The organism is Butyrivibrio sp. INlla18, assembly GCF_900103635.1.
Classification (GTDB): Bacteria; Bacillota; Clostridia; order Lachnospirales; family Lachnospiraceae; genus Butyrivibrio.
Window position 1 is genome coordinate 57672 of sequence record NZ_FMXK01000007.1, and the last position, 115343, is coordinate 173014.

Sequence of the window (115343 nt, forward strand, 5' to 3'; positions counted from 1 at the left end):
CTTGCCGGCTCCTGGCGGGGCTGCAAGCATTACAAGGATCCTTTTCTTCTTTTCATCATGCATTTGGGACAGTTTTAGTAAAAGAGGCTTGAATATGCCATCTATCGACTCCTGACTGTACACTGCTTCTATATCTATGCCGTTGATATTTGCCTTATATTCCATAAAACAAAACTCACCTTCATGTCTAAATTTAGTTCCTACAATTTTAAATGATTTTTCCTGTTAATGCAAAAATCCTTGTACCATCCGGAATAGTCCGCAGATACAAGGATTCTTTATTTGTTTTTATGTGCCGAGTCTGTTTTTAAGCCTCTTTTTTTGCTTCGCCTTCTGGGAAGATGATCTTGTTAACAAAGAAGAAGATCACCATACTTACGCCGCCGTTAAGGACTGTTGTGCCAATGTTATAAACAAAGTCAGGTACAAACTGGCCTGCGACAGCTACCCATACGCAGTTGATAGAGTTAACGATACATGTGATCACACAGAATGCAAGGAAGTACCACATTGCCTGATACCAAACCTTACCCTTACTGCGGAACACGAAGTTACGCTGGATAGGGAAGTTTACAACCTCGCCAATGACCATAGCTACCATGTAAGCAGCAAAGTAAGCAAGTCCGCCCTGTGCTGTATCATAACCAAGAATGTTCCACTTAAAATCAACACCAAATAAATTAACAGGAATGCCTGGCCATCCAAAGGCTCTATCTCCAAGTCCTCTAAATGCATAAGGCAGGAACTGCAGGATAAGATATTTGAACACTGTGATCACGTTAGATACGATCACGAAAAGTCCGCCTTCTCTGATCCACTGAGCTGCCTTTGGGTGTTTTTCTACAAAATCATTCCACCACTTCATAATAATAAATCCTCCAATCAAACAAAAGCTTATTTAGCTTCTTTTATTTTCGCCTCATAGGCTTTGTTTTTCTTACTGTTTCTAAAGTAGCCACCTATGATCTTGCCAAGTCCGCCAAAGAAATGACCATTCACAAGCTCTACAATTCCGTCGACCATTTCCATACTTACAGCGCCAGCTGTCATCTTGGCCATTGCTCTAAATGGCATATTGTAGATGAACAGGATATTAAGATCTGGCTTGCCGCTCTCATCAGCCTTTTTCTTCATTGCTGTAAGACGATTGTATGCAAATCTTGCAAGTCCGCTCTTTGCATAGTACATCTGGCAGATAGCATCGTTTGGTCCAAGCTTGCCGCTCCACTTACCGTCAGGAATACTTCTTCCAAGGAGCTTTGTATACTCAGAAGCCTCTACTGACTCAATCTTGCCTGTATAGTATGAAGGAAGCTCTGCCTTGTCATAAGGCATAGTATCTGTTGTTTCAGCCTTCATGATATTAGCTTCAAGCTTGATGTCAGCGCTACTTGCACCGATCATGATCTGATAATTTCCATCTTCTACTTCCCACTTATTTGTCTTTACATTCCAGTAGCGGAAAGTCTTGTCATCAAATGCAATTGAAACTTCCTTGCTCTCGCCGACTTTTAAATATACCTTAGCAAAGCCCTTAAGCTCTTTTTCTGGTCTGAATACCTTAGCACCTGGAAGTCCAACATAGAGCTGAGCTACCTCTGCTCCGTCGAAGCTACCTGTATTTTTGATGGTAAAAGATACCTTGTCATCAGTTACCTTGATATCGCTGTACTCAAAACTTGTGTAAGAAAGTCCAAAACCAAATGGATAAAGAACTGGAACCTTGGCTGTGTCATAGTATCTATAACCAACATAAAGGCTCTCTCTGTACTCTGAAGTTCTCTCCTGGCTAGGATAATAGCGGTATGCAGGTGTATCCTCTAATCTTCTAGGAATAGTCTCAGATATCTTACCGGAAGGATTAACCTTGCCCATAAGGATATCGAGAACGGCTCCAGCACCTGCCTGTCCGTTGAGGTAGCAGTGAAGCATTGCCTTAAGGTAGTGATGCCATGGCATCTCAATAGCTGAACCAGCACTGATAACACCTACAAGGTTAGGGTTAACCTGTCCAAGCTCCTGAAGGAGATTGATCTGGTTCTGAGGAATTCTCATGTGAGTTCTGTCCATTCCCTCTGACTCGCTGTCCTCATTAAGTCCAAAGAAGTAAAGAACTACATCAGCCTTAGCTGCTATATCAAGAGCTTCTTTTCTGGTGACTGCATCCTCTTCACCGTTTCTTGAGTAGCCCCTACTCATACCAACAACCTGAAGGTCATAAGAACCGATCATCTCAGATATTGTCTCGATCTTAGTAGGATTAACAAGTGAAGATCCAGCGCCCTGGTATCTTGGAACAAATGCAAAGTCACCAATAACAGCAACCTTAGTTCCTGCCTTAAGAGGAAGTGTATTTCCTTCATTTTTCAAAAGAACTGCACTCTCTGATGCTGCTCTTCTGGCAATCTGATGATGGGCATTCTTGTCGAACTCATCACTCTTGCCCTGAGCATTTACATAAAGAGTCATAACTGCATCTAAAAGCTCATCAACTCTGGCATCAAGATCTTCCATCTTGATCTTGCCGCTCTCTACTGCTGCAATGAGCTCTCTTGCTGAATCAAGACCAGGATTTGGCATCTCGAGGTTAGAACCAGCCACAACTCCAAGAGCATGATCATTTGAAGCTCCCCAGTCTGTAATTACGATTCCATCAAAGCCCCATTCATCTCTCAAAATATCATTCAAAAGATGCTTGTTCTCGTTGGCATAAACACCATTAACCTCATTGTAGGCAGACATGATAGTCTTAGCCTTTCCCTCTTTTACAGCAATCTCAAAACCTGTAAGATATATCTCTCTTAAAGTTCTCTCATCTATCACTGCGTTCATGGCCATTCTGCGAAGCTCCTGAGAGTTTACCGCAAAGTGCTTTGGACATGCATAAACGCCCTGTGACTGAATTCCTCTAACGTAGGAAGCAGCCATCTTACCTGCAAGATAAGGGTCCTCTGAAAAATACTCAAAGTTTCTGCCACAAAGTGGACTTCTTTTGATGTTAAGGCCAGGTCCCAATAAAACGTTAACCCCTTCTGCCATAGCCTCTTCACCAAGAGTTTCGCCGAGAGTCTCTCCAAGTTCTTCATCCCAGCTGTTTGCTATAGTTGCTGCTGTAGGGAAACATGTTGCAGGCAATGATGCGTTAAGTCCAAGGTGATCCCCAGCACCTGCCTGTTTCCTGATACCGTGAGGTCCGTCAGAACAGAAAATAGAAGGAATTCCAAGCCTCTCAAAATCTCTGGTCTGCCATTCCCCCTTGCCGCTTAAAAAAGCTGCCTTCTCTTCGATTGTCATCTTCTCAATGATATCCTGATGTTTCATTCTTTTCCCCTTTACTAAATAAGTAAGTCTGGTGCCCGCTTATTAAAGCAGGCACCGACTCACATTAAAGTTTTATTCCTCTGCTGATGCTGCAGGTGCTTCTTCTTTCTTTCTCTTTAAGAAGTTCTTAATGAAGATTGCCATAAGGCAAACCATAAGAGCACCGAAGATAACATCAAGTACGATCATGAGCTTCTTCCAAGAAGCCATTCCCATTGTGAGGTTTTCAGGTGCATAAGCACGGCTGTTAACTACTGTATAAAGGATATTCTTGGTAGCATCTCTCATAGCCTGCTGAGCGCCGTTTGTATCTCTGAACTGTACATTGTTTGTAGCTGTTGGATAGTTAACAAGCATACAGTCTGTACCGTTTCTGATAGCCTGGTCAGATGACATGTAGCCATATACTCCGAAGTAGTCAGTAAGAACGAAGCCCTTAAAGCCCCACTCATCTCTAAGTACTGTCTTAAGGAGTGATGCAGAACCACCTGCCCAACGGTTACCAATGTAGTTGAATGATGACATTACAGCACACATATCAACGTTCTTTACGCAGATCTCGAAAGGTCTAAGGTAAGTCTCACGGATAGCCTGCTCATTTGACCATGTGCAGAGCATATCGCATCTGTTCTCTTCCTGATCGTTCATAGCGAAGTGCTTGATATAAGCATATACTCCGTTAGCCCATGAACCCTTACAAGCTTCAGAAGCAACATATCCTGAAAGGATAGGATCCTCTGAATAGTACTCAAAGTTACGTCCAGCAAATGCCGTTCTGTGAATATTCATAGCTGGTGCATACCAACCTGAAACATCCATCTCATCAGCCATCTTGCCGATGTAATCACCAAATGAATAAGCAAGCTCTTTGTTGTAAGTAGCTGCAATTGTTACTCCAACAGGGAATCCAAGTGATCCAACACCTGTGAAGTTGTTGTTGATAGAAGCAGGACCGTCACAGTCATTTGTACGAACCTTACCAATTGAATCAACTGAGTTTGTCTGATATCCACCAAGAGAGATAAGAGCATTCATATCATCAAGTGACATGCTGTTAAGAAGCTCATCCCACTTAGGATCGTTCTTATCAAGACCTCTAAGGTCTGCAAGCTTAAGTGTTGTCTCAGCACCAGTTGTAACTGCCTCAGCATTTGCATCTTCATCAGCTGCTGTAGCTTCTGCTGATAAATAGTTACTGATGTTGTAGAAAGATGCCTTAGCATCTGCTGCCATCTCGTAGCTCTTTGGAGCTGCTGTAGCTGCAGCGTAGTTAGCAAATCCATCTGCTCTTGAAAGGTACTCAATGTCACCTTCTGCATAATCAAATGTATTTGTTGCTGTAACAAGATCGCTCTCTCTTGAGTTTGATCCGCTATAAGTTACTGTAGAATCTACAGTGTATGTCTTAGAATCAATAACGTTGTGTGAATCTGAGTTGATTGAGATCACATAGTCACCAGCCTCAAGAACATAAGCCTTTGCGTTCTGGTAATCATATGATGCCATATCTTCTACTGCAAAAGAGATATTGATAGTCTCTGATGCACCTGGCTCAAGAAGCTGTGTCTTGTCAAACTGAACAAGATTAGCAGATGCCTTCTCGATACCACCACTTACGTATGGTGGGTTGTAGTAAACTTCTACTACATCCTTACCAGCTACAGAACCTGTGTTAGTAACAGTAACATCGAAGCTGATCTTACCATCTGCCTCTGTGATGTCACCCATTGTCTGCTCAAATGTTGTATAAGAAAGTCCATAACCGAATGGATACTGAACCATCTCATCATAGTTGATAAGTCCTTCAAGAGCAGCTGTCTCATAGAACTTATAACCAACGTAGATTCCCTCTACATAGTTGATGAATGATACTTCTGCTGTAGATTCGTTTCCTGTGAATCCAGTAGATGTATAAGCAAACTCATCCATGTTTGTATAGTTGAAGTCACCGAAGTTGTTCCACCAAGGTGTCTTTTCCATATCATAAACATATGTGTCGATTGTCTTACCAGATGGGTTAACCTCACCTGCTACGATCTCACCAAGGGCCTCCATACCAACGTGACCCATACCAGCTACCCAAAGAACTGACTTGATCTGTGGGTGATCTTTTATAAAGCCAAGCTCGAATGCGTTTGCACCGTTGTAAACAAGAACTACCTTGTCGAAGTTAGCACAAACAAGATCAATCATCTCTTCTTCTCTGTTTGTAAGCTGAAGATAGTGATCACCTGCATCCCAGTCATTGCCTTCATTTAATGTATCATCATAAGTTCCAGCTGTGTATGTAGTTCCATCCATGTAAGAGCCATCAACTACAGCATTCATGTCTGTAGGAAGGTCAGCACCCTCACCACCTGAACGGCTGATAACGATCATTGCTGTATCTGAGAAGCTCTTTGCATTTGCCATAAGCTCATCAGAATAAAGAGATACGTTAGGTTCAGGAAGTGTCCAATCCTGATTCCACATTCCAACTACAGGTCTGTCAGCCTTGTAGTCTGTATAGAACTGTGTAAGTTCTGAGTTAGTTTCAATACCAGCGTCTGAAAGAGACTGAAGAAGTGAGATCTGATCATATGCATCGTTAAGAGCACCTGAACCAGCTCCACCAAGGATAGGATTTGTTGAAGCCCATCCAAATACATTTAACTTGCTACCAGAAGCAACAGGAAGTGTATTGTCATTGTTTTCAAGAAGAACAATACCCTCTCTTGCGATATCCTGTGCAAGAACTGTGGTCTCGTCTGAAGTAGTCTTGGAAATTGTTCCACTTCCACTTACAAGATCGAGCATTGTGCTCATAGGACCTGAACAGATCATATTTACACAAACAACAATACCAGTCAGCATAGCTACTAAAGCTGTGCCCCTAATAAGCTTTTTAACAGGCTTATTAAGTTTCATAACTGCAATCATTAATACGACTGCGATAGCGATGATAACACCGATAGCAATCAAGTATGATCTGATCGATGTTAAGACGTTAAGGACGTCATCCATATTAATAGATAACATATTTTGAACCTCCCTTTTTATTTAGCACTGCAGGTGTTCAGGCTGCAGTTACTTTCTACGTTTTCCTGCCATTTTGGGTCACTGGCAGATAACTACATTTTCAGATTATCACAAACAAAAAATCGTGCCGTTTTTGTCACAAACTGCACGATTTTTGTCATGAAATGTATTAAAGATTTTTTGATGTCCTACAAAAATATGTTATTCTGCAGTTTCTTCCGCTATTTCAACATCTGCGCTATCTTTAAAGAACTTCATTTCTTCATTGAGCTTTTCTGCTATATCCTTAAGACCATTAGCAGATCCAGCAAGCGTTGTAACGGTAGCAGATAGTTCCTGCATCGATGCTCCTGTCTCTTCTGAGGAAGCTGCGTTTTCCTCTGAAATAGCCGAGAGAGCACTCATTGTATCAACAACCGCATTCTTGGATGTTTCGCAGGTATCAGCTCCTTCAGAAATAAGCTGAACACCTCCAACTGTGCTTCCAATATCATCAAGCATGCCATTAACTGCATCAAGGGTCTCTCCAAGAGCAATCTGCTGATCACTGTTGCCTTTTTTAACCTCATCTGCAGCTGCAACTGCTGCTTCAGACTGTTCAAGCAGAACCTCCATCTCTTTTCTGATGTCATCTGCCATTTCCTTAGAATCATCAGCAAGCTTACCAATCTCTTCTGCAACTACCGCAAATCCCTTGCCAGCTTCACCAGCTCTAGCAGCCTCAATTGAAGCATTAAGTGAAAGAAGGTTTGTCTGAGTTGCGATAGATGTAATGCCTTCTACCTTTTCGCTGATAGTATTAACTGCATCCTTAGTTGCCTGGATAGTATTAGCAATATCATCAATCTTAGCTGTCATCTCTGAGGATGAATCCTGAAGGGACTGAAGAGATTTACTTGAAACCTCTGAAGCTTCTTTCATCTTACCAGCAAGGTTTGTAAGATCTCCGGAAGAATTCTGTACACTTCCTACAGCATCACCAATTCGACCAACATTCTCAGAAGCACTCTGAATCTCGTCAGCCTGCTGTGTTGCACCTGATGCTATCTCCTGAACTGCATTAGAAACATCTTCTGCAGTCTGCGATATCTGGTTCGCCATATCTGAAAGTTCCTCAGATGATTTTCCCACATCATCTGCAGATCTCTTTATATTGGTAACAATACCATCTAATGTTTCAATCAAGGAGTTAGTGGCTTTGGAAATAAGTCCAAATTCGTCTTTTCTGGCATCATGCTTTTCAACCATTTTAAATCTTCCATCAGAAAGAGCTTCAAGCGACTTCTGGACTGCTTTTATAGGCTCTGTAAAACTCTTTGCCATGAGAAGCGAAATGATTATAGCTACAATAAGAAGTCCCACTCCAACAGCAATGACAATAATAGCTGATTTTCTTGCAGCACCAAGCACTTCTGATTCAGCTGTAGCTGTTGCAATGACAAATCCAGAATTGGGATCTCTTGCAAAAGCTATATAAGAATCATTATAAGCTTTTTCAAGGTAGAAGCCTTCTTCTTCGGTATTAGAAAATAACTGCAGATAAGAAAAATCTTCGTTAGTATTATCACCTTCACCTACTACATAAGCAGCATGAGCACATAGAGTGCCTTCTCTATCTACCATAAATGCATTCGTAGTATCTTTTGCCAAAAGTTCGTGGAAATTATCGAGGTCATAGTTTCTGTGGGCAACACCAACAATCTTGTTGCCATTCATGACAGGTGTCGCGAATGTGACCATTCTCTTTCCAGTTGTCTTGCTGACCATTACGTTAGAAATATAAGTATTACCTTTGATAGCTTCCTGGAAATACTCTCTCTCTGATACATCTATAAAGTCACCCTCTGTCCTGACTACCTGCATTCCAGATGGACCTGCAATAGATGTAATGACGCCATCATTCATGACATCATCAGCTCTTCTGACGATATCCTGAACCTCTTCGTATGGTATGCTGCTATCACCACTAACATATGCCACTACCGTTGGGTTAGAAGCAATGTTTTTGATGGTCGTCAGGTTAGTATTACAAGCATTCTCAAACTGGGATTCTACATACCAAACCTGCCATTCAGCAGCATCTTCAGCATCAAGAAGTGCCTTACTGGTTGAAGTATTATAACTTACGATAACTGCTACAGCCAGTGGAACTGCCGCAACAAGAATCATGATACCAATAAGCTTGGTCTTAATACTGTCAACAAATTTTATTCCGTTTGCATTCTTATTTTCTGCAGACATGGTCTTACCTCCATAAAAAATGGTTCTAAAACGCATATACTCATATATTAATTATATTTTTATTGTCTGAGAAAAAAAAGCGAATGGACGGTTTTTTAATAATCTTTTAATGCTTTTTAGATTGTCTTCCGGATTCTATCATCTCTTTTTCAAATGCCTCTGGATTTTTTAAGTAATAATCCTGATGATACTCCTCTGCCTCATAGAAACTCTTGAATTTTTCGATAGCAACGTAGGTCTTCTTGCCAGACTCCTCTTCTAGCTTGTGAATACGGTTCTGGGCACGAAGTTTTTCCTCTTCTGTGCTGTAATAGATAGCCAATGTATATGAAAAGCCCTTGTCAATGAACTGTCCCTCAGGGTCAAATGGATCTACATTGGCAAAAAAGATATCTAGAAGCTTATCATATGAAACCTTCTCAGGATCATAAACAAGCTCAATAGTCTCGCGGTGTCCGGTCTTCTGGGCCTTAACGTCCTCATAGGTAGGATTAACTTCGTCTCCGCCAGAATAGCCGCAGATAACCTTATCAACTCCATACATTTTATAAATTGGTGTTACGCACCAAAAACATCCCCCGGCAAAATGTGCTTTCATAACCTTTCTCCTCTTTTATGTTTTATATCTATCTGATGTCAGACCTGTTAATTACTTAAGCTCTAAACTATCAGATATGTAATACTTGAAATCATTATCTGAGCAGTACTTCTTGACATGTCCAATTAACTTATTATCAGTAGTATATTCCAGAAGATAGATATCAAGTCCCTTACCAGCAGCAAGTTCTACATATTCCTTGAAGTACCGGCTATCTTCTGCCGATTTCTTGGTAAAAGAATCATTGTCCCAATCTATCTCACTAAAGACTGATTCTTGATTAACTGCATCAGCTACATCATCAGCTGATCCATTCTTGGTAATAAACTCTGTGATGTAAGTATCTCCACCGTTTATGCAGACATATTTACCAGTTTTCTTAAGTCCCTTGAGGATCGTTGTAAGTCCCTCATATATCTTCTGAGTCTTGTAACAGTAATAAACATCAGTATTATCCACAAAAAATCCATCAATTCCCTTTGCTACAAGCTCTTTTGCAAGCTTATCTGTGATGAACTTCTGCCAAGACTTATCTGAAACGTCAATCCAGCTCTCCTCTTCCCAATTCTCATAAGCTCCAAGAGTCAGATACTTGTAATCTTCATAATATGGTCTAAAATTCTCTATCGAGCCTACGTTAATATAGCTATAGACTGTGCAGCCGCTGTCCTTAAGCTGCTTAATCTCCTTCTTGGTAAAGTACTGAGCGTCAATGACTACGATCTCGTAACTTTTCATCTTGCTAATGGCATCTGAATCCGCACCAATAAAGACTCCGTAAGGGTATTTCTTGGTGGAAGTCTTGGTAGATGCCGATGATGAGAAATTCAAGTTTCCTATAGCCAGTATAATGAGGGCTACAGCTATTATTAAGTTAGTAACAAGTTTCTTCTTTTTCATAAAAACAAACATAGCAGATAACGGGAGTAAAAACAAATTAAAAAATTGTGAACTGTGGGGAGGAGGGAGGGGGTGTAGCGATCGCCACCACTGATTACCTGCAATCGAGGGTTTGTGGCTAATGTAGGTATTGTTTGGCTAGCTGGGACACTTTTCTAGCAAGTTTTATTACCTGCATGCTGTCGATTTTGGCCGATGTAGGTAATCCTTGGCTAGCCATAGCCTTTTTCAGCTAGTTTTTGTTACCTGCATGCTGTCGATTTTGGCCGATGTAGGTAATCCTTGGCTGGCCATAGCCTTTTCACAGCTGTACTCTTAGCCAAATAATATTGAAATTTACGTTTTCGGCTAATATATATCTTCATCTATTCTTGAAATCAAAGTGGTTCTTTAGCCGAAAACAGTTAGACTTGCTTAATTCAGCTAATATTTTGTATAACTAGTGCTCACTTATAAATGGATAGTAAACAAAAACATTAGCCTATTTATCTAAAATCTATGTTTATCGGCTAAATCAGTAATTCTTCTTGTTTTTTTATGCCACTAATTCTTTAGCCGAAAAATCAACTTTGTAGAGTTCTAAGCTAAACATGCTTGTTTTCTACCGTTACAGTGTGATGAGTGTGGATGGTTCACTTGAGCGATTTATTTTTCGCAGATGATACATGGCATGAAAAATCCCCAAATAGATTTATGTTATGAATAACATGAAATAAATCTATTTGGGGATTATGAATGTCTTATGTATCCTGCGAAAAATACTATAGAGCGAAAGTGGAGCATCCGCACCATCACACGTCCGTAGGCCAAGAAAGTTCCGGGTGGTCAATACACCCCGGTGCCAATCACCCATGCTTGAGCTTTTTCTCTTCGTACATGTTGTCGTCCATGCGGCGGAAGAAACCATCTCGGTCGTCTTTGTCTACATCGTAGATGGCATAACCAAGAGAAAGTGAAAGTTTGTAGTGCCTACCCTCTGTTTCGTTGAAGATCCTAAGCTCTTCCCTTATGTTTCTGATAATGTTCTGCATCTCGTAGTGACTAGTGTTACTTACTAGTAGGATGAACTCATCTCCTGCAAATCTTGTAGCTATGGCTTTGTCAGGTTTACTAAGGATGATAACACGTGCCACATCTATAAGAGCTTCATCTCCGAATGAATGACCAAGAGTATCATTGATCTTTTTAAAGTAATCAACGTCGATCATGATAGCTCCGATCACAGAATTCTTGTCCTTCAATAAGTTATCCATCTGATAATCAAGATAGGCTCTGTTATAAAGTCCTGTCAGAGTATCAAGATAAGAAAATTCATTCTGAAGAGACATATAAATAGCAGTAAGACCTATGGCAAGAGACACCCAGATAAGTGAAACGCCATAGAACATAGCCTGAATACCAGTACCAAGTACGATTGGTCCCATCATCAGATATAATGGAAAAAACTTTGCTTTTCCATATCTCTTTTCATAGCAGATAAGTATCACTATGCTCATTACAAGATATCCCAGATCAACAACATAAAACGCATAGTTTGCATTTAATCTATGATACACATTTGCCTCATCGATATAAAAGATAATAGGGAAAAAGATGTTTAAAAATGCCACGATCACCATTATCACTGCTGGTATAAAGGCCTTGGTATAGATTCTCTTTACTCTTGCCTTGCTGTTGTAAAGCTTGATGTCCTCATAAAGGCACCAGCATGATATAAAGACCGGATTTGACATGAAACAAAAGGTATTGGCAAAAACATTTATAAAATGCCACAGCCTCCCAGGCTTCCCATCAGAGTAGAAGGAAAAGAAATCTACAACACAGGAAACCAAAGTCAAAATGGTTATATATGTAAAGATCTTAAGTTCAAGATCTCTTTTTGAACGCCTTATGCGGCTACTTATGAGCAATGCGATCAGCAGGATAAATCCCATGCTATCAGCAATTGCTACTGCTAATACGTTCAAGAAACTCCTCCTTTTGGAATGAGCATCTTAAGCTCAAACCAATTGTCTTTGATGTCAAAGTTAACTGTTCCGTGATATTTCTCTAAAGTATATCTGATACTCTTAAGGCCGAATCCATGATTTCCCTTGTCAGCCTTTGTAGTTACAGGATAGCCATTTTTCATTGTGATACGATTCTCACAATAATTATTGATCTGTATAAGAACAAAATTTTTCTTTGGAGAAATTGCCATGTGAATAAGCCTTTTCTCAGGATCCTCGATGAGAGATACACTCTCAATGGCATTGTCCAGGGCATTACCAAAAACAGTACAGATATCTGCAACATGCATAAAATCAAGAATATTGCCATCAGCTACGCAGGTAATCTTGATATTATTGGCTCTACAGTTCATCATCTTACCTGCAATAAGCGTGTCAAGAACGCTGTTACCTGTCTGAAGCTCAGGGTTGTAGGATTCAAGCTCTTGTTCAAGAGTATCGATCCACTTCTTTCGCTCTTCATCACTCATTTCAGAACGAAGGCCTGCTATCTGATGCTTTAAGTCATGATACTTCATGTTGATCATGTCAAAAGTAGTTTGATAGCCCCTGTACTTATCATACTGAGCCTTCAGCATAGAGTGGATGTTTCTAAGCTCTTTCTCTGCCAGAAGCTCACATATTCTGCTTTGATAAACATATAATATCATTATTCCAGCAATATCAACAAGTGTTCTGATATAAAAAACATCCGCGGTGACTCCTGCTGAAAAAGGAGTATTCTGAACTATGAAACTAAGGTTACTAAAAGCAAAGATTGCTGCAGCAATGGCAATAGCTGCCCACAGCTCATGATAATTGATCTCAAGTTGAAAGATTCCTCTTGTAATGCTAACTTCCATGTAGTGTGCCCAAGTAAAGACAAGAACATACACTGCTACCAAGATCAGGATCTGAATAGCCTTAGAATTGTTTTTGGTAAGGAAAAAGCAGGCAAGCTGCCATTCAAGAGAAGCTGCAAGTTCTGCTAGAAGAAATGCTCTTGCGCAATAGTAGCCAACAACATTTCTGCTGGTGTCACATGTAAGATATAAGAAAAGGTACATAAATCCCACAGCAATAAGCATACATGGGATCCAAAATACCACCGGTAGATTCTTGGTAAATACAAGAAATACACTCTGTGCGATCAAAGCAAACACAGAAAAGATAGTAAAGATACTGTTATTGATCTTTCTTTTTAATACCAGACAATAGGTCATACAAGCAAGCCATTCGGCAAGAGCTGTATATATTCGTGGTATGTCCTGATAAATATTTTCCATGGGAACTTCCTTAAATCACTGAGCCATATACTCAGTCAGGGCAGTCATAAAGTCATTTTTTCTGGATCTGCTGATAAGAAGCTGCTTGCCAGCAATGAGACAACTGCCATTTTCTACACCATCCACATATTTAAGATTAACAAGATATCCCTTGTTGCTCCTAAAGAAATTGTAGGGAACAAGCTGTTCTTCAAAATCCTTAAGCTTGGCCCTTATTGTAAACTCCCCGCCACTTGTATAAAAATTTAAGTTGTGTCCTTCACTTTCAATGTAAAAGACATTGTCTATATCTAGTTTTTTAACTCCAGACTGCATCTCTATGGATATAGTCTTACTGCTCTTACTCTTCATCTTGGATATAGCTCTTCCAAGCTTCTGAGAAAAAGCAAAATAACTAACTGGCTTTAATACGTAATCAAGGGCGTCAACCTGATAGCCCCTGATAGCGTAATTAGTCATGTTAGTAATAAACATAATGATAACGTCCTGATCGAGTTTTCTGATCTCCTCTGCTGCCGTCATACCGTCCATGAGCTTCATCTCAATATCCATAAGGATAATATCGAACTGTCCACGATAGCCATTGGTGATCTCATCACCATCCTTAAATCTGGTTATCTTGAAAGTTTTTCCGCTCTCTGACTGATACCTATTCACAAACTCTATCAGCTGATCAGCATATGAATTTTCATCTTCAACGATCGCAAGTTGGATCATTCACATGTTCTCCTATTAGCTTCTCCATCCAGACCATGTTGTACCATCTGCCAAACTTGTAGCCGCACTGGTGGAACTCTCCCACCATAGAATAGCCCATCTTTTCGTGAAACTTAACGCTATCATATGTTAAGTGCTCATCTTCAGCCCCGTTTGGGTAACCGATACAAGCATTAAGGTTAAGAATTCCCATCTCTTTAAGGCGCTTTTCAAGTTCCTCATAGAGCATGCGTCCAAGTCCGTCTCTTCTGGCATCTTTGGCCACATAGATAGAAGTCTCAACCGCCCACTGATAAGCAGCTCTTTCCTTGAATGGACTAACATAAGCATATCCGTAGATCTTGCCATCTCCCTCCACTACTAAATAAGGGAACTTTTTTAGTACACGTTCTATTCTGCCTCTGAATTCCTCTACAGAAGGAACATCATATTCAAAAGTTATAGCTGTGTTTTCAACATAGTACCTGTAAATATCAAGTAGCTCTTTAGCATCCTCAGGTGTAGCAATTCTGATCTGGTATGTCATAGCTGTAAATTACCCTCCATCAAGTCAAAGTCAATAGTCCTTACAGTTCCATCTTTGAGTGTTATGGTTACTGGACCGTATCCTCCGCATTTCTGAGGGTCTGTGTATTCAATAGCCTTAACTGGGAAAATATCATCATCATCAAAATCATCCAAGCTCTCTTTGGTGATAACCTGTGAGATCAGGAAATATGGCTCATATCCATACTGCTTGTCTCTCTTAGTATCTGCAAAAAGAACTATGGAATTCTTACTGTCAGGATTTGTATCTGTGCTTTTTATTATTTGGATATTATCCCATCCGTCCATAATTGTAAAGGCTAACTGTTTTTCTTTTCCTGTATGGTCATGTCCCTTTAGTATTACAGCCTTGTAGCCATCTTTTTCCTTCGTAATGACCTCTGTACCATTGTCAGGGAAGCCAAATGCTCCAAGAGTTATACGGATAGGTCTTCTGAAAAGACGTATCTTGTCCGCGCGGAAAATGCCATAAGGGACAGCAAAGTCTGCAATATTAAGTGCTGTTCTCCAATGAGTTTCTGTCTCAGTCTCATATTCAAAGAACTGCCTTCTGTAAAGGACGTTCTCCTTCTCACCATGCCAAAATGTGGCATTAGCCGCAAGTCCCTTTGCCCCCTCTTCGTCAAGATAAGTAATCACATACTGCTGAGATTCAACTCCCTCGCAAGGTCTTGATTCCCAAGGGAACTTTGAATTAAACACAAGCTTACTGTAGTTCCACATGCCGTGGGCATCATCCTTGTGCTTAACGATCTTACCGGTTCTAAGCTCTGTGATTCCGTTAGCTTCATGGTTTGCCATGCAAAGGGCAGGCCCATTAAGAGTTGTAACTTTAGTCTCTCTTTCTTTTAACTGCTCCCAGATACCGTTCTCTTCCTTGGCAGTCCAGAATGGGTGGTCAGCTGGTAAATGTAGGCACAAAAGAGCCTTAGCAAGCCAAAGAGGTGATTCTGCGCAGGAATATCCCTGAACAAGAGGCACAAATGGACCATAAAAGCCAAGAGTAGGCACTCCGCTCCAAAGGAAATCATCTCTTGTAAGGAACTGGAGAAGTGAACCTGAGCAGATACGTCTTGCAAGTCCAGGATTGATGCTGGAATTTTTCATCATAAGATTGCCATCAAAGGCACTTGTGGCAGCATTTCTGTAAATACCACTTCTGCCCCACATGTTTGTAAAGCCATCCCTGTCAAAGAACATAGGATAGGTCTTCATAAGTTCATTGGAGTTATCTTCAAATTTCTGGGCAATGTAAGGCTCTTTTTCATAGCCATACCATTCATTCCAGATAGCTGTATACATGTTAAATGCCCAGCATGAGTAGTAGTCAAAAGACTGACCATCTCTATACCAGCCATCACCTGCATAGTAAGCAAGGATGTTCTGAGCGTGGTCTCTCATGATGTCTTCATCGATGTCGTAGCCATTCATATAGAGAAACGCCATATCAAGCATGTTAAATAGACGCCAGTTCTGTGGAACTGTATTGGCATGGGCAAAGTCAGTCAAAAAGGCTGCAATCCTGTCTTTTTCATCCTGTGTATAAGTCTCCCAGATCTCATCCTTAGAAAGCCAGAGGCAGATCACAAGAGCTGCCGTCTCAACAGTCTGCTGATAAACAGCCACAGGATTGCCGCTCTTATCAAGCTCTTTCATGTCTGAGTAATTGAGAACATAGTTCTTTTCGCCCTTAGTAACTGCGTAAAGAACCTGCTTCTTGTAATATTCACGGATGTTTATGCCATTGAGCTCGAGGTCAGGTTTAATGTGGATAAGTGGCGCAGAAACAAAAAATGATCTGCAAAGCCCCTCAAAAACCTCGGCCTTGATTCTCCAAAGAGGTGCATCCTTGGAAGGATAAGTAACCTCTGTCTCATATCTTGGCATAACTACTGGGTCTTCGATATCCTTGATGTTGTCAAATATACCAGCTAATAGATACTGGGCAGCTTCGATCCAGCTATCTCTATCAAGTCCTGTATATGGGCTAAGTTCAAAATTAGTATGACTTGGTGTGAATTTCATAATCTCCTCCAACTGCCATCAAAATACTGTAAGTGCAGTACCTGTAAGCTTCATAAGTGCTTCAATATAGTAGTAATCACCGTAGATGATAGCCATATGATGGCCGTTTCCATGATAATCAACTGAACCTCTAGTGAGGATGTTGTCTCTGTCTAATGTATAGTCGCAGCTGTGTCCATCAAGGGCCTTAAGGAGCTTAACTGCTGCCTCAAGGTACTTCTCAGCCTTATCAGTCTCCCCAAGCTTATCAAGACACTTTGAAAGCTCTATAAAGCCGCCTGCAGTAATAGCTGCTGCTGTTGAATCCTCAAGGTCGTCTTCTTTTGGCTGTCTATAATCGATAGGCACAAGGAAGGTCTCTGGCATGTCAGAAAGAATGTACTCTGCGATCTTCTGAGCTGTCTTAAGATACTTCTCATCACCTGTGTAGATATAGCTAAGAGTAAAGCCGTAGATACCCCAGCTCTGGCCTCTTGTCCAGGATGAGCCTTCTGAATAGCCCTGACCTGCGTACTCTCTGTCAAACTTACCTGTAAATGGATCAAAGCCCACGATATGTCTAACAGAGCCGTCTTCCCTTACAAAGTTCTTCATAGCAGTGTTTGCGTGAGCCATTGCGATCTCTTTAAATCTTGGATCCTTAAGTTCCTCTGATGCCCAGTATAAAAGAGGCAGATTCATCATGCAGTCGATGATTGCCCAGCCTGTGGTATCTCTGCCATCGCCCCAGTCGTTCCAGGCTCTGATGAAATTACCATTTAAGTTAAAACGTCCTGCAAGAGAAGCTGCTGCCAAAAGTCCTCTGTTCTTGGACTCTTCGCCACCATAAAGCTTGTAATTGATAACAGCTGTAGGAAGCCATCTAAATCCGGCGTCATGATCCATTCCGTTGTAGTTAAGGAATGCTGCATCCATCTTATCTTCTACCTGGAGAGCTTCCTGCTTAAACATCTCATTTCCTGTAAGCTTGTATAGCTGCCACATCTCGCCGCCCCAGAAGCCATTTGTCCACCAGCAGATGTCATTTTTGCCAGCCCTGTCGTCAAATCTGCCGTTTGCATCTGTTGTATATGGAATCTTGTTTCTGTTTCTCTCAGTTACAGGAACCATCTTATCTTCGATCTTTTTAAGGGTGTCTTTGACCCACTTTTCATCTTCTGCTTTTAATAAACCCATTACTTATACCTCTTTTTGTTATGATATTACTTATTTTATTGTAAGCTTAAGCTTTCTGGCATCAGGCTTTACTAAAACTCTGTAAACCTCATGCTTCCAGGCAAGCGCAAGTCTTTCATCTGTTACCGGATATTCCTGAATTTCTGATACTTTTCCACCTTCGATAATGATCTTTCCTATGTTTTCCACAGTTATATGTGTTTTATCATCAGATGCAACTGGCTTTTCATAGGTCATAAGACTTATGATGCAGCTAGCATCAGCTTCAAACTCATCCTCTACTACAATATAGGCGCCCTTATTAAGGCTGATATCTCGCTTGTAGCTCTTTATCTTGGGGCTGTCATAGGCACCTGCCATGTCCATAGAAAGTGATGAGATTCCGCTATTGGCATTCCCAGATAAAAGACATTTCACATCCCTTGCAGCATACTTTTCCCCATCATGCTGCATATACACATGTTCATCATGGTTGTCAGCCTCTGAATCCCTTCCAAGTAAAGCTACCCTGCCATCAAAAACCTCGCTGTCAATAAATGTAGGCAGATTGTGGAACTGAGACTGCATGGTCCACAGCTCATACCTTCTGTCTGAGAAGGTCTTCTTGGTATAGGTTCCAACGCCCAGATCGATCACAAAAGGCTTTCCATCCTTGTACACGGTAAAAGAGCCCACGTCATTATGATTGTGGCTGTCTGCATTATCCCCAGCCTTGGCTGCAAGGACATAAGTGTCATCCCTTGCTACCATAAGTCCGACGCTTGCAAAGAAAGTATCCTCAGCTAGGCTCTCAGTCTTCTTATAAGCCTCCATTTCATCATAGGCAAAGGCCTGACAAACATGGTAAAAGAGATTTATCTCATCTGAAATAAGCTTCTGATCCGTGCTCTCAGCCTTAAAGTCCTCCGCTGCAAAGCTAGCAAGCACCTCATCTCCTGTTGCTTTGCCAAAAAGGAATTCCCTTGCAGTCCTTCTTCCTGGAAGAGCGCTGCAATCAGCAAAATTCACGTAGTAGCCGTTTCTAACATACATCTTAACAATGTAGTTTGCCACATTTCTTATGAGCTTATCACTAAACACTCCGGTAAAAGAGCTCTCTTTTCCCAGTGCGCCGCTCATAACCTCAAGGCATCCAAAGAGGCACAGGCCTGCATGAGTATAGTACTGAGCGCCCTCATCACATCCGCCGTCATCTCCGTATTCATCAAGGAAATAATCGCAGGAAAGAGCCGCTTTTTCAAGGAAGGATCTCATAACATCCTGTGAAAAGAACCCTGTAGGCCTTGTAAACGCGCACAAAAGAACATTTTGAGTGCACCAAACAGTCCAGTTGCACATTGGCTCTTTGCCGTTTCCCATCCACCAGAAGTGCTGATTTAGATATGGCTCAAAGATACGCTCCTTTAATCTCTCATTAACATAGAGACTGATATATGGGCTTATCTTCTGAAAAACTGGCCTTAAGAGATACTCACAAACTGCTATCTCAGCGCCAGACTCAGCATCAAAAAGATCTATGATAGGTCTTGTAGGATCTGGCATAGTCTCCTGGGCTGCATCTCGTTCATAGCTTGTATGAGGTGGAAGGCACCAGGTAGTCTCTTCAAGAATCAGATATAGTCCATCCAAGATAGCATCAAGAAATCTTCCTTTATTCTCGACACATTCAGCCATTACAAGCTTATTTAATTTTCTTCTTCGTGGAAAATACTTATCCTCGAACTGAACTCTGTTACCGGTTTTGGTGAATTCTCTGAAGTCAGAAATAAGAAGCTGGGTCCAAGGCTCTTTTAAAGCCTCTTCTCCAGCATTTATAAGATTCGTCTTAAGAGTATCAGAAAGGGCATCCCACCTGTCTCTATCTGATATATCAGGATAGATGTCATAAAGGCCTGCACCCTCTGTCTTTTTTAAATAATCCTCTACTATGGACCTGTGTTCCATAATCCATTACCTCCCGGCGGATTCGCTTCCATAAACTTCAATCTGTGTAAGAGCCGGGAATGGGCTTGGGTCATCAGCTTTGATAAGTTTGCCTAGCTTGAGCCAAGTGATACCCTTTCTCTCAATGTGGAAAACATGAGGCTCTGCCACCTTTTTGTCCATCTGAACGACTTCACTTGTTCCGTCAGAGAAGGTGAATGTAGCCTCTACCCACCAGTTATCATGTGGAAAATCAGCCCTTGTATAAAGAACTATCTGGTCAAAGTCTACTTCTCTTCCAAAATCAAGGGTAAACTCTGCATCATCCTGTCTGTTGATGCCCCAGGACTCATAAGGCCATTCTCCATGAGAAAGAGTTGCGATACAGCCATCAATAGCATTTCTAGCTGCAAATACTGCCTCTCCTCTTGTTTCAACGTTGGCACTGGCATGAGGATAAACTCCTACTACCTCATGCTGATCAAATGGATTTGCTGCTATATTGCGATATCCTTCTACTTCAAAAGAAAAAGCTGCTCTGATGCTGACATAATGTCTATTACCAAAGAAAGCTAATGGATTGTAGCTGGTTTTTTTCTCATAAAAAGGAACTGTAAAAAGCACAGTCTCCTGAGTTATATACACAAGTGCCGGATCAATGGCAGCGTCAACCTTGACTACATAAAAATTGTCAGGCTCGATGCCGGAAAATTCGATGATATCGCCCTTTCTGTATTCACCATCCCAGGCAAGTACCACGTTGTCCTGGCCTTCGCTCTCAGCCTTTGGTACATGATCCCAATCATTATATACAGATATTTTCATAATATTCTCCCGTAAATCTGTTACCTAGTAGATAAAAAGATATTTTCTCTTATGGCAGTCTCATCGTCAGGATACGTCTCAAGATAAGTAGTCATAAGTGAAGAAGCAAGGTTAAACTCGCCCATATATTCATATGCAGTGATCTGATTAAGAGTAAGAGCCTGATTCATGGCCTTATCATCTAAAGCAATGCCTGCTTCAAAGGAAGCTACCGCTGACTCATAATCTGCAAGCTTTATCTGGCACATACCAAGTCTATTGTAGACTTTGGCGCTATCTGGGTTATCCCTTAGATAATTAGAATACTTGCTGCAAGCAGTTGAATAGTCTCCCATAGTCTCAAGTGTATGTCCCAGCATCAGGATAACAGGCTCTTTGTCCTGGTCCCTTTCATTGCTGGCAGTCTCAAGATACTGAACTGCGCTCTGATAATCGCCGAGATAAAAATAGATCTGTCCTCTCTCATAGTTGGACATGAAGTCGCTACCGTTTTCCATAGCCTTACTCAAAATGGATCTGCCTTCGTCTCCATAGCCCTGCTCATCAAGAGATTTGCATATCATTATCATCATTGAATAATCTTTGGGATTTAAAGAGATCGCTTTGGTAAAATCAGCATATCCAAGGTCATGCTCACCAGCTGCAAGTTCTGCAGTTCCTCTAAGGTAGTAGGCATTACTATCCTTACTGCGAAGACCTATGATAGCGTCGTAAACCTCTTTTGCCTTGTTGTATTCACCAAGCTTGTAATAAGCTTCTGCCAGGTAATAGTTGGTGTCAAAGTCCATATCATCAACTATTCCCTCGTCAGTAGCCAAAGAAGCCAGCAGTTCGTTAACTGCCAGCTCATATTCATTTTTGTAAAGATAAGCTATACCCCTTCCTCTGTGGACAAGGCAGGCGTCTTCACCCTTCTCTTCAGCTACATTAAAACTCTCGAGAGCATTATCATACTGATGGCTCTCGATGTATGCAAAACCTGAATCGATATTGTGTCCCCCTGACAAACTTCCACAACCAGAAAGAATCATTGTTAAAGCTAAAGCGCAGATCGCTGTTTTAAGCTTCATACATGTCCCCTATTATTTTCCTAAATATGCGATGATCTCCACTTCGCAGAGAACGTTTCTAGGAAGCTGCTTGACTGCAACACAGCTTCTAGCTGGCTTGCCAGTAAAATACTTCTCATATACAGCGTTGAATGCTGCAAAATCACTCATCTCAGCAAGGAAACAAGTTGTCTTAACTACATGCTCATAATCAGTTCCTGCAGCCTTGAGAATCTCACCAATATTACGGCAAACTCTGTCAGCCTGATCAGCAATAGTAGTAGTATCGATCTCACCTGATTCAGGATTGATAGGAATCTGTCCTGAAGCATATAAGAAATCTCCTGCCTTGATAGCCTGAGAATATGGTCCGATTGCTGCTGGTGCTTTGTCTGTTGAAATGTACTCCATTTTGTCTCCTCCTTATGATATGTTCTACTCCGTCTGATCCTCACCAAAAAGAGCAGTTACATAGAATCCTCTTGCGTTCTCTTCAACCTTGGTCACTACACCTTCTCTTTCTAGCATACGCTCGCGGAAAGGGAAGTTTCCTGACATTGCAAGGGAAGGGTCGATAGTATAGTAATAGTTACTAGGAAGAACTCCTTCTGTGACAGTCACATGATCACCTTCATGTAAAAGTCCAGGTCGTTCCATCTTAAATGTCATTTCTCTAGCCATTTTATCACCTTCTCTCATTACTTAACAATAGCGTGTTGTAGCAAATACTGGTGCCATCTCTCATAGGAAGAAGCCTTTAAATGAACACCATCAAAGGACAGTTCTGACAAAAGATTTCCATTTTCGTCATCAACAGCTTCATTCATATCAATATAGAAGATAGTCTTGTTATCAGCAAACTGAGACAAAGCTTCATTTCTCTCATTGATGTTTGCGTTATTAAAGTGCTTGTCATTATCACTCTTATTGGCTGTTACATGCATGATGCCCTGAATATAGATGATGGCATCTGGCTGAAGTTCCCTGATCCTATCAAGAACTTCTTTGTACTTGTTGCAGAAATACTCTGTATTACCAGTACCAATCTCGTTAAGTCCAAGCATGATGTAGATCTTGGCAAACTGATGCTCAGAAAGCGCCTGATCAACTGTTATCTTTCTGCCATCTTCTGTCGTAACAAATTCCTTGGTCATCGCTGTAAATATTGTAAGTGAAACCTTGGAATAGAAAGTTGCTCTTGAATCAAGTTCCTCACAGTACTCAGAAAGGCCTACTGTTCTAGAATCTCCAATAAATAATGCATCACAGAAATAATCATCTGTTACTTCTGTTAATTCATATGTAACATCCTCTGAATTGCCGGATACGTCATTACCTGAAACATCATTAGCAGAAACATCGGTAACAGAATCTTCTACAGGTTCCTCTACAAGCTCTGTAACTTCCTCTTCATCAACTTCGTCTTCTACTAATTCAATAGGTTCCTCTATAGGAGCGCTGCTCCATGGGAATACGCCATCAGTAAGTCCCTTAAAGAAAAGGCTAAGGATTGGCGTGTCAGCTCCCATGCTGATGCTGTACTCCTGATACACAGTATCTTTAAGTCCAAAAGAGATGCCCGATATTAAGATTGTAAATACCACTACTCCAATGAGAAGCGGGCTCTTTTTAAACCACATTTTTTCTTTCCTATCTAAAATTTAAAATACATGAATGGATTGCCAGCTGCATTGGACAAGCTAAATACGCATGCCCAGAACAGTATAAATAAAAACACATTTATAACAGGGTGTTTTCTGTTTTTTACAAAAAATCTATATAGGCCAGGTAAAAGAAGTATGATACCTGCAGCAAGGAAGCCGCCATAGATACCAAGATTCTTGATAAAGTCGTTCTGATTGACTGCGATTCCCTCTCCAAAGAATGGGAAAAGTCTCTTGAAATACTCAAGAAGATGCATAGGATTGGTTATTGCAAATATTACCCATGTAAGCGGGATAAATACTAATACATTTATCTTACCTATGATCTTGCCAAGAGTTTTTGGAAGCTTTGGCATGATCACGAAATGCTCAAGGGCGATAAATGCAAAGAGGATAAGTCCCCACAAAATGAAGTTAAGTGTAACTCCGTGCCAAAAGCCTGTAATAAGCCAAACAACAAGGAGATTAAGAAATGTTCTTCCTGTTCCCTTCCTGCTGCCTCCGAGAGGAATATAGATATAATCCTTAAACCATGAGCCCAAAGTAGCATGCCATCTGCGATAAAACTCAGAAATACTACCAGAGCTATAAGGCTGGTCAAAGTTTGTGATAAATGGGAATCCAAGCATAACGCCTATTCCGGCTGCCATAAGTGAATATCCCCAGAAATCATAATAAAGCTGAAGTGAATAAGTAACGGCTCCTATCCAGGCAAGAGGTGTAGAAATACTCTCATAGCCGATGGTTCCGATATCATTCCAGAGCATAGCAAAGTGATCTGCAAGAAGGACCTTAAACCCAAGTCCAAGAACAAAGAACTTAAGACCATCTTCGATCTGCTCTAAAATGTCGCCAAGCTTCTCTTTGAGCTCTAACTTCTCAAAATCTGAGTAACGCATAATAGGACCTGATGTCACCTGTGGAAACATAGTGAAATAGGCCGCAACGTCTACAAATTTTGGTTCATTTTCAATTTTACCTTTGTAAATATCCACCTGATAAGAAATCATCTTGAAAGTATAGAAGCTGATTCCTATTGGAAGAAAAGAATTATTGATGAACTGACCGATAAGCTTAAACTCGATCAGCATCAATGCATCAAGACACACAGCAAAGGCAAGAAGAAGCTTTTTCTTCTCACCAAAATTTGCTCTGCCAAATAAATAGTTAACAATTACAGCTCCCAAGAGAGCTGGAAATAATCTGATATCCCCTACTGCATAGAAAGCAAGGCTACCAATTAAGAGTGTCCACGTTCTATATGTAATGGGAGTCAGATAATAAGCTATAAGAACAACCGGTAAAAACCTAAAAATAAAAGTTAAATCCGAAAAATTTATCATTTCCCCACTATCAATCCTATATATAAATCAAAAACTACATCAATTACCGGAGTTGTTGATCTCCGCAAGTTTGGTCTGTGCTGCCTGAGCACTCTGAGTGTTAGGGAAGTTATTGACTACAAGGTCATAAGATTCTTTTGCCTTGTCAATATCCCCATTTGCATAGTACGAAGTAGCCAGATAATACAGTGTATTAACATCACCACTGTTGTACTGATATGCCTTAGAAAGGTTGGCGATAGCAGTCGCATAGTCATCTGACTTATAAGCTTCATATCCTGTATTATAGTAAGATGTCGCAAGCTGTGGTCCTACCAGTGACATTAAGCTGTCATAAAGACTCTTAAACTCAGGAGATATATCATCTCCAATGGCATTAAGATCCACTTTAGAAAGAGCTTTTGCCATTCCTTCTACATCTGAAGGATTTGCAAGATATATGCTAACAGCCTTCATAAGACTGTTCATAGCTGCTGATGTTGAATCAACGCCCTCATAGTCAGTTACCTGAGTCTGAAGATTGTCGACCTGAGTCTGAAGAGTAGCTATCTGCTGTTCGTACTCATTGATCTTGGCTGACTTGGCATCTGATTCTTCACTGATCTGTGTGATCTTCTGCTGATTGCTAGAGTTAATGCTAACGATCCTCTGTGGAAGGATAAGGAAGCATGCAGCTGCAAGTCCAAGAACGATACCAAGAACGATACCCCAAATAGAGCCTGTTCTGGTAATTGCAGACTTCTTGACTGGCTGAATGATCATCTCATTGCCACTATTGTATCTGATAACATCATCACTGTCAGCAGTGGCAATATCAGAAACAAGCTTGCCGCTCTCACCTGGAAGCAACATACTGTCAGCTTCCTTAAGATATTTCTTGGCAAGAACATTGCCTGAATCAAGCTTTAATGCTTTCTGAGCCTCAATCTTGGCCCTATCCCAGTTACCACCCTTTAAATATAAAAGACACAACAAAAGATGCGCTTTAATAAAGCCAGGATTAAGAGACAGCACCTTCTTGAGCTGAATAACAGCTAGATCAAGGCTGTCCTGGTGGCAGTAATTAAGCGCAATATTAAACTTCTTGATTGTCTGGTTGATATCATCTAACTTGGATGGGCTGTTTCTTACAGTATCCATGTAATAATCAGCAACATTATCCTCTGTCTTGAGGTTCTTGCTGATAACCCATTCTGAAAGTGCAGCAACAACCTCCCCAGTCTCATAGTAAATAAGACCTAGAAGGTTTCTGGCATCTATATTATTCTTGTCGAGCTTAAGGCTCTGCTTGAGAGCTTCTGTAGCACCTGTTAAATCCCTAACTCCGGCTCTTTCAAGGCCGTCATTGTAATAAACATTAGAAAGACTTACAAGTCTCCTATAAGTCCTAACATTTGCTCCACATCCTGGGCAGATATCCCCCTTATTAAGCTCTGTCCCACAACGATTACATTTCATTATTACTTTGTCCTTCTTTGATTGTCAGTTCCCTGTCCTGCGTCCTTAAGGAGTCTGACCAAAACATCAGACATATCATCAAGATCCTGATTATAAATAATATCCTCAGCATCCTCTATCTCAAGACTTGGTTTGAATTTTTTTAACTCTTCTTCAAAATTAAGCATAGATAAATCCTCTGCATCACATTATGGCTTTGATCTGCCCTGCAAGATACAGCGATCCAGCACCAAATACGATGTCTCCTGATTTCCTCATTGTTACTATATCGGTAATTGCATCCCTTACATTGGTATAATATTTGATCGGAACACCAAAGATGTGATGTTCTTCCTTGCAGTCTTCGAAGGCTGTCTTAAGATCAGCTACTGAAACTGATCTGGAAGTCTCTAAGACCGCCACATAGATGGCATCAAATTCACCACTTAAGAGTATTTTGCAAATGATGTCCCTGTATTGCTTGTCACCAACTATTCCAAATAAAAGAAGCTTTCTGCCCTCTGACGGGATCTCTTTGACAGTATCAAGGAAAGCCTCCATACCATCTATATTATGAGCACCATCAACGTAAATACCTGGGTGAATCTCTTCCATTCTGCCTTCCCACTTGGCACTAAGTAGTCCCTCGCGGATATCAAGTTCGGTGATCTCGGCACCATTATCCCTTAAAAGCTCAGCAGCTGTCACGGCTAGAGCCGCATTTTCAGCCTGATATCTGGCTTCAGTTGATAATTTCAGGTCAACATATTTATCATAAAGGGAATTATATGAAAAAGCAATGTATTTGTTTCCTGATTCATCTCTGATAGTGCTTACATTTTCAATACTTTTGCCTTCTATCATTATTGCTCTTGTATCAAGTTCAAGAGCCCTGTTCTTGATCGTCTCTGAGCTTTCTTTTTGTTTGTCAAAAAAGACTACTGGAACGCCCCTTTTGATGATTCCTGCCTTCTCGCCTGCAATAGCCTCAATGGTATTGCCAAGATACTGCATGTGGTCAAAACCAATCTCAGTAATAATACTAAGTACAGGACTACTGATAGAATTAGTAGCATCAAGTCTGCCGCCAAGTCCTGTCTCTAAAACCAGGTAATCCACAGGATATACATCGTACAGGATCATTGCCATGAAAAAGAGAAACTCAAAATATGTAGGGAAATAATCTTCCTTATCATATTCAAGCACCCTATTTAAGAGCTCAATAAATACTTCCAGAAATATCTTCTCGGAAATATTCTTGCCATCCACGCTAAATCTCTCAGTGATACTGACAAGATGTGGTGAAGTAAAGGTTCCAACGCTGTATCCTGCTGCGTTCAAGATATTAGTCACATAGCAGCATACTGATCCCTTACCATTAGTTCCAGCCACATGGATGATCTTCATATTCTCATCAGGATTTCCAAGAAATGCTAGAAAATCTCTGGTATCTTCAATTGTATGTTTATCTGTAAATCCGGGAATTTCATTGAGAAAAGACTCACACTCATCCAACGAGATACTTTCTCCGTTGTCAAAGCGTGAAATGAACTCCTCCACTTTCCCTCTAACAATATCTTCCATAGCCATCCCTACTATACGTCGTAGTTAAGCCCCTCAACTCAACAATATCATTATAACACGTTAAAATGATTTTTTTATTTTCTCACAAGCACTTCAGACACGCTTTCGCTTAGTTAAAAACGTAACAGTACTAATGCCATAAAAGACATGGCATAAGTACTGACGTTTTTAAATAGTCTGAAGATGTCCTGTGAGATAAATCAAAAAATCATAAGTAAAGGTTTTAAAATAACCTTCATTTTATAGTTGGTTGATCAACTAATAAATTAGCCTTTAAGCTGTGCAAGTCTTTCAGTGATCTGATCGTATGTCTGCTGATATTTCTGCTGCTTCTCTTTTTCTTCGGCAATCTTCTCAGCAGGTGCCTTTGAAAGGAACTTTTCGTTACTAAGCATATTCTTAGATCTCTGAAGTTCTCCTTCAAGCTTCTTCTGCTCTTTTGTAAGTCTTTCAATCTCAGCTGAAAGATCTACAAGATCAGAGAATGGAATATATACTGTTGCGTCAGCAAGTACTACTGATACAGCATCATCTGCGATTCCTGACTTGTCATTCTGGCAAGCTGACTCAGATGCATAAGCAAGTGACTCAAAGAAAAGCTTACCTGTTCTGAAGATATCAAGGACATCTTCCTTGTCACTTACAACAAATACCTTAGCCTTACGTGATGGAGCAACATTCATCTGTGTACGAACGTTACGGATTCCACGAACTGCCTCTTTGATAGTCTCAATAGCCTTCTCATCAGAAGCGAAGTTCCACTCATCCTTGTAAACAGGCCACTTAGAGATCATGATCGACTCTTCCTCATCCTGCATTGTGCAGAAGATCTCTTCTGTAATGAATGGCATATAAGGATGAAGAAGCTTAAGTGCATTGATAAGAACAGTCTGGAGTGTCCAAAGAGCTGCCTCATGTGATACCTTGTCATCTGAATTGTAGAGACGAGGCTTAACCATCTCAATGTACCAGTCGCAGAACTCATCCCAGATAAAGTCATAAACCTTCTGAACTGCGATACCAAGCTCATACTTATCCATGTTCTCTGTAACATCTTTAATAGTGTTGTTGAGCTTTGAAAGAATCCACTTATCAACTGGCTCAAGGCCGGTTGGCATATCCTGGTGAATAGCACTCTTGGCGTCATCAGCCATGTTCATCATGATGAATCTTGAAGCGTTCCATACCTTATTAGCGAAGTTACGGCTGTTTTCTACTCTTTCATTATAGAAACGCATGTCGTTTCCTGGTGCGTTACCTGTAATAAGAGTAAGTCTTAAAGCATCTGCTCCGTAATTTTCGATGATATCAAGAGGATCGATACCATTTCCAAGAGATTTACTCATCTTACGACCCTGAGAATCTCTCACAAGTCCGTGGAAAAGAACTGTGTGGAATGGATATGTTCCCATGTTCTCATAACTTGAGAAGATCATTCTGATTACCCAGAAGAAGATAATGTCATAACCAGTTACAAGGACATCTGTAGGGAAGAAATACTTAAGTTCTCTTGTGTCATGAGGCCAGCCAAGTGTCTCAAATGGCCAAAGAGCTGATGAGAACCATGTATCAAGTGTATCAGGATCCTGTGTAAAGTGAGTATGACCGCACTTAGGACATACTGTAGGAGCCTCTTTTGCTACAACTACCTCTCCGCACTTGTCGCAGTAGTAAGCAGGAATTCTGTGTCCCCACCAGAGCTGTCTTGAAATACACCAATCGCGGATGTTATCTGTCCAGTTGAAGTATGTCTTGTCCATTCTAGGTGGAATGAGCTTGATCTCGCCTTCTTTAACAGCCTTAACTGCTGGTTTGATGAGCTCGTCCATCTTAACGAACCACTGTGCCTTGATCATAGGCTCAACTGTTGTATGGCAACGATCGTGAGTACCTACGTTATGTGAGTAATCTTCGATTTCAACAAGAAGTCCCATCTCATCAAGCTCTTTTACGATGGCATCTCTTGCAGCATATCTGTCCATACCCTCAAATTTGCCACCATTAGCGTTGATAGTAGCATCATCATTGAGGATGTTGATCTCCTCGAGACCATGACGCTTACCAACCTCGAAGTCGTTAGGGTCGTGACCAGGAGTGATCTTAACTACACCAGTACCAAATTCCATATCTACATAAGAGTCTTCTACGATAGGAAGCTCTCTGTTAACAATAGGTAAAAGAACTTTCTTGCCCTTGAAGCTCTTGTATCTTTCATCATCAGGGTTTACAGCTACAGCTGTATCACCAAGCATAGTCTCAGGACGAGTAGTAGCAAACTCAATGAACTCAGTCTTAGAAACAGAGCCATCCTCATTGATGATAGGATACTTGATGTGCCATAAGTGTCCAGCCTGTTCCTCATACTCAACCTCAGCGTCTGAGATAGATGTCTTACATACTGGGCACCAGTTTACGATACGGCTTCCCTTATAGATATAGCCTTTCTCGTGCATCTTGCAGAAGACCTCAGTAACAGCCTCGTTACAGCCTTCATCCATTGTGAAACGCTCTCTATCCCAGTCACATGAAGAACCGAGCTTTTTGAGCTGCTGGATGATAGTTCCGCCGTACTCTTTCTTCCACTGCCAAGCTCTCTCAAGGAACTTCTCACGTCCAAGGTCTCTCTTGTCGATACCTTCAGCCTTGAGAGCATCGATGATCTTGACCTCAGTAGCAATAGAAGCATGGTCAGTACCAGGCTGCCAAAGTGCATTATATCCCTGCATTCTCTTGTATCTGATAAGGATATCCTGCATTGTGTTATCAAGGGCATGGCCCATGTGCAGCTTACCAGTAATGTTTGGTGGTGGAATAACAATTGTGAATGGTTTCTTTGTTTCGTCTACTTCTGCGTGGAAGTATTTCTTTTCTTCCCACTTTGAATAAAGACGGCCTTCAATTCCCTTAGGATCGTAGGTCTTAGCAAGTTCTTTCTTCATAATCCGCTCCTTTATAAAAATGTGTTTTTTGACTAGTTGATAAGTTAATTAAGATAAAAAAAAGTCCCTAGCAGCTATTAACTGCTAAGGACGTAATTAACGTGGTACCACCTTAGTTCACAAAGAAAAAATCTTTGCCTCATTAAACATCTAAGCTAAACTTAAATGCTCTATCCGATAACGCAGATAACGCGGGGACACTTATTGATAAATTGCTATGAAAGCCATCATTTCTGAGTGTCCGGTTCAAAAGCTACCTTCCATATCATCACTACCAGCATCCTCTCAGCGAAGCCAACGGCAACAGACGCTTTCTCTTTAAATAGTGTTATGATATGTACTCCTCTTTCTCATAACCTTTATTCTTATAATAGTAAATATAATATTAGTAAAAAAAGATATTGTCAAATATGAGTTGCTTCATCAAGTGATTTCTGAGAAATAACGGCCTTATGAAGAAGGACAACTTCGCCCTTGGAATTTCTTTTCACTTCATAGAGAGCATTATCTGCAGCATACATATAATCCCAGAGCTTATTGGTCTTTCTAGGTATGGAATTACGGATACCCTGAGAGACAGTCACTATTCCAAGATCAGAATTCTTATTATCAATATGCTTCTCTATAACCTTTTCTCTGATGACCCTGGCATAATTCATTACTTCATCATCTGTCATATCTTCATAGATGATAACAAACTCATCACCGCCATATCTAAAGCCATGAATACTCTTGTTTTTGTCACTAAGCTCTTTTATGACACCTGCAATATGAGTAAGACAGTCATCTCCTGCCTGATGGCCATAAGTATCGTTAAAATTCTTGAAATTATCCACATCCATGATCTCAACAGCGAGAGATTTTCCCTCTGAATAAGCCTTTTCAAAGGCGCAGTCTGCATACTTATTAAGCCCATATCTATTACCAAGACCTGTAAGAGAATCTGTGGTTGCCTGCTTTTGAAGGGTTATATTCTCCTTCTCCATGTTGCTGAGCTTATATCGCAATTCTGTAAAGAACTTATAATTTGCCTGTCTCTCTTTTTCCTGCTCAATAGAATATCTGTAGAACTCTTCCAGTGCCTTTACTCTCTCTGCTTTGTTTCCAATGCTCTCATAGAGCTCACATTTTAATTTTGCATGCTCTTTCTTTAGATTGTGGATATTTAAATCATTTAAAGATCTCTCTGTATTTTTAACTATGCGGACTACCTCATCTACCCAACCTATACTGATAAGGAATCTGCACATACCAAAGATATCTTCCATGTTATCAAGCGGATACTTGTTATTTTGGATCATCCTTAGAAGCTTGGAGACATATTTCTGGAAATTCACCATATCCCCAATAAAGTAGTAGCCTCTTGCCCTGATATCAGCTGCAGTTATAGCGCTATCACCATTTATGTACTCCTGATTCACCTTTGGATTTTGCTCAAGGCGGTCTATTGCCATAAGGCAGTTCTTAACAGAGTCAGGTTTACCCAGCTGCATATAGCAATCCGCTTCAAAACAATAACAATAGAGAATGTTTCTATAATAGAGACTTTCCTTTTCGTTTCTTCTGATATTCTTGTAGGCTGACTGTATTGATTTAAGAGCCTGTTTGATATTGCCGCTCTCATAGTAGATCTGTCCGATATTAAATTCCAAAAATCCCGGAACTCCGCTATTCTCAAGGCCGTCACAACACTTGATTCCTGTTAGGAAGTAATCAAGCGCAAGGTCAGGACTTCCATGATTTAAAGAATCTATTCCAAGAAGATTATAGCATCTGGCAAGATACTCTTTATCCCCAGAATACTGCAAATATTCAATTGCCTTAAGTAAATTGGTGTTGAATTTACGATAATCCGTACTTACAAGATAGTACGCATCTGCAAGATGATAATAGGCATAACCAAGCAAAGAAGGATCATCAACACTCTTAGCCTTGCGAAGGAAACGGTTGCAGGCATTGATATAGCTGTTGGACATACTTCCTCTATTGGTGAGCAATTCATTATTCAAAGTCTGAACTTCATAGTCGTACTTTTCAATGTTCATGTACTTGCCCCATGATTAAGCCAAATAAAGACAACAGTTGAATTAAAGCTATTTTACAATATAACGTACACTATGGCAATCAAATAGTCGATGTGACACATGTGTCACTAATATTTTGGTTTACATATATATATTGACTAATTCAGTCATTGATTTATTTTTACACCGAGATTCGTATATTTTTGTTACCCTTTTTAGATGCCCTATTTTAGCGGTATTTTTAAAACTGTTTTTCGACTAATCCCCAATTTCCACAGAGTTATCCACATGACACATTAGTCATTTATCGAAAACTTTTACATCATTTTTTTGTAAAAACGTCAAATTGAACATTCAATTGCTACAATTTGAACGGTTGTTCGGATTACATAAATTCACAGAATTTAGTTTTATGTAACCCAAAATCAAGATTCTTTATTATTTACGCCTCAAAAAGCAGGTAAAAATTCTCTACACTTCGCTCCAGAACTGGCTTACAGCGTTTTTGACCGTTGTAGTCGAAACTGTTTTATAATTCTTCCACTCTCGTGGAAAAAGTGATCTGTAAGATCCTTGCATGAACCTATCATCCAAAAGTGCTACAACACCAGTATCTTCCTCGGTTCTGATAACTCTTCCAGCTGCCTGAAGAACCTTGTTCATACCTGGATATCTGTAGGCATAATCATAGCCATCAACGCCCTTATCATCAAAGTAAGCCCTGATTATCTCTCTTTCATTGCAGACCATTGGAATACCAGGTCCCACAACGATAACGCCAATAAGGCTATCATACTTAAGGTCTATGCCTTCACTAAATATGCCGCCCATTACACAAAATCCCAGTATGTTCTTGTCTTCCACAACTTCTATATCCATGTGGATGACTTCATTAAGATTCACATTGTTTCCTACTGAGAATCTGTCTAGGAATGACTCTCTAGCTTCCTCACTCATAAAGCTCTTTTGCACAAGTATCTCAGTCGAGGACTCATCATAAAAGTTATCGATAAAGGCCTCATGTACCTCATCAAGGAACTGATGGGATGGGAAAAAGATAAGATAATTGCCGCCTCTTGTACTGATAACGTTATTGATATACTCTGCAATCCTGAAATACTGCTCATCACTTCTCATAGAATATCTGCTGCTAACGTCAGTTCCTATGAAAAGCCCAAGCTTATTTGGGTCAAATATAGACTTAGCATAGATCTCGAAGTCCTCATCTGTTCCACCAAGGAGCTTCTTGTAATACTGAATAGGAAGGAGCGTTGCAGAAAACAATATCGATGCTCTTCCTCTATCCATACACTCAGCTAGATTTCTTGACGGATCAATGCAGCTAAGCCTTACCAAAAAGCTCCCATCCTCTGCAAATTCGCTGTACATCACATAGTGATCATCCACCTTGTCGTAGATAGTAAGGAACCTAGACAGGTCAAAGTAAAACTCCAATATTTCATCCCTTCCAGGACCTTCAGAATGGTTCTCAAGATACTCTGAAATAATGCCAGAAAGCCTATTTAATGGATTTATAAGCTTATCTATAGAAGTTAGTATCGTACAGTCATCGCATTCTCTCTTCATCTCCAGCATAGCTTTGTTGCACTTATCAAGGTGCCCGGCAATGCTAGGATGAAACTCCTTGATGCTACTCTTAAGTTCCAAAAAGCTCTCTTTTCTAAGGACAGCACTGTACATATCTCTTCCCCTATCAAGGAGATTGTGGGTCTCATCCACAAGGAAGACGTAATCTCCCTTGGTACCCTCTGCAAAAAATCTTCTAAGATAGACAAATGGATCAAATACATAGTTATAGTCGCAGATCACAGCATCTGCCCAAAGGCTCATATCAAGAGACATTTCAAATGGGCAGACCTGGTGCTTTTTAGCATATTCAAGTATCTTTTCCCTGTCAAAAGAGTCTTCATGGGTCAGCATGTCATAGATTGCATCATTTATCCTGTCGTAGTGACCATTTGCATAAGGGCAAGCCTCAGGATTACAGTTTCTCTCCTCTTCTCCAAGGAAGCATATCTTGTCCCTGGCAGTAATGGTCACTGTCTTCATCTTGAGATTCTGGGCCTTTCTAAGTGTATTAAAGGCCTCTTCTGCCACTGTCCTAGTAATAGTCTTGGCCGTCAGGTAAAAGAGCTTATTTATCTTGCCTTCTCCCATGGCTTTGACGCTTGGAAACACGGTAGTAATGGTCTTTCCGGTTCCAGTTGGAGCCTCCAAAAAGAGCTTTTTGCCGTGGATGATAGTTCTGTATACTCCTGCTGCTAAGTCTTTTTGTCCATCTCTGTATGGGAATGGGAATTGGACAGCCTTAATAGAAGTGGTCCTTATATCCTGCCAATCACATTCAAAGTCAGCCCACTTCTTGTATTTACCTATCAGGTCGTCAAACCAGGAAATGATCTGGGCTGAAGAGAAATTGTAGTCAAAATACTTCATTTCCTCTGTTTCTATATTGCAATAGCTCATCCTGATATTGATCTCTGGACAGCCTGTCTCTCTGGCATAAATAGCGCCGTAGCACTTAGCCTGAGCAAGGTGCGTAGTAACAGGGTCCTTCATCTTTTTAAGATCTCTGTAGGTTCCCTTTATCTCATCTATCAATGGATTAGCTTTTTTGCCCTCAATAAAATTCTCCTGGCCGTCATAGACATCTGTTTCGCCAAAGTATTTATCAAGAATTCCATCGGCTCTTCCAGAGATCACAAGGTCGTATCTTTCAGTACTATAAACATATTTAAGCGGAACCTCGGCATGATAATCAGCCCCCATGCTCTTTTGGATCATGCGGTGTATCCTGCTGCCCTCCTGCATAGCATCTGCAGGTGAAGCCTGTATTCTATTGTCTAAACTTCCGCTTCTAAGTAGAAACTCCACAAGTCCGCGGACTGAAATCTCTATTGTCATCTGTTATCCTCATAAACAAGGCATTTGGAGCAATAGAAAAGCTCCATGGTATATTGTATACCATGGAGCTTATTCGTACTACAATGAACATTCAATTTAATGATATTAGCAAGCAATTGCGAGAGACTTAAGATACTGCTCGAATTCCTCGTCATATCCGTTGTACTCTACTGTGAGAGCCTTTGTCAGGTCGAGTCCGAAAACTCCAAGAATCGACTTAGCATCAACTACATATCTATTGTAATAAATGTCTATATCAAAGTCGCATTTAGTAGCTGCATTAACAAAGTCCTGAACCTGACTAGTTTTAAGCATAATTGTCTTTTTGCCAAACATAATAGCCACTTCCTTTCTCCATTTAGGACTCATAACAATATATCTTGAAATTGTGTCCATTATGTGAAAAGAGTGTGGATTTTTTTATAACAATTGTATACCATTTTTAGTTGCTTCTTCTACCATCTCGTCAGGCCAGATAGAGCACTGAACTTCGCCTATATGGGCCTTTCTAAGGAAGAACATACAGATTCTTGACTGTCCGATTCCACCACCAATTGTGTATGGAAGCTCACCATCTAAGATAGCTTTCTGGAATGGAAGCTTAGCTCTTTCTGTGCAACCAGCCTTCTCAAGCTGAGACTCCAAAGACTTGGCATCTACACGGATACCCATACTTGAAAGTTCAAGAGCAATGTCAAGAACTGGATAATAAACAATAATATCAGCGTTGAGTTCCCAATCATCATAGTCTGGAGCTCTTCCGTCGTGCTTCTCACCTGATGCAAGAAGATCGCCGATCTTCATGATGCAGACAGCACCCTTAGCCTTGGCAATATAGTACTCACGCTCTCTTGGTGAATACTCAGGGAACATATCTTCAAGTTCCTGTGTTGTAATAAAGAAGATCTCATCTGGAAGGATCTCTTCGATGTAATCATACTGAATGGACATGAACTTCTCAGTCTTTCTGAGAACCTTGTATACGTTCTGAACTGTTTCCTTGAGGAAATCGATGTTTCTGTCCTTTTTATCTATAACCTTTTCCCAGTCCCACTGGTCTACGAAGATTGAGTGGATATTATCAGGAACCTCATCACGGCGGATGGCATTCATATCTGTATAAAGGCCTTCACCAACATTGAAACCATACTTCTTGAGGGCATATCTCTTCCACTTAGCAAGAGAATGTACAATCTCAGCCTCGCGGCCACCCTCATTGAGGATATCGAAAGCAACTGGTCTCTCAACACCATTAAGGTTATCATTAAGTCCTGACTCAGGAATTACAAAAAGAGGAGCAGTAACTCTCTGAAGATTAAGTCTTGTTGAAAGCATACCCTGAAAGAAATCTTTAACAGTCTTGATTCCTACCTGAGTATCATGCAGATCTAGAGCTGATTTATAGTTCTTGGGAATTTTAAGGTTTTCCATATTCTTTAACGCTTTCCTTTACTAAAATATTCATATTCAATTAAATATCTTTTTAGCCTAGATTGCAAGAAAAAAATTCTTGATATTTAGTGGCATCTGAAGCACTTAATGTGGCAACTATCTTTATGCCTTCAGGAAGATATTCCGTACTCTTTACTATTCCTCTCTCGTTAAAAGAGCTAAGAACAGCCCCTTCAGAATATGGAAGGATGAGTTCATACTCTGCTTCGCTTTCTGAAAGTTTCTTTTCTATAAGGTCAATGAGTGTATCCAGGCTGTCATCAGCCTTAGCTGATATATATATCCTGTCATCCATCATTCTTGGAACATCCATTACTAGCTGACTGCTTTCTTTTTGCTGTTCCTGTACGATATCTGACTTATTAAATACATAAAGAACCGGAATATCGCCGGCGCCTATCTCTGTAAGAGTCTCTTTGGTCACATCCATATGATAGCGGTACTCAGGATCACTAAAATCAACTACTTCTAATAGAATATCCGCGTACTTAGCCTCATCAAGGGTAGATCTAAAGGCCTTAACCAGGGAATGTGGAAGTTCACTGATAAATCCTACTGTGTCTGCCAAAAGAAATGGTCTGCGTCCTGGAGCAGCTATCTTTCTAACTGAAGTATCTAAAGTTGCAAAGAGCATGTCTTTTTCAAGGACCTGCTTCTCGTCATAGGCTTCTCCGCCATACATGCGAAGAAGATTGTTCATGATAGTAGATTTGCCGGCGTTAGTGTAGCCCACCAGGGATATGCGTGGCATTCCAGAATTTATTCGCTTTCCTCTCTGGGTTGTTCGCTCTTTTTCTACATCATCAAGCTCTCTTCTAAGCTCAGCCATACGATGCTCGATCCTACGTCTATCAAGCTCTAGCTGTTTCTCACCCGAACCCTTGTTGGATAACCTGCCGCTACCGCCGCCCTGCCTTGAAAGAGCCTTTCTCATATGGGCAAGTCTAGGAAGCATGTACTGGGGCTGCGCATATTCAACCTGAAGCCTTGCTTCCCTTGTTTTGGCACGCCTTGCAAATATCTGGAGTATAAGACCTGTTCTGTCTATAACCTCTGTATCTAGCGCCTTTTCAAGGTTTCTAAGCTGCATTGGTGAAAGAGTATCATTAAAGATAATGATATTAGCGTCAAACACATCAAGAGAAGACCTTACTTCTTCGACCTTACCGCTTCCAATGTAGGTACTTCTGTCGGGGCTTGGAAGAACCTGGGTAACAATACAGACCGCGTCTATATCTATAGCCTTAGTAAGCTCTTTTAACTCGTCCATAGATCTCTCAAAATCTGATTCACTTCTATTAACATTAAGACCAACCAAGATAGCCCTTGGATCTGCAGTCTCTTTTACGTTTTCATATATAGTATTTTTCATATATTTACCTCCGTGTAGCTATTGACAAACCCCTGGGCTAAGCGTTTAATAAGACTAGAAAAAAAACATATTGTCCGCTAGGGGAGCAATGCTGAGAGTGTACGTGCAATGCACGTCTAACCCTTATTACCTGATCTGGTTAGTACCAGCGTAGGGAAGCACGATTGATTATAACATCTTTTATCTGATGTGAGTACAAATAACCTCCCTTTATGTGGCAAAAGGGAGGTATTTTTATGAATTCATTATTCTACGAAATAGTCGATGACGGCTATGTTACTTATGGTTTTACATCTCTTGGTTATGCAATTGGCATAATCCTTGGAGTCCTGCTTCTTTTGTCCATTAGCTATTTCATCAACAAGGACGGAAAGGGTGCTATCAGCATCAAACAGCTCACAACATCAGCTCTTTGCCTTGCTCTTGCATTTGTTTTATCTAATGTAAAGCTCTTCAAGGCTCCAATGGGCGGTTCAGTTACACTTCTTAGTATGTTCTTTATCACATACATCGGATATCTCTATGGTGCAAGAATCAGCTTGTCAGCAGCTTTTGCCTATGGACTTCTCCAGCTTATTGTTGACCCATATATCATCAGTGCTCCTCAGCTTATATGTGACTACTTCCTTGCATTTACTGCCCTTGGTCTTGCAGGTTTCTTCTATAACAAGAAGCACGGCATGTATATTGGTTACCTTGTTGGAATCTTCGGAAGATTCGTATTTTCAACACTTTCAGGTGTCATCTTCTTTGCAGATTACGCTCCAGAGGGCATGTCACCAATTCTTTACTCAGTTCTTTACAATGGCTCATATATCGCAGTTGAAGCTATCATCACAATTGTAGTCATCGCAATTCCTGCAGTTCACTCAGGTCTCAACCGCCTCAAATTTGAGCTCAATGAAAAGACACTTAAAAGATCCGTTACTGTAAGCTAAGAGGAATCTCTTTTCCCAAAGAAAAGGAATAGATATAAACTTCCTTAACCTTCATATTGGTGGAAGCTTCCAAGGCTTCTTTGTAATAGTCAAGCTGGATCCTATAACGACTCACAAGTTCAGTTTCATCACTGACCTTGTCTGTCTTATAGTCCAGCAGTACTATTTCACCATCTTCTACAAAGAAAGCATCGATAATACCCTGTATGAGCACCATCTCGCCATCAGGGAATTTCTCATCAAGCCTACCTGCATCAATTCCCATCATAAATGGTTTTTCTCTCATAAGTGCATCGCTTCTATAGGCTTTACCCATTCTTTTTCCTAGATCTGTCAAAAGAAATGTGGCAACGTCCCATTTATTGACTGCGCTTTCGTATTCGGCAGGGATTACCTTTTCAGTAGTCTTCTTAGAGAGCCACTTTTCTACTTCTTCTGCTATCTCTTTCTTGGAAAGGTCCTTTAGATCAGTATTACCATAGATATCTTCGTCCAAAAGCTCCATGATCCTGTGGTATGCAGTACCTCTTTCTGCTCCAGAGAGCTTACCTTCTACAGGTTCATAAACAGGGGCGTTCTCTTTACTTATATCCTTAGTAAATACCTCGCCTTCCTGCTCAAGCACATGCTTTTTGAGCTCTGTAACAGTAGTCTTGGTAAAAAGGCCTTTAAGATCATCAAAGGCGTACCTAGCGCTGAATTTCTCTTTTAACTTATCTGAAAGGTCTTTATCAAATTCAGAATCGGCGTCTGCTTCAAGCTCAGCTCTTCTGATAACACCTGCTACGCCTTGGCTTTCGATTATTGCTGCAAGGTCACTATCTGAAAGGCTCTTAAATGTAAGCGCTGGAACATCTTTTTCATCGTCAAAATGCGCCTTTACGCTGTCATAGGATATCTCATATTTAGTAAGCAGCTCTTTTACCTGAGGATGCCTTATAAGGGCAGCCAAAACAAAATCGAGATAGCCCCCGAAGGAAAGTCTCATTGAATAAGGCAAAAGCTCTCCGCTTTCTGCAATTACCGGAAGATTGCGGACAGCCTTTATAAGAGTATCTGCAAGCTTTTTGACATAGGCAGTCATAATGAGCTTTTCCTTGGCTCTTGTAAGGGCAACGTAAAGGACTCTAAGCTCTTCACCAAGACTATCTGTATTCATCTTGTCAGCTATCATGATCCTTTTTAAGGTGTCGTATTTAACCCTAAGCTCAGTATCTATGCACTTTACGCCTATACCCAGGTCAAGGTCAGTTACGATATCGCCCTTGGTGTCCATCCTGTTAAAGTTCTTGGAAAGGCCCGCAACAAACACTACAGGGAACTCGAGACCTTTACTTTTATGAATACTCATGATGCGGACAACATTGGCGTTTTCATCTATTATGCCTGCTTCGCCGTAGTCCACCTGAACGACCTTGAGATGCTCGATATATCTTACAAAATGGAACAAACCTCTAAAGCTTGTCTTTTCGAAATTTGCTGCATTTGTCAAAAGAAGCTCAAGATTAGCTCTTCTCTTTTCTCCTGCAGGCATAGCTGTGATATAGCTGTCAAATCCTGTCTTATCCACTATATACTGCAAAAGCTCATGAACAGGGGTGTAAACAGATCTTTCCCTGAAATCTTCTATTAAATCCACAAAAGATTTTAATTTTGGATATGAATCCTCAGACTTTTCCACAAGTCCCTTGATTCCTCTGTAAAAAGAGTCAGTTTCTGACAGGTCTTCATCACCATCAATAGCTATTCTGATGCTTGCAAGCTCTTCATCAGAAAAACCGCCTATACATGAATGCATAACACTTACAAGTGGAATATCCTGAAGTGGGTTATCCACGATGGTAAGGAGATTAAGAAGTATAGACACCTCCCAGGCATCGAAATATCCACTTTTTGACTCTATATATGCTGGAATTCCCTGGGATTCCAATGTATTCTTAAACACATCATCCCAGCCAGCGTTACTTCTAAGAAGGATTACAATATCTTTGAAGCTTAGCTCTGGGTCTTCCTTCATAAGCTCATGGATCCTGCCAGCGATGGCTATAGCCTCTTTTTCCTTGGCATCGTAAGCTGTCATATCTACTGAGCCGTCATAGGTTTCTTCCCCATCGATCAGCATGAGCTCAGGTGTTACCCCATAGGTAGCAGCTGGATAATCAGCTCCAGTCACAAGCTCTGCGTCCTTGTCATAAGCTACTCCTCCAAGGTCAGTGCCCATGATCTTCTTAAATATATAGTTTGTGATCTCAAGAACTTCTTTTCTACTTCTAAAGTTCTTGTGAAGGTCGATCCTATGGTTCTTGGCTCCCTTTTCCTTGTCATAGGAGGAGAGCTTATCCATGAAGATCTCAGGTCTTGCAAGTCTGAACTTATAAATACTCTGCTTGACATCGCCAACCATGAATCTCTCGGACCTTCCGGCCTCTTCTCCTGCAATTGACTTAAGTATCAGTTCCTGTACGTTGTTACTATCCTGATACTCATCAATAAGGACTTCCTTGAAATAGTCTCTATATTCAAGGGCCACAGCAGATGGAGTATCTCCTGGATGCTCAACTAATATCTGCAGAGCAAAGTGCTCCATATCTGAAAAGTCTATGAGCTGGTTCTCACGCTTTTTGGCATCGTAGCGCTTCTTGTATTCAAGGGTTAGTCTACACAGCTCTTTTACCGCCCTATCACAGAGCTTCATCTGAGCTACTACCGTTTCTGATGGAAGTGCAAGATAGTTCTCTATGAGTTTCTTAACGATATCCTTTACATCATCCCTAAGACTCTTTGCATATTCCTTCTTTTCCTCAGATACGGAAGGGTCCTTTTTTCCCGGGAGTCTGTCGAAGGTAATCCCGCGAACCCTGTCAAATAGCTCATCGTAGGTATTATATTGTAAAACCGCATCAATACTGTCTTTTTCGATCTGAAACCTGTCACCATAGTAATATGGTCCATCTGGCTCATTGGTAATACTGATAGCTGTATCAAGCTTCTGTGAAGCCTCTTTTAGTGACCTCTTGATATATGTAACACAGTCCTTTACCCACTCTTCCTCATCAAAAGAGCTATCTCCAAGGTCATAGTCTGATGCTCTGCCTTCGATCCAGTCCTCTGGCCAAGGCATACTCATAGAAAAACGGTAAAGCTCTCCAATGTATTCCTCAACCTTTTTGTCATTACTTCCTGTACTAAAGTAGTCCATGCAATAGAGGAATTCCTCATTGCCACTTTCTTTGGCAAGAGCGTACTCGTCTTCAAAGAGCTGCTTCATAACTTCTTCCTGAAGAAGGCGAAGCTCTCCGTCATCTCCCACATGGAATGAAGGGTCAAGACCTATTACATTAAAGTTATTTCTAAGAACATACTGGCAAAAGGCATCTATAGTTGTGATCTGAGCATTGTGGATAAGTGTCTCCTGTTTTTGAAGGTGTTTATTATCCGGATCAGTCAACAATTTTTCCTGAATTGCAAGAGTTATCTTTTCCTTCATCTGTGCAGCAGCTGCCTTAGTGAAAGTCACCACAAGCAGATGATCAATGTCCATATCGCTACTGATCATCTGAATTATTCTCTCTACAAGTACAGCTGTCTTACCTGAGCCAGCTGCGGCAGATACTAGTATATTGGCGTCTCTTGCATCAATAACAGCCTGTTGTTCTTCTGTAAATTTAACTCCCATAGTGTCTTCCTAATTTTTAAAATCTAGAATTAATTATTCTCTGATCTAATGATTTCCATCGCATCGCTACTTGAGATATCAAGATTTCTCTTACTATATCCCTTAATTGATTCGTCATATCCGCATATAGAGCGGTATGAACAGTATGTGCAGGATGACCTGTCACCCATCTCATAAGGATTAACCTCGATATTACCGTTTAGAATGCTCTTTCCGAACTCTCTTATTTTCTTTTCAGTAAATCTTGAGATAGCTCCGTAGTCAGAATCACTTAATGTAGCAGATCTGGAAGATAAGCTGCCGTCCTTTTTAAATTCAACTGGAATGATGTCAGACTTACCATTTATGCTGCCGTCAAGCATCTGTATGACATCCATTCTTTCGCTGACCACACCAGTCATTTTAAGTTTTTGTTTTATCTCTTCATTGATAACATCTGGTTGTAAATCATTTTTTCCTTCAGCCATAGGATCATCTACGTGATAATAGAGGATCGCAGCAGGTAATACTTCTTTTCCACCTGACATTTTCTTACTTGTAGCTGTTGCAACATTCATATACATGACCAGCTGCAGTTGTAAGCCATAATATAGTGATGCCACATTGAATTTATGATTTCCGGATTTGAAATCTATTACCTTTACATAAACGTGATCTGAATCTTCATATAGATCAACTCGGTCAATCCTTCCACGAAGTTTCATCTTCTCAGTGATATTCTTTTGCTCATCTTCTGAAAGAGCTATATTGATCTCATCAATATTACCTGCTTCTCTGAAATCCATCTCCACAAATGCAGGCTCAAATTTTCCTTTTGAGATCTGATATTGAAGGGTGTCTACTGTTCTTAAAAGTATCCTTCTGATCCTTTCGATCATGAATTGATTACGGGCGTTACTTAAAAGAATTGTCTCTCCGTAGCCATCAACACACTCTGTTAAAGCACGATTTAATATTTCCTCGGACTTCTCTTTTGGCAAGTCTCTCCACTTTGTATCGCTGCTCATGATCTCAGAGGTGTACTTCTCAAGAACAGCATGAAAAACATTACCAAGATCTGACACATCAAACTCGTATTCTTTTCTCTCTTCAAGGTGAAGACCGTAGCGAATAAAGTGTGCATAACAGCATGAAGCAAATTGTTCAAGTCTACTTACTGAGTTTTCAAGTGTAGCTCCATATAAAGTAAGTGCTATAGCCTTGGCAAGAGGTCTGTTTTCATATTGCTTGAAGGCCGCATCTGTGATCTGGTCGATAAAACTGTTATCACCATTTTCTGCAAGAAGATCTTTTATGGTCTTATAAAGTGTCAAAAAGTTCTTTTTGTCTTGGCCTCGAAGGAAGCCATTTGCGTACTCCCTCATCATAACTGACAGCTTGTCCCTACTGTCCATAAGCTTAACTGACTGGCTTTCAAAATCACCATCTTCAGGTCTTGAAATGGTGATATTAGAAAACATAGTTGTTATCTTGGATATAAGATAAGCTGGCCGCAGGCTCTTTCCATCAGGAGTAAGTTCTGCAAAAGAAAGATACAGCTTGTCCGTAGGCTTAGTCAGGTTCATGTACAGATAAAGCCTCTGGATATACATTTGCTGCCTTGGAGTTGGCGCAAGTTCAACGTTATCAATTGAATCAGCAAGGAACTGCCTGTCGATATCTGATAGGATTCCGCCGCCCCCAGCATTTGATGGGATATTTCCATCATTGACGCCAAGGAAGAATAAAACCTTAACCTCGCAAAGTCTTGTTCTTTCGATATCACCTACGATTATCCTGTCTACATCCTGAGGAATGGTACCAACTTCAATATCTGCAAAGCCTGTTGATAGAATTTCCTTATACTCAGAAAGTTCTATCTTTTCATCCCCAAGAAGACCATCCATCTGTCCTAAGAGAGTCATTATCTTGTCGTAGATCTGGTCGTACTCTCTAGCCTTTTTAAGGTCACCCTCTGCCTCGAACTTATCTCTATAAGCTTCAAGCTTTTCCTTAGAGTTATTACTCTCTATTACTGTCAAAAGAGCCTTTGTAATATCCTTTACTGTTCCCTTTTTAGAATCAGCAAGTGGTTTAAGAGATGTACTTATGGCATTCCTCATTGCATCCAGCTTCTGAAGGAGCTCTAGCTCTTTTTCTGAAGCCTTTTCAGACTTACCTGCCGATACAAATCGCTTTGGCATACGTCTCATAAAGCAGTCTTCCCACTGTTTTCTGCCTTTGATGCCAAGTGCTCTTACATAGTTTTCCAAAAGATCTGTATCTTCCGGGCTAAAATCTGACATTCCACTTCGCATGAAATGGAAGACGTCTTCATATCTATAGCCTGAGATCACGATATTTATGGCACTTGTAATATATTCGATAATAGGATTAAGTATCAGGCTGCTATTCTTATCAATATAAACTGGAATATCGAATTTACGTGCCTGATTGCTGATAATATCTGCATAACTATCAAGACTTCCACATACAAGAGCAATATCTCTATAGGCGTAGCCGTCATCCCTTATAAGGTCAGAAATCTTAATAAGAGCCTGTCTTACTTCTTCGTTTATGGTCTGAGCCCTGAAGATCTCTATTCCGCTGGCACCATCTGTAAACTTATTGGCATTATATCTAAAGAGGTTCTGCTCTAGGAATGCAAGTGAAGGGTTATTTTCAAGTCTTTTAACTGTTTTATCAGTTATGAATATATCTCCACCCTGGGACTTTTTGGACATTTCTTCATTTCTTGCATTTCTATATGCCTCAAATGAAGGAACGCCAAGAGCTCCCTGTTCCTGAAGAAGGCTGTATTCGAGTTTTTCAAGGTCATAGACAGTTTTTTTACTGAGCATAAAGAGTTCCTGCTCTTCAAAGGAGCCTGTATAAGGGTCATCTTCAGGGCTTATAGTCAAAGAGACTACAACCTCTTTGCTGACAGCAAGGAGCATCTTGATAACTCTGTACTGAATAGGTGTAAAGCCTGTAAAACCGTCAAATACGATGACACTATCCTTTAGGATCTTGGATGATGGTATGGCGCCGCACAATACATCCAGAGTTTCCTCTGTAGTAATGTATTTGTCCTTTATATATGCCAAAAACTCGCTATAGAGAAGTCTTAGATCCTTTATCTTGGCGTTTAGTGCACCCTTCTTGGAGCTCTTTTCCTCCAAAATAGCAAGTCCCTCATCTCCAATGCCATACTGCATGAACTCAGAGATCGTGGACTTAACCTCATCTATATAACCGGGTTTATGCATATTTTTGCCAATTATAGGGAGTTTATCGCCCAGGATGTCTGATACTCGCCTTAGAACAAGGCTCTTTCCCAGATCATCAAGCACAGAAAAAGAGCTAAGGCCTGCCTCTTCAAAGATTCTATGCGAAAGCCTGCCAAAGCTCAGAACATCGATATTCATTATTGCATGGGAAGGGTGCATCCTTACTACATCCTTCTGAGTCTGCATCGTGAACTGATCTGGAACTATGATGATATAATTAGTTCCAAGATCCCTCATACTTCTTTCAATTACTTCGTTGTAAAGTCTGGTACTTTTCCCCGAGCCAGACGCCCCAAAACAAAACCTTAACATGTGTATGCTATACCACCTATTATCAATAGAGATGTTCGTCATCTATCTCATCTGCAAATCTGCAACATGAGATATATTTCCATCTACCATTATAATAAAAAGGCAGTATCATGTACATCTGCATTCTACCTTTGTCAGTTGATACAGCGGAATGATAATAATCTACAAGATAATCGCCACCTGTAGCTTTAAGTCTGTCGTGTACTGTTGAGATATCATAGAATTTTCTAAATCTCGCTCTATCTTTCTTAATAAGATACTTATCAGAATATATCTTAACTGCTTCCTTGGCATCCATCTCTTTATCCGCGATTGCAAGCTGGTCACTGTTAAGGAAGATATTCTCCACAGTACCACCCTGGTCATAAAGATCAACTCTGAAGTACTGGTTAAATACATGTGCCATTGCAACCTGAATATTTTCAGATTTCTTGTCATCTGAATGTAGCGTGACGTTTCTGGATACTATGGCAAATGCGGACTTATTTCCCTGACGTGACAAGAATCTTACCTTGGAGTTGATGACGCAGCCATTAACAATGGCATCGATCTCTCCACGTTTATCCCTTGCTTTCTCAGCATTATGCGACGCTTCTACTATTTTTCTGACTTCAGGGATTTCCACATTTCTATTGCGCTTATTGGCCTGCTTCATGCTGGCAACACCGATACTTGAAAGGAAATTCTTGTAGGCATCGTTAATATAGATGAATGTGATTCGATCACCTTCCATCTCATATATTCCAATAGGCACAGTATTAAACACATTCATTTTCTTGGGGCGAAGTGGCGTAGATCCAAGGAAGTTAATATCACCCATGGAGTCATAATACAAGTGATATGCGAAATCTTCGCAGTTTTCAAAGCTACAATCCTCTTCCCTTACAAAGCTTTCTACAGGCTTTGGCGTACCAAAAAGATATCCTTGAAGCTTTTCACAGCCAATTCTTCTTAAGAATTCGTACTGTTCTTTGGTCTCAACACCTTCTGCAAGAGTGTGTATTCCAAGTTCCTTTGCCATGCTGATGATAGCTGCTAGAATAACTCTTGTTTTCTTATTTTTCTCGTATTCACGGATAAAACTCATGTCAATCTTGATCATATCATAGTCATAGGACTTAAGATTTCCAAAAGAACTATATCCCGTTCCAAAGTCATCCATCCAGATCTGGTAGCCCGATCTCCTAAGCTTTTTTATTTGCTCTCCAAGGAAATTATCTTCTGATGTAAGGGCACTTTCAGTGATCTCAATATTCAAAAGATTCTTTGGTATGTTGTATATCTTTCTACATCTGTCTATTTCAGCTTTTATGTCACATAATTCAAAATCAAGTCTGGAAAGGTTTATTGAAATAGGCTCCACAGCAAAACCGCTGTCGATATCATCTCTTAGATCTGAGCACACCTGCTCTATCATATAGATATCAAGTTTGTGAATGAGGCGTACATTTTCCAACACCTCAACAAAGGTACCAGGTGATATTATTCCATACTTAGGATCATTCCACCTTGCAAGGGCCTCATAGCCGCAAACTTTTCCTGTAAGTGCTCTAACTTCTTTCTGGTAATAAACCTTGAAGTATTTTTTCTTGAAGGCGATTTCGAAATTATCGATCACATACTGCCTTAGTTCATTCTTTTTATTTAACTCTTCTGAATAGATATTGTCATCCTTATCATAGACTCTTATGATGTCGTCGCAGGCAATCTTGGCTCTGTCCACCATAACAACAGGGTCTTTTTCTGTGCCATCAGCCTTATAAATACCGGCTTTTATGCGCATAACAAGTCCCTTTTGGTACTTAACTGCGGCAGCCCTCAGATCTGAAAGCTTCTTCAATATCTTTTTTTCATCAAGTGAATTCGCAATGATAATAAACTGATCTCCACTAGTTCTGGCTACCAGTTCTTCTTTAAAAATGCTTTGAATCTCTTCTGCCAAGCCCTTAAGATATTGATTTCCCCCAAGAAAGCCATATCTTTGGTTAAAGGCCTTAAAATTCATCACATTAAGATATACGATTATTGACTTTTCTGATGCAGAAAAGTCCCCATGTCCTTGAAGATGATCTAAAACCCCAGTAAGATTATGAAGCCCAGTCAACTCATCAAGGTGGCGGCTTTCTACTATCTCATTGATCTCACGTTCATCCATCGTACTTACCTAACATGTCGAACACACGAAATTGCATAATATCGCATAGTTTATTGTATCATTATTTTACCGCATTTTTGACACTATTCTGACGCTTTATCAAATTTTCATATTTGCTTGATTTATTTTTTCAATATGGTAACTTTAACTTATGCTTACTTACAATCTCTCTAACGGGGAAGGTCCCCTTTATACAAGGCTTTACCAGCACATAAAACGCGATATCTCAAATGGAACGCTTACTCCTGGCGAGAAGCTCCCATCAAGAAGGGCTCTTGCTGAAAACATGGGAGTAAGTACTGTAACTGTTGATAATGCCTATGGTCAGCTCCTTGAAGAAGGCTACATCTATGCCCTTCCTAAAAAGGGCTATTTTGTGTCGCAGATTTCCGGAAGCATTCTTTTTCCTGAAGTGAAAGATAAAAAGAAATCTTCATCCAAACTAAATTTCAAGAAAAAAACTAGGAATAACATAACGTTTGATTTCTCATCTAATAAGCCAGATGCTGATAGTTTCCCGTTTTCTGTTTGGGCAAAACTCACCAGAGAGGCTGTGTCTGGACATAGTGATGAGCTTTTAAAAGTATCTGATTACAGCGGAATCTATGAGCTTAGATCTGCAATCGCAGCTCATTTATCTTCCTTTAGAGGAATGAGTGTTGACCCTGACCAGATCATTGTTGGCGCTGGAACAGAATACCTTTACGGACTACTGATAAAGCTTTTGGGTAAAGATAAAAAATACTGCATAGAAAATCCTGGTTATAAAAAGATCAGTCAGATATATGAAACAGAAGGTGTAAGCTACTACCTTGGAAGCATGGATGAAAACGGCTTAATGGTCTCAGAGCTAGATAAGTCAGGGGCAGATATTGCTCATATAAGCCCAACTCACCACTTCCCTACTGGTATCACAATGCCTGTTTCAAGACGCCTGGAGCTACTGTCCTGGGCTTCTGAAGATTTATCAAGATACATCATAGAAGATGATTACGACAGTGAATTCAGGCATAAGGGCACTCCTATTCCGCCTCTTATGACCATGGATTCTTTTGACAAGGTTATCTATATCAATACCTTCTCAAAATCCCTTGCTTCTACCATAAGAATCGCATATATGGTACTGCCTCCACACCTAGCGCAGCTCTTTTACGACAAGCTGTCATTTTATTCATGCACAGTCTCAACATTCGATCAGTTCACACTGGCATCTTTTATTGAAAAGGGCTATTTTGAAAAACATATAAATCGTATGAGACTTCAATATGGCAGAAAAAGAGAACAGGTTCTTGGCATATTTGAAGAAGTGCTGGGAAGTGAATCGAAGTCTTCAGGTTATAAAATAGTTGAAAATGACTCTGGTCTTCACTTTATCTTGGAGCTAAAGACCAGGTATAAAGATGCCGAGATAGAGAAACAACTGTTATCTAAAAACATCAAGATCTCTGCGATCTCTGACTTCTATATGGATGATTTTGATAGTAAAACAGATGCATCTTCTCAGGGTAAATTTATTATAGATTATTCAAATATGAACATAGCTCTTTTACCTGATGCGTTAAAAGAGATAAAAAAATTGTTGTCTTAAAAGATAGTGTCGCAAACTGGTATTTAAAAAAATAATAGAATTGGGTATTATAATAATACCAAAACAAGCGTATATTCATACCTAAAGTTGTACAAAACACCGTACCGGAGGAGAAAATATGGATACCACATCACTAAGCGCACTACGTAAGACTGACAAAGTAAAATGGATCGCTATCACAGCTCTTTTTATGGCATTTAATATAATAATGTCCAGCGTTGGAATTCCTGTTCCCGGAGGACACCTGTATTTATGCGATGTCATCATTTGTACTGCAGCTCTTTTACTTGATCCACTTGCTGCATTTATAGTTGGAGGAATCGGTTCATTTCTTGGAGATTTCCTTTTTTATCCAGCTCCAATGTTTGTATCGCTTGTAACACATGGACTCCAGGCTGTTGTTGTATCAGTTATAGCAAGTAGAGGCCTCGGAGATAAAAAGAAGCATTTTACATTTTCACTTATTGGAACTTTGATCGGTGGTATTATAATGGTTGTTGGTTACACACTTGGTAAGACTTTTGTGTACAGCACTTTTGAATACGCTATGGTCAAGCTCCCATACGAGATAGCTCAGGCTCTTCTTGGAGTATTTGGTTCACTTTTCCTGTATTTCAAGGCAGGACTTGGCAATATCTATAAGAGAATGGGATTAAATTCATAATATCAGACATAGATTTAAGGAGTTACAAAAATGGATTGTAAAGAAATAACTAACCAGAGCAAACAGGCTGTTTGCGAGATCTTGGAAAAGGCTCGTCTTAAAAAGGGTGATATCTTCGTGATCGGCTGCTCATCTAGCGAGATCTTGGGCGACCAGATTGGTACTGCAACTAATCTTGATTCTGCAAACGCAGTATACGACGGCATTATCCCTGTACTACGTGAAAACGGCATCTATGCTGCAGTTCAGTGCTGCGAGCATTTAAACAGAGCTCTTGTAGTTGAGAGAGAAGTTTTGGAAAAGTACGGATTTGAGCAGGTTAACGCTATTCCTCAGCCAAATCACGCAGGAGGAGCCCTTGCTACAGTAGCTTATGAGCGTTTTGATGATCCCGTACTTGTTGAATCAATAAATCAGAAAGCTGATGCAGGTATCGACATTGGAGGCACAATGATTGGAATGCACATGCACAGCGTGGTAGTTCCTATGAGAATCTCACTTCGCAAGATTGGCGAAGCTCCTATAATATGTGCTCGTCACCGTCCTAAGTACGTAGGCGGCCAGAGAGCCATATATGATGAGAATTTGATGTAAAATAAAAGGCTTGAAACTCCGCGATGGTTTCAAGCCTTTTATTATATAAAACATGAACAAGAACAAAAACTAGACAATAAACAAAATTAGTGATGGAAAAGGCGAAGTCCTGTGAATGCCATTACCATATTGTGGCTGTTTGCAGCTTCAATAACGTTGTCATCACGAACTGATCCGCCAGGCTGGGCTACGTACTTAACACCGCTCTTATAAGCTCTTTCAATGTTATCTCCAAATGGGAAGAATGCATCTGATCCAAGGGCTACGTCAGTGTTCTTATCAAGCCAAGCTCTCTTTTCAGCCTCTGTGAATACAGGTGGCTTCTCTTTGAAGATGTGCTCCCACTTGCCATCAGCAAGTACATCCATGTAATCAGCGCCGATGTAGAGGTCAATTGCGTTATCTCTGTCTGGGCGCTTTATTGTATCAAGGAATGGAAGGTTCAGTACCTGTGGAGCCTGTCTAAGGAACCAGTTATCTGCCTTAGAACCAGCAAGTCTTGTGCAGTGGATACGGCTCTGCTGACCAGCACCGATACCGATTGCCTGTCCGCCCTTTACGTAGCAAACTGAGTTTGACTGTGTATATTTAAGTGTGATAAGTGCGATGATAAGGTCAATCTTGGCTGACTCAGGAAGGTCCTTGTTGTCAGTTACGATATTTGTGAGCATGTCCTCACCGATCTCGATGAAGTTGTGACCCTGCTCGAATGTTACGCCAAATACCTGCTTCTTTTCGATCTCTTCTGGAGCATAGTTCTCATCGATCTTGATAACAGCGTAGTTTCCGTTTTTCTTGGCCTTTAAGATCTCAAGTGCTTCATCTGTATAGCCTGGAGCAATGATTCCGTCTGAAACTTCTCTTTTAACAAGTCTTGCTGTGTCTGCGTCGCAAACATCAGAAAGTGAGATAAAATCTCCAAATGAAGACATTCTGTCTGCGCCTCTAGCTCTCGCATAAGCGTTTGCAAGTGGGCTGAGTTCACCAAGATCCTCTACCCAGTAGATCTTTTTCTCAATATCTGTAAGAGGTGTGCCTACTGCAGCACCTGCAGGTGATACGTGCTTGAATGATGTAGCTGCTGGGAGCCCTGTAGCTTTTTTGAGCTCAGAAACAAGCTGCCATCCGTTAAGAGCATCTAAAAGGTTGATATATCCAGGTCTTCCATTTAATACCTCGATTGGAAGATCTGCGCCGTTCTCCATGTAAACACGTGAAGGCTTCTGATTAGGGTTACATCCATATTTAAGCTGAATCTCGTTCATACCATTCTCTCCTTATTAAGCGTTCTTGTTGATGATGCGGCTCTCATATTTGCCTGTAGCGATCTCGATGTATCTTGTGAAAAGAGATACCTTATTATCTTCGTTTAAGGCTTCCCATACATTTTTGGTAAATGTATCGATGTCACCTTCGATGCTAACAAGTGTAGGCTCTCCTTCATAGCTTGGAAGTGGATTGCCATCTCCCATGTATGTGTGGATGAAATAGCCCTGGCCTGCCTTAGGATTGTCATAGGTGAATGTGTTTCTGATGCACTGGCTGGCATCTCCGTGGTCACTCTTTAAGATTGACATAGCGAAATCATACTTGCCATCAGCAACATTCATGATTCCTGAAATTCTAGGTGTATAGTTAGGTGCGTCAGGCTCGAACTCTCTTGTTCTAAGAGACTGCTCAAAAGTCTGACCAGCCTTCATAAGGTCGTAGATTGTGTCTGTCTGGTCTCCGTTTGTTACGATCGTTGAGTTGCCAAGAACTCTAACTGGAGCATAGATGATAAGGCTTGGATCCTCCATTTTTGATGGGTCAAAAGCCTGTGTGCGAATGCCCTCTCCTTCCTCTACAAATACGCGGTTTCTTGAGTTCTCACTTCTTCCCATGATGAAGTAAGCGCAAACAGCGTACTTTCCGTCTGTTGAAGTACCGATCACAATACCTCTACCTGGGTAGGATGTACTTCCGATTTCTGCACGATAATCCTTCACATTCGTCTCCTTTATGGTCGAAAAATGATATCTCGCTTGATGTGCTTGGGGGAATGCTTAGAATCTTTTTAAAGAGTGTTTGTGGAATATAAAAAGCCTGAGCATCCCACTGATCAAGCGGTTGCCCAGGCGGTCGACTCAACATATATTCATCCATACTCCCATGTGGTTACCCACTTATCCGCCAGTTGTATGGACATGTATAACATACACTTTCCGGAAGATTTTTTCAAGGGGGTTATGCTGGATTTTTTTATCACTTTTTTAGTTCCCCAAATACCTTAAGTGAATCAAGGGGATCGCCCTTAAAGTCAAACAGGGCCTGATTATCCCAGGAGCAGCCTCCGTAATAAAGGCCGGCATCTTCTGGATCATAATCTTTTGAATAGCTAGATGCCCAGCCGCTTCCATGCTTTTCCCATATTTCTTCATTACTTGCTCTGTCACTTCCTACAGGAATCCAGGTTCCTTCCCAGTAAAAGACGCCAAAAGCTCCTGCATCGTTTGCATTTTGAATAACGTCCGCTATCATATTTTTCTGTCCTTCAACAGTAGCTGGATAGCCTTCCATCAGGTCTTTTGAACTAGAAACAGAATTAGGGAAGCCATCACCATCCTCCAAAGTGTATGGATAGGAAGTTTCTGCAATAAATACTTCTTTGCCGTGGCGCTTCTGGATCGCGGACACCATAGATTTCATGTTGTCAAAAGAGCCGTCCCAGAAAGGATAGTAAGAAAGACCTATAGCGTCAAAGTCGATGTTTGCCTCCACCAGATTGTGAACAAGGTTATCAACTTCGCCTTTTTTCTGGATATTTGTATAGTGAATGGCTATCTTGATATCTTGGTCATATTTTTCAGACACACCGCGAACGGCGTTGCAGCCAGAATCAAGAAGCTTTAATACGTCTCTTATATTAGTCTCACCACTCATTCCGTAGTTGATCTCATTGCCAACCTGCACCATTCCTATATCTATGCCTTCATCAAGCATTCTGCTAAGAGCATCCTCAGTAAATTCAGCCAGCAGGTCGCACTTTTCATCTACGCTTTTCCCTTCCCAAGCCTTTGGTGCGTGCTGTCTCTTAGGATCAGCCCAGAAGTCTGAATAGTGGAAATCTATGCAAACCTTCATTCCTGCGGCAGTAGCTCTTTTACCAAGGGCTATAGCTGTCTCAACGTCGTTATTGCCTCCGCCGTAGCCATTGCCGTTCTCGTCGTAAGGGTCGTTCCATACGCGAATTCGGATGTAGTTGATTCCTGCATCTGCAAGAACATAAAAAACGTCACATAAAATGCCGTCAAAGTTATAATAAGCCACGTTGCTATAATCCTCGGCTAGAACTGATGAGGCATCCATGCCCATTATGAAGTCCTGGGGGATAAGGAGGTGGGTGGGTTCTTGAGGCTCAGTGGATGAAGCGGTGCTTGAGGCTTCCTGCTGTGTATCAAGTGAGTCTGTTGCCTCTTGTTTGCTCTCATCGGTACATTCTGTTTGCTCTGAACCTGCACTATTTCCTGCACTTCCGCAAGCCGTAATCGCCAGTATTCCCGCAAGTATGGCTGATACCGCCCTAATAGTGAGTCTTCTGCTAGTTTTTCTCATGATGTAATTCCCCTTTTAGCACTATTTTAATATAGATTGATTTTTGCTAACATCTGTAATATTCTATAATGGAAACGTTACCGGAATTTCTTTTAACACAATTATAGCAGAAATTCCGCACTTAATGTATTTGGGAGGACAATTATGCCTAACTGGTTAAAAGATGCAGTATTCTACGAGATTTATCCTCAATCATTCAAAGATACAAATGGCGATGGTATCGGCGATATTCAAGGTATCATCGAAAAGCTCGATTATGTAAAGGAGCTTGGCTGCAATGCCCTTTGGATCAATCCTATCTACGACTCTCCTTTCAAGGACGGTGGCTACGATGTTAGGGATTACAAGAAGGTTGCAGAGCGCTATGGAACCAACGAAGACGCGTACAGGCTCTTTGAGGTTGCTCACAAAAAGGGCATTCACGTGCTCCTTGACCTTGTTCCAGGTCACACTTCAGAGGAACATGAATGGTTCCAAGAGAGCAAAAAAGCTGAGGAAAATGAATATACAGACCGCTATGTATGGACTAAATGCTGGTTCCACGGAATAGCTGGTCACCCATATGTTGGCGGTGAGGCTGACAGAGACGGCTGCTACATGCTTAATTTCTTTAAGTGCCAGCCTGCTCTTAACTACGGTTTCCTTAATAGGAGTGAAGAATGGCAGCTTCCACCTGATCATCCAGCATGTATTGCCACTAGAGAAGCCATGAAGGACATCATGAGATTCTGGCTTGACCACGGATGCGACGGTTTCCGCGTGGATATGGCTGATTCTCTGGTAAAAGAGGATGATGAGAACAAGTCAGCTACTGGCAAGATCTGGAGAAACATCAGAGAGATGCTTGATAAGGAATATCCAGAAGCAGCCATTATTTCAGAGTGGTCAAATCCTTGGCAGGCTCTTAAAAACGGCTTCCACTCAGACTTTTATCTTGATCATCAGGGAAATGGCTACAACACTCTTCTTCGCGACTATGAGACAGAGGGTGGTGACCACAGCTTCCTCAAGAAAGACGGTCAGGGCGACATCATGCGCTTCTTGAACGACTATCTTCCAAAGTACAATGATACCAAGGATGACGGTTACATCAGCTTCATTACCTGCAACCACGACACACCAAGACCTGCAAGAACTCTTTCTCCTGCAGAACTTAAAATAGCACATGCTATGTTTTTGACACTTCCTGGTGTTCCATTTATCTACTACGGTGATGAGATTGGTATGAAGTACCTTGATATTCCTACTAAGGAGGGTGGCTACACTAGAACCGGCACCAGAACACCTATGCAGTGGGATAGTTCCAAGAACTACGGCTTCTCAGATGCTTCTGAAGATAAGCTCTATCTCCCACAGGATAAGAGCTCAGATGCTCCAACTGTTGAGGCTCAGCTATCTGACGAGACATCTCTTTTATCAGAGGTTAAAAGACTTATCGCTCTTCGCCATGAATATACAGACCTTCAGGCAGATGGCTCATTTGAAGTTGTATTTGCTCAGAAAAATCAGTTTCCATTTGTATTTAAGAGAGGGGAATTGATCGTGGGAATCAATCCTTCAAATAAGGCTGTATCACTTAAGCTTCCTGTAAAAGGCGAGATCATCCACAAGATTGGTGATGTGTCTTTTGAAGATGATGAGCTTAAGATGGATGCTCAGACATTTGTTGTAATAAAATAAATGTGCCATAGGGACGGGGTTTGTGGCTCATTTTCAAAAATAGTATTTTCCCCTGCAATGTGTTGTAATCGCAGGGGAATTTTTATTAATCTTTTTCTTTTTAAATATTTCACATTCCTGCAACTGCAAGAATCATATCTGGCAGCACTACATTTCTGCCCTTGTCATACTGTTCTTGTTCCTCATCAGTCCTACCAACAAGTGCTACTCCCGTTGCAGAATTGTCAGAAACAACAAGAAGCGCTACAGCAGGCACTTCTAATAGGTCTGCAACAAGATAAAAAGAGCTTGTTTCCATTTCAATAAGGTCTGTATCAAAAGAACGTATTTCATCCAAATGCACGTATTCAAGCGCAATAGATGGTGTACAGAACACACTTCCGCTACGAATATCATAGCCACGCTTCTTTCCAAGACCAATTACCTCATCTATAAAGTTCTTGTCAGGGTATACTTTTGAAAATAGCATATTATCTCGAATTGATTCTTTTATCAAAAATGAATCCGCATAGCTTCCTGATATAGAATAGGACGGAGTACACACATCTCCTACATGGAAGTCCTCTTTAAGCGCCCCAACTGCTCCAATGAAAATAACTTTTTTGAATGATAGCTCGGCACTGAGCGTAAGATGATCAATAAGATTGCTAGCAGAAGATGCCGTCTTGATCCACGCAATCTTTAGATTATCCTTTTCTACAAGATATCCACCAAGATAAGCAGATTCCCTCAAGGTAGTCACTTTACAATATGCATCCATGTGAAGCTTATAAGGAGTAAAGCTAGGTGCAACAACAAGAGCATCATACATGATGTCTTCTCTGAGTCCAAAAGTTTCAAGCATCATGTGCTCAGAATTATATTTATGGCATGTGTCTAATATTTTCTTTAGCTTTTCTTTCATACTCTCTCCTTCATGTCTTATCTGAAAATAGTTATTTGTTAGTATAATTGTCGCGCAACTATTTAGCAATCAAATTTTTCATGCTTCATGCGGTCAATTGCGTATTACCTGCATGTTTTATTTTTCTCTCGTTGCAGGTAATGAATTTCTTATTCAAGAATGCTTTGAAGCGCAATTATATACCTGCAAACTTAATCTCAGCGTAGATTCAGGTAATAGAATCCCGATTAATCCTGTAAAAGAGCTCAAAATAATACCTGCAATCGCCAATATCCAGCAAATGCAGGTAAAATCAGTAATTCTCGCATGGCTAGCTCGGGCCAAAAGCCACAAGCAGCCGTCCCAAGCATCAAAAATGAGCCACAACCGACCTCCCTGAGGCTCATTTTTAGCAATTCCCAGTAAACACGTTCGTAAGCTCTTTTCTTGCCACGTCAGCAAGCTTATAGACTAGGTCAACAGAAGTTGGCTCTCTATCAGTCATGTTAAATCTAGGGAAAAATCGCGATATATGAAGCGGAATGTCCTTGCCGGACTTGCCACCGTAGACATCCTCAAGAGATGCTATCCAGGAAGAAAGAAGCTCCATCTCACGGACGGTATCGTTCTCCCTAGGAATGATGAGCGTTGTAAGCTCCACGTGGCAGTGCTTTACAGCTTCTTTGATAAAGTTCATGACCATCTTGCGGTTTCCGAGGATGAGCTCGTCATAGAAGTAGTCAGTAAAGCTCTTTAGATCAATATTCATAGCGTCAATGTAGGGAATAAGCTCATTTAGAACATCAAGACTAGCCATACCATTGGTAACAAGGACGTTTTTCATACCTCGGTCATGAACGAGCCTTGCGGTATCGCGGACATATTCATAGCCAATAAGTGGCTCATTATAAGTAAAGGCAACTCCGATGTTGCCTTGATTTTTGTACATGCGTGCCATGCCGGCAAGCTCTTCTGGAGACATGAATTTTGCGTCGTCCTCAAGCTTGTAGGCATAATCCGACCAGGAGATGTCGTAGTTCTGGCAAAATGGGCATCTAAGGTTACAGCCATAGCTACCCACAGATAGAATCAGGCTTCCAGGCATATACATGGAAAGCGGCTTCTTTTCTATAGGATCAAGAGCTATGCTGGTGATCTTGCCGTAGTTAAGGGGCCTTATGGTACCATTTATACAGCCTCTAACTCCGCAAAAGCCTCTACCATCTTCTGCAATTTCGCACTGCCTGTAACATACTCCGCACTTAGCCATATCACACTTCCCCCAAAAAATGAGCTCTAACCGACCTCCCTAGGGCTCATCAACAACCTGCGATACCTATGTTCATTCCAAAAATGGACCACTAACCCCGTCCCCTAGGTCCATTTCGGACTCATACATGCCTTATAACTTCGAATCTCTGGAGCTGAACCTCCTCGTCCTCGGTGATTCCGCCCTTTTGCATTGCAATTGCGATCTGCTCTTCGATAGTATCTACGCCATCAAGGTCAGGTAAAAGAAGTCCTCTCTTCCTGCCACTTGATACGATAACGCCGTAGCGCTTAACATCAAGCTGATCGATTGAAGTGATATATTCAGGTTCAGACAAAACATCAACGTTAACTTCCAAAAAGCCCAGCTCATCAGCTGTAATAGGTCTAAATCTAGGGTCTCTTGTGGACGCGCTGATAGCGTTATTGATGATCTCAAGAGCCAGATTATCCTGAGTAGGTCCGATGGTTCCAATGCATCCGCGAAGCTTTCCGTGTTCATGAATTGAAACGAAGGCTCCAGCCTTTCTTGTAAGCAGTTCTTCTGGAAGGTCGTCTGGAATAGAGATGACTTCACGCCTTAGGATATAGCTTTCAAGAGACTTTATTGCGAGTTTCACATAAGGATCTGCCTTTTTCCTACTCTGTTCCACTTCCTCTTCCTTTCTCTTAAAAAAAGAATCAAGAAAACGCCTCTTTTTGTCTGGCTCCACAGGGTAGAACATGCAGATTCCATAGCCTACGCCTGTAACATCCTGGTGAGATAATCTCTTAGCACTTACCTTTACTCCGTCCAGGGTTCCTGCCATTATGACAAAAGACCTGTGGCCGCACTCTGCTGCCTTCTCACAAAAAGACTCATCAAAGTCAAATAGTTCTCCAAAAGCCCCTCTTCCGCACACATCCATGATCTTCTGGTCATAGACTGGTCCCTCGGGAGCATATCCATATGGACCATAGTCTTTTAGCTTGTGTGAAAGGTCTCCGCTTGCCACCACAACGACCTTTCTGCCAGTCTTGTCTGCGGCATCCTTGATGATCTGTCCCAGCCTATAATGGTCCGTCAATGGAAGTCCAGAAAGGCCTATGCGCACGATCTTGCCGCCCTTATACTTTTTCCTAATAAACCACAGAGGCACCATGGTTCCGTGGTCAAGGTCTCTATCTATCTCACCATCTGTTCCTGCGGGAAAAGAGAAGCTGTCTGCAATCTTGCATATCTCTTTTACCAAAGGCATGTCGTATTCCTCAAGGAATCTGACGCCTCCGGCTCCAAATCTAGCAAAAGAGCCTGTGGCCGCATTTCCAGGTGAAATATGGAAATAGTCCGCATACATAGTAGCGTGAGGGCTTGTTATGACTATTGTCTCTGGGGCAAGCTCAGCAATAGCCTCGGCAACTCTCTCATATGAACTTGTAGTTTCAGCAATCTGCGCTTCTCCGCCCTTTCCTACTTCCGGCACGATAAGTGGCGGATGCGGCACCATAAACGCTCCTAGTATCGGCATATCTACCTCCAAACAATTCCCCAAATATAATCTCAGGACTTGATAACCCTAACGATCTCAAGATCCTTATCAAGTATTACAAGATCACCCTTCTTGCCAACTTCAATGCTACCAACCTTGTCCTCTACGCCAATAGACCTGGCTGGATTTATAGTAGCGCACTTAACAGCTGTTTCCAGCGGTATATTCATCTCTTTTACTACAGTCTTCATGCAGTTCATAAGGTTAGTAACTGAACCAGCGATAGTGCCATCAGCCAAAGTTGCCTTGTTACCATGTACAAAGACCTCCTGGCCTCCCAGCTCGTACTGGCCATCATCAAGGCCTGCTGCCATCATCGAATCGCTGATAAGAACGATCCTGTCGTCACCAAGCATCTTGAAGGTTGCCCTTACAGAAGCAGGATTTATATGAACGCCGTCGCAGATAAGCTCAGCGTACACGTTTTCACAGTCACTAACTGCTCCCACAACTCCAGGAGCCCTGTGGGTAAAGCCGTTCATAGCATTATATAAATGAGTTACATGCCAAGCGCCATTTTGGAAGGCTTCCATGGCAGTCTCATAATCTGCGTCAGTGTGGGCAATGGATATAACAACCTTGTCTTTAAGAGCCTTTATAAACTCCATTCCTCCAGGATTTTCAGGAGCAATATCGCAGAGCTTTATAAGTCCCTTTGCTTTGTCCTGAAGTCTTAAAAACATGTCTACATCTGGATTTCTGATATAATCAGCCTTCTGAGCACCCTTCTTTTTCTCAGCGATGAAAGGTCCCTCCATGTTGATACCGATGATATCAGCTTCATCAGAAGCACCCTTGTGACCTGCAATAGTTTCAAAAACTCTAGAGAGCTTATCCTCAGGGAAGGTCATAGATGTAGGACAAAGGCTTGTGATTCCGCTCTTAAGCTCATACTTAAGAATCTCTGTAAGTCCCTTGTCATCCTCATCGCAGAAGTCATGTCCAACAGCAGCATGTAGGTGCACATCCACAAGTCCAGGAATGACGTAGCATCCAGAGGCATCGATAACCTCTTTCCCAGCTATATCTTCATCTACAATCCTAGTAAAAAGTCCATCCTTAATTTCCACATTTTTCTTCAGAAATCTTGTGTTATCCACAAAAACCAAACCATTTTTAACTATCATTACTAAAAACTCCTATTGCTCCGCTTTTCTCTTTATTTTTCAAATAGTCTGATAAGCTTACCCTTTAAGCCAGCGCTATAGGGGTGCTCTCTCATAGACAGGTTAAACTTATTTGAACCAATGAGCACAGTCTGAGGATGGGTAAACTCCATGAATCCCCATTTTCCATGATATGCGCCCATTCCGGAATGACCAACACCATTAAATGGCACGCCTTTAACCATCATATGAAGGCATACTTCGTTGATACAACCTCCGCCAAACTGCATGCGCTGCATAGTTTTCTTGGCCCATTTAATATCCCTAGTGAAAAGATATAACGAAAGGCCCTTTTCTCTTCTTGAAATAGCATCAAGAAGGCCGTCAATCTCTGCATCCTTGTAGGTAACCACAGGAAGAAGCGGGCAAAAGAGTTCTCTTTGAACGATCTCTTCGTCCTTATCCACAGGGAATATGACAGTTGGCGCATAGCGAAGCGACACCTCGTCTCCGAATCCCCCAAGAACAATCCTATCTCTATATTTATCCGCTGTATCAGCACATTTCTTGTAAGCACCTTCATTTATCAGATGCGGATACTCTGAATTAACAGTAGGATTGTCGCCAATCTGAGTATTAAAGGCATTTTTAAGCTCTTTTACAAACTCTTCACTAATTTCCTCAGCCACAGCCACCTGATTGACGTTAATGCAGATCTGGCCGCTATTAAGTATCTTGAAAAAGGCAATCTTCCTTGCCGCATCCTTAATATCAGCGTCCTTCCTAACTATTGCCCAGTTTCCAGTTTCGCCCCCAAGCTCAAGAGCTGTAGATGTAAGGTTCCTAGCTGCTTCTTCTAGTACATGGACGCCAACCTTGGGAGATCCTGTGTAAAAGATCTTGTCAAAGCGCTGCTGAAGGCACATATCAGCAACATCGTGTCCACCATCTATGACAGTTACGTATTCTGGCGGAAATGTCTCCGCCACAATCCTCTTAACTACCTCAGTACAGTGAACTGACTTGGAGCTTGTCTTTATCACAGCTGTGTTACCGCCTGCAAGAGACGCTGTCAAAACTCCAAGGGATAATAAAACCGGGAAGTTAAAGGGACTTATTATAAGCGAAACGCCGTAAGGCATCTTGTAAACTTTAGTCACAATACTTGGAAAGCAGTGAATACCGCTAAAATGCGTCTCAGGTCTTGCCCAACGTTTAAGACCTCTAATTGTCTCATTAAGCTCCAAGATAAGGCTTCCAATGTCGCAAAAATACGCTTCAAGCGGAGCCCTTCCAAGATCATCAGCTAGAGCCTTTTCAAGATCTTTTTCATTAGCGATTACAGCCGCCTTAAGTTTTCTAAGCTGCTCAATTCTAAAGTTAACATCTAAGGTCTCTCCCTTTAAAAAGAATTCCCTTTGAACATTAACTATTTCCTCAATATCTTCCTTGTTGTACATATCTTTTCCCGTATTTACTGATTTTTTACAATAACATAAGTTATCAATATCTATTGTGAACCTTCTCTGCAAAACACATAACATCCTTTATCTCTATCTTGGTACCATCGTCAAGTATTGCAGTTCCGCTCATCCTGCCAAATACCTGATGCTGATCAGATACTATCACCTTAAAATCAAGGCATGCCGCTCTATCAAGCACAGGCACAAAGTCCATTTCAAATCTTCCATCAGATGAAGTGAACTTCCATGGCTCCATATATGAATTTGCAGGAATATGGAAGGTGACATCATCCAATTTATGGACCTTTCCGTCATAGAATATCACATTTTCCGTTGATGCAGTGGTATTACCAAAGCCATAACCTATATTAAAGCCAAAAGGCTTGCCATTTATATCGCAGTTACCTGATCCCCAATGCCAGGTATTATCGTAGGTCCAGACACCTCGGCCCCAATCCAGAGTTCCAAAATCAGTCTTTGGATCAAACTCATATTTTTTACCATCATACTCCATGTAGCCTGAGGCTCTCATGCAGTTGATCTTCTGGTTATAGTAAAATGCATGCTTTTTGTCCCATGGAGTTGCGATGACCATAGAATCCATAGGTGGTTGCTCCAAGACTATATCGCAGTCAAAGCTCTTTTCCCCATTAAATCTGTCAAAATGGCAGACAATGTGGCGCTTGCCATTAAGGGCTTCAAAGCGCATCTGAAGCCTGTCATCAGCATAGGCTGTCACACCGCTAGCTGAGCTTGATGGCAGTCCCAATTTGCCCATAGGTAGCAGATTTATAACGCTTTCTGTATGTTCATGTGGATCATCTCCGAATTCCAAAAGAGATACGGACTGAAGGCCAATATAGCCATCATCTGAGATTGTGAAGGCTCCTGCGAACTTTTCTGAAAGGACAAGATAGTAGTCCCACTCCTTGATACGCCACTTTGGCGCCTTGATCTTGTTTCTGTCATATACTTGCAAAAGAGATCTTGACCAGCCAGGCTCTTTTAATTCCCCCCGACCATCCAAAAGTGCATGAGAACTAATAACTTCGTGATTTCTAGGCATATTAACACCCCCATAGGCGCACAGATCAAGTATTTTCATGTTTCCTATTTATTATAATATAAATTCATAAAAAGTTATTATTTCTTGGGCAAAAAATGACGATAAACTATATGCAACTTAATGTTTATTTTTGATGGGTAAAAATATGGTAATCCAGCACAACATTGCCGCAATTTCCGCGCAGCGCCAGATAAAAATAAATACAGATACCAGAAAGAAATCAACAGAAAAGCTTTCTTCTGGATACCGTATCAACCGTGCAGCAGACGACGCTGCAGGGCTTGCTATCAGTGAGAAAATGCGCCGCGAGATAAGAGGTCTTACCCAGAACATGGACAATATTCAGGATGGCATAAGTCTGTGCCAGGTTGCTGACGGTTATCTTAATGAAGTCCATGACATGATCCAGAGAATTAACGAACTTGCTGTCAAAGGTGCCAACGACACTTTGACTGATCAAGACCGTTCTTATATCGATTCTGAGGTACAACAGATAAAAAATGAGATTGATCGTATTTTCCATGTTGCTACCTTCAACGAGATTCCTATCTTTAATACGCCTTATATTCCTTCAGTTGGTGGAGATCCTGAGCCTTATGATATGCAGCTCTTTTACAGCAGCGAAGGTGTTCTTGGCGGTCTTGAATTCAACAACGTAAGATATAACATTTCAGAGTTAACTGCTAAGGGCCTGGATCTTGATTCATCAGGCGTAGCAAAATCAGATATAGACGCTGAGTTTAAGCTATGGGATGGTGAAAATGTTCATCTAAAGCTAAACAAAGGCGATACCCTTGAGAAAGTACAGAGAATCTACAACTGGAATGCAGATGAAACCGGCATATATGTAAATGATGTCCTTGCATCTACCTGGGCAGATATGGGTATTGGCGGCCTGGTAGCGGCTGGAACCTATAGCTTTAAATTCCACGGTATGGAAATCTCTTTTGACGTGGAAGAAGGTGATGACAGAAGCGATATCATAAAGGGAATCCGCGGTGAAGGTCTTTTAGAGCCAATGTACTGGACAACCTCCGTTTCAGGCAAAACGCCAAGGGACGTTGTTAGCTATCCAAGTAGCAATAAGGTATATGCAACTAACAGCAACAAGAACACTTTCATGGATGACTACGTAATAAGTGCCAATACAACAGGTATCTCTGTCACCAATACTACTACAGGCACCTCCACAAGCGTAACTCCATGGAGCAGTTTTAGTCACCAAGGCCCGCACCTTGAATCTGATACCCACAATACAAACTATCCTATCGTAGACTGGGGTATCGACAACGATTCTAATGGACAATCCGATACTACTTTTGATACAGAGGCAGTCTACCGCTACGATAGTCCTGACTCTTCGCTAGCTGTGGGCTTTGACTTCCAGCTTGCAGACGTATCCAGCCAGTCTCAAGTTATAGAGGCTATGGATAACACAAAGCTTGATGGTGAGATACATAATAGCGGTTATTTTTCAAACTCACCAAGTGACGGTTCATCTGTTTCTATTTATAATCCCAATATTGCTGCTAATGGAAAAGACTCTTTTCTCATGCAGAAGGAATATGGCAGAAACTTTGATGGTGCTGCTGCCATGACAGGAAATATCACATGGACAAAAACCTATGTTGACGGTTCAGAAACTGATCACAGCTCGCCTATTTCGTCCTCAACTCGTGCTACTTCATCATCTAGTAATACCACTTATGCTGATTATTACTATCATGACGCAGCTACTGATACCTACTACAAATACACTCAGGCTACAACTGTAACAAATCTTAACATGCGTACCGATGACAAGTATCGCTGGACCAAGGATTATGAGGTGCAGTATTCAGGATCTCTTGGAAGCAGTACTATGCAACAGACCGCTGCTGAAACTGTAAGACTTAGATATGATAAAGATACTGTAACCACCTTTACCAGAACAAATACAGAATATGAATATACAAACGCTACTGCCCTTACTGCTGAAGAAGTGGCAGACCTTACTGCTGCAGGAACCAGCTTTAATGAAGCATTTAATAGTAACACTTCCGCTGACTCAGGTCACAGTTCAACCAGCAATGTTTACCTTTCAAATGGAGGTAATACTTTAAGTCACACCCAGCAATATATGGATGAAAACTACACTGATGCCAGCGCTTTTACCTTTACTCACAATATCAGTTATTCAAACCTTGATAGTGCTGCAACTGGTAGCGTATCCATTAACCTTAATTACAATGGTCGTGCCTACAGAGAGCTTGCTCCGCAGGCTAAAGGTAAGGCAGTAAGTGAACACGATTTCAACAATATAGTCGTTGTTCCTCCTGTAAAGGGTATCGTGATCCAGGCTTCTCCTAATGAAGCTGATGTGCAGCAGGTCATCATGCAGTGGAGCCCTATGAATCTTGGTGTTATTGGCCTTTCAGGAACTAACACCCTTACTACAGGTGCAGCTCTTTCAGCTATTACTCAGGCCAAGACTGCACTAGATGCTGTTTCAAAAGAGCGCTCGACCTTCGGAAGTTACCAGAATAGACTAGAGCACGCTTACAACAACGTAGCTAACACTAGAGAAAACGTTCAGGCTTCTGAAACAAGAATTCGTGACACTGAGATGGCTTCTGAATCATCAAGACTATCAACTCATAACCTCCTTATGGAATCCGGTCAAATGGTACTAGCCCAGGCTAATCAGACCAAGCAAGGAGTTATGACACTTCTTCAGTAAATAAATATAAGCAAATAAAAACGCGGTAGCTAAGCTACCGCGTTCTTATATTTCCATGAATAAGGATTAAAGAGATTTAATGCTGTCTGTCTTGATGATGAACTTAACGCTGCTGTCTTCGTCTGCGTTTGCACCACCGAATGTTGTGTAGTTCTCACCAGCGATCTGGATTGCCTGCATCTTGTCTGAGAACTCTGAAAGGTCTCCGTCGAATGCTTCGTAAAGCTTCTTGATACCTTCCTCATCAAGCTTTGTCATACCATCAAGAAGTTCCTGAACACCGTCATCAAGCTTGATAGCGCCATCGTTGAGTTCGCTTACACCGTTGTTAAGTTCACCAGCGCCATCGTTGAGCTTCTTGGTTCCATCTACAAGCTCTTTATTGTTAGAAGCAAGTGTGCTTGTTCCATTTGAAAGCTCTGAAGCACCTGAGCTGAGCTGTCCAAGACCTTCATCAAGAGCAACTGCTCCATTGTAGATTGTTGATACGCCAGATGCAAGAGCTGCATTACCATCTGCAACCTGCTTAGCACCATCTGAGAGCTGTTTGAGAGCAGCCATTGAATCGCCAGTTGATGAAGAACCTGTTCCAGCAAGTGCACTTGCACTTCCTAAAGCCTTTGTAAGTACTAACTCTGCTGCCTGTGCTGCACCAAGTAACTGATTATATTTCTGAACTGCTGTCATACCATCTGTAAGATTAGCTGAGCTTTTCTTCATTGTTGAAACTTTTGAGCTCATTGTTGATACGCTTGTGTTAAGTTCTACAAGTGCTGAATGGAGATAGTCATACTTTCCAGCCTTTTCAGCGTTATCATTAACCTGCTTAAGCAGATTATCGTACTCTGCCTGAGTAAGTGTTACTGTTCCATCAGAATTAGTCTCAATAAGTGATGTACCAAGAAGATCTGCTGTAGAAACTTCTTCATCGTCATCATCATCATCAGTTACATCAGTATTACCATTTCCAGGTCTTAATGAATTGAAGAGATCAAGGTCATCTGGGTTTCCACCGTTGTTATCGTCGTCATCACCATCGCCATTGCCACCATCTGGATTTGGGTTTGGATCTGGATTAGGATTTGGATCTGTTGTTGGAGCTGGGTTTGGATCTGGTGTTGTATCTGGATTTGTATCATCATCTCTATTAAGTTCATCGTAGTCATAATCCAGGACATTATCATTGTTATTAGCAAGAGTATTAACAGTAGTTGTCAATGTAGTCATTCTACCATTAAGCTGTGTCATTCCAGTATAAAGCTGTGAAATGCCGTCAGTAAGAGTTGTTACACCACTTGATGTATCTCTTGCACCCTGGATAATAATATCTACTTTAGCCTGATCAGTAAGCTGGCCATTAGAGATAATTCCGAATCCTTTTGCTGTATCTGCGCTCCAAGAACCTGAACCCATAAGGTAAGATTTAGCTGCCTGGATCTGTCCAAGCATTGTCTGATATTCATCAAGCTTGGTCATCATGTCTGACATACCTGTAAGCTTTGCGCTAAGTACGTTAACACCATCGCTTACCTGCTTTGCACCATCTGCAAGCTTCTGAGCGTTACCAACAATGTCTGCATCCTTCATACCGTTAACAAGCTGACCAGAACCATCCTTTGCTGTAGCTGCGCCCTGTGCAAGCTTAGATGCGCCTTCATTTACCTGGCTAACACCATCTGTGTATTTTACAACGCCTTCATAAAGGCTCTGTGTACCATCTTTTAACTCTTTTGTTCCATCATAGAGCTGTGAAGCACCATCCTTAAGATCTGAAGTACCATTCTTGAGTGTCTGTGTACCATCAACGAGCTGTGTTGAACCATCGTTGAGTTCTCCCATATCATCCTTGAGATCATCGATCTTGGATGAATCAGAAAGGTCTGAAAGACCGAAATCTGAAAGGATATCTGAGCTTGCCATTGTGATTGTCATACCAAGCTCGAAGTTTGATGTATCAGCTGTAACTTCGAAGTAGTTTGAAAGCTTGTTTTCAAGCTCTCCATCAGAATCAAGCTCTTCCCACTTGTCTTCATCGATGTTAAGACTTTCCTTAAGTCCAGGAACTGCAACACCCATAACGATGTAGTTGCCGCCATCTGAGATAACCTTACCATTTGAGATCTCAACGTTTGTGAACTTATCTGAATCAAGCATCATGCCTGAAACCATTGCAAATGGTGTGTAAACTTCGATCTGCTTGCCATCAACTTCTACTGTCTGCTTTTCTGTGTTCTCATACTCGAAACGGATTGTAACTCTTCCGCTCTTACCTGCAAGCTCCTCTGGAGTGATCTCTTTTCCATTGAGAGTATATGTGATCTTCATCTTAACAGGAAGCTCTTTGTCTGTTGTTCCCTGATAGTAGATATCAGCGCCGCTAGCATTCCATGTAAGTGTTCCATCGCCGTTATCTGTGAATGTCTCAGAACCCTTAACGTTTACGATGTCCTTAAGGTCTGTTGCATCTGTAAGTTCTGTAGAAGCATCTGAATTCTTGAGCCATTCGCTAACTACTACGTCGTTTACTGCGCCGTTTGCATCAGCCTTAACATATACTGTCTCGACCTTGCCAGCCTCTCCCTCAGAAGAAGCAATCGCGCTGCTAGCCATCATGCTCTCTTCAAGATCTTTTTCTTCCTGAGTTTCTACAACTGCCTGTGCAGAGTCATCAGATACTGTATTTGCTCCGCAGGCAACTGTCATCATTGCCATCATAGCGGCCATAATTACTGAAAATGTTTTCATCAAATTCTTCTTGATCATTTCTCTTTCCTCCTAATCTATATGTAGCTGCTTTTTATGCCGAGTACTTTTTAGGCAGCTTTATGTCTGTGTAATCTGTCTCCAAGATGAGGTCTGTGGTCTGTATCTACGTTCATGCCAAATGTTGTTCTCATGATCAACTTGTCGAAGATCATGTACATAGCTGGGAGCACCAAAAGAACTGTGAACATACTGATGATTGCGCCTCTGGCCATTAAGTTACAAAGTGATCCGATCATATCGATGCTGGAAATAAGGCCAACGCCGAATGTTGCTGCAAAGAATGAAAGGGCACTTACTACTACTGACTTCATGCTTGTTGAAAGAGCTATGAGTGTAGCTTCTTTCTTGTCATGTCCTGCATTTCTCTCGCTTAGGTACCTTGTTGTCATAAGGATCGCATAGTCAACAGTGGCACCAAGCTGAATAGTTCCGATAACTACTGATGAGATGAAAGGTATTGTTGTATGTGTGTAAAATGGAAGTCCCATGTTTACAAAAATAGCAAACTCTATAACTGCAACCAGGATGAATGGCAGTGATACGGACTTAAGTACAAATGCAATGATAAGGAATACAAGTCCGATGGAAACTGTATTAACTACCTGGAAATCGTGGTTTGTAATATTGATAAGGTCCTTTGTACAAGGAGCTTCACCAACTACCATAGCCTTTGGATCATAGCTCTTTACGATAGTATTGACTGTGTCGATCTGATTGTTGATCTCGTCAGAAGCTATCTTGTAATCTGTTGTCAAAAGAACTAATTTCCATTCGTCACTCTCAAGATCTGATAAAAGGTCATCTGGAATGAATGATCTTGGGAATGCAGGTCCAATAAGTGAATCTGTGCTAAGGACTGAAAGAATACCATCTGTGTCCTTAAGCTCTTTTATCATCTGATTCATACTAGCTGAATCAAGGTTCTTGTCTACAAGAAGCATGTATGCTGAGTTCATTTCGAACTCTTCATCAACCTTGTTGGCACCCTGTACAGATTCAAGCTTGTCAGGAAGTGTCTGTGTAAGGTCGTAATAAACGCTTGTGTGGTTGTTACCATAGATTGCTGGGAACAGGAGCACAAGGAATATTGCAAAGAAGATTCCGTAATGCCTTGCTATAAACTTAGGAATTCTGTTGAACTCTGGCATAAGTGGTTTGTGCTTGGTCTTCTCAATGAGGTTATCAAAGATAAGGATCATACTTGGAAGGATTGTTACGCAGCCAACTACACCAAAGACAACGCCCTTAGCCATTACAACACCAAGGTCAAGTCCAAGTGTGAAGCTCATGAAGCAAAGAGCTACAAAACCAGCAACTGTTGTTATTGAGCTACCGATAACTGACTGGAATGTGGCTGAAATTGCATTTGCCATGGCATCCATTTTGTTGTCATTCTTATCGAGCTCTTCCTGATAGCTGTGCCACAGGAATATTGAATAGTCCAAGGTAACGCCGAGCTGAAGTACCGCGCTCAGTGACTGGGTTATGAAAGAAATCTCTCCCTTGAAGACGTTGGTACCCATGTTGTAAACAATTGCCATTCCAATACTTAACAGGAAGAATACCGGTATAAGGTAAGAATCCATTGTAAGTGAAAGAACGATAACTGCAAGAAGTACGGCGATTCCTACATATATAGGAGTCTCTGCCATTGCCATATTCTTGGTGTCTGTTACGATGGCGCTCATGCCACTCATGAAGCACTGCTTGTTAGAGATCTTTCTGATGTTCTCGATGGCATCCATTGTGTCGTCCGCTGATGTTCCTTCATCAAATATGATGAACATCATTGTGGAGTCATCAGAATTGAATGCATCGTAGACCTCTGTAGGAAGCATCTCCATTGGGACTGAAAGGTCCATTACTGAGTCGTACCAGACAACGTCTGCAACGTGGTCCACATTTTCTATCTGTGATTTAAGATTAGCAACATCCTTTTCCTCCATGCCCTCAACTACATATAGGACAAAAGAGCCGGTGCCAAACTGATCAAGCAGGATATCCTGTCCCTGCATGGTCTCAATTTCTTTTGGCAGGTATGTAAGGATATCGTAATTAACTCTGGTGTTAAAATATCCGGCTGCAGATGGAATAAGAAGTGCTATTGCCGCAATCAGTATAACATACCTTAGCTTTACAATTAAATGTGAAAGCTTGTTCATAATCATTCCTCCTCGTGTAATCTAGTGTTTCAAACGCTTCTTGATTATTTTTTTCAATAACGTATAATGAATCGTGAAACGATTTTATGACCGTTAGTCATTTTCTAAATATGGTATATCACTTTTCTGACCGTTGGTCAATATTTTTTATTAAAATTTTTTCTCACCGGTCAAACAATCTGTGGTATGTTATAAATAAGAGGTGTATCAATGGGAAAAGCAGCCGAAAATAAAAAAATGAAGATGGAAAATCTTCTTAATACATCCTTTGAATTATTTACTTCTCAGGGTATTAACAAGACATCCATTCAAGACATAGTTAATAAAGCTGGAGTTGCTAAAGGAACTTTTTATCTGTACTTTAAGGACAAGTATGATATAAGAAACAGACTTATCGCTCACAAATCCAGTCAGCTCTTTATGCAGGCCTATACAGCCCTAGAAGAGTCAGATATCCATAATTTTGAAGATAGAATAGTCTTTTTAGTCAATCACGTTTTAGATGAGCTTGAAGCCAACAAAGGTCTACTTGCATTCATATATAAAGACCTTTCCTGGGCAGTATTCAAAAAAGCTCTCATTTCTCCGCTGACTAATGAAGACGTTGATTTTGCTGAGATATATAGAAAGATGGTAGAGGAATCAGAATTTAAATTCTCAGATCCTGAGGTCATGCTCTTCCTTATAATAGAGCTTGTTGGTTCTACCGGTTATAGCTCCATCATGTACAATGACCCGGTTTCTCTAGACAAACTAAAGCCACACTTAGAGGCAACTGTCAGATCCATAATCAGACAATATACTATTTCAAAATAAAAATGAGCTTCCTACTTATAGTATTAGTATGTAGGAAGCTTTTCTTATTATATTTAGTTATGTATCTATTCTTCATAGAAAGTCACATATGAGCCTTTGTGTTGTTTGCTCTCATACATGGCTTTGTCTGCCTTTTGATATAAGTCGCCAAAAGAAGCTTTCTTCGTAGCACTACTAAATACCGCGCCAATACTTACCTGCAGTCTCCAATCAGCCATTTCTGGAAAATCGATATCATCAATATTCCTAAACAATCTTTCTACTACCAGTCTTCCAATCTCTTTATCTTCTACACCTTCTGCATATACCGCAAATTCGTCTCCGCCAAGTCTAAATACTACGTCAGAATCTCTAAAGGTCTCTGTAAGGCATCTTGCAAGAGCTATGATCACCTGATCTCCCATGTCATGACCATAGGTATCATTTACAAATTTGAAGTGATCTGCATCCAATAAGAGGACCATTCCTATCTTATCTTTTCCTAATGCCTCATAAACTCTGGTCTCACCACCGCTTCGATTAAGGATTCCTGTGAGGGCATCAGTTTCTGCAAGCTTCTTAAAGTGTTCTTGTCTCTTTTTAGCTTCATCTATAGACTCTATGGCCCACAAAACCTGGTGAAGCTTTCCTTCTTCATCTCTTTGTGCCACAACGAACTGCATTCGATGCCATCTGCCGTGAACATCGACAAATTCGCAGGTTATGGCCTTAATGTCTTTTAACCTCTCTTCAAGAGTAGAAAGATCTGCAAAATCAATAAGGGTATTCTGGAAAGGCTCTGCTACAAGCTTTTTGATATATTCACTATTACGATCAAGAAGAAGTTCATACTTTCCGCCAAGGGCCTTATCCAAGACCTCGCTGACCCTGAGCTTTCTGATAGTGTGATTATCAAGATCAACTAAGCTTAAAGAAGTATAGATGTCACCTATGGCACTTATCTCTCTTTGAAGCTGGCCTGCTTCTTTTTGCTTACTATCATAAATATTGATTATTGTAAAATAAGCAAGGAAAATGACTATAAGTGCTATGGCCGATGACATGTAGATATACTTGGCATTTCTGAAGGTAGCTCTTTGATCTAATATGATCATTGAGCACCACTCATTATTTACCCTATCGCAAAAGACAAGCTTACTTTTCCCATCAATGTCCGTAATAAACATACCTTCTTCTTGCAAAAAAGCTTCTTTTACAAGGTCTGTATACTCCATCTCTTCTTCAAGATAGTTTTTGCCAACTTCTGCACTGTCAGAATGAGCAACTATCATGCCACTTTCATCTACTAACATAGAAAAATCGATCTGCTTTGCCTTACTGATCTCCTCCTCTATACCCTGTATACTATCAAGGAAAATGTCCATGGATATAACACTCTTTTTATCTGAAAGGAGCTTACTTACGGACATCATATACTTATTTGTCTGCATATTCATATATGGCTTAACAAAAGTTATGTCTCCATCTGCCTCAACCGCAGAAATATACCAAGGTCTAGTTGTTGCGTCATAGTCTTCTGGAAAATCCCATCCAGAACCATCCAGATATTCACCATTACAATAGCCATATATTCCGGTGTTGTTGCTCTCTATAAGGCTTGAATAAACCTTTGTCTCAGCCACAAGGTATTTAAGGATCTCCTCATTACTCTGACCAGAGGCCATCATTTCTTCAACACCTTGAGCTGTGAAGATTACGGCATCCTTAGGGGTATTAAGATAATGATCAACATTATGAGATAATTGCTCAGAATTGTAGCTCCAGTTACTTATAACACTCTGTTTGGAGACAATATATAGCCTGTAGAAAATAAGAACCGCGAACATTGCTGTAAGACAGCCTAAAAGAACCAGAACCAGAAGGCTCTTAGTTGCAATCTTTTTCATTTTGTTTTTGAGGGTTTCTGATGACATTGATTGGTCTCTGCTCCCAAACAAAATACAACAATATTACAACGATAAACCAATAACATTATAACATGAGTCTGGTTCCCCTTAAGCCGCTGTAATTCTTAAAATTTTATATAAAAAAACTTCCCAAACTATAACCTACAATTTGGAAGCTTCGACTCTCTCCTTATCCCCGCAATATAATGCAACATTTCGTGAGTTTTTTCTCTTCTATGTCTTTGGATTCATTTAGAAATTTGATATTTTTAGCCTAAATCCAACAGAATAATTTTTTCAGCTAATATTTTTCATTATAATTTGCTATTCATCCTCAAACCCACCTCAGCTTCCTTAACCTAAATCACTTCATACATACACATTCGGCTAAAGATTGTAAAATTCTTCCCTTTTATTGTTTAAATTACTTTAGCCGAAATACACCCGTCTACATTGTTTCAGCTAACAATTATAAAAATCTCAACACTCACTTCTTATTTTGCTTTAGCCTAAAATAAGAAAAACTGCGTTTTTCGGCTGAAAGCCAACCTCCATATATTAGCTTCATAGTTTTTCAACGTAAATGTCATTTCATTTATCATGTTTTTTCCATATGCAGAACAGCCAGAGGCGGCATAATTCCTGATTTTGAGCGATTTATTTTTTGTAGTGATACATTACATGAAAAAATCCCGGAATAATTTACGCTTTGAACAACGTGAAATTAATTATTCCGGGATTTTTGAATGTTTAAATGTATCCTGCAAAAAATACTACTGGAGCGAAAAATCAGGCATTATGCCCCTCCAGCGTCCTCTTATCAATTAAGATGCCAGATGTCTCTGTTGTATTCTGCGATAGTTCTGTCTGATGAGAAGTAACCAGCCTTTGCGATGTTTACAAGCATCATCTTCTTCCACTTGTCGCGGTTCTCGTAATCTGCAAAGATCTCATCTTTCTTGGCAATGTAGCTCTCAAGATCAATAAGAGTCATGAACCAGTCTTTGTTAAGAAGCTCATTGTAGAGTCTCTCAAGATTCTCTTTGTGTCCAACCTTAAGGCACTCTTTACTTACGATAAAGTCTACAGCTTCCTTGATAACTGGGCTCTTCTTGTAATAATCCTTTGAAACATAATCAGCCTTCTTGTAGTGCTTGATAACTTCATCAGCACTTACACCAAAGATATAAATGTTGTCATCACCTACAAGCTCGTGAATCTCTACGTTTGCACCATCATCTGTTCCAAGAGTGATAGCACCGTTAAGCATGAACTTCATGTTACTTGTTCCAGATGCCTCTTTTGATGCAAGAGAGATCTGCTCTGATACATCACAAGCTGGGATAAGCTTCTCAGCATAGCTTACATTGTAGTTTTCAACCATGATGACCTTCATGTACTTATTAACATCAGGATCATTGTTGATGATCTCCTGAAGAACAAGGATAAGGTGAATGATATCTTTTGCAATAACATAAGCTGGAGCAGCCTTAGCACCAAAGATGAATGTAAGAGGTCTAGTAGGCTTCTTGCCACCCTTGATCTCAAGGTACTTGTGAATGATGTAAAGAGCATTCATCTGCTGTCTCTTGTACTCGTGAAGTCTCTTAACCTGAATATCAAAGATTGAACCAGGATCAACTTCTACGTTCTCGTGTTCTTTAAGGTAAGCAGCAAGCTCTTTTTTCTTGCCCATCTTGATAGACTCAAGCTGATCAAGAACTGCCTGGTCATCAGCATACTCAAGAAGTTTCTCAAGCTTGTTAGCATCCTTCTTGAAGCCATCTCCGATTGTCTGTGAAAGGAAATCAGCAAGTGGATGGTTACATGAAAGGAGCCATCTACGGAATGTGATACCGTTTGTCTTGTTGTTGAACTTCTCAGGATAGATCTTGTAGAAATCATTAAGCTCGCTATCCTTGAGGATATCTGTATGAATTGCAGCAACACCATTTATTGAGTATCCGTAGTGGATATCGATAAATGCCATGTGCACTTTCTTTTCCTTGTCGATGATCTGAACCTTAGGGTTCTTGTACTTTGCTCTAACTCTCTTATCAAGCTCCTTGATATATGGAACGAGCTGTGGAACTACCTTCTCAAGATACTCAAGTGGCCATGTCTCAAGAGCCTCAGCAAGGATTGTGTGGTTGGTATAAGCACAAGTCTTGCTAACTACGTTGATAGCCTCATCGATGTTGAAAGCCTTCTCCTCAACAAGGATTCTGATAAGCTCAGGAATGATCATTGTTGGGTGTGTATCGTTGATCTGAATTGCAGCGTGCTTGTGGAGCTCGTGGAGGTCATACTGGCGTTCCTTCTGCTCTCTTAAGATGAGCTGAGCTGCATTTGAAACAAGGAAGTACTCCTGATAGATTCTAAGGAGGTTTCCAGCTTCATCTGAATCATCTGGATACAGGAAAAGAGTAAGGTTCTTGTCGATCTTGGTCTTATCAAAGTCGATACCTTTTTTAACAAGGCTCTCATCAACTGACTCGATATCAAAGAGACGAAGCTTGTTAACACCTGTGTCGTATCCAACAATGCTCATATTGTAAAGGCGTGAAACTACCTTCTTGTCGCCAAAAGAAACTTCGAAAGTTGTATCTGTCTTCTCAAGCCATGACTGCTTCTCGATCCAGTCATTCTTTTCAGCATTCTGAAGGTGATCCTTGAATACCTGCTTGAAAAGTCCGAAGTGATAGTTAAGTCCAATTCCTTCACCAGCAAGGCCAAGGGTTGCAATTGAATCAAGGAAGCATGCCGCAAGTCTTCCAAGTCCGCCGTTACCAAGTGATGGCTCTGGCTCGCACTCCTCGATGGCTGCAAGTGACTTGCCGTTCTTTTCGAGAATAGCCTGTACGCGGTCATAAACTCTTAAGTTGATAAGGTTGTTAGAAAGAAGCTTACCAATGAGGAACTCCATTGAAATGTAGTAAACCTTCTTTTCTCCGTTGTACACTTCAGCAACATCCATGAGTCTGGAAGTCATTTCAAGAAGCACATAGTATGTTTCCTGATCTGTGCACTCTTTGAGAGTCTTGCTATATCTCTCCTGAGCGATCTCTTCAAGCTGCTCCTCAAGATTAAGAACAAGTACATCTCTCTGCATGTTAGTATGCTTGGACATTTTTCTTTCTCCTCTCGTAAGACAATATATGATTTACAAATTCATTTTATTTCTGTTTTATGGAAAACGTTTTCTTTGTCTTGTAAAAAAGCTTAACACAAGAAAACGTTTTCCGCAAGTACTTTTTTATCAGCAGATTATATCTTCATATTTGATGCGCACAAGTTCATGCTTTACTGCTACTTTTCTGCCTTTTTCTCCGGACATTAATCTGTTAAGTTCCATGAGTCCTTCCTCGGAAATCTTGGCAAAATCCTGTCTGACAGTGTTCATCTGCTTGCCGGCATAGCCCATAAGGATAATTCCATCAAAACCGCATACAGGTCTGAAAATATCCATATCTATAAGGGCTTTCATAGCGCCGATCGCCATAATATCAGATGCACATACTACGCAATCTGAATTCTTGGCGTATTTCATAGTAAGCTCCCTTGCCCTAAGCTCAGAAAACTTACCATTTCTAACGGTGAGCTTACATTTCTTTTCATCGCAGAGCTTCTTGATGCCCTGGAGCCTTTCCTCTGTAACGTATCCATCTTCGTCCCCTGCAAGATACAGGATCTTTTTGCATTTATTCTCTGTAATAGTCTTCTTTGCCACATCATACTGAGCCTTGACGTGATCGATGCTGATGCTGGAGGTTGACTCATTTACCATTGGTGCATCCACAACTACGATCTTAAAATTGCCGCTATCTATGAGCTTATGAAGGACTTTATCCTTGGTGGTCATGCCATATATGATGATTCCCTTGATGCTCTGTGACGCAAAATAGCTTGTAACCTCTGCAACGTCCATGTCTTCTATCATTGACGTGAAGACAGTGATCACATCCAGCTGTAGCTCTTTTGCCTTGTGAATAGCACCTGAAATATACTGCATGCTGATCTCATCGCTGGCTTGGGTATGTAAATTTAGTTTTATCAAAAGAGCTACTCTTCCAGTTCTCTTGGATGAAAGAGTTGCAGCTACCGCATTTGGCACAAATCCAAGTCTCTCAACGACTTCATTTACCTTATTTCTAGTCTCTTCACTTACGTTTGGGTAATTATTGAGCACCTTGGAAACTGTTGAAATAGCTACACCAGCTTCTTTTGCTACGTCTTTTATTGAAACCATTGTATTCCCTCTCATGTCTGGAAATCGTTTTCCGTACTATTAATAATATCTGCAAAAAGTTCATTTGTCTACAACAAAAAAACGCCGTAATAAGGCTTTGCTACGGCGTTTATGATTATTTAATATTTAATTTTTTAAGCTCCGAACAATAATAATAGGAAAATTCCAACTATTGCTGAGAAAAGATTGGCAATGAGACTGACTGAAAGAGCTCTGTTAAAAGAGATATCGTATATAGCAAGGTAATAGATAATTCCTTCTATTAAAACAATCGCCAGCTCTAGCACAAGATAGGTGAAACCATATTGAATGAAGTAGGCGTTTAATATAAGGTTCAAAATGCCATTTGTTACGATATTTACGCATATGAGCACTGGAATCTTGTATTTATACTCAGACTTTTTAAAACCAATAAGAACAGGGGCCATTTCAAGGATTATCGTTACAAGAGCCAATATTCCGACCACGGTAATTCCTTCTAGGACGCCTTCAGGAGTAATCACATACTTCATTTTTTACCATTCCTTTTCTTGATACCATTTACGATTGCGATAATAAGTGCAATCAGAGCTGGGACTATGAGAATAAGGGCTCCAATGATGATTCCAAGGCCTACGATCAAAAGTCCTGGTCCGCCAGCATCTAATAAAGTAAGTGTAAGTAAACTAGTTAACATTTTTATCCTCCTTAAGGGTCTTTCCAAGCACGACAGAGCATGCAACAGATAAAACCACGATTATTACTGCATTTAGCATTGGATCAATAGGTCCTGTGATAAATGGTATCATTATTCCATTTCCAAGGGCAAGGGTTGTAAGGCCAAAGGCTAGTCCAGGGTTGTCCGGTATCACCGACAGGAACATTCCAAAGGTGATGGCCATTGTCATACTAAATAGGAATATTCCCAGAATTGAGACTACCATTAGGTTCTGCCCCCATATAAGTAATGGGATGCATAAAAGTGTCGAGTAAACTCCGACTTTCCTTGCTCCAATCTTATCTGAAAGCCAGCCTCCAAGGGCTTTTCCAATGCCCATTATAAAGAAAAGAAGTATTGACTGCCACAGCTCTTTTCTCCAGGAAATCGGAATAGCGTAGCCGATGAAACTACGAACGAAAGTGACAAAATAAGCTGCGACGATGATGACCATGTAGCTGTGAGGCATATCTCTTTTAACAAGGTCAAATTTCGGATACTCATACTCCTCAACAAGCCATGAATTATTAGTTAAAAGAAGTAACACAAGCATCACAGCGAGGACTATAAATATGTACTCTTTTCTCCAAAAGGTTGATGGGCCTAGGATCTGACCAATTACTACGCCAAAAGAGCCTCCGGAAACGAACAGTGCACATGGAAAGAGCTTACCTTTTCCAATGAGTGTTGTCTGGATCGCGCAGCAGTCGTGAAGAAATGCATTAGCAAGTGCAACTATGAGCATGCCTGCCATACTGCGGGGCGATGCGACGTCGTACTGGACAAGCAGGATTCCAATTGCCATCATGGCGACGGATATGACTGGAATGTTGAGTTTAGGGAACTTCTCATGAACTATTCCAACCAAGAACTGCGGGTAAAAAGCCACCATATCAAAGAACATGTAGATAAAAAATCTTGTGGCGTTATCCACCTTAAATGTATGGGTTAAAATGCTAAAGCATATGACTTCGATGCAGAAATGTACAAAGAAGCATGCGTATGAATTAGCGAGGATCTTCTTTTGACTCATTTTTTGGCCTCAATATTTCTTTTCTCTATATAAGATAGACAATATTATAACCTGATATGTTGCGTAGGGAAAAGAAATGAAAAAGTGAGCCCTAGGGACGGAGGTTATGGCTTATTTTTGAAAAACAAAAATGAGCCATAACCTCCGTCCCTAGGGTTCAAAAAGCAGCTACCTACTTTTGTAAGTAGCTGCCTGAGTTTACTGCAAAAAATAATATCTTATTTTGCTACAACTTTACTGCCTTTATGTCTATTAATGCAGCTGTTACCTCCCGCTTTAATAGCCTCTTTTACCTGTTCATTCATGATATCAATGTATGAATTCTTGCCATCCTTGCTATAGTTTGGATCAAGAGATTCAAACTCATTGCCGTCATAGACAAGAGCCATAGTGTTGTTATCAGAAGTCTTCATCAGGATAGTGGTCTTGCTACCTTCCTGAATTGTAAGGTATTCATAATCCTCTGCGCTGAGGAAATCTTCGATATCTTCAACTGCGCCTTCCATGGAACCTGCAGCTACATCCATGTCCATTTCAGCTGGTGTCTGCTCTGCTTCTGACATATCAAATGCCATCTCAGGAGCTGGCTCCTCAAGAGCTATTTCTGGCATTGCTTCTGGTGTTGATTCCTCGAGGGCAATTTCTGGCATTTCCTCCGCAGGTGTTTCTCCTGCTGCCATCGCCGCCATCATTGCATCAAGATCAGCTGGAGCTTCCTCTGCTGGCATTTCTGGTGCAGGCTCCTCTATTGCTATTTCAGGTGCTGGTTCTTCTAGTGCTATTTCTGGCATCTCCTCAGGAGTTGATTCCTCGAGGGCAATTTCTGGCATTGCCTCTGCAGGTGCTTCTTCTGCTGCCATCGCCGCCATCATTGCATCGAGGTCTGCAGGTGCTTCTTCTGCTGAAGTAGCCTCTTCCTGTGCAACCTGCTCAGCTGCAAGCATTGCTGCCGCAACCGGATCAAGATCAGCTGGAATATCTGCTGGCATTTCTGGTGCTGGTTTCTCAAGGGCTATCTCTGCTGCTGACTCCTCTGCAGGTGCTTCTGCAAGAGCATCAACTTCTGCATTAAGTATCGCATCAAGATTTTCTGCAGGTGTTTCTACCTCTGCAGGCATCTCTCCTGCAGCTTCTGCTGCAGCCATATCAGCCATCATTGCAGCCATTACAGGATCAATGTCATCTGCAGGTGTGATATCTGCTGGAGTCTCAGGTGCAGACTCTTCTATTGCCATCTCTGGCATTGCTTCTGGTGCTGGCTCCTCAAGGGCTATCTCTGGCGTTGCCTCTTCTATTGCCATCTCTGGCATTGCCTCAGGTGCTGGCTCTTCTATTGCTATTTCAGGTGCTGGCTCTTCGAGCGCTATCTCTGGCGCTGGTTCCTCTGCAGGTGTTTCTCCTGCCGCCATTGCTGCCATCATTGCATCCATATCTACTGGAGCTTCTTCTACTGGTGCTTCTGCCACTGGCTCCCCAAGGGCTATCTCTGGCGTTGGCTCTTCTATTGCCATCTCTGGCATTGTCTCAGGTGCTGGCTCTTCTATTGCTATTTCAGGTGCCGGCTCTTCGAGCGCTATTTCTGGCGCAGGTCCTTCCGCTGGCATTTCTCCTGCTGCCATTGCTGCCATCATTGCATCCATATCTACTGGAGCTTCTTCTACTGGCGCTTCTGCCACTGGCTCCCCAAGGGCTATCTCTGGCGTTGGCTCTTCTATTGCCATCTCTGGCATTGCCTCAGGTGCTGGCTCTTCTATTACTATTTCAGGCGCTGGCTCCTCTGCAGGTGCTTCCCCTGCTGCCATCGCTGCCATCATCTTATCTACATCAGTTGCCGTTTCTGCAGCGGCCATTGCTGCCATCAAAGCCTCTGTATCCTGCACAGGTGCTTCTTCTACTGGTACTTCTGCAACCGGCTCCTCAAGAGCTATTTCTGGCGCTGGTTCTTCTATAACAATTTCTGGTGCTGGCTCTTCTGCTGGCATTTCAACAGCAGCCGCTGCTGCAAGAGCATCTGCTTCTGCAATTTCAGCTGGACTTGGAGCGGCAGCCTCCGCTTTATTTTCTGCAAGCATAGCTTCAAGATCAGGAAGATCTGGTGCTGGTTCTGGCGCAGCTTTCTTTGGGCGTCCTCTCTTTGGCTTAGGTGCTTCTGCAGGCGCAGGCTCCGGAGCCGGTGTTTCTGCCGCCATAGCAGCTAATAAGTCATCAACATTCGCTGTTGAAAGATCCTGTCCGTTAATCATTTCCTGAGTGCTCATGCCTTCCATGTATATATCTCCTTTCGAGAATCAAACTCAAAAAACATGCATAAAACAGCCTATATATATTATCGTTTATTTCGATGATAATTTACAGTAAATTTTTCATAAATTTATCTAATTCATGCAAGTTTACAGAAGATTCATATTTAATTTGTCATCAAGCTAAATTGTCTAAAACTTGTTGTCTCTTCCTGGGCTGCCTTCGAAGAAAATCTCAATTTGAAAGCATGCCTTTTGCTTTCTTTTATACTTTTAGCATGCCAAATACCTAGATAATCAAGTTTTATAGCATGTGTTTTTCCATCATTTCAGTTTTTGACATGCCGAGTATCCAAATAAACAAGTATTTTGGCATGTCTTTTTCTTTAATTCCATCATTTGACATGCCAAGCCCAAACAAATCAAGCCCCTATACCCAAAATGTGCCCTAACCTCCGTCCCTAGGGCTCATTTTCTCTCAAGCCAGCATACATGGGCACCGCAGTCCAAGCCTTCACACCAAAAATGAGCCGCAACCTCCGTCCCTAGGGCTCAAAAATCCCCCGGCTGAGCCTCAAAGCCCAAACGGGGGAATAAAACTACATATTTACATATCAAACAAGTTTAAACTTACTCCAAGTTCACTCAAATCTTACTCTTCTGAGATCTTGTAGCTATAATCTGCAAAATCTGCTTCGAGAATAGCCTTGTGGCCTTCGTTTTCCCAAACAAATTTCATGACAGATCCGGCAAAAGAAATATCAAGCTTAGCATCAAAGCCGAATGCAGGGCATGTATTGCGGAATTTAAGAAGTTCAAGCTGCTTCTTAACAACATCCTTTTTCATAGCCTCTTCAATCTGTTCTAATGTTAGATTTGTACGATTGATTTCTTTGTGTCCGCCGGCACCAGCTCTTTTAACAGCTTCGTGATCATTCTTGCCTGCAAAGAGGTCAAGATACCATACCTGTGGTTTACCTGGCATGAACATCTGAATTGCTCTAGCAAAGAGCATCTTCTTGTCGTCATCGCCAAGAGCACTGTAGTATGTAGCGTTTACCTGATAGTACATATTCTTGGCACCGTGGAGATCCTTAACAAATCCGCCGCGGCCAACAATTGTATCGATCATCTTCTGAATCTCATCATCAGCTAATATTCCCTTAAGATCAAGAAGAGGAATACCATCGTGGCATCCAAGCATGTTAACCACGCGGATCTTCTTTTCCTGAATCTCATTTGCCCACTTAGCAAGCACTTCTCCAGACTTTGTCTCAATAGCATAGATCAAAAGCCCAGGAAGGAAGAAGTCATATGTCATATAGCCCTTATTTGCTACAACTTCATAGATTTTCTCGCTGTAGCTTGCATGAATCTCTGGTAAAAGAGATACCTTAAACTCGTCAGCAAGCTTCTTAACCTTTTCAAGTACATCCCAGGTATCAGGCTCATTTAAGAAGTTCTTTTTACCTGGTTCCTTTGGAGCATAAGCAAAAGCATCAAGTCTTACGATGCTTGCGCCATATCCTGAAAGGGCCTTAAGAGTATTTCTGTAATGCTCCCAAACAAGATCTGACTTAATATTAAGATCCATCTGACCAAGGTATCTTCTACCTGATTCCAAAAGATCTATAACTGCATCCTTATATTTCTCATAGCCAGTAAAATCGATATCTGCTGGCTTCTTTCCCTCATCAAGTCCCGCACACACTATCTTTGACAATCTATCAGCTGCAAGATACTGAATATCAAGCTTATCCATCAGATCCTGCGCATCAGGGCGCTTGTACTGCACCTCCTGATAGAATGTATTCCAATATGGAACGTCCTTACCATCAGGCATACGCACCATAAGTATTGGAAGTCCCGGCTTTCTAAAGAACATGTCCTTAATATACTTCTGATCAGGCTGAATGTAGCCCTCATCAGTCATCTCGCCATAGCCATCCCAGAACTTATTCCAGTTAATAAAGAAGTCCTTGTACTTAGACTTCTCACCATTCTTAACAAGATCCTGGAACTGAGGAGAAAGAACTGAGGCATGATTCAAGATAAAATCAAGCTTCAAGTTGATTCCAAGCTTCTCAAGCTTCTCAAGATCCTCCTTACTTCCAAGCTCCTCATTAATTCCATAATCTATTACAGAGAACCCTCTATCCAGATCCGTATTAAATATACTAGGCAAAATATAGAAAGACTGGAACACATCATCAAACTCTTTCTTAGAAAGAACAGAAACTATATCTCCCAATCTTCCACCCATACTATCCGGATAAGCATTAAGCATAGGTCCATTATCCACAAATTTACTCATACATATTCCTTTCAAATACTACAAAGCCACACCGCTACGTTTTTCATAGAACGAGAGTGTCAACAAAATCTGTCATACATATTCTCAAAAAAGGCGTCCTCTCAATCACTTCATAAGCTCACTAAACTGCTTGAAGTCAATGATTTCCCCGGATTTGGTGACGATGATTTTGGCTTTGTGGGCCTGGTTTACAAGTTTGTTTTGCTCAAGTTCGAGAACGAGGGTTGTAAATGGGCTGTCAAGCTTGCCATCCCTGTTTCTTGATCTTCTGTGTTCAAGTGTTTCCTGTGGTGTACTATTTAAAAGAACAGGTATATCAACCTGAGTCATGTAATCGCTGTTACCGTGTGTCCACTCTACGATCAGAACCTGCTTTTCTGACATATCAACTTCATCATACCAAAGAGAAGCTTCATCTCTGCCCATTCTCTTGAGCCAAAGCTTGTCAGCTCCATCCTTAAATGCCTTCATGATCTGATCTACTTCTGCAAAGTCTGTCTCCTTTGGAGTTCCAAGGTACTCATCAAGTCCCTTGCTTCCAGCTTCAAAGTATGACTTGAACCACGCGTCAGTTTCTATATGTGCCTTGTTTGCGTCGTCTTCTGCAACCTGCCACTCTTTTACCTTGGCAAAGTTTTCTGGATTCATGACACCAGCGTCAACCATTCCTCTGATACCGCAAACTCTGAATGTATGAAGTCTCTCAGCATCATTGTACATAGGAATACGATGTGGATAATTATCTCCTGACATTGTGTAGCTACCGATTCCAGCCTGTTCTAACATATATGACAACAGTGACGCAATTTCAGATTTTCCAACTCCTGATCCGCCGCAAACCGCTACAACAGCGCGTCTGTAAGGATTAGCAGTCATCTTTTCCTTAAGCTCTTTTACCAGAACTGGAAAAATAGTCTTGGCCTTAGCTATATGGCTCTCGCCGATCTCAATCTTGTCCCCTGGCATATCGCCGTGAGGAATGTCACTTGGTATTTCTAAACTAGCAATATTATCTGAAGCTTTTTCAACCTTGTCTAAAACATCGTTTGAAACAGTCATTTTGTTAAATTCTTTATTCATAATTCTCCTTCTTAAAAACAACAACCAACTTGCACAAATCCCAGCCACCGCCAAGAGCCAGTATTTATGCGGCATCCACATAATAGTTCCATCAAAAGAAATTTCGCGTACAGTTTTCATTTTGACAAGTCATACTATGCCATGTTATTTTGAACACAAGATACAATAACTTTTTTTCTTTGTAAAGACTAAAAAAAATTATGATAACGATTAAAGAGATTGCAAAACAACTAAACATGAGCACTACAACAGTTTCAAACGTTATCCACGGAAAAACTGGTGAAGTGTCCGAAGAAACAACCAAAATCGTTCAAGACTTCCTGAAAAAAGTTGACTATGTACCTAATATCAACGCGCGAAATCTTGCACAAAACGAATCCAAGATCATAGGCCTTGCTCTAAAGGCTCGTGCCGACAAGTATGAAAACCTCATAATGGACCCTTTCGTATCAGTCCTTATAGGTGGTGTCGAAGAGACCATCAGAAATGCTGGCTACTTCATGATGCTGTATATCTCCAGTGACACAACTGAGATCATGCGACATGTTTCCACCTGGAATGTTGATGGCCTCATACTTTTTGGTATGCTCAATGACGACGGAATCCGTGTCAGTGAAAAATACAAAAAACCTATAGTCTGCATCGATACCTACAGTATTGAAGGATTAAAGCACTTCACAAATGTTGGTCTTGATGATGAACAGGGCACCTATGATATGGTCACATATCTTATTTCTCAAGGTCATAGAAAGATCGCATTCCTGTCAGATAATATGAATGGTGTCGATCTTGCCAGACTCAATGGTTACAAGAAAGCTTTAAAAGACAACAATATAAAGTACTCTGATTCAAACTTCCTAAAGATCAGACCTAAAAGTGATGAAGTCGAGTATAGCTTGGAAGAGATCTGTCGAAAGGCCAGGGACTTCACCGCGATCATGTGCGTATCTGACCTCTACGCCGTCACACTTATGGCAGCCCTTGAAGATAGAGGCATATCTGTTCCAAATGATATTTCAATCGTTGGTTTTGATGATAATATGCTTGGTCAGTTACACAGACCAGCCCTTACCACTGTTCATCAGGACGTAAAAGAAAAAGGTATTGTAGCAGCAAGGACGTTGTTACAACAGTTAAACAAACAGAAGACACCTAATCAGATTCTTCTTCCTACACACCTTGTTATCAGAGATACTGTAAAGAAATTAACGTAATAATGACCCTTATCCGTGAATATGTCAAATTTTTTTGGTCAAAATCGGATAAGGGTTATTTATTTTTACCAATCACCTTATGCGCATAAGCCCTGATTATTAACGCAATTGCAAATATTTTATGTATGTTTTATTATAATTTAAGAATTTTCTGTGTCCGTCACAAGTTCAGTTGTTTACTGGGTTTGTGACTTTTATTTAATATACTTATATTAAAATAATGCTAGATACCGCTTGAATTTCAACAGTTTCTGTGCTAATTTGAATATAGCGTACAACTTATGCGCAAAAGTAACCGCCAAAAATGAAATTTATTATGGCATTTTGCACAAAGGAACAAAGGAGGAAACAAAATGAAAAAGAAACTCATGTCAGTTCTTTTAGCAGGAACAATGGTTCTTTCACTTGTTGCTTGCGGAAAGACTACAGCTGACACAACTACATCTGACAGCACAGATGCAACAGCTACTCAGACAGACGCTGACGCTACCCAGTCAGCAGACGCTTCAGGTTCTAAAGATGCAATTCGTCTTGTAAATGGTAAGCCTGAGATCAACGGCCAGCTCAATACCCTTGCTGCTAAGTACAAGGAAGAAACTGGTAACGAAGTAGTTATCGAGACAATCGGTGGTGATCAGAAAGCTTCTGATGCACTTAAGGGTTATTACCAGGCTGGTAATATGCCTGATATCTTCTTCGTAGAGAGCAACGATATTCCTGATTGGGAAGGTAAGCTCGTTGACCTTGCTGGTGAGCAGTGGACAGAAGATACAGATTCTGAACTCGTTGTTAACGGCGTTACAGTAGGTTTCCCATATTCAGTTGAGGCTACAGCTCTTGGTTACAACAAGGAGCTCCTTGATAAGGCAGGTATCGATCCTTCAACTCTTACTTCACCTGCAGCTTGGAAAGAAGCTGTAGAGAAGCTCGATTCTATGAAGGATGAGCTTGGTATCACAGCTGTATTTGGCTGGTGCACAGAGCCATCTAACCTTGGATGGTCATCAGGTACACACGTATTTGGTCAGTATCTTGATGCTGGTCTTGCATACGACGACACAAAGTATATCGATCTTCTCAATGATGGTGGACAGATCGACGAGAATAGAATGAAAGCATTTGCTGAGTTCATCGACATGATGAATCAGTATTCAGATCCTGATCTTGTTATCGATGGTAACTATGATAGCCAGGTTGCTGGATTTGCAGAAGGCAAGTATGTATTCGTAACTCAGGGTAACTGGATTGCTCCTAACATTCTTGCAAATGATAACTACAACGGATTCGAGATGGGCTTTGCTCCATACGCATTCGAAGATGGTATCGATACGATCATCGGTGGCGTTCCAAACTTCTGGGCAGTATATGCTGATGGTAACGTAGATGGTGCTAAGGCATTCCTTCAGTGGTGCTCTGAGGATACAGCTCAGCAGATCCTTGTTGAGGAAGCTGCACTTATCAGCCCATACACAGATTGTAAGTACACATCAGATGCTCCTTTCGCAGCAAGCATTGCACAGTATATCTCAGCTGGAAAGCTTTCATACTGGCACACAATGGAGAAGAAGAGCGGTCTTGAAGACAAGACTTCTGTAGTATTCAACCAGTTTGCACAGGGTGCACTTGATGTAGATAGCTTCGTATCTACAATGGGTCAGGTTATTGCTAGCTACTACGCTAAATAATCCTGCAAAAAATTTATAGATTAGTTAGGCGGGGGCAAATTAATTGCTCCTGCCTTTTCTGGAAAAAGGAGATTCAATATGAGAGGAACTTTCAGACCCAAGAGAACTTCAGCAGTCATATGTCTTATAATCGGCATATTGCTTACAGCTGCGGCTCTTACAATTGATATTTTTTTGGCAACAGGTTTCATTCCTTCAGATAATAGTTCCGATCTGTGGTTTAGAGGACCTCTGTTAGTACTTGGAATTATAGGAATTGTTTTAGGATTATATTTTTATCCTACACTCAAGCATCATCGTACAATTATTAATGTATTGTTTTTGTTCCCATTACTTTTCGCATTTTTTATTACAGTTATCTTACCTCTGTTTTTAGGTCTCTTCTATTCTTTCACTGATTGGAATGGAATAGAGTATTCGAGTGTAATTGGAGTTGGAAATTATACAAAAATGTTCAAGGATCCAAGCTTTATCTGGTCAATCCTTATTACATTCTTGTTTGTAGTATTTAATATGATACTTGTTAACCTTGTAGCTTTCCTTTTAGCTCTTCTATGCACTTCCAAGCTTCCAGGCATGGGATTCTTCAGAGCAGCTTACTTCCTGCCAAACCTTATCGGCGGAATCGTACTTGGTTACATTTGGAATTTCATTTTTGCTAATGTAGTAACTCTTTTAACAGATTCATTATCAGGAAACAGATTATCAATGCTTGCCAATACCAAGACAGCATTTATGGCGATCATCATAGTATATGTATGGCAGTATGCAGGTTATATCATGCTGATCTATATCACAGGTCTTAACACTATTCCAGGTGATGTACTTGAGGCTGCAGCAATCGATGGCGCTAAGCCTCTTCAGACACTATTTGAGATCAAGATACCAATGATCGCACCAACTATTACGATCTGTACATTCCTTACACTTACATCTGCTTTCAAACAGTTCGATGTAAACCTTGCTCTTACAAACGGTGCAGGCGCTGTTCCAAACTTCCTTGGAGAGTTCATCACAAATGGTACTCAGATGCTTGCCCTTAATATTTATGATACAGCTATCACTGCAAGAGATTACTCTTTTGCACAGGCTAAAGCGTTCCTGTTCTTCATAATCCTTGCTTGTGTATCAATCATTCAGGTTCGCATTTCTAATAAGAAGGAGGTAGAACTGTAATGCATAGAAAAGAAAGACTACCTATCATTGTATTAAGGTTCGTTATTGCTACTATACTTGCAATATATGTACTATTTCCTTTTGCACTTGTAGTTATCAACTCATGCAAGAACAAAACAAGCATTATTGATAATCCGATCAGTTTCAATGGAGCAAGCTTAAAGCAGCTTCTGTCAAACCTTGACAATGTTATCAATAATCAGAGCTTCCTATTTTGGAGAGCATTTGGCTTTTCTGCGCTTATAACTGTGTTATCTTTAGTACTTTTGGCATTATTTGGGGCTATGGCAGCCTGGGTCATCTGCCGAAACAAGACAAAATGGTCAGCAGCAATCTACTTCACATTCATTGCTTCTATGATCATTCCTTTCCAGGTAGTTATGCTTCCACTTATCTCAACATTTAGAAGAGCTGGTGATTTCATCGGTATTCCAATGCTCTTCTCTGTACAGGGTATCGTATTTGCTTACCTTGGATTTGGTGGAGCTATGACAGTATTTATCTTAAACGGATTTATCAAGGGTGTTCCATATGACCTTGAAGAGGCAGCATCAATCGATGGTTGTGCTCCTGAACAGACTTTCTTCAGGATCATCTTCCCTCTTCTTACACCTGTTATTACAACAGTTACCATTCTTAATGGTATGTGGATCTGGAACGATTACCTTCTTCCATCACTTATGCTTGGAAGAGCCGGTGATATCAAGACCCTTCCAATTGCCGTACAGGCATTTGTTGGTTCATTCGTTAAGCAGTGGGATCTGATCCTTACTGCAGCACTTTTGGCAATCCTGCCAATGATCATCCTCTTCCTTATCGCTCAGAAGCAGATCATGGAAGGCATGATAGAAGGAGCCGTTAAAGGCTAATATAAACCCACAAAAAATACCTCGCACATTATATGTGCGAGGTATTTTGATATTCTGATCTAATTATGCATTATGCTCAAGAAGGTAATCATTAAGAGCATCTACGATCTCTTCGCCATCGATGCCATGAACTGCGCAAGCCTCAGCAAGTGATTCCATCTGTGAAGCTGGGCAATGAATACATCCCATACCACACTCCATAAGGAACTGTGCTGCAAGTGGATGCTTAGTAATGATCTCACCAACGTTCATATCCGCTGTAACTAAGTTCTCGTTCTCCACGTTTTTGTCCTCTCTTTCCTCGTCATTTCCAAAAAACAGATCTTTTAATCCGCTCATTTTTTCTCCTATTCGTGCATGTGTAACCATGTACAAGTAAGTTTAACAGTTAGCACTTTTTTGATTGTGCACAATGATTTTACCTCACACTAACCTCTCCTGCAAGTACCTTTTTATAATCTTCCAGATTTTTCTTGAGAAGTTCAGGAGTATTGAGTTCGTACGGGCATTTTAAAGTACATGCTCTACAATTCATGCACTGCTCTATCTTGGCCATCTCGCCCTGCCAGTATTCATTTAGCCAGTTTTCTGAAGGCGCTCTTCTGAGCATAAGAGACATTCTGGCACAATTATTGATTTGGATTCCAGCAGGACATGGCATACAATAGCCACAACCTCTGCAGAAATCACCTGATAATTCTTTTTGCTCCTTCATAATGAAGGCTTCAAGCTCTCCACTATATTCCGGAGTGTTATCCATATATGAAAGCCACTCATCAAGCTCAGATTCCCTCTGGATCCCCCAAATAGGCATGACATTATCAAACTGGCTCATAAATGCCATAGCAGCATCTGAACGGTTGATAAGTCCTCCAGCGAGTCCTTTCATAGCTATGAAGCCCATATTGTGCTCTTTGCACATTTTTACAAGTTCAATCTCCCTTGCAGAAGAAAGATAGCTGAAAGGGAACTGAAGCGTCTCATAAAGTCCGCTTTCTATACATTCTCTGGCAACCAGTAGTTTATGAGATGTGACACCAATGTGCTTTATAAGTCCTTTTGCCTTGGCTTCCAGCATGCATTCATACATTCCTGTACCATCGTCAGGCTTGTAACACTGTGACACCATATGGAACTGATAGATATCGATATGGTCTGTCTGTAGCTTACTAAGGGATGTCTCAAGATCTTTCCAGAAATCCTCTGGTGTCTTGGCTGCAGTCTTAGTGGCGATATAAATCTTGTCACGGACGCCATATTCTACAAGACCTTTGCCCAATTTTTCTTCGCTATCGCTATAGGCTCTAGCTGTGTCAAAAAATGTAATTCCACCCTCATAGGCCTTTCTAAGTATCTTAACAGAGGTTTCAATATCATCTCTCTGAATAGGAAGAGCACCAAATCCGTTCTGTGGCGCGCTTATTCCTGTGATGCCAAGTGTTATCTGTCTCATGCCAAATCTCCTCGTAATACTAGTCAAAAGTCTTTATTTTGCTTCTTCAAATACGTAGAGTCTTGTATCTCCGGTTCTCATGATCCTGGTTTCTTCGTTGTTACCAGTTCCACAAAATGAAGAATTAAGCGCTACTCCGTGATTGTTAAAAGAAGCACCGGTAGCAGTTTCTTTTTGCTCTTCTCCACTCATGTTAACAACTTTGTCCATGATGGTGTGAAGAATTCCGTCCTGCTTCACATGGATAGGAGTCTGTGTATTTACAAGGCTTCCGAAGTCCTTGAGACTGTGAGGAACCTTTCTGCCAGTCATATTGTAGAGCTTGTGATCATCAAGTCCAGCTGTTCTAAGACACCTATAGTCATTGTTTGGTCTTGCATTCTTCTCAACCACAAAAGCCACAGCCTTCTTCTTATCCTTGCTGACAATAATATAGCTATTATCAGGAAGTCTGTAGTAATCACCAAATTGGAACAATTTTCTATGCTTCTTGTAATATTCAACCTGATCTGAAACCAGCTTTTTGTCCGCCTCTGACACGTCGCAGAGATTCAGCTCATAGCCAAAGCAGCCTGCTGCCGCAACTTCAAATCTGGTCTCCATTGGAACAGTATTAAGTGTCTGATGGTTAGGACAAGCTGAAACATGGGCTCCAATAGTACTTGCAGGATATCCATAGCTATAACCTCTCTGAATATCTATTCTGCACATAGCATCTGTGTCATCGCTTCCCCAGATCTGTGGGAAATAGCACAGTATACCAAGATCAAATCTGTTACCACCAGCTGAGCAGCCTTCAAACAATATCTCAGGAAAGCTCTCTGTAAGCTCCTTCATGATCCTGTAAAGGCCAATATAATATCTGTGCTGGAACTCGCCCTGCTTGTCAGGAGCAAGGGCTGTACTGTATCTATCAGAGAATATCCTGTTCATATCCCACTTTACATAGGATACTTTACCTGCGGAAAAGACCTTTTTCATGGCGTCAATTACATAGTCCTGAACGTCAGGTCTTGTAAGGTCAAGGTTCATCTGATTTCTGCCCTTTGAATGAGGATGTCCAGGAACAGCCACTGCCCAATCAGGATGTGCTCTATAAAGGTCACTGTCCTCATTTACCATCTCAGGTTCAACCCAAAGGCCAAAGGACATGCCAAGAGCTGTTATCTTGTCTGCAAGCTCCTTGATTCCTCCAGGAAGTTTCTTTTTATTCTCATACCAGTCACCAAGAGATGACTTGTCGTTATTTCTTTTGCCAAACCAACCATCGTCCATTACAAAGAGCTCAATGCCGCATTTCTTTGCCTCTTTTGCCAAGGATACAAGAGAATTCTGAGTGATGTTAAAATATGAAGCTTCCCAGCTGTTAATGAGGATAGGACGTTCTTTCTTTTTCCAGGTACCTCTTACGATGTGTTCCCTTACAAAGTCCTGCATATTGATGCTCATAGCATTCATACCATTGCCAGAGTAGGTCATAACAGCCTCAGGAGCCTCAAATTTGTTTCCTGGTGCAAGAGTCCATGAAAATCCTACTGGCTGGATACCGCTGACAAAACGGCTCATAGAATTGCCATTTGATGACAGCGCCTCATAATGATTGCCGCTGTAAATGAGGTTAAAGCCGTAGCAATCTCCACTAAAATCATCGGCAGATGGGCTACTTACTATAACTAAAGGATTGGATCTTGATCCAGACTCACCTGCAGCCAGCTCTTCACATACTACCTTGCCGCCGCTGCAGATACTCTCATACTTGCCCATTTCATCAGCCCATCTTCCATGGAAGGAAGTGAACTTATGAGATGGTGCATTAAAGTCAACACAGGTACTAAGGATCCTGTCGATCCTGATATCTTCTTTGCTCTCGTTGGACAAAACAGCGCTTCTGGTGATGACATCACACTCAGGAAATACAGAATAGATGAGCTTAAGTCTTGCTCCATATTCCTTGTCCTTCAATGTGACAACAAGCTGCTGAACCTTGTCATCTCCAGCTGCAGTATCCTCTGCATATGAAGATGGAAGGGTGCTTAATGGCTTCTTACCATCAGTTACTTTGTGGCACTCATAGAGGAAATCCACCGTATTGGAACCATCTGCGTAAGTCAGCTCTACAAAAGGATCTCTGATATCACCTTTGCCAAAGCTAGACATTTCCAACGTCAGCTGTTCAAGCATAACAGAGCTATACTCATCAGAATAGCTGTTGAGATTGCCTGCTCCATTAAAATGCTTTGGAGCTACAGCAGCCGCCACCTCATCTAAATGATTTAAGCAGTCATTCTTGTTAGGAAATAAAAGACCTCCATAATGAAGGTGCTCAAGATGTCCTGATTCAAGCCTTCTGAACATATATGCTGTGTTCTTAGTCTGTAACAAAAAGACATTACTATTAGTAACGATCATTGTTAATCCCTCACTTTAAGTCCATTCATGATGATATCGATCATGCCGTTTAGTGACTCTTCATAGCTGTACTTGGTGTTACTAAGTTCTTTTGATGTAAGGAACTTTTCGATGGCACCTTCAATGATCAGCTTGATAAGAGGAATTGGAAGATCCTTAATGAGCTTCTTGTCGATAGCCTCTTTTAAAAGCTTCTCAGTCTCTTCCCAATCGCTTTCTATTCTCTCAGCAACCTTCTTGTAAACGAGAGGATACTTTTCCTTGAGCTGATAAACTCTTCTAAAGTCGATATTCTTATAATTGTCAGGAAGACAAACGATGAGCATAGAGATCTTTTCCAGAAGATCTAATGAATCATCTGCCAAGACCTCTGCCTCTTTTTTCTTGATGTTAGAAAAACCATATTCTACAGTAGCAAAAAAGAGTTCATCTTTATCATCAAATTCCTTGTAGATTGTCTTCTTACTGATGTGAAGTTCCTTGGATATGTCGTCCATAGTAAACTTCATTCCCTTGCTGTTAAACTGGTTGATAACAGCTTCCATAATTTTTTGCCTGATTTCATTCATATGAAATCCCCTCCTTGTATAAGCCCCAAATATATTACTTCAAAACCGCTTTTAAATATTCAAATACGTTGCCTGCTGACTTAACAGAAAGCTTCTCCTTTGGAGAATGGATATCCTGCATGTCAGGGCCGATTGAGATAGAATCAAGTCCTTCGATCTTCTCACTAAAGAGTCCGCACTCAAGTCCAGCGTGTATAGCCTCCACCTTAGGTTCAACGCCGTACATATCCTTGTAAACCTTAACCATGTGGTCTCTAAGTTCTGAGTGCTGTCTGTACTTCCAGCCTGGATACTGGCCAGTTACGTTATATACGCCGCCGTTAACTGTAGCGATGGTCTCAAGCTTTCTGATGAGCATCTTCTTGGCAGATTCTACGCTACTTCTAACTGACTGCTCTGTTGTAACGACATTTCCTTCTGTCTTGACGATACCAAGGTTAAGAGACGTCTCAACAAGTCCTTCTACTGATGAGCTCATAGTCTGAACGCCATCTGGGAAAGAGATCATAGCACCAAGTACTCTCTTAGTGTTGTGGAAATCATAAGCATCAAAGCTTCCCTCACCGCACTCTGTAGCTGTGATATCAACGTCAGGGTCTTTAACTTCAAGCTCTCCCTTAACGTCTGCAAGAGTCTTCTGTACGCTTGCCTTAAATGTATCTACATATGCCTTATCTACAACTACCTTAGCAACTGCAGATGAAGGGATTGCATTGTCTGCCACGCCGCCATTCATACTGATAAATGTTACTTCTGACTCATTTTTAGCGTCGTCCATAGTCTCTACAAGAGTTCTTGCTAAAAGAACATTTGCATTGCCTCTGCCCTTGATGATCATCTCACCTGAGTGGCCGCCTAAAAGTCCTGAAACCTTAACTTCGAGGCATACGCCGTCTTTTTTAGCACTGTTCCCAAGATCAAACTCTGTATAGAATCTGGCACCACCCGCGCAGCTTACAATGAAGTGGCCCTCTTCCTCATTATCAATGTTGATGAGCTTCTTACTCTTAAGCATTGAAAGGTCGATTGCCTGTGCGCCAAACATACCTGTTTCTTCATTTGTTGTGATGACAACTTCAAGTGGAGGATGTGGGATATCGTCTGAATCAAGGATTGCAAGGCAGTAAGCTACGGCAATTCCGTCATCTCCGCCAAGGCTGGTACCTTCAGCCCATACGTACTCTCCATCTGTTCTGCATCTAAGACCTTCTGTTGTCATATCTATATCGTAGCCATCTTCTTTAACAGCTACCATGTCCATGTGTCCCTGGAGGATAACTGGCTCTTTGTCTTCATAGCCCTTGCTACCAGGAGCTTTGATGATAACATTGAGTTCCTTATCCTGAATTACTTCAAGATTTCTATCCTTGGCAAAAGAAACGAGATAGTCGCTTATCTTCTGCAGATTGCCTGAACCATGTGGTATATTACAAATTTCTTCAAAATACTTAAAAACTTCTCTTGGTTGTAAATTCTCAAATGCCATTCTAAGTTGCCTCCTAAACGCGAAAAAATAAGGAGTATCAATAATTTGATACTCCTTAATTCTATCCTAAAAAAACTTTTTTTACAATGAAAGTTTCCGCAAAAATTATGCGATTTTTGTCTTAGCAAGCTCTGCAAGTGTCTTGAATCCTTCTGGATCATTTACTGCAAGCTCAGCAAGCATCTTTCTGTTGATATCAACGCCTGCAAGCTTAAGACCATGCATCATGTTGCTGTATGAAAGACCGTTGATTCTAGCAGCTGCATTGATACGTGTGATCCAAAGAGATCTCATATCTCTCTTCTTCTGCTTACGTCCAGCGAATGCTGATGTAAGTGCTCTCATAACTGACTGCTTAGCAACTCTATACTGCTTTGATCTTGCTCCTCTGTAGCCCTTTGCAAGCTTTAATACTCTATTGTGCTTCTTCTTGGCATTCATTGCGCCTTTAACTCTTGCCATCTTAATATCCTCCTAATAAATTCTAATAAACCAAACTGTAAACGTACTTATACAAATTAAGCGTAAGGAAGAATGCTCTTCATTGCCTTAACGTTTGTAGCGTCAACAAGTCCGGCATGTCTAAGATTTCTCTTTCTCTTTGTGGACTTCTTTGTTAAGATGTGGCGCTTATACGCTTTGTTTCTCATGAGCTTTCCTGTGCCAGTAACCTTGAATCTCTTGGCAGCAGCTCTCTTTGTCTTCATCTTTTGCTGCATAACTTAAATCCTCCTATGACTCTTTCATTATTTTGTAGCTATATCTTAACCAAAAATTGGTAAAATACCTTAGTTCTTCTTTTCTGAAAGGAACATTGTCATACTACGTCCCTCAACCTTAGGCTGTTTCTCAATAACTGCTACATCTGCAAGTGCTTCTGCAAAATCTGTAAGGATGTGTACGCTTGCTCCCATGTGAGCCATCTCACGTCCGCGGAAACGAAGTGTTACCTTTACACGATTTCCTTTTTCAAGAAACTTCTTGGCAGCGTTGACCTTAGTATTAAGATCGTTTGTATCAATATTTGGTGAAAGTCTGATTTCCTTGATCTCAACAGTCTTCTGTTTCTTTTTTGCTTCCTTCTCTTTGCGAAGCTGCTCATACTTGAACTTACCGTAATCAACAACCCTGCAAACAGGTGGTTTAGCTGTTGGGGCGATCATAACAAGATCAACACCTTCATCGTCGGCAACTTTTCTAGCGTCCTGAATTGACATGACACCAAGCTGCTCCCCATCAATACCGATTACACGAACTTCCTTAGCTCTGATCTGATCATTAATAAATAACTCGCTAATGGCCTTACCCTCCAAAATAAATAAAAAAAGGTGAATACGCAATGTATCCACCTAAATCTCACATAAAGTACAGACCTTATAAATGTCTGTTTGAAAGATATTAACGCCTACTGGCTAAGCCGCAGGGTGAGAGTGGATACTCTGCTTTGTTTTCAAATACTAAAGTAATATATCACATGCTCCAAAACATGTCAACATATTTTATCAGAATTGCATCAATTATGTAAAGGCTTTCTTCTTTTGCCTTTCTTTCTGTTTTTGTCTGGCTCTTCACTATTGGACAGCGGCTTAAATATTGTCATTCTTCCTGTCCATCCAACGATCCTAGTGAGAATGATTCCAGGAAGTACGCCGCAGCAATCAATGAGAACATCTCTTTTGGACGGTGACCTGCCACTTACAAAGGACTGATGATACTCATCAAGACAAGCAAAGCCTGCACAGAATATTCCTGCCGTAAACACCAGCCACAGTCCCCTTACACCATATACATAAAGCGGAAATGCCACTGATACAGCAAGCAAAAAGTACTCGGTAAAATGGGCCGTCTTTCTGACATAGAACTGTGAGCTTTCAGATAGATCCTCGATATGCTCCTTAGTCCAGCCCTTATCAAGCTTTTCGTTGGCATATGAAAAGACCTTTATTCCAACCTTGTAGCTGAGCTGACTACTAGTTGCTCCTTCCTGCGCTGAAAACATGAATATGATGCACATCATTATGATCGCGGGCGCAAAAGACAGTGGCTTAAGCACAAACCGCAATGTTTGTTTTATATACATCAAAAAATATTTCATTATTTTCTCTTCTTTTTACCTGGCTTCTTATCTGATCTCTTATCAGATTTCTTTTCTGATTTCTCAGGCTTTTTGGCTACGCTGTAGCCGAACTTACCAAGCTTCTCGCCCAGCATGAAATATTCGCCATGAGAATAAGCCACAAGCTTAGCCTTGCCAAGATCAAGTCTTCCCTTGTCATCAAGAAGCTTGTCATCAACTGTAACGCAGACAACTTCTGCAATGAAAAGATCATGGCTTCCAAGGTCTATGACCTGCTTAACTTTACATTCAATATTTACAGGGCTCTCTTCGATTCCAGGAGCAGATATCTTCTGGGATCTGGAAGGTGTGAGATTCATCTCTTTGAACTTATCATAGTCTCTACCTGATCTGACACCGCACCAGTCTGTAGCCCTAGTGAGTTTCTTGCTAGTGAGATTTACTACAAATTCGCCTGTCTCCTTGATGATATCGTAGGAGAATCTTTCTTTTCTCACAGATATAGACAGCATAGCAGGGGAACTACAGATGTTCCCTGCCCATGCTACTGTTATTATGTTTGGTGTTTCACCAGGTCTACCGCAGCTCACCATTACCGCTGGTATTGGATAGAGCATGTTTCCTGGCTGCCATACCTCTTTTGCCATATTATTACCTCAATTACTTGGTGATCTCTTCCATCTCGCTGATAGCTTCGCCAAATACTGCAAGTGCTGAATCGATAGGGGCCTTTGTTGTGAGGTCTACGCCTGCGATCTTAAGAAGGCTTACAGGATCCTGAGTACATCCGCTTGAAAGGAACTTCTTGTACTGATCTACAGCAGGCTTACCTTCCTTAAGGATCCTATCTGCGATCGCAACAGCTGCTGCAAAACTTGTAGCATACTGATATACATAAAAGTTGTAGTAGAAGTGAGGAATTCTGCACCACTCCCAACCAATCTGTGCATCAGAGATCATATCTTTGCCAAAGTACTGCTTGTTAAGGTCAAGATATACGTCGTAGAGAGACTCTGCTGTAAGTGGTGTTCCAGCTTCTGCCATTTCACAGGTCTTGCGCTCAAATTCCTCAAACATAGTCTGTCTGAACATTGTGCCCTTGAAGCTATCAAGGAAGTGGTTGATGATAAATGCCTTTTCTTCCTTGGTCTTGGCGTTGTCCTTCATATAATGATAAAGAAGAACTTCGTTTGTAGTAGAAGCAACCTCTGCTACAAAGATCTTGTATCCGGCATCAACGATTGTCTGTGCCTTATTTGAATACCATGTGTGCATTGAATGTCCCATCTCATGCACAAGTGTAAATACATCATCAAGAGTATCGTTGTAGTTAAGGAGCATGTATGGGTGTACATCATAAACACCTGATGAATATGCGCCGCCTCTTTTGCCTTCGTTTTCAACTACGTCGATCCATCTGTTCTCATAAGCTTCCTTAACTACTTCAAGGTAGTCCTCTCCAAGAGGAGCAAGTGCCTTAAATGAGAGTTCTTTTGCCTCCTCATAGGAAACCTTCATATCAAAATCAGGAAGCATTCCTACATAAACGTCATACATGTGAAGCTCATCAACTCCAAGGAGCTTCTTACGAAGTGTCACGTATCTGTGCATCTTGTCCATGTTGTCATGGATTGACTCAAAGAGGCTGTCGCAAACTGCAGGAGATACATCGTTGTGGTCTACTGCTGCCTCGAAGGCTGATCCGTACTTTCTAGCCTTAGCTTCAAAGATACGGCTCTTAACCTCTCCATCGTACATTGCAGCCCAAGTATTCTTGAACTCTTCATATCTGCCATAGAAAGCCTCAAAGCTAGCCTTTCTAAGGTCTCTATCCTTGGACATCTGAGTAGGAACGAATCTTCCGTTTGAAAGCTGAACCTCTTCACCCTTGGAATCCTTAACAGAAGGGAACTTAAGGTCTGCGTTAGCAAGCATTCCGTATGCCTTCTGTGATGCGCCCTGCATCTCTCCTGCTGATGCTAAAAGAGCTTCTGTAGCCGCATCAAGCATGTGCTCCTTAAGTCTTCTGGTCTCTGCGATCTTTCTTTTGTATCTGTCAAGCTCTGGAGTCTCAGCGTAGAACTTCTCAAGATCTGCATCTGAAATCTCGAGGATCTCTGGATCAATGAATGCTGACTTTTCTGAAACAGCCATATATGTTGAAAGTGCTCTCTGCTTCATGCCCTGATACTTGGAATTAGCTGTATCCTGGTCTTCTCTCATGTGAGCATATCCATAAACTCTATCAAGATAAAGCTCAACCTCTTCTGCAAGCTTGGACACCTCTAAAAGGCTCTTGCTGTCCTTTGAGATCTTGCCCTGATAAGAAGCAAACTTATCTGCAAGTTCATTGACCTTATTAAGCTCGCTCTCCCATTTGCTCTCATCGTCGTAAATATCTTCCAGTCGCCAAGTGAGCTCCTTAGCAACTTCATCTCTTTTTGGTAATTTCTGCTGCATACTTATGTCTCCTGTCTTTAAGTTTATCCTATATCGGAGAAATCTCCGTCTTTTACAATGATAGCGTCAACGCCGTTCTTTTCGGCAACTCCGCCATCACTAAAAGCTTCATTTCCTATCATAACGCACCTTGAAGGCTCAAGGTTGTTACTTTTTATGAGTTCTTCCAAAAACTCCTTCTGTGGCTTTTTTACCCCTTTATCAGAAGAGATAAAAATGTCATCAAAGCAAGGTGTAAGACCTGTTTCATCCAGCTCTTTTTCTGTAAAGAATCTCTGGGCATTAGATAAAAGAAATACCTTCTTGCCGTCCTTTCTAAGGCCATTTATAAGGTTCATAGTATCCTTATAAAGAGTAAACTTATCCCTTGATTCCTCTCTAAAATAGATGCAGAGGTCCTCAAGGCTTGCTGGGGCTACCTTTTCATTGATCTTGTTAGAAATAAGTTTCGCCCAGACTCTCTCTATCTTAATTTCTGGATATTCAGCATGATTCTTTGACTGGAGGTCTTTTTCTTCCTCTTTGCAAAGCTTTAGATATGTAGTCCTTAGCTCCTTGGCTTCATAATCTGCGCCATATTCATCCTTGAGCTTGCCGGCCATATTGGTCCAAAGCTCCAATGATTCCTCATCAGTGTGGATGTCCACTAAGGTTCCATAGAGATCGAAAATGTAGTTATCGTATTTATTGTACATACCGATACCTCCTCCAAAAAAACTAAAAGAGCCATGCAGAACATGGCTCATTGATCACCTCTTAGTAAGTACTGCAATTCCAAAGGCTGGAACAGTAACTACTTCCCCGTCTATCGTAGAAACTGCCTCAGTGGCATTAAGAGAATATGCAAGCTCCGTATACCTAGCCGCCTCTGTACTCTTACCAAGGTCTACTTCCCTAGCCTCATCAGAGATATTGATAAGGAAAAGAAGACTTCCTGTTTCAAATTCGCCATTCTGCTTTTCCTTCTTAATATAACATGAAATGTCCTTATCAGCCAATTCCTCAATAGGCTCAGTAACGCCGCGGGCTATGACTGGATAGGTGTTTCTAAGCTTGATTGCAGCTTTGTAATAATTGTATATGGACTTCGGATCCTTCATCTGCTCCTCAAGAGATGGATACTTCATGTCAAAAGAGTCCATATCTGCAGGTCCGTCGCACATTCCCTCTGTGCCTTCGCTTCCCCACTGCATTGGTGCTCTCTTATTTTCGTCTTTGCCAGAGCCCACCATGCCAAGCTCTTCGCCATAGTAGATAAAGGCATTGCCACTTGTCAAAAGATTCAGTGCTCCCGCCAGTTTGACGCCTTCCTGAGAATGTTTTCCAGTATAGTAGCCTGCGGATCTAGCCATATCATGGTTTGTATAAAATGGTGCATTTATAGCTTCAGGATTAACCGCTGAGAGAGCCTTTTCTGTACTAGCAAGAGTATCTGCGTACTTGGATGCCACGTACTTGCCTCTTGCCATCTTGGCTATATCACCCTCACTTCCTGACATGTCGAAGTCAAAAAAGCTATCAATTCCGCTAGCATAGTACTTGGAATAGGTCGCGATATTAGTCCAGGCTTCACCGACAATGTAAGCGTCCTTGTTCTGCTCTTTTATCTCACTATTAAGCCAAGTCATAAACTCAGCGTTACTCTCATCATTCCCTGTATAATATGAAGTAACCGCATCAAGTCTAAATCCATCTACGCCATGCTCTGTCCAAAAGCCTGTGATATCCTGGATCTCTGCTCTTACATCTTGGCTATCAAGGTTTAGATCTGGCATTCCTGACCAGAACCTTGCTTCGTAGTAAAGGTCCGTACCCTGAAGTGGCTCGTAGCCTTCCTTTTTCTCTTTTGAGAAGTTGTAGTAATCAAGGTACTTACAGTTTGTAAGGTCTTCCTGTGAAAAGAGGATATTGCCATCCTCTTTAGTTTCTGCATTCTTGAAGCTTTCCCCATTATCTTTTATATAAGAAGCCGCCTCTTTAAACCAAGGATGCTGATCTGACGTATGATTAAGGACTGTATCTACTATGATGTTAACTTTCCTGTCGTGGCAAGCCTTTACAAGCTCATCAAAGTCAGCCATAGTGCCGTACTGCGGATCAATATCCTTATAATCTGTCACATCATACTTGTGATAGGTGGTTGACGGACAGATTGGCATGAGCCATATTTCATTACAGCCAAGGTCAGTATCTGTAGCATCATCGCCGTCGTTTATATAGTCCAGCTTCTGGATGAGACCCTTAAGGTCTCCTATTCCGTCTCCATCGCTGTCATAAAAAGAGTAGACGAAGACTTCATAGGTTGTGCGGTATTTGTCGTCAAGGATGTTAAGTGATGCCTCCGTTTTACCGCATGCGGATAATATGATGGCCGGTAAACTTGCTGCCGCTATTAGTTTTTGTAATCTCTTAGCTCGCATATTTCTCTTTCCCCCATATATAAATCAAAAAAACTTAAATACCTTGCCGATAACTTCCAGAATACTGATTCCAAACTGCGTCAGTATGATTGATAAAGTCCAATAAAAGACGTAGATTATCATTCCTGGATTGCCCATAACTGTGTCGAATCTCTCACCCTTTGGAATCTCACCTTCCTGGTGCTCAAACGCGAACTTCTTACGATGGACGATCATCAATATAACTCCTGCTATTGCAACTACTATAAACCAAAGAGCAATGGAAGTAACTGCCAAAAGTGCATAGAGATTTTCTTCTATTAAAGCAGTGTAAGCGTCGACATCACCATTTGAAAGTGCTGTTGTGATCCTTGTGAACAGATCTCCCTCAAGGATAAATGATGACAGATAGGTGCTTAATCCGTTGATCATCATGTGTATCGCTATTGTGTAGCCAATTCTGCCTGTTCTGATATATATAAATGCAAAGAACATTCCAAGGGTTGTGGCATACACGAACTGCGCAAGATTGCCGTGGAACAGGCCAAACATGATTCCCGAAATGAGCATTGCTGATACTTCGCCGTATTTTACAGTTCTATCGATAAGGAACTTTCTAAATAATAATTCTTCAAATATAGGTGCCAGAATAACAGCAATTACAACCTGCATCACTGGTGACATTGCTCCTACCACGTTAAATATAGGATTGACCGCGCCAACACCTGTAAGTTTTCCGATAAGGACATTTAATATAAGTCCTGTAAGATTTGATATGTACATGATTGCTATAGATATGCAATAACATGCAATAAATCCACCTATGCCAAGTCTCCTTTTCTCAATCTGATGCTTGGGAAGACTTCTGACTGCCAGATACATTATCGGATAGACAATTGCGAATCTAAGACCAAAATTAATGATAATCTTAATACTTTGTGGTAAATATGGAACCCTAAGTACAAGCTTAACTACCTGCAGTAATAACATGTACAACAGTACATACACCCAATGCATCCCCACATAACTCAGCCCAAATCTTGAGTATGTCCTTTTTGCGTTTTCTCTTTCCATTACACTCCTCCTATGTTTGCTATGAGTGATATTATACCAAGAAAGATCCAGATCGGACTAGTGGACGATTATCTTGCATGTAGCAAAATAAAGATGGTTGTTATACTAATTTAGGCAAAAGAAAAAAGATGGTGATATACATATGTAAGAACAAAATCCAGTTCAGTAAATGACGGGGAAAAATTAATTGTATTGCCTCACGGCTTATGCTAATGTTATAAAGCCGTGTCCCTCCAGCAGAAAGGAGGTGGCAGCCATAGCTTATATTATCTCGTTTATTGTCTCTGTATTGGCAAGTATAGTAGCCTACTATACTTGCAAATGGCTAGACAGAGATGAGTAACACGGTACTAACCTGAGAATAGCTCACTCTAACGAGCAAGAAACCCTAGATGCTGCAACATCTAGGGTTTCGTTTTTGCCATAGCTTTTTATTATCTCGTTTTAATGCGGTTCCGCACAATCATAATACTACATTTACCACAACGAGTCAATTTCAATCAATTAGAATACAAATACAAACTTCCGCTCTCTTCATCAATTCTATAGTTCAGATCCAGCATCTTACAGAAGTCCTCAAGAGTGACCATTGTTACTCTAAAGTCGTTCTCTGGCTTGTGATTATTACCGATATGAAGGTCTTCGCCATCGCAGGTAACTTTGAGATTAGTTACATTCATCTCGTTGTAATGGCATGTCATTACGTATTTGTGGTCGCCGATGGTCCAGGTACACTCAAGGTCCTGATCTTTGGTAGTCTGGTCCTTAGTAAGGATCTCAAAAGAGCCGCCAAGTCTGTCTGTGTACTCTCTGATCACAAAGGCTGGGCTTCCGATACCATCTGCTACAAGGCCAAAGTCCACAAACATCATATAGCTATTTTCATCGTAGCTATATTCTGAATATGCGAATTCATCAGTCATTACGCCTACTGTGCCGTAGTCGTTCTGATTGTTGTCGTAGAGCATTTCTTCATCATTAAAATAAATGTGGTCAAGCTGTGATACATGCATATCACCTACAGTATCTCCAAAGCCCTGGTACTGCTCTGCTGAGATCTTACCATCCTTGATGGCCTGTGCAATCTCGTTGTCTAAGGCATTTTTATAATATTCTTCATCATATTCAACACCATTAATGGCAAAATATCCAAGGCCGTAGGTCTTATAAGTGCTTCCTGGAGCAGTATCACATACAACTCTTATATTGTCATAAGGGTGCTCCTCCAAAAAGCTCTTATCATTGTATTTAAGTTCTTCTCTATAGATCTCGTTGGCCTTTACCAAGGCTTCTGCAAGCTTATCCACCTGATCCGAACTGGCAATCTTTACATCTCCATCAGAAATGAACTCCTCAAATAAAGGCTGTATTCTGGAATCGTAAGATGTTCTGACCACGTACTCATAATCAGTTCTTATTTTTCCTTTATATATCTTCATTTCGTACATACCAACATTATGTCGATATGCATATACCTTAAATTCCAGGTCACGCTCTTTTGACTTATATGTATAAGCTATTTCCTTTGGGCTTTCGCAAACTGTCTCTCGACTTACATACTCACACTTTTCAGAAATATTTTCTTTAACATACTTTGCCACATCGCCTTTACTAGGAACAGGTCCCTCAGGGCCACCACATCCTCCAAGCAAAGCTGAAGCAGCAAGGGCTGTAAGGCATACTAATACATTTCTTTTTTTCATATATTGTCTCCAAATTGTTACATATTTATTCACATTTACACAGTATACTTCATGGTCAAACTTTTGTACACGTTTTGCGTCAAATAAGAATTTCTTATACAACAAAAAAAGCTGAACTCTAGAAACTCTCTAAAGTTCAGCCTATACAATAGCAGGGGAAGCAGGATTCGAACCCGCATGAGCGGTTTTGGAGACCGGCATACTAGCCATTGTATGATTCCCCTATTGCACCAACGAATGTTATGATAGCATACCGGCTCATGATTGTAAAGAAGAATTCTGCAAAAAACAAAAGTATTTTAGTATCAGTATTTCTCTGGTTCTGGATAGTCTACTCCAAAGGTCTCAACAGTAACTGTCTTCATGACCTGATCCTGAACAGGACGATCATTCCAGTCTGTCTCTGTCTCTGCGATCTTGTTGACAACATCAAGACCTTCAGTAACCTTACCAAATGCAGCGTAGTCTCCGTCAAGGTGAGGAGATGTCTTGTGCATGATAAAGAACTGTGAGCCTGCTGAGTTAGGCATCATAGATCTAGCCATTGAGAGAACACCCTCTGTGTGCTTTAAGTCATTCTTGAAACCATTTGATGAAAACTCACCCTTGATGCCGTATCCTGGGCCACCCATTCCTGTTCCTTCTGGATCTCCGCCCTGGAGCATGAAGCCGCGGATCACTCTGTGGAAGATAAGTCCATCATAAAAGTTCTTTTTAATAAGTGAAATGAAGTTATTAACTGTGCTAGGTGCAATCTCTGGATAGAGCTCAGCCTTAATAACATCACCATTTTCCATAGTAATTGTAACTATTGGGTTCTGTGCCATTTCTTTTCCTCCTGGTCAAATCATTCTTTGACTAGTATAACAAAAAAGAACTGCCGGCACAAACCAGCAGTTCTTTTAACATCTTATTCGCCTAAGCTGATATTAAATACCTTTGAGATACCAAGTACCCAAAGAGCAAGATTGTCTTTGCTGTAGATATCTGAGTAATCTGTGTCACCATTATCAATGGAGAACTTGTAGTTGAGCATATCACTTACAAATGTATCATCCTTGCCATCGATAGTTACGTCGTAGTAACGAACCTCTCTGTTGTCGAATGAAACTCTCATCTTCTTGACCTGAACATCATGATCTCCAAATTCATAAGCAAGTGAAAGTGCCTGAAGGCAAGCATAAGCAAATGAGTAATCATCGTCTGTTACGTTATCGCTGATAAGATTAACTTCAAGGAACTGGTAAACAAGATCTCTGTTGAGCTTCTCTCCTTTTGGAAGAATCTCTTTATCCATGTAATCGCACATTTCTCCAGCAGTTACACCGTTGAAAAGAACTGTATCATCTTTGATCGTTCCACTTGGAGCTGATGTGATGCATCCATCCTCATATCCTACATAAGAATATCCAAGGAGAACGCCCTGTCCACTGTTTGCAGTGCTGCTAATATCTTCAAGATCCTCAATATCTTCAAGTTCAAGATCTGAATCTTCACTCATCTCGTCAATATCTGTATCAATATCTTCTGATGCCTCTGTGCTAGCTTCATCAGATGAGCCAATCTCTTCTTCGAGCTTCTTTTCTGAAACGAACTCTTTCTTCTGATTCTCGTCCTCTGTTCCCTTAAGTTCGTGACTTCCACTTGAACTGTTGCAAGCAGTTGCTGAGAACAGCATTACGAGACATAAGCCAAAACATACTAATCTCTTTTTCATTTTTCTTTCCTCCTAAAGGGCTATCATAGTAAAAATTTTATAGCCAGCGCTTAGGACATTAAACAATACAAAGGGCAAATTAGTCAAGTTTATAATAGACTTTTTGGCGAAAAAAAATTTATGCCAGGTCACTTTAGTTTCCAGTATGCCTCAAACTCTGTCTGCTGCCATTCTTTAATGGAAACTCCTTCAAAAGAGTGCTGGATAACGAAGCTTGCCTTGGCTCCTTTGTACTTTTGGTCTGCTCTGAAATTCCCAAGAGAGTAGTAAACAAGCATATCTTTGCCATCTGGCCTTTGCACAAGTTTTGCCTCTTGGATCACATGAGGATGGCTTCCTATGACCACATCAGCTCCAGCCTCTGCCAAAAGAGCTGTCATCTCCTTTTGGTAGTCAGATACTTTTGTCTCGTATTCATCACCCCAGTGTACATAGACAATCACAAAATTCGCTTCATCTCTGGCACTTTGGATCTCGCTAACGAATGCATTCCTTTCTGCATCTGAATCTCCAGGAAGGTAATGGATCATGTTTGGGTATTTGTCTGACGCATCACCTGCATTAGTTCCGTATGTATAGGCAAATAGCGCAATCTTGATGCCGTTTTTGCTGATAAGTTCGTAGGGGCGGTAATCTTTCTCAGTACTTTCCTGTATTCCCAGCACAGTCATGCCGTTTCCCTTGTAAAAAGAGCTACTGACATCGATACCATAGGTTCCTTTATCAAGAACATGGTTATTGGCGCAGGCCACAACATCGAATCCAGCTTTTTTAAGAGCCTTGCCAACCTCTATTGGCGAACCAAAGCTTGGATAGCCTGATACTATGTCTTTTTTATCAACTAACACAGTCTCTGCCTGAACCATAGCAATGTCCGCACTCTGGATCTCTTTTGCAAAGGGCTCATACATAAAGTCAAAGCTTCCGCCTTCGTACCTTGCTGCATATTCATAGATAGGCTCATGGATAATGTTGTCACCAAAAGCCACAATGCTCACCTCATTGTCTATGTTCTTGAGTCCAAAGGAATCCCATCTCCAAAGGGTATTGTTGCCGCTTCTATCTTCTGCAAGGATGATGGAAGGATTCTTGTCCATGAGTTTCATGCGGCTTACAAGGATACCTATGTCCGAAGCAAACCATTTCTGGCTGACTTTCCCACCATCAGAAATGTCATATATGAAGATATGCTGTGAATAGGCATTGTCGTTATTTTTAACCCAGAAGGGACGTGCCTTGCCGTAGGTTCCTCTTTTCCACACCAAAAGAACCATCTCAGGGTCGCCATTTCCATCAAGGTCCGTGAGGAAGCCATCCTGAATCCTGTGGCCATCATCACTTGTCCACAATCTGTCGCCGCTAGCATCATATAATCCACATTTTTTGCCTTGTATTACCAATGAATAGTCATATCCATTTTCGGTAAAAGAAGCTTTTTTATCCTGGTAATCTACCCACAAGGGCGGTGCAAACAGGGTTCTGAGATGCGAAAAGTTCAGAGCACAGCAAATGGCTGCCACTGCAAAAAGCAGTAGCAGCCACCATTTATATTTACTTATGAAGTGTAAACACCTTTTCATCAGCCACCTATTCTATAACTCATTGTCCATTCAGGCTTGGCTGGTGCTGATTCGCTCTCAACCCAGTTCCAGTCATCATCGAGATATCCACCCTCAAGCATTGCTCTCCACTGGCTGTCTGTGAGCCTGTTATCTATTGGTGTTGTGAACTGGTAGAAGCTGTAAGCTGCGCCTCTTGCTACGTGGAGCTCGCCGTCGATAGGGAACACCACGTACAGGCTATCAACTTTACCAGAGCCGACCTCAAGAACAGTTCCGTTAGGATCTGTGGCTATATCTGCAATTACAGGGCATGGAGCCTGATAAGCATATACAAGGTCTGTGTCAAAGTCATCCTGATTAGCCTTAAGCCAGAAGTGTTCAAGGTTTCCACCATAGTTTCTGATGTATTCATAGTCATCATCTGAAAGTGACTCATTTTTTAGCTCTTTTTCTGAGATTTGAAGAAGTCTCATGGCAATCTCCGAAAGGAGCTTTAAGTCTTCCTCGCTCTCCTGGTCGATCATGCCATAGCCCTTAAGGCCTTCAAGAGTCTTGTTAGAAAGAGACACGAATCTGCTATAAACAACTGGCTGAGGATCTACATATCCTCTGTCATCTGGGATCTCTTCATCTTCTCCGCCGCCCATCTCTGCCATTACTTGCTTGGCGTAAAGAATTGTGTCGTGCTTGAGCTCAGCGTAGGAACCAACAAAGGTTTCAAGGTTCTTTTTGTCCCAATCTTCAGACTGCATGTATGAAGGATAGCCCTCGCCCTTATGCTCAAGGAGTGGTCTAAGTGTGTTGAGCCATCCAGAATAAAGAGATGCATTCCATGTTGCAGGATCCGAATTATTGAAGGTTTCCTGCATCATAGCCATGTTCTCTGAGTAGTTCTTGTAATCTGTAGCCCCCTGCTCTGTTAAGATATTCATTGCTGTGTCTGAGCCAAGTGCTGCTGGCACATCAAGAGCATCAGGGAGCATCCTGCGCTGCCCCTGGCTGTTCTCTTCCACTGCGCGGAATACCAGCTGCTGCATGATCGCTGCATCTACAGTAAATCTCTGTCCCATGAATCTATAGGATGGGATCACGTTTTCTTCGTCTTCATATACAGGTATTGAATTTATCTGTGGCGCCTTAGCATTCTTAAACTCAGTTACTACCTGCTGGAACGCAGCTGCATTTGATGTAAGGTCAGAAGTTTCTGGCATCTTGCCATAGCTCTTTTCCAAGATTTCCTTAACATCTGCGTATCCGATATCATCTGATACTCCGGCAAAAAAGCTGGTGATGTCATAAACGCTGTTGTAATCAGCATCGCCCTCTGAAAGTGCTGCGTTCATGAGGACTGTGCATCTGACCATTTCCTCGCTGTCAGCCTTGAAGGCAATTCGTCCATACCACATCATAGCGCGGAAGTACTTTTCAAGCTGCGCATCGCCTTCATAGTAGCCTCTTGGCTTGTACTGACTGTAATCTTCATTAAGGCCTGTAAGCGGGCACTCATATATGCCATCTGCTGCCTGTATCTTGGCAAGCTCCTGCTGAACTGCCTTGTTAAAGCTATCATCTGAAATTGGAGCTGCTACCTTGTCATCAAGAAGAAGGCATCCAACATAGAAAAACTCAAGGTTATTTAAAGCTGCGCCTTCCCAATCTGTGCCTTTTAAGGCTTCATACTGGGCTGCAGTTCTTTTGAGCATGTCTTTACTGATGTTATTTAATTTAACTGAAAGGTAGTTTTTCTCAGTTCTTTTAAGAAGATATGAGAAATACAGGTGATATGTGTGCATAAGGGAATCAACAGTTACAAAGCTAGGAAATACAATGTATCTGTTATTCTCATACACATCAAAAAACTCTGAGAAGCTATCCTGCTTGACTGCAAAGTTCTTGGCCTTAAGAGAATCAACAAGCTGGGCTGCAGATTCTCCGCCGTACTCACTACTTGTATCAAACATGTAGTCAAAGTAGTGGTGATAGACAACATTAGAGAAGTCATCTGCTACCTTGTATGGTTCAATTGATGGAACCAGATCAGGATCATAGTAGATCTCTTCATCATAGCCAAAGGCGGATCCAGGATCATTTGGCGTACTTGAACATCCGGCTACGCCACAAAGTGACATAGTCATAGTGATCGCCATAACTATGGAAACAATTCTTTTCTTCATAACACTCCTCTTTCCTTTCCCCAAAAGTGAGCCCTAGGGACGGAGGTTGTGGCTCATTTTCAAAAAATGAGCCACAACCTCCGTCCCTAGGGCTCACTTTTGCTTTCTATCTTAGTCTGTATCTCCGCTAGCGTCAATCTTCTCGCGGATCTGCTGCATTCGAAGATCCAGCTGGTTGATGAGATCTGCGCTGAATTTGAGATCATCAGAAATAACTTCCTGATTCTCAATATTCTTTTTATATTTCATCTTGTGCTCAAGACTTGCCCAGAAATCCATTGCGATAGTTCTAAACTGAACTTCCACCTTCATATACTCTTTTTCCTGAGTCAGGAAGATAGGAACCTCGATGATGAGATGAAGACTTCTATACCCGCTTTCCTTAGGGGTTTCAATATAATCTTTTCTCAAAAGAACCTTGATATCGTCCTGATTTGCAAGACAATCAGCCAGCATATAGATATCATCTACAAAGGAACAGATGACTCTGATACCGGCTACATCTGACAAATGCTCGTTAATATTATCGAGAGTAAACTCAACTCCTTTGCTTGCCAGCTTGTTGTAGATGCTGACAGGAGTCTTGATCCTCATCTTGATAGATTCAAATGGATTACGGTTGTTGATAAGTGAGAGCTCTTTGTTTAGAACATCAAGCTTGGTCCTCACTTCTGATAACGCACAATCATATTTCATCATAAGGATCTGGAAATCCTTTGCCTGATCCTTCATTTTGAGAAGGTTCTCGAGATCACCTGGTGTAATAAAATTAAGTGACCCAATCTCCTCTATACTTTCTGCATTCTCAGCAAAATCTATATCTGAGTAGTCGACATGTTTAGCTGCCATAGACTTCACTCCTTTTCGCTTATAATACTACCTGATAAGTATATCAACATAACTTAAACCACATATGAACGAATTATAAAATTTTCGATAAATAAATTGCCCATAAACCCAAAATTCCGCAAGGCACGTTACGTGCCTGCGGAATCCTCATAAAAAAACCACTTTTCCCCCGAAAAGCTATATTTATTGTTATTCTGCCCGTCCAAGACCTTCTGGAAGATCTGCTAGAGAAACTACGCTGTATTCCAGCTCTGTTCTTGGTCCAGCCAAAATTTTAAGCTTGTTAAGAACTCTTCTGTAAACGATCTTGCAACTTTCTTTGTTGGTTCCAACAAGAAGGAGCAAGAACTGTGATGCGGAATACTTACAATAAGTATCTCCCTGGCGAAGAGTCAATGCTATAGCCTTCTGCAAGAGCTTTCCCCTTGCCTCTAACTTGGCCTGATTAGAAATGGTCTTGCCTTCATAATCTACCAAGGTCAGGAGCATCATGTATACTGACTGTCCAGAACGCTCCATGTTGCGGCTAAGTATATGATATGCATCTATGAAGCTTGGGTAGGAGCAATCATAGGCTCCGCCTTCTTCGACTGATACATTACCTCTTCTTTCTACGATGTCATCCCTAATCTGTAAGATCTTGCCTGGTGTATTTGTGATCTGTCTGCTCATTCGCTCGTAACATTCGAGAAGATCATTACTAGGGGTTATACCAAGCTCGTCAGTATAATATCTGACTGTCTCATCATAAACAGCGTAAGCATCCTTAAATGCTTCCATATCCACAAGGGCGTTGATCTCACCGATCTGCCACTCATCATCTGGATAAAGCTCTGCTGCCTTTTTGTATGTCTTATACATTGATTCGTAATCTCTGCGCTTTTCGTAGTAATTTGCAACTGCTACTACACACTCAGAGTACATTTTCTGCAATTGGACACTCTTGATGATCACCCATTCCTGGGTTGCAACTTCTGGTAAAAGCTCGGCTACATAAAGGTCAAATGCTCTTTTATAATGCATGAAACCTTCAGTCGTATCTTCGTGCTTTCTAGCCTCAATAACAGCCTTCTCAAACTCTCCTGCATCTGTGATTATTTCTATATTATCATCAGTATAGAAGATTCCATCCTTATTAACAATATAGTCGTAATCAGGCAGTCCTGATTTCTTTAGCTGCTTGTGCATCTGATATATCAGATTGTTGAAGCTGTTACTTAGATTTGACTGTTCTTCGCGCTCGTAAAGGATATTCATAAGTCTTTCCTTAGGAATACCATTTTCTCCAGCGAGCCACACTATTTCCAATAGCTGAACGTATTTGGCGGACTTATTTTTACCGACTGATATGTTCTTACCCTCATAAGAAACCACAAGGCCGCCAAATAACTGAACGTCTAACTTAATCCTAATCCCCTCACTCATAAGTCACCTACCTGTTTACTACTTCTTTCCGATTTCCTTCGTAATTGCAAACACTTAGATTTTCCGTTCCGCCATTTATATTTCCAAGCCGAAAATTAGACCACTTGCAACACCAACATTCTCTCATAGGAACAAGCGCTCCATCGTCAGGTTCCCAATGTTCGCAGCAGTAGTCCTCTTTCACGATCATGAGTCCACATTCATCGTACATAGTTTCCTCCAATCATTACCTCACAACTGCATGCTTTCTTTCACACTTTTACGATATCATGAAACTAATTTTCACCGATTTATAATGTCGCCAAATGTACTTTTTTTGTCGTGGGATGAACTTTAAAATTAATAAAAATGAAGACCAGTCGATGCGGCTGGTCTCCATTTTTTACTCAACGCGAATTATTTTTTGACATATTTCTGTAATTTTCATTTTATGTGTAATAACAAGCATTGCCATGTTATGCTTTCTCAAATATTCATCTAAAAAAGCAACTATTTTATTTTCCATACATTCATCTAATCCATCAGTAGGTTCATCTAAAACAAGTAATTCATGTTGTCCAACAAGCGCCCTTGCAAGTCCTACTCTCTTTTTCTCACCACCAGATAATTGCTCAGGCATTTTTTCCAAACAATCATTTAATCCTAGTTCAGTTATTATTTTTTCAAATTCATCATTCGGAACATTTCGCCCAAGCAATATATTGTTTCTTACACTATCATCATATAGAACTATCTCTTGTTCTTGAACCGCAATCCTATCATAATAGCTTTTTATATTAAATGAATCATAGTTGAAACCATTAATTTGTATATTTCCCGCTTTAGGTTCAATTTCTCGCATCAATAACCTTATTAACGTACTCTTTCCTATACCCGATTCGCCAATGATTGCAATTCTTGAAGCGTTTTTCAGCTCTATATCTTCGTATTTAATTACTCTT

Annotated in this window: 86 protein-coding genes, 1 tRNA gene, 2 riboswitches and 1 other annotated feature (2 of these 90 cut by a window edge); of the genes, 11 read left to right on the plus strand and 76 right to left on the minus strand. The window is 41.1% G+C overall.

Annotated features, from left to right (window positions below; all coding sequences use genetic code 11):
• From BLS24_RS05455 to hflX, 29 genes are all read right to left on the minus strand, one after another.
• Positions 1–165, minus strand: partial view of a nucleoside/nucleotide kinase family protein gene (locus BLS24_RS05455; RefSeq protein WP_091756903.1) — the beginning only. Its footprint begins 576 nt before the window's first position; the window shows 165 of its 741 coding nt (coding positions 1–165); the start codon lies at positions 163–165; its stop codon lies off the left edge, out of view.
• Positions 166–307: 142 nt separating this feature from the next.
• A complete protein-coding gene (locus BLS24_RS05460) occupies positions 308–865 on the minus strand; it encodes a GtrA family protein (protein ID WP_091756905.1) in 558 nt (185 codons plus the stop codon).
• Positions 866–894: 29 nt separating this feature from the next.
• Positions 895–3321: a glycoside hydrolase family 3 C-terminal domain-containing protein gene (locus BLS24_RS05465; RefSeq protein ID WP_091756907.1), complete on the minus strand. Its 2427-nt coding sequence runs from the start codon at positions 3319–3321 to the stop codon at positions 895–897.
• Positions 3322–3393: 72 nt separating this feature from the next.
• Complete coding sequence (locus BLS24_RS05470; protein WP_091756909.1) at positions 3394–6339, minus strand: glycoside hydrolase family 3 N-terminal domain-containing protein; 2946 nt, start codon at positions 6337–6339, stop codon at positions 3394–3396.
• A gap of 201 nt (positions 6340–6540) precedes the next feature.
• Positions 6541–8580 (minus strand): methyl-accepting chemotaxis protein, encoded by a 2040-nt coding sequence (locus BLS24_RS05475; protein ID WP_091756911.1) that lies wholly within the window; start codon positions 8578–8580, stop codon positions 6541–6543.
• 106 nt (positions 8581–8686) lie between these two features.
• The gene (msrA, locus tag BLS24_RS05480; protein ID WP_091756913.1) at positions 8687–9178 is read right to left on the minus strand and encodes a peptide-methionine (S)-S-oxide reductase MsrA; all 492 of its coding nucleotides are present in this window, start codon (positions 9176–9178) and stop codon (positions 8687–8689) included.
• Positions 9179–9229: 51 nt separating this feature from the next.
• Positions 9230–10078: an endo alpha-1,4 polygalactosaminidase gene (locus BLS24_RS05485; RefSeq protein WP_091757192.1), complete on the minus strand. Its 849-nt coding sequence runs from the start codon at positions 10076–10078 to the stop codon at positions 9230–9232.
• 845 nt (positions 10079–10923) lie between these two features.
• Entirely contained in the window at positions 10924–12045 is a 1122-nt protein-coding gene (locus BLS24_RS05490) for a GGDEF domain-containing protein (RefSeq protein WP_091756915.1), read from the minus strand.
• On the minus strand, positions 12042–13352 hold the full coding sequence (locus BLS24_RS05495; protein ID WP_091756917.1) for an ATP-binding protein: 1311 nt from the start codon (positions 13350–13352) through the stop codon (positions 12042–12044). The genes BLS24_RS05490 and BLS24_RS05495 overlap by 4 nt, the downstream gene beginning before the upstream one ends.
• 15 nt (positions 13353–13367) lie before the next feature.
• Complete coding sequence (locus tag BLS24_RS05500) at positions 13368–14069, minus strand: LytR/AlgR family response regulator transcription factor (RefSeq protein WP_091756920.1); 702 nt, start codon at positions 14067–14069, stop codon at positions 13368–13370.
• Positions 14047–14595: a GNAT family N-acetyltransferase gene (locus BLS24_RS05505; RefSeq protein ID WP_091756922.1), complete on the minus strand. Its 549-nt coding sequence runs from the start codon at positions 14593–14595 to the stop codon at positions 14047–14049. Before BLS24_RS05505 ends, BLS24_RS05500 begins: the two co-directional genes overlap by 23 nt.
• Positions 14592–16640, minus strand: a complete 2049-nt coding sequence (locus tag BLS24_RS05510) for a DUF2264 domain-containing protein (protein WP_091756924.1) — start codon at positions 16638–16640, stop codon at positions 14592–14594. The genes BLS24_RS05505 and BLS24_RS05510 overlap by 4 nt, the downstream gene beginning before the upstream one ends.
• Positions 16641–16658: 18 nt before the next feature.
• Positions 16659–17816: a glycoside hydrolase family protein gene (locus tag BLS24_RS05515; RefSeq protein ID WP_091756926.1), complete on the minus strand. Its 1158-nt coding sequence runs from the start codon at positions 17814–17816 to the stop codon at positions 16659–16661.
• 30 nt (positions 17817–17846) lie between these two features.
• Positions 17847–19760 carry a heparinase II/III domain-containing protein gene (locus BLS24_RS05520; protein WP_091756928.1) on the minus strand — a complete coding sequence of 638 codons (1914 nt, stop codon included), beginning with the start codon at positions 19758–19760 and terminating at the stop codon, positions 17847–17849.
• A gap of 6 nt (positions 19761–19766) precedes the next feature.
• On the minus strand, positions 19767–20564 hold the full coding sequence (locus tag BLS24_RS05525; RefSeq protein ID WP_091756931.1) for a DUF7402 domain-containing protein: 798 nt from the start codon (positions 20562–20564) through the stop codon (positions 19767–19769).
• A 20-nt stretch (positions 20565–20584) separates the two neighbouring features.
• Positions 20585–21634, minus strand: a complete 1050-nt coding sequence (locus tag BLS24_RS05530; protein WP_091756933.1) for a tetratricopeptide repeat protein — start codon at positions 21632–21634, stop codon at positions 20585–20587.
• A 12-nt stretch (positions 21635–21646) separates the two neighbouring features.
• Entirely contained in the window at positions 21647–22024 is a 378-nt protein-coding gene (locus BLS24_RS05535; protein ID WP_071175471.1) for a RidA family protein, read from the minus strand.
• A gap of 24 nt (positions 22025–22048) precedes the next feature.
• Positions 22049–22294, minus strand: coding sequence for a hypothetical protein (locus tag BLS24_RS05540; protein ID WP_091756935.1), 246 nt, complete (start codon positions 22292–22294; stop codon positions 22049–22051).
• Between the two features lie 17 nt (positions 22295–22311).
• Positions 22312–23253: a GDSL-type esterase/lipase family protein gene (locus tag BLS24_RS05545; protein ID WP_091756938.1), complete on the minus strand. Its 942-nt coding sequence runs from the start codon at positions 23251–23253 to the stop codon at positions 22312–22314.
• Positions 23254–23267: 14 nt separating this feature from the next.
• On the minus strand, positions 23268–24620 hold the full coding sequence (locus BLS24_RS05550; RefSeq protein WP_091756940.1) for an MBOAT family O-acyltransferase: 1353 nt from the start codon (positions 24618–24620) through the stop codon (positions 23268–23270).
• A 39-nt stretch (positions 24621–24659) separates the two neighbouring features.
• The gene (locus BLS24_RS05555) at positions 24660–26078 is read right to left on the minus strand and encodes a tetratricopeptide repeat protein (RefSeq protein WP_091756942.1); all 1419 of its coding nucleotides are present in this window, start codon (positions 26076–26078) and stop codon (positions 24660–24662) included.
• 2 nt (positions 26079–26080) lie between these two features.
• Positions 26081–26245 (minus strand): hypothetical protein, encoded by a 165-nt coding sequence (locus tag BLS24_RS15210; RefSeq protein ID WP_176764346.1) that lies wholly within the window; start codon positions 26243–26245, stop codon positions 26081–26083.
• Positions 26246–26261: 16 nt separating this feature from the next.
• A complete protein-coding gene (locus BLS24_RS05560) occupies positions 26262–27641 on the minus strand; it encodes a bifunctional folylpolyglutamate synthase/dihydrofolate synthase (RefSeq protein ID WP_176764347.1) in 1380 nt (459 codons plus the stop codon).
• A 266-nt stretch (positions 27642–27907) separates the two neighbouring features.
• Positions 27908–30580, minus strand: a complete 2673-nt coding sequence (locus BLS24_RS05565; RefSeq protein ID WP_091756946.1) for a valine--tRNA ligase — start codon at positions 30578–30580, stop codon at positions 27908–27910.
• Positions 30581–30663: 83 nt separating this feature from the next.
• Positions 30664–30943 (minus strand) — a binding site (T-box leader).
• 41 nt (positions 30944–30984) lie between these two features.
• Positions 30985–32625 (minus strand): tetratricopeptide repeat-containing diguanylate cyclase, encoded by a 1641-nt coding sequence (locus tag BLS24_RS05570; RefSeq protein ID WP_091756948.1) that lies wholly within the window; start codon positions 32623–32625, stop codon positions 30985–30987.
• Between the two features lie 450 nt (positions 32626–33075).
• Positions 33076–35529, minus strand: a complete 2454-nt coding sequence (locus BLS24_RS05575) for an ATP-dependent DNA helicase (protein WP_091756950.1) — start codon at positions 35527–35529, stop codon at positions 33076–33078.
• Positions 35530–35634: 105 nt separating this feature from the next.
• Positions 35635–35865: an HPr family phosphocarrier protein gene (locus tag BLS24_RS05580; protein ID WP_091756952.1), complete on the minus strand. Its 231-nt coding sequence runs from the start codon at positions 35863–35865 to the stop codon at positions 35635–35637.
• An 84-nt stretch (positions 35866–35949) separates the two neighbouring features.
• On the minus strand, positions 35950–36960 hold the full coding sequence (gene asnA, locus BLS24_RS05585; protein WP_091756954.1) for an aspartate--ammonia ligase: 1011 nt from the start codon (positions 36958–36960) through the stop codon (positions 35950–35952).
• A gap of 52 nt (positions 36961–37012) precedes the next feature.
• Positions 37013–38353: a GTPase HflX gene (gene hflX, locus BLS24_RS05590; RefSeq protein WP_091756956.1), complete on the minus strand. Its 1341-nt coding sequence runs from the start codon at positions 38351–38353 to the stop codon at positions 37013–37015.
• A gap of 69 nt (positions 38354–38422) precedes the next feature.
• A riboswitch (TPP riboswitch) is annotated at positions 38423–38527 on the plus strand.
• A 62-nt stretch (positions 38528–38589) separates the two neighbouring features.
• On the opposite strand from hflX, the gene thiT reads away from it, so the two are divergent.
• Positions 38590–39291 (plus strand): energy-coupled thiamine transporter ThiT, encoded by a 702-nt coding sequence (thiT, locus tag BLS24_RS05595; protein WP_242872240.1) that lies wholly within the window; start codon positions 38590–38592, stop codon positions 39289–39291.
• On the opposite strand, the gene addA is transcribed toward thiT, so the two are convergent.
• The 3 genes from addA to BLS24_RS05610 are packed head-to-tail and all read right to left on the minus strand — an operon-like array spanning position 39278 to position 48703.
• A complete protein-coding gene (gene addA, locus BLS24_RS05600) occupies positions 39278–42967 on the minus strand; it encodes a helicase-exonuclease AddAB subunit AddA (protein ID WP_091756960.1) in 3690 nt (1229 codons plus the stop codon). The genes thiT and addA overlap by 14 nt on opposite strands.
• 29 nt (positions 42968–42996) lie before the next feature.
• The gene (locus tag BLS24_RS05605) at positions 42997–46548 is read right to left on the minus strand and encodes a PD-(D/E)XK nuclease family protein (RefSeq protein ID WP_091756962.1); all 3552 of its coding nucleotides are present in this window, start codon (positions 46546–46548) and stop codon (positions 42997–42999) included.
• Between the two features lie 22 nt (positions 46549–46570).
• A complete protein-coding gene (locus tag BLS24_RS05610; RefSeq protein ID WP_091756964.1) occupies positions 46571–48703 on the minus strand; it encodes a GGDEF domain-containing phosphodiesterase in 2133 nt (710 codons plus the stop codon).
• Between the two features lie 151 nt (positions 48704–48854).
• On the opposite strand from BLS24_RS05610, the gene pdxR reads away from it, so the two are divergent.
• From pdxR to BLS24_RS05625, 3 genes are all read left to right on the plus strand, one after another.
• On the plus strand, positions 48855–50291 hold the full coding sequence (gene pdxR, locus BLS24_RS05615) for a MocR-like pyridoxine biosynthesis transcription factor PdxR (RefSeq protein WP_091756966.1): 1437 nt from the start codon (positions 48855–48857) through the stop codon (positions 50289–50291).
• A 118-nt stretch (positions 50292–50409) separates the two neighbouring features.
• Positions 50410–50955: an ECF transporter S component gene (locus BLS24_RS05620; RefSeq protein ID WP_091756968.1), complete on the plus strand. Its 546-nt coding sequence runs from the start codon at positions 50410–50412 to the stop codon at positions 50953–50955.
• Positions 50956–50985: 30 nt separating this feature from the next.
• Positions 50986–51549, plus strand: a complete 564-nt coding sequence (locus BLS24_RS05625; protein ID WP_091756970.1) for a TIGR01440 family protein — start codon at positions 50986–50988, stop codon at positions 51547–51549.
• An 86-nt stretch (positions 51550–51635) separates the two neighbouring features.
• Here BLS24_RS05625 and BLS24_RS05630 read toward each other — a convergent pair whose 3' ends face one another.
• The 3 genes from BLS24_RS05630 to BLS24_RS05640 form a co-directional block, all read right to left on the minus strand.
• Complete coding sequence (locus BLS24_RS05630) at positions 51636–52814, minus strand: phosphoribosylaminoimidazolecarboxamide formyltransferase (protein ID WP_091756972.1); 1179 nt, start codon at positions 52812–52814, stop codon at positions 51636–51638.
• A 15-nt stretch (positions 52815–52829) separates the two neighbouring features.
• Entirely contained in the window at positions 52830–53537 is a 708-nt protein-coding gene (locus tag BLS24_RS05635; protein WP_330388211.1) for an IMP cyclohydrolase, read from the minus strand.
• 116 nt (positions 53538–53653) lie between these two features.
• Positions 53654–53739: riboswitch (ZMP/ZTP riboswitch) on the minus strand.
• Between the two features lie 54 nt (positions 53740–53793).
• Positions 53794–55143, minus strand: a complete 1350-nt coding sequence (locus tag BLS24_RS05640; RefSeq protein ID WP_091756976.1) for a glycoside hydrolase family 53 protein — start codon at positions 55141–55143, stop codon at positions 53794–53796.
• A 144-nt stretch (positions 55144–55287) separates the two neighbouring features.
• Between BLS24_RS05640 and BLS24_RS05645 the strand changes: the two genes are divergently transcribed.
• Positions 55288–56823 carry an alpha-amylase family glycosyl hydrolase gene (locus tag BLS24_RS05645; protein ID WP_091756978.1) on the plus strand — a complete coding sequence of 512 codons (1536 nt, stop codon included), beginning with the start codon at positions 55288–55290 and terminating at the stop codon, positions 56821–56823.
• 109 nt (positions 56824–56932) lie between these two features.
• Here the strand turns inward: BLS24_RS05645 and BLS24_RS05650 are convergent, their stop codons facing one another.
• The 6 genes from BLS24_RS05650 to BLS24_RS05680 form a co-directional block, all read right to left on the minus strand.
• Entirely contained in the window at positions 56933–57727 is a 795-nt protein-coding gene (locus BLS24_RS05650; protein ID WP_091756980.1) for a phosphorylase family protein, read from the minus strand.
• A 388-nt stretch (positions 57728–58115) separates the two neighbouring features.
• Positions 58116–58976, minus strand: coding sequence for an AmmeMemoRadiSam system radical SAM enzyme (gene amrS, locus BLS24_RS05660; protein WP_091756984.1), 861 nt, complete (start codon positions 58974–58976; stop codon positions 58116–58118).
• A 121-nt stretch (positions 58977–59097) separates the two neighbouring features.
• Entirely contained in the window at positions 59098–60483 is a 1386-nt protein-coding gene (gene amrA, locus BLS24_RS05665; protein ID WP_091756986.1) for an AmmeMemoRadiSam system protein A, read from the minus strand.
• Positions 60484–60515: 32 nt separating this feature from the next.
• Positions 60516–61631 carry an N-acetylglucosamine-6-phosphate deacetylase gene (gene nagA, locus BLS24_RS05670; protein ID WP_091756989.1) on the minus strand — a complete coding sequence of 372 codons (1116 nt, stop codon included), beginning with the start codon at positions 61629–61631 and terminating at the stop codon, positions 60516–60518.
• 32 nt (positions 61632–61663) lie between these two features.
• Positions 61664–63070, minus strand: a complete 1407-nt coding sequence (locus tag BLS24_RS05675) for an aldehyde dehydrogenase family protein (RefSeq protein WP_091756993.1) — start codon at positions 63068–63070, stop codon at positions 61664–61666.
• A gap of 43 nt (positions 63071–63113) precedes the next feature.
• The gene (locus tag BLS24_RS05680; protein WP_091756995.1) at positions 63114–64139 is read right to left on the minus strand and encodes a DUF2804 domain-containing protein; all 1026 of its coding nucleotides are present in this window, start codon (positions 64137–64139) and stop codon (positions 63114–63116) included.
• A 145-nt stretch (positions 64140–64284) separates the two neighbouring features.
• On the opposite strand from BLS24_RS05680, the gene BLS24_RS05685 reads away from it, so the two are divergent.
• Entirely contained in the window at positions 64285–66858 is a 2574-nt protein-coding gene (locus BLS24_RS05685) for a flagellin (protein ID WP_091756997.1), read from the plus strand.
• A gap of 66 nt (positions 66859–66924) precedes the next feature.
• Here the strand turns inward: BLS24_RS05685 and BLS24_RS05690 are convergent, their stop codons facing one another.
• Together BLS24_RS05690 and BLS24_RS05695 are read right to left on the minus strand one after the other, a co-directional pair.
• The gene (locus BLS24_RS05690) at positions 66925–69621 is read right to left on the minus strand and encodes a hypothetical protein (protein ID WP_091756999.1); all 2697 of its coding nucleotides are present in this window, start codon (positions 69619–69621) and stop codon (positions 66925–66927) included.
• A gap of 50 nt (positions 69622–69671) precedes the next feature.
• Positions 69672–71786 (minus strand): efflux RND transporter permease subunit, encoded by a 2115-nt coding sequence (locus BLS24_RS05695; RefSeq protein ID WP_091757001.1) that lies wholly within the window; start codon positions 71784–71786, stop codon positions 69672–69674.
• Positions 71787–71996: 210 nt separating this feature from the next.
• Between BLS24_RS05695 and BLS24_RS05700 the strand changes: the two genes are divergently transcribed.
• Positions 71997–72602, plus strand: a complete 606-nt coding sequence (locus tag BLS24_RS05700) for a TetR/AcrR family transcriptional regulator (protein ID WP_091757003.1) — start codon at positions 71997–71999, stop codon at positions 72600–72602.
• Positions 72603–72667: 65 nt separating this feature from the next.
• Here BLS24_RS05700 and BLS24_RS05705 read toward each other — a convergent pair whose 3' ends face one another.
• From BLS24_RS05705 to BLS24_RS05740, 9 genes are all read right to left on the minus strand, one after another.
• Entirely contained in the window at positions 72668–74515 is a 1848-nt protein-coding gene (locus tag BLS24_RS05705; RefSeq protein WP_091757005.1) for a sensor domain-containing diguanylate cyclase, read from the minus strand.
• 793 nt (positions 74516–75308) lie between these two features.
• On the minus strand, positions 75309–77618 hold the full coding sequence (locus tag BLS24_RS05710; RefSeq protein ID WP_176764348.1) for a glycogen/starch/alpha-glucan phosphorylase: 2310 nt from the start codon (positions 77616–77618) through the stop codon (positions 75309–75311).
• Between the two features lie 129 nt (positions 77619–77747).
• Positions 77748–78737 carry a LacI family DNA-binding transcriptional regulator gene (locus BLS24_RS05715; RefSeq protein WP_091757007.1) on the minus strand — a complete coding sequence of 330 codons (990 nt, stop codon included), beginning with the start codon at positions 78735–78737 and terminating at the stop codon, positions 77748–77750.
• Between the two features lie 134 nt (positions 78738–78871).
• Positions 78872–79249 (minus strand): hypothetical protein, encoded by a 378-nt coding sequence (locus BLS24_RS05720; protein WP_091757010.1) that lies wholly within the window; start codon positions 79247–79249, stop codon positions 78872–78874.
• The gene (locus BLS24_RS15215; protein WP_176764349.1) at positions 79246–79413 is read right to left on the minus strand and encodes a hypothetical protein; all 168 of its coding nucleotides are present in this window, start codon (positions 79411–79413) and stop codon (positions 79246–79248) included. The genes BLS24_RS05720 and BLS24_RS15215 overlap by 4 nt, the downstream gene beginning before the upstream one ends.
• Positions 79403–80467, minus strand: coding sequence for an MFS transporter (locus BLS24_RS05725; protein WP_091757012.1), 1065 nt, complete (start codon positions 80465–80467; stop codon positions 79403–79405). Before BLS24_RS05725 ends, BLS24_RS15215 begins: the two co-directional genes overlap by 11 nt.
• Before the next feature lie 218 nt (positions 80468–80685).
• Positions 80686–82734: a hypothetical protein gene (locus BLS24_RS05730; protein ID WP_091757014.1), complete on the minus strand. Its 2049-nt coding sequence runs from the start codon at positions 82732–82734 to the stop codon at positions 80686–80688.
• Between the two features lie 625 nt (positions 82735–83359).
• Complete coding sequence (locus BLS24_RS05735; RefSeq protein WP_091757017.1) at positions 83360–85021, minus strand: alpha-amylase family glycosyl hydrolase; 1662 nt, start codon at positions 85019–85021, stop codon at positions 83360–83362.
• Positions 85022–85126: 105 nt separating this feature from the next.
• A complete protein-coding gene (locus BLS24_RS05740) occupies positions 85127–86101 on the minus strand; it encodes a nucleoside/nucleotide kinase family protein (RefSeq protein ID WP_091757019.1) in 975 nt (324 codons plus the stop codon).
• Between the two features lie 200 nt (positions 86102–86301).
• On the opposite strand from BLS24_RS05740, the gene BLS24_RS05745 reads away from it, so the two are divergent.
• From BLS24_RS05745 to BLS24_RS05760, 4 genes are all read left to right on the plus strand, one after another.
• The gene (locus tag BLS24_RS05745) at positions 86302–87315 is read left to right on the plus strand and encodes a LacI family DNA-binding transcriptional regulator (RefSeq protein ID WP_091757021.1); all 1014 of its coding nucleotides are present in this window, start codon (positions 86302–86304) and stop codon (positions 87313–87315) included.
• A 353-nt stretch (positions 87316–87668) separates the two neighbouring features.
• On the plus strand, positions 87669–89000 hold the full coding sequence (locus BLS24_RS05750; RefSeq protein WP_091757023.1) for an ABC transporter substrate-binding protein: 1332 nt from the start codon (positions 87669–87671) through the stop codon (positions 88998–89000).
• A 78-nt stretch (positions 89001–89078) separates the two neighbouring features.
• Positions 89079–90176: a carbohydrate ABC transporter permease gene (locus tag BLS24_RS05755; RefSeq protein WP_091757026.1), complete on the plus strand. Its 1098-nt coding sequence runs from the start codon at positions 89079–89081 to the stop codon at positions 90174–90176.
• Positions 90176–91045, plus strand: coding sequence for a carbohydrate ABC transporter permease (locus tag BLS24_RS05760; RefSeq protein WP_091757028.1), 870 nt, complete (start codon positions 90176–90178; stop codon positions 91043–91045). Before BLS24_RS05755 ends, BLS24_RS05760 begins: the two co-directional genes overlap by 1 nt.
• A 63-nt stretch (positions 91046–91108) precedes the next feature.
• On the opposite strand, the gene BLS24_RS05765 is transcribed toward BLS24_RS05760, so the two are convergent.
• The 24 genes from BLS24_RS05765 to BLS24_RS05880 all read right to left on the minus strand — a co-directional run.
• Positions 91109–91384 (minus strand): DUF1858 domain-containing protein, encoded by a 276-nt coding sequence (locus tag BLS24_RS05765; protein ID WP_091757029.1) that lies wholly within the window; start codon positions 91382–91384, stop codon positions 91109–91111.
• 79 nt (positions 91385–91463) lie between these two features.
• A complete protein-coding gene (locus tag BLS24_RS05770) occupies positions 91464–92498 on the minus strand; it encodes an aldo/keto reductase (RefSeq protein WP_091757031.1) in 1035 nt (344 codons plus the stop codon).
• Between the two features lie 33 nt (positions 92499–92531).
• Positions 92532–94907: an alpha-galactosidase gene (locus BLS24_RS05775; RefSeq protein WP_091757033.1), complete on the minus strand. Its 2376-nt coding sequence runs from the start codon at positions 94905–94907 to the stop codon at positions 92532–92534.
• A gap of 2 nt (positions 94908–94909) precedes the next feature.
• Positions 94910–95476: a TetR/AcrR family transcriptional regulator gene (locus tag BLS24_RS05780; RefSeq protein ID WP_091757035.1), complete on the minus strand. Its 567-nt coding sequence runs from the start codon at positions 95474–95476 to the stop codon at positions 94910–94912.
• A gap of 34 nt (positions 95477–95510) precedes the next feature.
• Positions 95511–96962, minus strand: coding sequence for an aminoacyl-histidine dipeptidase (locus BLS24_RS05785; protein ID WP_091757038.1), 1452 nt, complete (start codon positions 96960–96962; stop codon positions 95511–95513).
• 105 nt (positions 96963–97067) lie between these two features.
• A complete protein-coding gene (gene rplT, locus BLS24_RS05790) occupies positions 97068–97424 on the minus strand; it encodes a 50S ribosomal protein L20 (RefSeq protein WP_071175429.1) in 357 nt (118 codons plus the stop codon).
• A 56-nt stretch (positions 97425–97480) separates the two neighbouring features.
• A complete protein-coding gene (gene rpmI / locus BLS24_RS05795; protein ID WP_013280183.1) occupies positions 97481–97681 on the minus strand; it encodes a 50S ribosomal protein L35 in 201 nt (66 codons plus the stop codon).
• 69 nt (positions 97682–97750) lie between these two features.
• Positions 97751–98302 carry a translation initiation factor IF-3 gene (infC, locus tag BLS24_RS05800; protein WP_242872243.1) on the minus strand — a complete coding sequence of 184 codons (552 nt, stop codon included), beginning with the start codon at positions 98300–98302 and terminating at the stop codon, positions 97751–97753.
• Positions 98303–98475: 173 nt separating this feature from the next.
• On the minus strand, positions 98476–98961 hold the full coding sequence (locus BLS24_RS05805; RefSeq protein WP_442857225.1) for a VanZ family protein: 486 nt from the start codon (positions 98959–98961) through the stop codon (positions 98476–98478).
• Between the two features lie 95 nt (positions 98962–99056).
• On the minus strand, positions 99057–99686 hold the full coding sequence (locus BLS24_RS05810; RefSeq protein ID WP_091757043.1) for a flavin reductase family protein: 630 nt from the start codon (positions 99684–99686) through the stop codon (positions 99057–99059).
• Positions 99687–99699: 13 nt separating this feature from the next.
• Positions 99700–101499: an oligoendopeptidase F gene (gene pepF / locus BLS24_RS05815; protein WP_091757045.1), complete on the minus strand. Its 1800-nt coding sequence runs from the start codon at positions 101497–101499 to the stop codon at positions 99700–99702.
• A gap of 23 nt (positions 101500–101522) precedes the next feature.
• Positions 101523–102194 carry an HAD family hydrolase gene (locus tag BLS24_RS05820; RefSeq protein WP_176764350.1) on the minus strand — a complete coding sequence of 224 codons (672 nt, stop codon included), beginning with the start codon at positions 102192–102194 and terminating at the stop codon, positions 101523–101525.
• Between the two features lie 54 nt (positions 102195–102248).
• A complete protein-coding gene (locus BLS24_RS05825) occupies positions 102249–103919 on the minus strand; it encodes an alpha-amylase family glycosyl hydrolase (RefSeq protein WP_091757048.1) in 1671 nt (556 codons plus the stop codon).
• A gap of 24 nt (positions 103920–103943) precedes the next feature.
• Positions 103944–104972, minus strand: a complete 1029-nt coding sequence (locus BLS24_RS05830) for a CPBP family intramembrane glutamic endopeptidase (RefSeq protein WP_091757050.1) — start codon at positions 104970–104972, stop codon at positions 103944–103946.
• Positions 104973–105472: 500 nt separating this feature from the next.
• Positions 105473–106675, minus strand: a complete 1203-nt coding sequence (locus BLS24_RS05835) for a hypothetical protein (protein ID WP_091757052.1) — start codon at positions 106673–106675, stop codon at positions 105473–105475.
• Between the two features lie 152 nt (positions 106676–106827).
• Positions 106828–106899, minus strand: a tRNA-Trp gene (locus tag BLS24_RS05840).
• Positions 106900–106980: 81 nt separating this feature from the next.
• Entirely contained in the window at positions 106981–107502 is a 522-nt protein-coding gene (locus tag BLS24_RS05845; RefSeq protein WP_091757054.1) for a peptidylprolyl isomerase, read from the minus strand.
• A gap of 83 nt (positions 107503–107585) precedes the next feature.
• Positions 107586–108392, minus strand: a complete 807-nt coding sequence (locus BLS24_RS05850; protein ID WP_091757057.1) for a hypothetical protein — start codon at positions 108390–108392, stop codon at positions 107586–107588.
• Positions 108393–108520: 128 nt separating this feature from the next.
• Positions 108521–109972, minus strand: coding sequence for a CapA family protein (locus BLS24_RS05855; protein ID WP_091757059.1), 1452 nt, complete (start codon positions 109970–109972; stop codon positions 108521–108523).
• The gene (locus BLS24_RS05860) at positions 109972–112128 is read right to left on the minus strand and encodes a DUF3160 domain-containing protein (RefSeq protein ID WP_091757061.1); all 2157 of its coding nucleotides are present in this window, start codon (positions 112126–112128) and stop codon (positions 109972–109974) included. Before BLS24_RS05860 ends, BLS24_RS05855 begins: the two co-directional genes overlap by 1 nt.
• 111 nt (positions 112129–112239) lie before the next feature.
• On the minus strand, positions 112240–112977 hold the full coding sequence (locus tag BLS24_RS05865) for a GTP pyrophosphokinase (protein WP_091757063.1): 738 nt from the start codon (positions 112975–112977) through the stop codon (positions 112240–112242).
• 189 nt (positions 112978–113166) lie between these two features.
• Positions 113167–114402: a bacterial transcriptional activator domain-containing protein gene (locus BLS24_RS05870; RefSeq protein WP_091757066.1), complete on the minus strand. Its 1236-nt coding sequence runs from the start codon at positions 114400–114402 to the stop codon at positions 113167–113169.
• Positions 114403–114409: 7 nt separating this feature from the next.
• Positions 114410–114613, minus strand: coding sequence for a hypothetical protein (locus BLS24_RS05875; protein ID WP_091757068.1), 204 nt, complete (start codon positions 114611–114613; stop codon positions 114410–114412).
• 171 nt (positions 114614–114784) lie between these two features.
• On the minus strand, positions 114785–115343 hold the 3' portion of the coding sequence (locus BLS24_RS05880) for an ATP-binding cassette domain-containing protein (protein WP_176764351.1). Its footprint extends 122 nt past the window's final position; 559 of the gene's 681 nt are visible here — the last part of the coding sequence; its start codon lies beyond the right edge, outside the window; the stop codon is at positions 114785–114787.

Bases quoted from the DNA above. Each gene is read 5' to 3' on its own strand.
- BLS24_RS05630 (WP_091756972.1), bottom strand. From the start codon at position 52,814: ATGAACGAGATTCAGCTTAAATATGGATGTAACCCTAATCAGAAGCCT.
- BLS24_RS05735 (WP_091757017.1), bottom strand. From the start codon at position 85,021: ATGAGTAAATTTGTGGATAATGGACCTATGCTTAATGCTTATCCGGAT.
- BLS24_RS05610 (WP_091756964.1), bottom strand. From the start codon at position 48,703: ATGGATGAACGTGAGATCAATGAGATAGTAGAAAGCCGCCACCTTGAT.
- BLS24_RS05745 (WP_091757021.1), top strand. From the start codon at position 86,302: ATGATAACGATTAAAGAGATTGCAAAACAACTAAACATGAGCACTACA.
- BLS24_RS05550 (WP_091756940.1), bottom strand. From the start codon at position 24,620: ATGATAAATTTTTCGGATTTAACTTTTATTTTTAGGTTTTTACCGGTT.
- BLS24_RS05710 (WP_176764348.1), bottom strand. From the start codon at position 77,618: ATGTCCAAGCATACTAACATGCAGAGAGATGTACTTGTTCTTAATCTT.
- BLS24_RS05540 (WP_091756935.1), bottom strand. From the start codon at position 22,294: ATGGCTAGAGAAATGACATTTAAGATGGAACGACCTGGACTTTTACAT.
- amrA (WP_091756986.1), bottom strand. From the start codon at position 60,483: ATGCCGATACTAGGAGCGTTTATGGTGCCGCATCCGCCACTTATCGTG.
- thiT (WP_242872240.1), top strand. From the start codon at position 38,590: ATGAATTCATTATTCTACGAAATAGTCGATGACGGCTATGTTACTTAT.
- BLS24_RS05755 (WP_091757026.1), top strand. From the start codon at position 89,079: ATGAGAGGAACTTTCAGACCCAAGAGAACTTCAGCAGTCATATGTCTT.
- BLS24_RS05825 (WP_091757048.1), bottom strand. From the start codon at position 103,919: ATGCGAGCTAAGAGATTACAAAAACTAATAGCGGCAGCAAGTTTACCG.
- BLS24_RS05805 (WP_442857225.1), bottom strand. From the start codon at position 98,961: ATGTTTTCAGCGCAGGAAGGAGCAACTAGTAGTCAGCTCAGCTACAAG.
- BLS24_RS05830 (WP_091757050.1), bottom strand. From the start codon at position 104,972: ATGGAAAGAGAAAACGCAAAAAGGACATACTCAAGATTTGGGCTGAGT.
- BLS24_RS05715 (WP_091757007.1), bottom strand. From the start codon at position 78,737: ATGGTTTCAATAAAAGACGTAGCAAAAGAAGCTGGTGTAGCTATTTCA.
- BLS24_RS05725 (WP_091757012.1), bottom strand. From the start codon at position 80,467: ATGAGTCAAAAGAAGATCCTCGCTAATTCATACGCATGCTTCTTTGTA.
- BLS24_RS05845 (WP_091757054.1), bottom strand. From the start codon at position 107,502: ATGGCACAGAACCCAATAGTTACAATTACTATGGAAAATGGTGATGTT.
- hflX (WP_091756956.1), bottom strand. From the start codon at position 38,353: ATGAAAAATACTATATATGAAAACGTAAAAGAGACTGCAGATCCAAGG.
- BLS24_RS05640 (WP_091756976.1), bottom strand. From the start codon at position 55,143: ATGAGAAAAACTAGCAGAAGACTCACTATTAGGGCGGTATCAGCCATA.
- BLS24_RS05820 (WP_176764350.1), bottom strand. From the start codon at position 102,194: ATGTACAATAAATACGATAACTACATTTTCGATCTCTATGGAACCTTA.
- BLS24_RS05535 (WP_071175471.1), bottom strand. From the start codon at position 22,024: ATGGAGTACATTTCAACAGACAAAGCACCAGCAGCAATCGGACCATAT.
- BLS24_RS05720 (WP_091757010.1), bottom strand. From the start codon at position 79,249: ATGAAGTATGTGATTACTCCTGAAGGCGTCCTAGAAGGAATTACCGTG.
- BLS24_RS05740 (WP_091757019.1), bottom strand. From the start codon at position 86,101: ATGAATAAAGAATTTAACAAAATGACTGTTTCAAACGATGTTTTAGAC.
- nagA (WP_091756989.1), bottom strand. From the start codon at position 61,631: ATGATAGTTAAAAATGGTTTGGTTTTTGTGGATAACACAAGATTTCTG.
- BLS24_RS05780 (WP_091757035.1), bottom strand. From the start codon at position 95,476: ATGAATGAAATCAGGCAAAAAATTATGGAAGCTGTTATCAACCAGTTT.
- BLS24_RS05555 (WP_091756942.1), bottom strand. From the start codon at position 26,078: ATGAAATGTAATCGTTGTGGGACAGAGCTTAATAAGGGGGATATCTGC.
- BLS24_RS05675 (WP_091756993.1), bottom strand. From the start codon at position 63,070: ATGTACAACAAGGAAGATATTGAGGAAATAGTTAATGTTCAAAGGGAA.
- BLS24_RS05545 (WP_091756938.1), bottom strand. From the start codon at position 23,253: ATGTGGTTTAAAAAGAGCCCGCTTCTCATTGGAGTAGTGGTATTTACA.
- BLS24_RS05625 (WP_091756970.1), top strand. From the start codon at position 50,986: ATGGATTGTAAAGAAATAACTAACCAGAGCAAACAGGCTGTTTGCGAG.
- BLS24_RS05560 (WP_176764347.1), bottom strand. From the start codon at position 27,641: ATGGAAGATATTGTTAGAGGGAAAGTGGAGGAGTTCATTTCACGCTTT.
- BLS24_RS05695 (WP_091757001.1), bottom strand. From the start codon at position 71,786: ATGAACAAGCTTTCACATTTAATTGTAAAGCTAAGGTATGTTATACTG.
- BLS24_RS05850 (WP_091757057.1), bottom strand. From the start codon at position 108,392: ATGAAAAAGAGATTAGTATGTTTTGGCTTATGTCTCGTAATGCTGTTC.
- rpmI (WP_013280183.1), bottom strand. From the start codon at position 97,681: ATGCAGCAAAAGATGAAGACAAAGAGAGCTGCTGCCAAGAGATTCAAG.
- BLS24_RS15210 (WP_176764346.1), bottom strand. From the start codon at position 26,245: ATGCTTAATTTTGAAGAAGAGTTAAAAAAATTCAAACCAAGTCTTGAG.
- amrS (WP_091756984.1), bottom strand. From the start codon at position 58,976: ATGGCTAAGTGCGGAGTATGTTACAGGCAGTGCGAAATTGCAGAAGAT.
- BLS24_RS05865 (WP_091757063.1), bottom strand. From the start codon at position 112,977: ATGGCAGCTAAACATGTCGACTACTCAGATATAGATTTTGCTGAGAAT.
- BLS24_RS05680 (WP_091756995.1), bottom strand. From the start codon at position 64,139: ATGCCTAGAAATCACGAAGTTATTAGTTCTCATGCACTTTTGGATGGT.
- BLS24_RS05485 (WP_091757192.1), bottom strand. From the start codon at position 10,078: ATGAAAAAGAAGAAACTTGTTACTAACTTAATAATAGCTGTAGCCCTC.
- BLS24_RS15215 (WP_176764349.1), bottom strand. From the start codon at position 79,413: ATGTTAACTAGTTTACTTACACTTACTTTATTAGATGCTGGCGGACCA.
- BLS24_RS05470 (WP_091756909.1), bottom strand. From the start codon at position 6,339: ATGTTATCTATTAATATGGATGACGTCCTTAACGTCTTAACATCGATC.
- BLS24_RS05770 (WP_091757031.1), bottom strand. From the start codon at position 92,498: ATGAGACAGATAACACTTGGCATCACAGGAATAAGCGCGCCACAGAAC.
- BLS24_RS05505 (WP_091756922.1), bottom strand. From the start codon at position 14,595: ATGACATACCAGATCAGAATTGCTACACCTGAGGATGCTAAAGAGCTA.
- BLS24_RS05685 (WP_091756997.1), top strand. From the start codon at position 64,285: ATGGTAATCCAGCACAACATTGCCGCAATTTCCGCGCAGCGCCAGATA.
- BLS24_RS05875 (WP_091757068.1), bottom strand. From the start codon at position 114,613: ATGTACGATGAATGTGGACTCATGATCGTGAAAGAGGACTACTGCTGC.
- addA (WP_091756960.1), bottom strand. From the start codon at position 42,967: ATGGGAGTTAAATTTACAGAAGAACAACAGGCTGTTATTGATGCAAGA.
- asnA (WP_091756954.1), bottom strand. From the start codon at position 36,960: ATGGAAAACCTTAAAATTCCCAAGAACTATAAATCAGCTCTAGATCTG.
- BLS24_RS05690 (WP_091756999.1), bottom strand. From the start codon at position 69,621: ATGATCAAGAAGAATTTGATGAAAACATTTTCAGTAATTATGGCCGCT.
- BLS24_RS05730 (WP_091757014.1), bottom strand. From the start codon at position 82,734: ATGGAAGGCATGAGCACTCAGGAAATGATTAACGGACAGGATCTTTCA.
- BLS24_RS05500 (WP_091756920.1), bottom strand. From the start codon at position 14,069: ATGATCCAACTTGCGATCGTTGAAGATGAAAATTCATATGCTGATCAG.
- BLS24_RS05860 (WP_091757061.1), bottom strand. From the start codon at position 112,128: ATGAAGAAAAGAATTGTTTCCATAGTTATGGCGATCACTATGACTATG.
- BLS24_RS05530 (WP_091756933.1), bottom strand. From the start codon at position 21,634: ATGAAGCTTAAAACAGCGATCTGCGCTTTAGCTTTAACAATGATTCTT.
- BLS24_RS05810 (WP_091757043.1), bottom strand. From the start codon at position 99,686: ATGGCAAAAGAGGTATGGCAGCCAGGAAACATGCTCTATCCAATACCA.
- BLS24_RS05650 (WP_091756980.1), bottom strand. From the start codon at position 57,727: ATGAAAGAAAAGCTAAAGAAAATATTAGACACATGCCATAAATATAAT.
- BLS24_RS05570 (WP_091756948.1), bottom strand. From the start codon at position 32,625: ATGAACATTGAAAAGTACGACTATGAAGTTCAGACTTTGAATAATGAA.
- BLS24_RS05835 (WP_091757052.1), bottom strand. From the start codon at position 106,675: ATGAAAAAAAGAAATGTATTAGTATGCCTTACAGCCCTTGCTGCTTCA.
- BLS24_RS05495 (WP_091756917.1), bottom strand. From the start codon at position 13,352: ATGGAAAATATTTATCAGGACATACCACGAATATATACAGCTCTTGCC.
- BLS24_RS05750 (WP_091757023.1), top strand. From the start codon at position 87,669: ATGAAAAAGAAACTCATGTCAGTTCTTTTAGCAGGAACAATGGTTCTT.
- BLS24_RS05510 (WP_091756924.1), bottom strand. From the start codon at position 16,640: ATGAAATTCACACCAAGTCATACTAATTTTGAACTTAGCCCATATACA.
- BLS24_RS05870 (WP_091757066.1), bottom strand. From the start codon at position 114,402: ATGAGTGAGGGGATTAGGATTAAGTTAGACGTTCAGTTATTTGGCGGC.
- BLS24_RS05580 (WP_091756952.1), bottom strand. From the start codon at position 35,865: ATGTTTGGCAAAAAGACAATTATGCTTAAAACTAGTCAGGTTCAGGAC.
- BLS24_RS05785 (WP_091757038.1), bottom strand. From the start codon at position 96,962: ATGGCATTTGAGAATTTACAACCAAGAGAAGTTTTTAAGTATTTTGAA.
- pdxR (WP_091756966.1), top strand. From the start codon at position 48,855: ATGCTTACTTACAATCTCTCTAACGGGGAAGGTCCCCTTTATACAAGG.
- BLS24_RS05565 (WP_091756946.1), bottom strand. From the start codon at position 30,580: ATGAAGAAAGAACTTGCTAAGACCTACGATCCTAAGGGAATTGAAGGC.
- BLS24_RS05575 (WP_091756950.1), bottom strand. From the start codon at position 35,529: ATGACAATAGAGATTTCAGTCCGCGGACTTGTGGAGTTTCTACTTAGA.
- BLS24_RS05460 (WP_091756905.1), bottom strand. From the start codon at position 865: ATGAAGTGGTGGAATGATTTTGTAGAAAAACACCCAAAGGCAGCTCAG.
- BLS24_RS05620 (WP_091756968.1), top strand. From the start codon at position 50,410: ATGGATACCACATCACTAAGCGCACTACGTAAGACTGACAAAGTAAAA.
- BLS24_RS05525 (WP_091756931.1), bottom strand. From the start codon at position 20,564: ATGAAAATATCTGTATATAATGATTGGGATCATGTACCAAAGGCTGAG.
- BLS24_RS05705 (WP_091757005.1), bottom strand. From the start codon at position 74,515: ATGTCATCAGAAACCCTCAAAAACAAAATGAAAAAGATTGCAACTAAG.
- BLS24_RS05515 (WP_091756926.1), bottom strand. From the start codon at position 17,816: ATGGGTTTATTAAAAGCAGAAGATGAAAAGTGGGTCAAAGACACCCTT.
- BLS24_RS05520 (WP_091756928.1), bottom strand. From the start codon at position 19,760: ATGGAACACAGGTCCATAGTAGAGGATTATTTAAAAAAGACAGAGGGT.
- BLS24_RS05765 (WP_091757029.1), bottom strand. From the start codon at position 91,384: ATGAGCGGATTAAAAGATCTGTTTTTTGGAAATGACGAGGAAAGAGAG.
- BLS24_RS05475 (WP_091756911.1), bottom strand. From the start codon at position 8,580: ATGTCTGCAGAAAATAAGAATGCAAACGGAATAAAATTTGTTGACAGT.
- BLS24_RS05605 (WP_091756962.1), bottom strand. From the start codon at position 46,548: ATGTTAAGGTTTTGTTTTGGGGCGTCTGGCTCGGGGAAAAGTACCAGA.
- rplT (WP_071175429.1), bottom strand. From the start codon at position 97,424: ATGGCAAGAGTTAAAGGCGCAATGAATGCCAAGAAGAAGCACAATAGA.
- BLS24_RS05645 (WP_091756978.1), top strand. From the start codon at position 55,288: ATGCCTAACTGGTTAAAAGATGCAGTATTCTACGAGATTTATCCTCAA.
- msrA (WP_091756913.1), bottom strand. From the start codon at position 9,178: ATGAAAGCACATTTTGCCGGGGGATGTTTTTGGTGCGTAACACCAATT.
- BLS24_RS05855 (WP_091757059.1), bottom strand. From the start codon at position 109,972: ATGAAAAGGTGTTTACACTTCATAAGTAAATATAAATGGTGGCTGCTA.
- BLS24_RS05775 (WP_091757033.1), bottom strand. From the start codon at position 94,907: ATGATCGTTACTAATAGTAATGTCTTTTTGTTACAGACTAAGAACACA.
- BLS24_RS05760 (WP_091757028.1), top strand. From the start codon at position 90,176: ATGCATAGAAAAGAAAGACTACCTATCATTGTATTAAGGTTCGTTATT.
- BLS24_RS05465 (WP_091756907.1), bottom strand. From the start codon at position 3,321: ATGAAACATCAGGATATCATTGAGAAGATGACAATCGAAGAGAAGGCA.
- BLS24_RS05700 (WP_091757003.1), top strand. From the start codon at position 71,997: ATGGGAAAAGCAGCCGAAAATAAAAAAATGAAGATGGAAAATCTTCTT.
- pepF (WP_091757045.1), bottom strand. From the start codon at position 101,499: ATGCAGCAGAAATTACCAAAAAGAGATGAAGTTGCTAAGGAGCTCACT.